103 protein-coding genes and 1 pseudogene (2 of these 104 only partly in view) are annotated in these 112,649 nt (G+C 67.5%); 50 read left to right on the forward strand and 54 right to left on the reverse strand.

Translation table 11 applies throughout. From position 1 onward, the window contains the following. Positions 1-357: the 3' end of a Gfo/Idh/MocA family protein gene (locus ABIC21_RS07320; protein ID WP_354349747.1), read on the forward strand. Its footprint begins 678 nt before the window's first position; 357 of the gene's 1,035 nt are visible here — the last part of the coding sequence; the start codon falls outside the window, past its left edge; the stop codon is at positions 355-357. Positions 358-479: 122 nt separating this feature from the next. Here the strand turns inward: ABIC21_RS07320 and iolB are convergent, their stop codons facing one another. The 3 genes from iolB to ABIC21_RS07335 all read right to left on the reverse strand — a co-directional run bounded on the left by iolB (position 480) and on the right by ABIC21_RS07335 (position 3,096). Then, on the reverse strand, positions 480-1,376 hold the full coding sequence (gene iolB, locus ABIC21_RS07325) for a 5-deoxy-glucuronate isomerase (protein WP_354349748.1): 897 nt from the start codon (positions 1,374-1,376) through the stop codon (positions 480-482). 65 nt (positions 1,377-1,441) lie between these two features. Next, complete coding sequence (locus ABIC21_RS07330; RefSeq protein ID WP_354349906.1) at positions 1,442-2,182, reverse strand: GntR family transcriptional regulator; 741 nt, start codon at positions 2,180-2,182, stop codon at positions 1,442-1,444. Between the two features lie 131 nt (positions 2,183-2,313). Beyond that, positions 2,314-3,096, reverse strand: a complete 783-nt coding sequence (locus tag ABIC21_RS07335) for a gamma-glutamyl-gamma-aminobutyrate hydrolase family protein (RefSeq protein ID WP_354349749.1) — start codon at positions 3,094-3,096, stop codon at positions 2,314-2,316. A gap of 53 nt (positions 3,097-3,149) precedes the next feature. Between ABIC21_RS07335 and ABIC21_RS07340 the strand changes: the two genes are divergently transcribed. Then, a complete protein-coding gene (locus ABIC21_RS07340; protein ID WP_354349750.1) occupies positions 3,150-3,650 on the forward strand; it encodes an SRPBCC family protein in 501 nt (166 codons plus the stop codon). A gap of 9 nt (positions 3,651-3,659) precedes the next feature. Then, on the forward strand, positions 3,660-4,793 hold the full coding sequence (locus tag ABIC21_RS07345) for an LOG family protein (RefSeq protein ID WP_354349751.1): 1,134 nt from the start codon (positions 3,660-3,662) through the stop codon (positions 4,791-4,793). A 4-nt stretch (positions 4,794-4,797) separates the two neighbouring features. On the opposite strand, the gene ABIC21_RS07350 is transcribed toward ABIC21_RS07345, so the two are convergent. Both ABIC21_RS07350 and ABIC21_RS07355 read right to left on the reverse strand, forming a co-directional pair. Then, entirely contained in the window at positions 4,798-5,715 is a 918-nt protein-coding gene (locus tag ABIC21_RS07350) for a matrixin family metalloprotease (protein WP_354349752.1), read from the reverse strand. Further along, a complete protein-coding gene (locus tag ABIC21_RS07355) occupies positions 5,715-6,896 on the reverse strand; it encodes a VIT1/CCC1 transporter family protein (protein WP_354349753.1) in 1,182 nt (393 codons plus the stop codon). The genes ABIC21_RS07350 and ABIC21_RS07355 overlap by 1 nt, the downstream gene beginning before the upstream one ends. 263 nt (positions 6,897-7,159) lie before the next feature. On the opposite strand from ABIC21_RS07355, the gene ABIC21_RS07360 reads away from it, so the two are divergent. Further along, complete coding sequence (locus ABIC21_RS07360) at positions 7,160-7,396, forward strand: hypothetical protein (RefSeq protein ID WP_354349754.1); 237 nt, start codon at positions 7,160-7,162, stop codon at positions 7,394-7,396. A gap of 146 nt (positions 7,397-7,542) precedes the next feature. Here ABIC21_RS07360 and ABIC21_RS07365 read toward each other — a convergent pair whose 3' ends face one another. After that, positions 7,543-9,066, reverse strand: coding sequence for a sodium:solute symporter family protein (locus tag ABIC21_RS07365; protein WP_354349755.1), 1,524 nt, complete (start codon positions 9,064-9,066; stop codon positions 7,543-7,545). A 310-nt stretch (positions 9,067-9,376) separates the two neighbouring features. Between ABIC21_RS07365 and ABIC21_RS07370 the strand changes: the two genes are divergently transcribed. Continuing rightward, the gene (locus ABIC21_RS07370) at positions 9,377-9,952 is read left to right on the forward strand and encodes a helix-turn-helix domain-containing protein (protein WP_307463683.1); all 576 of its coding nucleotides are present in this window, start codon (positions 9,377-9,379) and stop codon (positions 9,950-9,952) included. Between the two features lie 99 nt (positions 9,953-10,051). Here ABIC21_RS07370 and ABIC21_RS07375 read toward each other — a convergent pair. Continuing rightward, positions 10,052-10,156: pseudogene (locus ABIC21_RS07375) on the reverse strand (hypothetical protein); the annotation flags it as partial. On the opposite strand from ABIC21_RS07375, the gene ABIC21_RS07380 reads away from it, so the two are divergent. From ABIC21_RS07380 to ABIC21_RS07430, 11 genes are all read left to right on the forward strand, one after another. Further along, positions 10,130-10,351 carry a hypothetical protein gene (locus ABIC21_RS07380; protein WP_354349756.1) on the forward strand — a complete coding sequence of 74 codons (222 nt, stop codon included), beginning with the start codon at positions 10,130-10,132 and terminating at the stop codon, positions 10,349-10,351. The pseudogene ABIC21_RS07375 and the gene ABIC21_RS07380 overlap by 27 nt on opposite strands. A 792-nt stretch (positions 10,352-11,143) precedes the next feature. Further along, entirely contained in the window at positions 11,144-12,232 is a 1,089-nt protein-coding gene (speB, locus tag ABIC21_RS07385) for an agmatinase (RefSeq protein WP_354349757.1), read from the forward strand. Next, on the forward strand, positions 12,229-13,905 hold the full coding sequence (locus ABIC21_RS07390) for a thiamine pyrophosphate-binding protein (RefSeq protein WP_354349758.1): 1,677 nt from the start codon (positions 12,229-12,231) through the stop codon (positions 13,903-13,905). The genes speB and ABIC21_RS07390 overlap by 4 nt, the downstream gene beginning before the upstream one ends. 181 nt (positions 13,906-14,086) lie before the next feature. Further along, entirely contained in the window at positions 14,087-14,566 is a 480-nt protein-coding gene (locus ABIC21_RS07395; protein ID WP_354349759.1) for a MarR family winged helix-turn-helix transcriptional regulator, read from the forward strand. 10 nt (positions 14,567-14,576) lie between these two features. Continuing rightward, positions 14,577-16,280, forward strand: coding sequence for an MFS transporter (locus ABIC21_RS07400; RefSeq protein ID WP_354349760.1), 1,704 nt, complete (start codon positions 14,577-14,579; stop codon positions 16,278-16,280). Between the two features lie 190 nt (positions 16,281-16,470). Next, positions 16,471-18,204: an ABC transporter ATP-binding protein gene (locus ABIC21_RS07405; RefSeq protein ID WP_354349761.1), complete on the forward strand. Its 1,734-nt coding sequence runs from the start codon at positions 16,471-16,473 to the stop codon at positions 18,202-18,204. After that, positions 18,201-20,288, forward strand: a complete 2,088-nt coding sequence (locus ABIC21_RS07410; protein WP_502935965.1) for an ABC transporter ATP-binding protein — start codon at positions 18,201-18,203, stop codon at positions 20,286-20,288. The genes ABIC21_RS07405 and ABIC21_RS07410 overlap by 4 nt, the downstream gene beginning before the upstream one ends. Before the next feature lie 65 nt (positions 20,289-20,353). Next, on the forward strand, positions 20,354-20,791 hold the full coding sequence (locus ABIC21_RS07415; RefSeq protein WP_354349908.1) for an acyl-CoA thioesterase: 438 nt from the start codon (positions 20,354-20,356) through the stop codon (positions 20,789-20,791). 96 nt (positions 20,792-20,887) lie between these two features. Further along, a complete protein-coding gene (locus ABIC21_RS07420) occupies positions 20,888-21,166 on the forward strand; it encodes a hypothetical protein (RefSeq protein ID WP_502935966.1) in 279 nt (92 codons plus the stop codon). Between the two features lie 92 nt (positions 21,167-21,258). Next, positions 21,259-23,490 carry an McrB family protein gene (locus ABIC21_RS07425; protein WP_354349762.1) on the forward strand — a complete coding sequence of 744 codons (2,232 nt, stop codon included), beginning with the start codon at positions 21,259-21,261 and terminating at the stop codon, positions 23,488-23,490. Further along, on the forward strand, positions 23,477-24,748 hold the full coding sequence (locus ABIC21_RS07430; RefSeq protein WP_354349910.1) for a 5-methylcytosine restriction system specificity protein McrC: 1,272 nt from the start codon (positions 23,477-23,479) through the stop codon (positions 24,746-24,748). Before ABIC21_RS07425 ends, ABIC21_RS07430 begins: the two co-directional genes overlap by 14 nt. Positions 24,749-24,769: 21 nt before the next feature. On the opposite strand, the gene ABIC21_RS07435 is transcribed toward ABIC21_RS07430, so the two are convergent. The 3 genes from ABIC21_RS07435 to ABIC21_RS07445 all read right to left on the reverse strand — a co-directional run bounded on the left by ABIC21_RS07435 (position 24,770) and on the right by ABIC21_RS07445 (position 26,169). Further along, positions 24,770-25,072, reverse strand: coding sequence for a hypothetical protein (locus ABIC21_RS07435; protein WP_354349763.1), 303 nt, complete (start codon positions 25,070-25,072; stop codon positions 24,770-24,772). A 118-nt stretch (positions 25,073-25,190) separates the two neighbouring features. Continuing rightward, positions 25,191-25,661, reverse strand: coding sequence for a very short patch repair endonuclease (locus ABIC21_RS07440; RefSeq protein ID WP_354349764.1), 471 nt, complete (start codon positions 25,659-25,661; stop codon positions 25,191-25,193). 73 nt (positions 25,662-25,734) lie between these two features. Next, positions 25,735-26,169: a pyridoxamine 5'-phosphate oxidase family protein gene (locus tag ABIC21_RS07445; protein ID WP_354349765.1), complete on the reverse strand. Its 435-nt coding sequence runs from the start codon at positions 26,167-26,169 to the stop codon at positions 25,735-25,737. A gap of 221 nt (positions 26,170-26,390) precedes the next feature. Between ABIC21_RS07445 and ABIC21_RS07450 the strand changes: the two genes are divergently transcribed. Together ABIC21_RS07450 and ABIC21_RS07455 are read left to right on the forward strand one after the other, a co-directional pair. Next, positions 26,391-27,041, forward strand: coding sequence for a DUF6318 family protein (locus ABIC21_RS07450; RefSeq protein WP_354349766.1), 651 nt, complete (start codon positions 26,391-26,393; stop codon positions 27,039-27,041). Between the two features lie 134 nt (positions 27,042-27,175). Next, positions 27,176-27,985 carry a PKD domain-containing protein gene (locus tag ABIC21_RS07455; RefSeq protein WP_354349767.1) on the forward strand — a complete coding sequence of 270 codons (810 nt, stop codon included), beginning with the start codon at positions 27,176-27,178 and terminating at the stop codon, positions 27,983-27,985. Positions 27,986-28,033: 48 nt separating this feature from the next. Here ABIC21_RS07455 and ABIC21_RS07460 read toward each other — a convergent pair whose 3' ends face one another. Further along, entirely contained in the window at positions 28,034-29,371 is a 1,338-nt protein-coding gene (locus tag ABIC21_RS07460) for a GAF domain-containing protein (RefSeq protein WP_354349768.1), read from the reverse strand. 204 nt (positions 29,372-29,575) lie between these two features. On the opposite strand from ABIC21_RS07460, the gene ABIC21_RS07465 reads away from it, so the two are divergent. The 3 genes from ABIC21_RS07465 (at position 29,576) to ABIC21_RS07475 (ending at position 33,713) form a co-directional block, all read left to right on the forward strand. Beyond that, positions 29,576-31,366: an NAD(P)-binding domain-containing protein gene (locus ABIC21_RS07465; protein ID WP_354349769.1), complete on the forward strand. Its 1,791-nt coding sequence runs from the start codon at positions 29,576-29,578 to the stop codon at positions 31,364-31,366. A gap of 135 nt (positions 31,367-31,501) precedes the next feature. Then, the gene (locus ABIC21_RS07470; RefSeq protein WP_354349770.1) at positions 31,502-32,557 is read left to right on the forward strand and encodes a 2,3-butanediol dehydrogenase; all 1,056 of its coding nucleotides are present in this window, start codon (positions 31,502-31,504) and stop codon (positions 32,555-32,557) included. Between the two features lie 82 nt (positions 32,558-32,639). Further along, a complete protein-coding gene (locus tag ABIC21_RS07475; protein ID WP_354349771.1) occupies positions 32,640-33,713 on the forward strand; it encodes an alkene reductase in 1,074 nt (357 codons plus the stop codon). 234 nt (positions 33,714-33,947) lie between these two features. Here ABIC21_RS07475 and ABIC21_RS07480 read toward each other — a convergent pair whose 3' ends face one another. Beyond that, positions 33,948-37,568: a TM0106 family RecB-like putative nuclease gene (locus ABIC21_RS07480; protein WP_354349772.1), complete on the reverse strand. Its 3,621-nt coding sequence runs from the start codon at positions 37,566-37,568 to the stop codon at positions 33,948-33,950. Between the two features lie 230 nt (positions 37,569-37,798). On the opposite strand from ABIC21_RS07480, the gene ABIC21_RS07485 reads away from it, so the two are divergent. From ABIC21_RS07485 to ABIC21_RS07505, 5 genes are all read left to right on the forward strand, one after another. Continuing rightward, on the forward strand, positions 37,799-38,404 hold the full coding sequence (locus ABIC21_RS07485) for an SOUL family heme-binding protein (RefSeq protein ID WP_354349773.1): 606 nt from the start codon (positions 37,799-37,801) through the stop codon (positions 38,402-38,404). A 167-nt stretch (positions 38,405-38,571) separates the two neighbouring features. Beyond that, positions 38,572-40,980, forward strand: coding sequence for a Tex family protein (locus tag ABIC21_RS07490; protein ID WP_354349911.1), 2,409 nt, complete (start codon positions 38,572-38,574; stop codon positions 40,978-40,980). Between the two features lie 206 nt (positions 40,981-41,186). After that, on the forward strand, positions 41,187-42,581 hold the full coding sequence (locus tag ABIC21_RS07495) for an OFA family MFS transporter (protein WP_354349774.1): 1,395 nt from the start codon (positions 41,187-41,189) through the stop codon (positions 42,579-42,581). Between the two features lies 1 nt (position 42,582). Next, the gene (locus ABIC21_RS07500) at positions 42,583-42,711 is read left to right on the forward strand and encodes an MFS transporter small subunit (RefSeq protein WP_354349775.1); all 129 of its coding nucleotides are present in this window, start codon (positions 42,583-42,585) and stop codon (positions 42,709-42,711) included. Positions 42,712-42,811: 100 nt separating this feature from the next. Next, positions 42,812-44,572 carry a gamma-glutamyltransferase family protein gene (locus ABIC21_RS07505; protein ID WP_354349912.1) on the forward strand — a complete coding sequence of 587 codons (1,761 nt, stop codon included), beginning with the start codon at positions 42,812-42,814 and terminating at the stop codon, positions 44,570-44,572. 18 nt (positions 44,573-44,590) lie between these two features. On the opposite strand, the gene ABIC21_RS07510 is transcribed toward ABIC21_RS07505, so the two are convergent. The 6 genes from ABIC21_RS07510 to ABIC21_RS07535 form a co-directional block, all read right to left on the reverse strand. Continuing rightward, positions 44,591-45,613, reverse strand: coding sequence for an alpha/beta hydrolase (locus tag ABIC21_RS07510; RefSeq protein WP_354349776.1), 1,023 nt, complete (start codon positions 45,611-45,613; stop codon positions 44,591-44,593). 204 nt (positions 45,614-45,817) lie between these two features. Beyond that, positions 45,818-47,518, reverse strand: a complete 1,701-nt coding sequence (locus tag ABIC21_RS07515) for an HNH endonuclease signature motif containing protein (RefSeq protein ID WP_354349777.1) — start codon at positions 47,516-47,518, stop codon at positions 45,818-45,820. Positions 47,519-47,571: 53 nt separating this feature from the next. Beyond that, on the reverse strand, positions 47,572-48,504 hold the full coding sequence (locus tag ABIC21_RS07520) for a YqjF family protein (RefSeq protein ID WP_354349778.1): 933 nt from the start codon (positions 48,502-48,504) through the stop codon (positions 47,572-47,574). Further along, a complete protein-coding gene (locus ABIC21_RS07525; protein ID WP_354349779.1) occupies positions 48,504-48,911 on the reverse strand; it encodes a DUF1622 domain-containing protein in 408 nt (135 codons plus the stop codon). Before ABIC21_RS07525 ends, ABIC21_RS07520 begins: the two co-directional genes overlap by 1 nt. Before the next feature lie 43 nt (positions 48,912-48,954). Next, complete coding sequence (locus ABIC21_RS07530; RefSeq protein ID WP_354349780.1) at positions 48,955-49,848, reverse strand: SDR family oxidoreductase; 894 nt, start codon at positions 49,846-49,848, stop codon at positions 48,955-48,957. Positions 49,849-49,896: 48 nt separating this feature from the next. Further along, a complete protein-coding gene (locus ABIC21_RS07535) occupies positions 49,897-50,799 on the reverse strand; it encodes an MSMEG_6728 family protein (RefSeq protein ID WP_354349781.1) in 903 nt (300 codons plus the stop codon). A 216-nt stretch (positions 50,800-51,015) separates the two neighbouring features. Here ABIC21_RS07535 and ABIC21_RS07540 point away from each other — a divergent pair, with 216 nt between their 5' ends. Continuing rightward, positions 51,016-51,543 (forward strand): hypothetical protein, encoded by a 528-nt coding sequence (locus tag ABIC21_RS07540; protein WP_354349782.1) that lies wholly within the window; start codon positions 51,016-51,018, stop codon positions 51,541-51,543. A 146-nt stretch (positions 51,544-51,689) separates the two neighbouring features. Here ABIC21_RS07540 and ABIC21_RS07545 read toward each other — a convergent pair whose 3' ends face one another. Both ABIC21_RS07545 and ABIC21_RS07550 read right to left on the reverse strand, forming a co-directional pair. Next, entirely contained in the window at positions 51,690-52,367 is a 678-nt protein-coding gene (locus tag ABIC21_RS07545; protein WP_354349783.1) for a transglycosylase family protein, read from the reverse strand. Between the two features lie 263 nt (positions 52,368-52,630). Further along, positions 52,631-55,297 (reverse strand): excinuclease ABC subunit UvrA, encoded by a 2,667-nt coding sequence (locus ABIC21_RS07550; protein ID WP_354349784.1) that lies wholly within the window; start codon positions 55,295-55,297, stop codon positions 52,631-52,633. Positions 55,298-55,345: 48 nt separating this feature from the next. On the opposite strand from ABIC21_RS07550, the gene ABIC21_RS07555 reads away from it, so the two are divergent. Further along, positions 55,346-56,437, forward strand: a complete 1,092-nt coding sequence (locus ABIC21_RS07555; protein ID WP_354349785.1) for an adenosine deaminase — start codon at positions 55,346-55,348, stop codon at positions 56,435-56,437. Between the two features lie 83 nt (positions 56,438-56,520). Here ABIC21_RS07555 and ABIC21_RS07560 read toward each other — a convergent pair whose 3' ends face one another. Together ABIC21_RS07560 and ABIC21_RS07565 are read right to left on the reverse strand one after the other, a co-directional pair. After that, positions 56,521-56,907, reverse strand: coding sequence for a helix-turn-helix transcriptional regulator (locus ABIC21_RS07560; protein ID WP_354349786.1), 387 nt, complete (start codon positions 56,905-56,907; stop codon positions 56,521-56,523). Between the two features lie 9 nt (positions 56,908-56,916). Next, entirely contained in the window at positions 56,917-57,957 is a 1,041-nt protein-coding gene (locus tag ABIC21_RS07565; protein WP_354349787.1) for a TerC family protein, read from the reverse strand. 230 nt (positions 57,958-58,187) lie between these two features. Here ABIC21_RS07565 and ABIC21_RS07570 point away from each other — a divergent pair, with 230 nt between their 5' ends. Next, positions 58,188-59,921 (forward strand): SulP family inorganic anion transporter, encoded by a 1,734-nt coding sequence (locus ABIC21_RS07570; protein ID WP_354349788.1) that lies wholly within the window; start codon positions 58,188-58,190, stop codon positions 59,919-59,921. Positions 59,922-60,015: 94 nt separating this feature from the next. Here the strand turns inward: ABIC21_RS07570 and ABIC21_RS07575 are convergent, their stop codons facing one another. The 3 genes from ABIC21_RS07575 to ABIC21_RS07585 are packed head-to-tail and all read right to left on the reverse strand — an operon-like array spanning position 60,016 to position 62,773. Continuing rightward, a complete protein-coding gene (locus tag ABIC21_RS07575) occupies positions 60,016-60,450 on the reverse strand; it encodes a DUF2177 family protein (RefSeq protein WP_354349789.1) in 435 nt (144 codons plus the stop codon). Continuing rightward, positions 60,447-62,315, reverse strand: coding sequence for an AMP-dependent synthetase/ligase (locus tag ABIC21_RS07580; protein WP_354349790.1), 1,869 nt, complete (start codon positions 62,313-62,315; stop codon positions 60,447-60,449). Before ABIC21_RS07580 ends, ABIC21_RS07575 begins: the two co-directional genes overlap by 4 nt. After that, positions 62,312-62,773, reverse strand: coding sequence for a MarR family winged helix-turn-helix transcriptional regulator (locus ABIC21_RS07585; protein ID WP_354349791.1), 462 nt, complete (start codon positions 62,771-62,773; stop codon positions 62,312-62,314). The genes ABIC21_RS07580 and ABIC21_RS07585 overlap by 4 nt, the downstream gene beginning before the upstream one ends. Before the next feature lie 162 nt (positions 62,774-62,935). On the opposite strand from ABIC21_RS07585, the gene ABIC21_RS07590 reads away from it, so the two are divergent. The 3 genes from ABIC21_RS07590 to ABIC21_RS07600 all read left to right on the forward strand — a co-directional run bounded on the left by ABIC21_RS07590 (position 62,936) and on the right by ABIC21_RS07600 (position 66,009). Next, a complete protein-coding gene (locus ABIC21_RS07590; protein ID WP_354349792.1) occupies positions 62,936-63,802 on the forward strand; it encodes a DUF1295 domain-containing protein in 867 nt (288 codons plus the stop codon). A 243-nt stretch (positions 63,803-64,045) separates the two neighbouring features. Beyond that, on the forward strand, positions 64,046-64,969 hold the full coding sequence (locus tag ABIC21_RS07595; RefSeq protein ID WP_354349793.1) for a pullulanase X25 domain-containing protein: 924 nt from the start codon (positions 64,046-64,048) through the stop codon (positions 64,967-64,969). A 218-nt stretch (positions 64,970-65,187) separates the two neighbouring features. Continuing rightward, positions 65,188-66,009, forward strand: coding sequence for an alpha/beta fold hydrolase (locus ABIC21_RS07600; protein ID WP_354349794.1), 822 nt, complete (start codon positions 65,188-65,190; stop codon positions 66,007-66,009). Positions 66,010-66,243: 234 nt separating this feature from the next. Here ABIC21_RS07600 and ABIC21_RS07605 read toward each other — a convergent pair whose 3' ends face one another. Both ABIC21_RS07605 and ABIC21_RS07610 read right to left on the reverse strand, forming a co-directional pair. Next, positions 66,244-68,037 (reverse strand): glycoside hydrolase family 13 protein, encoded by a 1,794-nt coding sequence (locus ABIC21_RS07605; RefSeq protein ID WP_354349795.1) that lies wholly within the window; start codon positions 68,035-68,037, stop codon positions 66,244-66,246. Positions 68,038-68,174: 137 nt separating this feature from the next. After that, positions 68,175-69,449 carry a mechanosensitive ion channel family protein gene (locus tag ABIC21_RS07610; RefSeq protein ID WP_354349796.1) on the reverse strand — a complete coding sequence of 425 codons (1,275 nt, stop codon included), beginning with the start codon at positions 69,447-69,449 and terminating at the stop codon, positions 68,175-68,177. A gap of 189 nt (positions 69,450-69,638) precedes the next feature. Between ABIC21_RS07610 and ABIC21_RS07615 the strand changes: the two genes are divergently transcribed. From ABIC21_RS07615 to ABIC21_RS07625, 3 genes are all read left to right on the forward strand, one after another. Next, the gene (locus ABIC21_RS07615) at positions 69,639-70,361 is read left to right on the forward strand and encodes a hypothetical protein (RefSeq protein ID WP_354349797.1); all 723 of its coding nucleotides are present in this window, start codon (positions 69,639-69,641) and stop codon (positions 70,359-70,361) included. A gap of 1 nt (position 70,362) precedes the next feature. After that, on the forward strand, positions 70,363-71,169 hold the full coding sequence (locus ABIC21_RS07620) for a hypothetical protein (protein ID WP_354349798.1): 807 nt from the start codon (positions 70,363-70,365) through the stop codon (positions 71,167-71,169). 101 nt (positions 71,170-71,270) lie between these two features. Beyond that, positions 71,271-72,320 (forward strand): alpha/beta fold hydrolase, encoded by a 1,050-nt coding sequence (locus ABIC21_RS07625; RefSeq protein WP_354349799.1) that lies wholly within the window; start codon positions 71,271-71,273, stop codon positions 72,318-72,320. 9 nt (positions 72,321-72,329) lie between these two features. Here the strand turns inward: ABIC21_RS07625 and ABIC21_RS07630 are convergent, their stop codons facing one another. From ABIC21_RS07630 to ABIC21_RS07640, 3 genes are read right to left on the reverse strand one after another with little or no spacing between them, the layout of a single operon-like run. Then, positions 72,330-73,601: an ABC transporter permease gene (locus ABIC21_RS07630; protein ID WP_354349800.1), complete on the reverse strand. Its 1,272-nt coding sequence runs from the start codon at positions 73,599-73,601 to the stop codon at positions 72,330-72,332. 4 nt (positions 73,602-73,605) lie between these two features. Continuing rightward, positions 73,606-74,562, reverse strand: a complete 957-nt coding sequence (locus tag ABIC21_RS07635) for an ABC transporter ATP-binding protein (RefSeq protein WP_354349801.1) — start codon at positions 74,560-74,562, stop codon at positions 73,606-73,608. A 54-nt stretch (positions 74,563-74,616) separates the two neighbouring features. Beyond that, positions 74,617-74,880: a YegP family protein gene (locus ABIC21_RS07640; protein ID WP_354349802.1), complete on the reverse strand. Its 264-nt coding sequence runs from the start codon at positions 74,878-74,880 to the stop codon at positions 74,617-74,619. A 200-nt stretch (positions 74,881-75,080) separates the two neighbouring features. Here ABIC21_RS07640 and ABIC21_RS07645 point away from each other — a divergent pair, with 200 nt between their 5' ends. After that, on the forward strand, positions 75,081-75,386 hold the full coding sequence (locus ABIC21_RS07645) for an acylphosphatase (protein WP_354349803.1): 306 nt from the start codon (positions 75,081-75,083) through the stop codon (positions 75,384-75,386). Here the strand turns inward: ABIC21_RS07645 and ABIC21_RS07650 are convergent. Then, positions 75,361-77,130: a RecQ family ATP-dependent DNA helicase gene (locus tag ABIC21_RS07650; RefSeq protein ID WP_354349804.1), complete on the reverse strand. Its 1,770-nt coding sequence runs from the start codon at positions 77,128-77,130 to the stop codon at positions 75,361-75,363. The two genes, ABIC21_RS07645 and ABIC21_RS07650, sit on opposite strands and share 26 nt — an antisense overlap. Positions 77,131-77,319: 189 nt before the next feature. Here ABIC21_RS07650 and ABIC21_RS07655 point away from each other — a divergent pair, with 189 nt between their 5' ends. Both ABIC21_RS07655 and ABIC21_RS07660 read left to right on the forward strand, forming a co-directional pair. Then, positions 77,320-77,655: a cupin domain-containing protein gene (locus ABIC21_RS07655; protein WP_282383819.1), complete on the forward strand. Its 336-nt coding sequence runs from the start codon at positions 77,320-77,322 to the stop codon at positions 77,653-77,655. Between the two features lie 69 nt (positions 77,656-77,724). Then, complete coding sequence (locus ABIC21_RS07660; protein ID WP_354349805.1) at positions 77,725-79,083, forward strand: diacylglycerol/lipid kinase family protein; 1,359 nt, start codon at positions 77,725-77,727, stop codon at positions 79,081-79,083. A 10-nt stretch (positions 79,084-79,093) separates the two neighbouring features. On the opposite strand, the gene ABIC21_RS07665 is transcribed toward ABIC21_RS07660, so the two are convergent. After that, on the reverse strand, positions 79,094-80,632 hold the full coding sequence (locus ABIC21_RS07665; RefSeq protein ID WP_354349806.1) for a PucR family transcriptional regulator: 1,539 nt from the start codon (positions 80,630-80,632) through the stop codon (positions 79,094-79,096). 227 nt (positions 80,633-80,859) lie between these two features. On the opposite strand from ABIC21_RS07665, the gene ABIC21_RS07670 reads away from it, so the two are divergent. The 5 genes from ABIC21_RS07670 (at position 80,860) to ABIC21_RS07690 (ending at position 85,608) form a co-directional block, all read left to right on the forward strand. Continuing rightward, on the forward strand, positions 80,860-82,131 hold the full coding sequence (locus tag ABIC21_RS07670) for an alpha-hydroxy acid oxidase (protein WP_354349807.1): 1,272 nt from the start codon (positions 80,860-80,862) through the stop codon (positions 82,129-82,131). Between the two features lie 84 nt (positions 82,132-82,215). After that, positions 82,216-83,118, forward strand: coding sequence for an ABC transporter substrate-binding protein (locus ABIC21_RS07675; RefSeq protein WP_354349808.1), 903 nt, complete (start codon positions 82,216-82,218; stop codon positions 83,116-83,118). A gap of 6 nt (positions 83,119-83,124) precedes the next feature. Continuing rightward, the gene (locus ABIC21_RS07680; protein WP_354349809.1) at positions 83,125-84,162 is read left to right on the forward strand and encodes an amino acid ABC transporter permease; all 1,038 of its coding nucleotides are present in this window, start codon (positions 83,125-83,127) and stop codon (positions 84,160-84,162) included. Then, positions 84,159-84,926, forward strand: coding sequence for an amino acid ABC transporter ATP-binding protein (locus ABIC21_RS07685; protein ID WP_354349810.1), 768 nt, complete (start codon positions 84,159-84,161; stop codon positions 84,924-84,926). Before ABIC21_RS07680 ends, ABIC21_RS07685 begins: the two co-directional genes overlap by 4 nt. A gap of 79 nt (positions 84,927-85,005) precedes the next feature. After that, positions 85,006-85,608, forward strand: a complete 603-nt coding sequence (locus ABIC21_RS07690) for a class I SAM-dependent methyltransferase (RefSeq protein WP_354349811.1) — start codon at positions 85,006-85,008, stop codon at positions 85,606-85,608. A gap of 81 nt (positions 85,609-85,689) precedes the next feature. Here ABIC21_RS07690 and ABIC21_RS07695 read toward each other — a convergent pair whose 3' ends face one another. After that, positions 85,690-85,851 (reverse strand): hypothetical protein, encoded by a 162-nt coding sequence (locus ABIC21_RS07695; RefSeq protein ID WP_354349812.1) that lies wholly within the window; start codon positions 85,849-85,851, stop codon positions 85,690-85,692. Between the two features lie 512 nt (positions 85,852-86,363). Between ABIC21_RS07695 and ABIC21_RS07700 the strand changes: the two genes are divergently transcribed. Next, positions 86,364-87,725 carry an MFS transporter gene (locus tag ABIC21_RS07700; protein ID WP_354349813.1) on the forward strand — a complete coding sequence of 454 codons (1,362 nt, stop codon included), beginning with the start codon at positions 86,364-86,366 and terminating at the stop codon, positions 87,723-87,725. Here ABIC21_RS07700 and ABIC21_RS07705 read toward each other — a convergent pair. The 5 genes from ABIC21_RS07705 to ABIC21_RS07725 all read right to left on the reverse strand — a co-directional run bounded on the left by ABIC21_RS07705 (position 87,661) and on the right by ABIC21_RS07725 (position 92,978). Then, positions 87,661-88,407 (reverse strand): YoaK family protein, encoded by a 747-nt coding sequence (locus ABIC21_RS07705; RefSeq protein ID WP_354349814.1) that lies wholly within the window; start codon positions 88,405-88,407, stop codon positions 87,661-87,663. The genes ABIC21_RS07700 and ABIC21_RS07705 overlap by 65 nt on opposite strands. After that, the gene (locus ABIC21_RS07710; RefSeq protein WP_354349815.1) at positions 88,400-89,635 is read right to left on the reverse strand and encodes an amidase; all 1,236 of its coding nucleotides are present in this window, start codon (positions 89,633-89,635) and stop codon (positions 88,400-88,402) included. Before ABIC21_RS07710 ends, ABIC21_RS07705 begins: the two co-directional genes overlap by 8 nt. Then, positions 89,632-90,759, reverse strand: a complete 1,128-nt coding sequence (locus ABIC21_RS07715; RefSeq protein ID WP_502935967.1) for an acetamidase/formamidase family protein — start codon at positions 90,757-90,759, stop codon at positions 89,632-89,634. Before ABIC21_RS07715 ends, ABIC21_RS07710 begins: the two co-directional genes overlap by 4 nt. 66 nt (positions 90,760-90,825) lie before the next feature. Then, entirely contained in the window at positions 90,826-91,527 is a 702-nt protein-coding gene (locus tag ABIC21_RS07720; RefSeq protein ID WP_354349816.1) for a FadR/GntR family transcriptional regulator, read from the reverse strand. Positions 91,528-91,574: 47 nt separating this feature from the next. After that, on the reverse strand, positions 91,575-92,978 hold the full coding sequence (locus ABIC21_RS07725) for an MFS transporter (RefSeq protein ID WP_354349817.1): 1,404 nt from the start codon (positions 92,976-92,978) through the stop codon (positions 91,575-91,577). A gap of 422 nt (positions 92,979-93,400) precedes the next feature. Between ABIC21_RS07725 and ABIC21_RS07730 the strand changes: the two genes are divergently transcribed. Next, on the forward strand, positions 93,401-93,814 hold the full coding sequence (locus ABIC21_RS07730) for an ester cyclase (protein WP_354349818.1): 414 nt from the start codon (positions 93,401-93,403) through the stop codon (positions 93,812-93,814). Positions 93,815-93,987: 173 nt separating this feature from the next. Then, positions 93,988-94,368: a VOC family protein gene (locus ABIC21_RS07735; RefSeq protein ID WP_354349819.1), complete on the forward strand. Its 381-nt coding sequence runs from the start codon at positions 93,988-93,990 to the stop codon at positions 94,366-94,368. 114 nt (positions 94,369-94,482) lie between these two features. Here ABIC21_RS07735 and ABIC21_RS07740 read toward each other — a convergent pair whose 3' ends face one another. The 7 genes from ABIC21_RS07740 to ABIC21_RS07770 all read right to left on the reverse strand — a co-directional run bounded on the left by ABIC21_RS07740 (position 94,483) and on the right by ABIC21_RS07770 (position 101,591). Beyond that, positions 94,483-95,397, reverse strand: a complete 915-nt coding sequence (locus ABIC21_RS07740) for a sigma-70 family RNA polymerase sigma factor (RefSeq protein WP_354349820.1) — start codon at positions 95,395-95,397, stop codon at positions 94,483-94,485. A gap of 429 nt (positions 95,398-95,826) precedes the next feature. Then, on the reverse strand, positions 95,827-96,309 hold the full coding sequence (locus tag ABIC21_RS07745; RefSeq protein WP_354349821.1) for an SRPBCC family protein: 483 nt from the start codon (positions 96,307-96,309) through the stop codon (positions 95,827-95,829). Positions 96,310-96,382: 73 nt separating this feature from the next. Then, positions 96,383-97,534 (reverse strand): flavin-containing monooxygenase, encoded by a 1,152-nt coding sequence (locus tag ABIC21_RS07750; RefSeq protein WP_354349822.1) that lies wholly within the window; start codon positions 97,532-97,534, stop codon positions 96,383-96,385. A gap of 37 nt (positions 97,535-97,571) precedes the next feature. Further along, positions 97,572-97,880, reverse strand: a complete 309-nt coding sequence (locus ABIC21_RS07755) for a hypothetical protein (RefSeq protein ID WP_354349823.1) — start codon at positions 97,878-97,880, stop codon at positions 97,572-97,574. A 105-nt stretch (positions 97,881-97,985) separates the two neighbouring features. Next, the gene (locus ABIC21_RS07760; RefSeq protein WP_354349824.1) at positions 97,986-99,701 is read right to left on the reverse strand and encodes a helix-turn-helix transcriptional regulator; all 1,716 of its coding nucleotides are present in this window, start codon (positions 99,699-99,701) and stop codon (positions 97,986-97,988) included. 207 nt (positions 99,702-99,908) lie between these two features. After that, the gene (locus tag ABIC21_RS07765) at positions 99,909-100,658 is read right to left on the reverse strand and encodes an ArsR/SmtB family transcription factor (protein WP_354349825.1); all 750 of its coding nucleotides are present in this window, start codon (positions 100,656-100,658) and stop codon (positions 99,909-99,911) included. 33 nt (positions 100,659-100,691) lie between these two features. Then, positions 100,692-101,591 (reverse strand): potassium channel family protein, encoded by a 900-nt coding sequence (locus ABIC21_RS07770; protein WP_354349826.1) that lies wholly within the window; start codon positions 101,589-101,591, stop codon positions 100,692-100,694. 163 nt (positions 101,592-101,754) lie between these two features. Here ABIC21_RS07770 and ABIC21_RS07775 point away from each other — a divergent pair, with 163 nt between their 5' ends. From ABIC21_RS07775 to ABIC21_RS07785, 3 genes are all read left to right on the forward strand, one after another. Then, positions 101,755-102,234, forward strand: coding sequence for a DUF2975 domain-containing protein (locus tag ABIC21_RS07775; protein ID WP_354349827.1), 480 nt, complete (start codon positions 101,755-101,757; stop codon positions 102,232-102,234). Further along, a complete protein-coding gene (locus ABIC21_RS07780) occupies positions 102,234-102,440 on the forward strand; it encodes a helix-turn-helix domain-containing protein (protein ID WP_090955828.1) in 207 nt (68 codons plus the stop codon). Before ABIC21_RS07775 ends, ABIC21_RS07780 begins: the two co-directional genes overlap by 1 nt. Positions 102,441-102,565: 125 nt before the next feature. Continuing rightward, complete coding sequence (locus ABIC21_RS07785) at positions 102,566-102,829, forward strand: hypothetical protein (RefSeq protein WP_354349828.1); 264 nt, start codon at positions 102,566-102,568, stop codon at positions 102,827-102,829. Positions 102,830-102,858: 29 nt separating this feature from the next. Here ABIC21_RS07785 and ABIC21_RS07790 read toward each other — a convergent pair whose 3' ends face one another. Continuing rightward, positions 102,859-103,599, reverse strand: a complete 741-nt coding sequence (locus ABIC21_RS07790; RefSeq protein WP_354349829.1) for an alpha/beta fold hydrolase — start codon at positions 103,597-103,599, stop codon at positions 102,859-102,861. Positions 103,600-104,096: 497 nt separating this feature from the next. Between ABIC21_RS07790 and ABIC21_RS07795 the strand changes: the two genes are divergently transcribed. Then, positions 104,097-104,240 (forward strand): hypothetical protein, encoded by a 144-nt coding sequence (locus ABIC21_RS07795; protein WP_354349830.1) that lies wholly within the window; start codon positions 104,097-104,099, stop codon positions 104,238-104,240. Positions 104,241-104,396: 156 nt separating this feature from the next. Here the strand turns inward: ABIC21_RS07795 and ABIC21_RS07800 are convergent, their stop codons facing one another. From ABIC21_RS07800 to ABIC21_RS07835, 8 genes are all read right to left on the reverse strand, one after another. Beyond that, positions 104,397-106,034 (reverse strand): alpha-amylase family glycosyl hydrolase, encoded by a 1,638-nt coding sequence (locus ABIC21_RS07800; protein WP_354349831.1) that lies wholly within the window; start codon positions 106,032-106,034, stop codon positions 104,397-104,399. Then, the gene (locus tag ABIC21_RS07805; protein WP_354349832.1) at positions 106,031-106,951 is read right to left on the reverse strand and encodes a carbohydrate ABC transporter permease; all 921 of its coding nucleotides are present in this window, start codon (positions 106,949-106,951) and stop codon (positions 106,031-106,033) included. Before ABIC21_RS07805 ends, ABIC21_RS07800 begins: the two co-directional genes overlap by 4 nt. Next, positions 106,948-108,042, reverse strand: coding sequence for a carbohydrate ABC transporter permease (locus ABIC21_RS07810; RefSeq protein WP_354349833.1), 1,095 nt, complete (start codon positions 108,040-108,042; stop codon positions 106,948-106,950). The genes ABIC21_RS07805 and ABIC21_RS07810 overlap by 4 nt, the downstream gene beginning before the upstream one ends. Before the next feature lie 94 nt (positions 108,043-108,136). Then, on the reverse strand, positions 108,137-109,456 hold the full coding sequence (locus tag ABIC21_RS07815) for an ABC transporter substrate-binding protein (RefSeq protein WP_354349834.1): 1,320 nt from the start codon (positions 109,454-109,456) through the stop codon (positions 108,137-108,139). A 136-nt stretch (positions 109,457-109,592) separates the two neighbouring features. Further along, complete coding sequence (locus tag ABIC21_RS07820) at positions 109,593-110,615, reverse strand: substrate-binding domain-containing protein (RefSeq protein ID WP_354349835.1); 1,023 nt, start codon at positions 110,613-110,615, stop codon at positions 109,593-109,595. 160 nt (positions 110,616-110,775) lie between these two features. After that, positions 110,776-111,714, reverse strand: a complete 939-nt coding sequence (locus ABIC21_RS07825) for a lipid kinase (RefSeq protein WP_354349836.1) — start codon at positions 111,712-111,714, stop codon at positions 110,776-110,778. 118 nt (positions 111,715-111,832) lie between these two features. Beyond that, on the reverse strand, positions 111,833-112,633 hold the full coding sequence (locus tag ABIC21_RS07830) for a class I SAM-dependent methyltransferase (RefSeq protein ID WP_354349837.1): 801 nt from the start codon (positions 112,631-112,633) through the stop codon (positions 111,833-111,835). Between the two features lie 9 nt (positions 112,634-112,642). Beyond that, positions 112,643-112,649 carry the final stretch of a putative bifunctional diguanylate cyclase/phosphodiesterase gene (locus ABIC21_RS07835; RefSeq protein WP_354349838.1) on the reverse strand. It continues 1,532 nt past the right edge of the window, so the window shows 7 of its 1,539 coding nt (coding positions 1,533-1,539); the start codon falls outside the window, past its right edge — the gene reads right to left on this strand; the stop codon is at positions 112,643-112,645.

The following is a 112,649-nucleotide window of genomic DNA, read 5'->3' on the forward strand; positions in this document are numbered from 1 at the left end:
GACGGCACCGTGGGAACCGTCTCGGCCACGCGGTACAACGGGGCGGGCCATGATGTGCGGCTGGAAATCCAGGGCTCCCGGAGCTCGCTCATGGTGGGCCTGGACGACAAGACCGCCTTGGCCTCCGCCGAAGCCGGGGTCTCATTCCCGGCCGGGGAGCCGCACCGGACCTTCGCCGAGCGGTTCGACCAGGCCTACCGTTCCGAGATGGCTGCCTTCGTCGAGCTGATCCTGGGCCGCCGGGACAACCCCTGCACGCCGGAGGACGCCGTGGCCGCCTCCCGCGTGGCCGACGCGGCGCAGGAATCCCTCGCGACCGGCGTGCCGGTCCGCGTGGTCCAGACCGTGGCCCGCTGAAAAGACGCTCCACCCCGGTTCCGTCACCGGAGTGGAGCTGCACAAGAACCCCGGGGACCAGTTCAGAACTGGTCCCCGGGGTTCTTTTGTCTGGACTGCCGACTTCTGGCTGCGCCGTGCCGTCAGGCGCCGAAGGGCAGCCGCGGGTCGAGGTTCTGGCCTTCCCAGGTCTGGCGGATCCAGCCGTGGTGTGGGTCGTCGCTGATGAGCCAGTCGCGGACCGGGCCGGGGCCCGCCATCACGTTGAGGTAGTACATGTCGTAGCCCGGGGCCGCCATGGCAGGGCCGTGCCAGCCGTAGGGCACCAGGACGACGTCGCCGGTCCGCACCTCCGCGGACACATCAATGGGACGCTCGTCCGAGGCGTACACGCGCTGGTAGCCGATCGCGTCGTCCGCCCCCGGCCGGGCCGGAGCGCCGGGGGAGACCCGGGTCTCGAAGTAGTAGATCTCCTCGAGGTTGGTCTCGCCGTCCTTCTCCTCGTCGTGCTTGTGCGGGGGGTAGGAGGACCAGTTGCCGGCCGGGGTCAGGACCTCGCAGACGATGAAGCGGTCAGCCTCCAGCGCTGCGGGGGTCCCGAAATTGTGGACCTGGCGGGAGCAATTGCCGGCCCCGCGCAGTTCGACCGGGGTCTCCGCGGCCGTGATCAGGCGCGTCGGGTAGGAGGCCTTGGCCGGGGCGGTGGCCACGGCGACGCGTCCGCCGTCGGCCGAACTGATGGTCACGGCCTTCCCGGTCCCCGTGTAGAGGACGTCGCTGGGGCCGCTGAAGACACTCTCCCGGCCCGCCAGCCGGTACTCCTCGCCGTCGACGGACACCGTGAACGACCCGTTCAGCGGGACCACAATGCGTTCCTCGTCCGCGGCGGGAAGTTCGACGGCGGCCGCGGCGGCCAGGGTGGCGACCTTCAGCCCGGTGTGGGCCCAGCCGTCCACCGCCAGCGTGGAATCGGAGGTGCCCAGGGAGACGTCCCAAGTGCCTTGGGCGGCGGTGCCGAGCGGATAGACCCAGTTGGCCATGAGTTTCTGCCTTTTCGTTGTCGCGCCGGAAGACGGCGGGGGGTGCTGCTGGCGGGTAGGGGTGCCTAGCGTTGGACGAGCGTCATTTCGAAGCTGTAGGAATCCGCGCGGTAGACGTGGTGGCCGGTCTCCACCTGGCGCCCGGTGTCGTCGACGGCGGTGCGTTCCATGGTGACGAGGGCTGAGCCGGGAGTGGTTTCCAGCAGGGTGGCCTGGTAGTCGTTGGCGATCATGGCGCCGATCCGCTGTGAGGCGAGCCTGAAGTTCACGCCGCCGTTGCGGAGGATCGCGTAGAGGCCTTGTGAGCCCAGGAGCGCTTCGTCGATGGCGGTGATGTCATCGCGGACCCAGTTCTCCATCAGCGCCAGCGGCTTTCCGCCGACCTTCCGGAGCCGGGTGAAGTGATAGACCTTCGCGCCGGCGGGAATCTGGAGTGCTGCCCGGGTGGCGGCGTCGGCCTCATCGTGGGAGAAGCTCAGCACCTCCGTGGTGGGTTTGCTGCCGTTGTTGCTGAGGTCGTCGAAGAGGCTGGAGAGCTCGAGGGGGCGCCGGACCTGGCTGGAGACCACCTGGGTGCCGACGCCGCGCTTGCGCACCAGCAGGCCCGAGCGGACCAGTTCGTCCATGGCCTTGCGCATGGTGGGGCGGGAGAGGTTCAGCTGTGCGGCAAGGTCGATCTCGTTGTCGAGACGGCTGCCCGGCGGAAGGATCCCGCCGTGGATCGCGGCCTCGATACCCTGGACCACCTGGTGGTAGAGCGGTACGGGGGAGGACCGGTCGACGTTGAGATTAAGTTGGTTCGCCACTTTTTGAATAGCCACTGTTGAAGCGCTCCCTTGTGCCACGGACCCGGGCCCAGGTTGGGCCGCCGGTCACGTTCTTCCGCATATGTTCGCTTGATAGGACATACTGCCTAAGTTCATGATAGCAGGGCCGTTCAGGCGCGGAGAGATCTGCGACACACCTCAACAAAGGCGAGGAACGGGGCCAGCCGTTCCTCGGCCGGGAGTTCCAGGGCCTCCGGGTGCCACTGCACTGATGCGACCCAGCGCTCCGGGTCCTCCAGCGCCTCAACCGTCCCGTCCTCGGCCACGGCCGTCACCACGAGCCCTGCGGCGACCCGGGCCACGGACTGGTGGTGGCCGGAGGCGATCTTGACGGTGACGCCTGCGGCGCTCGTCCCGCGGCCCCCGTTCCCCAGGCCGCCGTACAGGCCGGCAACCTTGCTTCCGCCCTGCATCTCGACCTCATGCCAGGCCCACGGTCCGGCCCCGTGCACCGGTTCGGCTTCCCGGTGCGGCACCGTCCCCGGATCCATGTCCTGGATCAGCGTTCCGCCGTAGAGCACGTTGAGCAGCTGGTGCCCCCGGCAGATGCCCAGCACGGGCAGCCCGGCGTCGATCGACCGCCGCGCAACGGCCAGATCCAGCTCGTCCTGGCCGTGGCTGACGTCGTAGCAGGCGTCGCCGGGTTCCTCGCCGTAGAGCCGGGGGTCAAGGTCGCCGCCGCCCGGAAGAACGACGCCGTCGAGCGCCTCGAGCGTCTCTCCGGGTGCGGTGAGCAGCACCGGCTCGCCGCCGCCGTCGCGCACCAACTCCACGATGTAATCGAAGAGCGCATTGGCCTCCGCCACCCGCGGATCCGGGTCCGCGGAACTGCTGAGCCGGACGGGAATGCCGATGCGGGGCCGGCTGCTGCGGGGGAGGGGCGGAGTCTGCATGGTTTATTCTGCACCACAACTTCTGCATCACAACGCGGGACTAGGATTGCCGGATGACCAACAGATACCTTGTGTCCCGCAGCCGCTTCATCGCGGCCGCTCCGGAAGCCATCTTCGAGGTGCTCGCCACGCCGGCACTGCACAGCGTGATCGACGGCTCCGACACCGTCAAGGGTGCCCAGCCGCGCGGCCCCAAACGGCTGGCCCTTGGTGCGAGGTTCGGCATGGAAATGAATATGAAGATGGACTACAAGATTCTCAACACGGTCTGCGAGTTCGAGGAGGGCCGGCGGATCGCGTGGCGGCACTTCGGCGGCCACGTATGGCGCTACCTGCTGGAGCCCGCAGCCGACGCCGCCGGCAACCCGGGCACCCTCGTCACCGAACAGTGGGACGCCCGGGAAGTGCGCGCCAGGATCCTCCTGCGCCTGGCCGGCTACGTCCGCCGGCACCCGGCCAACATTGAGCAGACCCTCGCCAAGCTTGACGCCTACATGAGCTCCGAGGCCGCATCCGGCACCGGGTCCGGTGCCACCCCGGACCACCAGCGCTAGGCGCGCCGGATGAGCGCCGCCCGCAGCCTGCACCCCAGCCCGCGCACGCTGGAGGTCGAAAGCCTGGACAGCTTCGACCGGCTGGTCGCGGCCGGGGCCAGGACCATGCAGGGCTGGCACGCCCAGTCGCTGGACCTGCGCGGACGGACGGCACAGCTCGAGGGCATGAACGCCCAGGGCGGGATTTTCCTCGGTTGCACGTTCGACGACGGCGTGGAAGAGTCGCTGCGCAGCCGCGGCGCCCTCATCTTCCCCAAGCTCGAAGCCGTCCCGTTCAACCCGTACCGCGGGCGGCTCTATACCCCGCAGGAGCTCTACGAGGGTATCTCCGAGTCACGCTATGAGGACACCCCGGACGCCAAGGTGTACCAGTGGAGCATCCGGCCGGGACAGCGCCACCGCCTCGACGCGACCCTGGCCGCGGCCCTCCATGACCACTCGATCGGCGATGCCCTCGATGAGTTGACCCGCTCGGACCTCTGCGCCGGCCGGACCATGGTGGGCGTTATGGGCGGGCATGCTGCGAGCCGCGGCTCGGGTGTCTTCGAGGAAGCCGCGCTGCTGGGACGGCTGCTGGCCAGGGACGGCCGGGTAGTTGCCACCGGCGGTGGTCCCGGAACTATGGAGGCCGCCAACCTCGGCGCCTACCTGAGCGAGGCCCCCGAACGGGACTTCCGGAGCGCCCTGGACGACCTCGCCGCGGTCCCCGGGTTCCTGCCCTCCGTGTCGGCATGGGCGCGGTCGGCTGCCGCCGTCGTCGAACGCCATCCGGAGGGGACGCCGTCCCTGGGGGTCCCTACCTGGTTCTACGGGCATGAGCCGCCGAACTTCTTCTCCACCCACATCGCCAAGTACTTCGCCAACGCCATCCGCGAGGCCATCCTGCTGGAACTGTGCAACGGCGGCATTGTGTTCCTGCCCGGGTCCGGGGGCACCGTGCAGGAGATCTTCCAGGATGCGTGCGAGAACTACTACGGCACCCCGGAGACCATCATGCCCATGGTGCTGGTGGGGCAGGAGCACTGGCTGCGGCGCTACCCGGCGTGGCCCCTGCTGCAGAGCCTTGCCGCGGGGCGGCAAATGGAGGGCCGGATCTTCCTGGTGGACACCGTGCAGGAAGCGCTCGCCGTCCTGGACCGCTGAGCGCTCAGAGGTCCTTGCGGCACTGCGCCGAGCCCAGCTCGTACAGGCCGTTCAGGTCCCCGGCGGCCGGGCCGTCCGGGGCCCCGATCTCGGGGTACATCAGCTGCGTGGGGTCGTCCACATGCTCGAGACCCATGACATGGCCGAGCTCGTGAAGGACCACCGCGGTGGCGTACGCGGCCCCGTCCGTCCGGCTGAGATCCTCGGCGATCTGCGGCCCATCGAGTTCCAGGCTGCCGGTGACGAAACTCTTGGGCCCGTCGCCGAAGCTGAAGTGTGTGCTGCCGCCCGTGCCGATCACGGGTCCCATGAGCTGCGGGGCCTGCTCCGGGGTGGTCCACGCGATGAGCAGCGGCGCCCAGCGGTCCCCGTAGGCGTCCGGCTGGTAGGGCGCGCGGGACGGGGAAGGCACTTCGGTGCTCGGCCCGTCGTCGACGAACCTGATCCCGGTCGCGCGGGATATCGTACTGATCGCATCCTCGACCAGGCGCTCGGCGTTCTCCGGAGCGAGCGCGGCGTTCACCACGTAGTGCAGCGGCCGGCACGGCGAATAGCCTACCGGAGTGCCGTCGTCGTTCAGGGCCAGGAACCGGTAAGAGCTGCTGGCGGCCGCCGGCTTCTGCGGGCGCCCGAGCGGCTCGTCCTCCTCCTCGACGCCGGGCGGGGGAGTGTCCGTACGCTTGCCCGCGGCGGCTGCCGGCTGCCCGGGCTCGCCCGGCGGGCGTGCCGGAGCCTGGTCCGGCACGGTGCCGCGGGTGACGTCAAAGAGTCCGGCGAACCGCGGATCTCCGTAGACGAAGCCGGCCGCCACGAACCCGGCGCCGGCAATCAGGGTGGCAGCGGCGAGGCCCCGGGCGTACCGCCACGTGGTGCGGGAGCGGCGGTGCCGCGGTGTCTGGTCCCGGAACTCAGGACCGTCCACTAGGCAACCACGGCGCCGAAGGCCAGGCCCAGCAGGTACGTCACGCCCGCCGCGCCCATGCCGATGGCCAGCTGGCGGAGGCCGCGGGAGGCCGGGGAGGTACCGGAGAGGAGCCCGACGACGCCGCCGGTGAACAGGAGCGCCACGCCCACCAGGGCGGCTGACAGCACGAGCGCCGCGACGCCGGTCATGCCGAACACGAAGGGCAGGATCGGCACGATGGCGCCGGACGCGAAGAAGCAGAAGCTCGACGCCGCGGCGCTCCAGGCGGTCCCGACCGCAACATGTTCGTCACGGGCTTCCGGCAGATCCGGCTGCAGCGAGAGGCTGGGATCGCAGTCGCAGTCACGCAGGCCCATCCGCTCCGCGACGCGGTGCTCGGCAGCCTCCCGCGACATGCCGCGGGCCAGGTAGACCAGCAGGAGCTCGTTGTGTTCGATGTCCAGCGATGGCGCGGCTGCCAGGGTGATCTGGGTGGGGCGGGTCGCCGCCAGGAGTTCACGCTGGGAGCGCACGGAAATGAATTCGCCTGCTCCCATGGACAGCGCACCGGCCAGCAGCCCGGCTACACCGCTGAGCAGGACCACGGAACTGCCCACGCCGGAGGCGGCCATGCCCATGACCAGGGAAAGGTTGCTGACCAGCCCGTCGTTGGCGCCGAAGACCGCCGCGCGGAAGGTGCCCGCCAGCCGGTTGCGGCCCCGGGTGGCAAGTCCGCGAACAACTTCCTCGTGGATCTGCTCGTCGGCGACCATGGCCGGGGTCGCGGTGGGGTCGGCGGCGTACGGAGACCGGCTTTCGGCCCGCTGGGCGAGGGCCAGGACAAAGACCGAGCCGAAGTGGCGGGCCAGAAAGCCCAGGAATTGGCTGCGGATTGAGGCGGGGCGGGGGCGGCCGGCATGGTTGCCGAGCAGTTGCAGCCAGTGCGCCTCGTGGCGTCCTTCGGCTTCGGCCAGGGCGAGCAGGATCTGGCGCTCCTCGCCGCGCCGGTTCTGGGCCATATCGCGGTAGACGGCTGCTTCGGCCCGTTCGTCGGCGAGGTACTGCCGCCACCGCTTGATGTCCCCCGGGCTGGGTGCCGTGGCGGCCGCGTGGCCGGGTTCGGGCCGGTGGGGTTCGCGGGGTTCGCGGGGTTCGCGGGGTTCGCGGTTGAACGAGTCAGATGTGGCGTGCTGGGACACGGAAGCTCCTGGGCTTGAAAGGGCATGGTTCGGCCCCATTGCGTATCCAGCGTACCCCGTCTTTCCGCGGATTTTCGGCCGGTGATCCTCAGCCCGGTGTTTAGGCGAACCGTAAATTTCGCCGGCGTCCCGCGGCTGTCCGCAGCCGCCGCAGTCCCGATCGGTGGCGGCCCTTGACCGCCCGGGTCCGCGGTGTTCGAATGAAAGCCAGGGCGGGCTCTCCGGGGCCTTTGCCGCCACCGCAGTCACACGGAGGTTGCATCATGGACAACATCGGCTCACGTCCAATCCAGCCGGCCCGGGATTCCCTCGAGTCCGATCCCGCGTACGACTACGCCGACGACGCGCCCGTGAGTGCTGGCGCGGAGACCGAGGAAGAGGAGCTCCTCGAAGAGGCGGACCGGCTTGTTCCCCTGGACGAGGAGGACTTCCTGGGCGACGAGACGCCCGTGGTGCCCGTCGACGGAGAAGAATTCCTGGAGCCGGAGGAAAATGAATGATGCCCTTAGCTGCTTGAGTGTCCAGCGGACTAAGACTCAGCTACCTAAAAGTTCAGCAACATTAAAGTTCGACGGCGGCGCCCCCTTCCGAGGGAGCGCCGCCGTCGACCATTAACTCGCTGTCAGTACCCCACCGGGGCAGGACCCTAGTGGGTCAAGACGGGGACCTGTTCTTCCTCGGCGGCGCCGCCGGCGACCCGGCGGTGCCAGTTGGCCATGACCGCGGGATCGGTCGGCCTGGTCAGCAGTGACACCGCGATGTAGACCACCGCGGAGGCCAGCAGGCCGAAGTAGATCGGTTCATTGGCGTAAATGCCGTCCAGCGGGACCTCGGCGTTGATCTCCAGGATGATCATGGTGCCGAGGGTGATGACCGAGCCCACGGCCATCGAGGCGGCCGCGGCTGCACCGGTGCCGCGCTTCCAGACCAGCCCGCCGAGGATGGCGACGAGGAGCCCGCCGACGAGGATGTCGTAGGCGATGGTGAGTGCCGCGACGACGTCCTTGGTGATGATGGCGATAACGATCGCGACGATGCCGAGGCCCAGGACCCACATGCGGTTGGCCTTGACGTCGTGCTCCGGGTTGTCCGTGTCATCGGTGTTGATGTTCTTGCCGAACCAGCTGGCGACGAACGGCAGGACATCCGCGCGCGCCACGGTGGCGGCGGCGATCAGGGCGCCGGAGGCCGTGGACATCATGGCGGCTACGGCCGCGGCGAGCACCAGGCCGCCGATGCCGATCGGCAGCAGATTGGTGGCGACCTCGGCGTAGACCACGTCCTTGCCGAGGGCCTTGACGTCGATGTCCGGCAGGGCAACACGGGCGCCGAGGCCGATCAGGGCGCCCGCCGCACCGTAGAGGATGCAGTAGATGCCGGCCGTGGCGCCGCCCCAGCGGGCGACCGTGGGGGTCTTGGCGGTGAAAACGCGCTGCCAGATGTCCTGGCCGATCAGCAGGCCCAGGGTGTAGACGACGAAGTAGGTGATGATCGTCTGGATGCCGATGCCGTCGATCTGGAAGAAGCTGGCGTCGACGCGGGCGCGGATACCCTCAAAGCCGCCGGCGGCGTTGAGGGTGAACGGCAGCATCAGGAAGAAGATGCCGACCGTCTTGATGACGAACTGGACCTGGTCGGCCAGTGTGATGGACCACATGCCGCCGATGGTCGAGTAGACCAGGACGATCGCGCCGCCGATGGCGATGGCGAGGGCGCGGTCCCAGCCGAAGAGCACCACAAAGATGGTGGCGTAGGCGCCCGTGGACGTGGCGCAGAGCATAAGCGTGTAGGCGAGCATCACGATGCCCGAGGTCTGGGTGGCGTGGCTGCCGTACCGCAGGCTCAGCATCTGGGACACGGTGTAGATCTTGAGCTTCTGGATGGTGCTGGCAAAGAGCAGGCTGAGCAGCAGCACGCCGGCGCCGATCGCGACCACGAGCCACATGCCGGAGATGCCGAACTTGTAGCCGAGGCCCACGCCGCCTACGGTGGAGGCGCCACCGAGCACGACGGCGGCCATGGTTCCGGTGTATAGGAACGGGCCGAGGCGGCGGCCGGCGACCAGGAAGTCGCTGTTGTTCTTGGTGCGGGATTTACCCCACCACCCGAACGCCAGCATGGCGACCAAATACACCACCACGATGGCGATGTTGACGAAACTTGCGTCCATTGAGGGCTCCTCAGAGCTGTTCGGAGCAGGGCTGAACCGGCGGGGACTCCAGAGGGTGCCGCGGTCAGGTGCTTCATGACGGGTACGGTGACGGGTTGCCGGTGGGAGTACCGCTGGTTGGGTGACTCCACCGCATCCAAGTGGCGGTAATTGCCCAATAGGCAACACTTGTTGCCAAAGAGTATGTTGTGATCCGGGTAACAGTCAAGACGCATTACGCGGCGCGGGTGGATCCGGCGTCCGGGGGGTGCTGTCCCGCTAGTATTGCTCCAATGATGGGGCCGAGCGGCCGGCCGTGAAAGGTTCCTAAATGAAGGCTCTACCAGTTGAACCGAGCAACGTTCCCGTTGCCATCGGTTCGCGGATCCGCGCCGCCCGGCAGTCGCAGCGGCTCACCATCGAGCAGGTGGCCGACGCCACCGGGCTGACCAAGGGCTTCCTCAGCCGGGTCGAGCGGGACCTCACCTCACCCTCGGTCGCGTCCCTCGTGACGCTGTGCCAGGTGCTTTCCATCTCGATCGGCGACCTGTTCGCCGCCCCGGAAACGCATCTCACCAAGAAGAATGAAGGCCCGCGGATCTCGCTGGGCGGCGAAGGGATCGTGGAGCGGCTCCTCACCGCCCGCTCGGAGCGCCGTGTCCAGATCATCCAGGCCGTGATCGAGCCCCGCGGCCGCGGCGAATCGGAGCTGTATGCCGTGGACTGCGACGTGGACGTGCTGCACGTGGTCAAGGGCAGCATCCGGCTGATCCTCACGAATGAGGAATTCGAACTCCACACGGGGGACACCGTGACCTTCCCGGGCCGCGAGCCGCACACCTGGGTCAATCCGACGGATGAAGCCGTCGAGGTCCTCTGGGTGCTGGTCCCCGCCGCGAGCCGTTAGGTTTACGCGGGTCCAGCTTGCGGGCTGCGGATACGTGCCCAGCACCTCCCGGATTTCGGCCAGGACGCGCTCCGGTTCGAACCAGATGTGCTCGGGCGTGTACCGGAGCACGGCGAAGCCTCTCAGTGTCGAAGCGTTGTTCCGGCCCAGGTCCCGGCGCATGGCCTCGCGGCTGGCGTGGAACACGAAGCCGTCGACTTCCACGATCAGGAATCCTTCGATCAGGAAGTCGACCCGGCCGATCCCGGGCAGATAGACCTGAGCGTCGTAGCCAATCCCGTGAGCGCGGAACAAGTACTGGGCGTCGACCTCCACGATGGACTCGGCGCGCAGGTCCAGTTGCTGCAGCGCCTTGCGGACCAGGCCGGACCGGTCGGCCGTGAGCTGGGCCTTCAGTAATTCCAGCGGCACGCCATGCATGCGGATTGCCGAGGTTGCGATGGCTGTCGATGCCCGGGGAGCGAGGCACGCCATCGCGTGCAGCACCACGTCCTCGATCGCGGCCGCGGGCAACGTGGGGTGCCCGTCAAACCGTCCGGTCCGATGCCGAACGAAGCCCCCGCCGTGGCCGTGGTTGCACGCGAGATGTTGCTGGGCGGGTGGTTCCCGCAGCCAGAGTCCAAAGTGTCCGGCCGCGCTGGCGCAGGTGACCCGGGCGTTGTGCCGGACCGCGGCCTTGAACTCGGGATTGCACTCCGGAAGGACAAAGGCTCCGCGCCGGGGCTGGCGGGCAACGGCGGCCACCCGGGCAATCTCCGTCCGGGAATAGCCGGCGGCCAGCAGTTGCCCGGTCCGGGCGACACCGCCAAGTTGCGCGAGATATTCGAGGGGCTCCATCCAGCCAGTACACGGCCGCGACGAGCAGGGAGGTGCCCGCGAATTGGTCTATCTGGATAACTCCCGCCACCGGCTTCGTGGCGCAGGCCGCTGGCTGGACGCCCCGGCACCTAGGCCAGCGTGCGCTTCTGCCCAGTTACTCGCCGCGGCACCGGACCCGAGCGGTCGTGGAGCCCAGGGTTTCCGCGGTTTCCGGCGGGGCGCCGGCCGGTTGAGGGGGAAAGTAACTGGGCTGGAACGTCGAGGACCGCCCGCGCCGACGAGCTCTGGTAAACATTTGATGCACAAGAGGCAACTTCGAGTGTATGATGGCTGTCACACCCGTCGGTCAATCCTCGAAGGAGAGGCTTTCTTTTGGAAGAGCTGCGCATCGAGGCCAATGGCAACCTTGGCCCCATCGATTCATCCCGCATTCCGCGCTACGCGGGAGCCGCCACCTACGCGCGCCTGCCGCGGCTGGACCAGGTCGCCAAGGCAGACGTCACCCTAGTTGGCGTGCCCTTCGACTCGGGCGTCTCCTACCGCCCCGGAGCCCGCTTCGGGTCCAACCACATCCGCGAGGCCAGCCGCCTGCTGCGCCCCTACAACCCGGCCTGGGACGTCAGCCCCTTCGAGAACATCCAGGTGGCGGACGCCGGCGACATGGCGGTCAACCCCTTCAACATCAATGAAGCGATCGAGACCATCCAGCAGAACGCCCTGGACCTGACCGCCTCCGGCAGCAAGCTGGTCACCCTCGGCGGCGACCACACCATCGCGCTGCCGCTGCTGCGCGCCGCCGCGGAACGCGCCGGCCAGCCCGTCGCGATGCTGCACTTCGACGCGCACCTGGACACCTGGGACACCTACTTCGGCGCCGAATACACGCACGGCACCCCGTTCCGCCGTGCTGTCGAGGAAGGCATCCTGGACACCGAGGCGATCAGCCACATCGGCACCCGCGGCCCGCTCTACGGCAAGAAGGACCTCGACGACGACCACCGCTTTGGCTTCGGCATCGTCACCTCCGCGGACGTCTACTACCAGGGCGTCCTGGAAACCGTCGCCAAGGTCCGCGACCGGATCGGGAACCGTCCGCTCTACATCTCCGTGGACATCGACGTGCTGGATCCCGCCCACGCGCCCGGCACCGGAACCCCGGAAGCGGGCGGCATCACCAGCCGCGAGCTGCTGGAAATCATCCGCGGCTTCCGCGGCATGAACCTGGTCGGGGCCGACGTCGTCGAGGTCGCCCCCGCGTACGACCATGCAGACATCACCGGCGTTGCCGCCAGCCACGTGGCCTACGAACTGGTCACCCTGATGGCGGACCGTGCGGTGGAAGGGGACCGCTTCGGTGCGGCCAACGGCTACGCCGCCCAGGCCCTCGGCCAGGAATCCCGCCGCCCGGCCGGCTTCGCAACGCCGGCGTCCCAGCGCGCCGGGAGCGGGGTCTCGCTGTGACCGGCGTGCGCAACGGCGGCGACCTCGTCGTCGAAACGCTAGAGGCGCTCGGCGCCAAGACCGTCTTCGGCATCCCGGGCCAGCACGCCCTGGGCCTCTTCGACGCCATGGGCCGCGGCAACCTGCACTTCGTCTCCTCCCGGGTGGAGAACAACTCGGCCTTCGCCGCGGACGGCTACTCCCGGGCCACCGGCGAGGTCGGTGTCCTCTTCCTCTCCACCGGCCCGGGCGCGCTGACGTCCCTGGCCGGGCTGCAGGAGGCCTACGCCACCGGCGTCCCCATGGTGGTCATCGCAAGCCAGATCCCGCTCGAGGGACTCGGTGCCCGCCGCAAGGGCATGCTGCACCAGCTCGATGACCAGAAGGCCTCGGCCGCGAACGTCACTAAGAGCCAGCGGCTGATCCAGCACGCGTCCGGCATTCCCTCCGCCATCCAGGACGCGTGGACCGAGGCGATCTCCTCGCCGCAGGGCCCCGTGTGGCTGGAAATCCCGCAGAACGTGCTGCTGGATCCGATCATGGTGCCGCCGGTGGAGGACGCCCTCGCCGAAGCCGCCGACAATCCGCCCCGTGTCGAGCTGGTCCGCGAGGCTGTGAAGTGGCTCTCGACGGCGGAACGTCCCGCCATCATTGCCGGCGGCGGCACCCGCCGCGGCCGCGCCGAGAAATCGCTGCTCTCCATCGCGGAGAAGCTGCGGGCGCCCGTCATCTGCACGCCCGGCGGCAATGGCGCGTTCCCGTGGAACCACGAGCTCTCGCTGCAGGCCTGGATCGAGGACCAGCACATGACGGAGCTGCTCGAGGACGCCGACGTACTGATCGTGATCGGCTCGTCGCTGGGCGAGGTCACGTCCAACTACTTCACCTTTGAACCGCGCGGCAGGATCATCCAGATCGACGCCGAACCGCGCGTCCTCGAATCCAACCGCCCCGGCCTGGGCATCCGAGCCGACGCCGGGCAGGCGCTGGCCGCCCTCGACGCCGCCCTGACGGAACCGCACGGAGAGCGCGCGGACTGGCACGGCACCCCGCCGGAAGCCCTCGTCAAGGAAACCCTGGCGAAGGTCAAGGCCCGGCTGGAATCCCAGGATCTCGGCAAGGAACTGAAGTTCATGGCGGACATCCGCGAGGCTGTTCCCGCCAGCATGCAGACGTTCTGGGACATGACCATCTCCGCATACTGGGCCTGGAGCTGCTGGGACGCCCGCGAGGGCCAGTTCCACTCCGCCCAGGGCGCCGGCGGACTCGGCTTCGGCTTCCCCGCGGCGATCGGCGGCGCCGTTGGCCTCGAAACCACCGGCACGCCCGGCGGCCCATCTGCCGGACACGCCAGAGTGCTTGCCGTCTCCGGCGACGGCTCGGCGATGTACTCCATCTCCGAACTGGCGACGGCCAAGCAGCACAATGTTCCGGTCACCTGGCTGATTGTCGACGACGGCGGCTACGGCATCCTGCGCGAATACATGGTCGGTGCCTTCGGCAAGGCCACGGCCACGGAACTCGCCCGTCCTGACTTCGTCAAGCTGGCCGAGGCCTTCGGCGTGCCGGCCGTCCGCGTGGCCCCCGGGGATGTCGGGGACGCGCTCAAGGCCGGCTTTGCCGCCGACGGACCGAACGTCGTCGTGGTCGAAACCCTGCTCAAGATGTTTGCCCCCACCCACCTGGAGGCCTAGGCACCTGGAGGCCTGAGCACCACGCTCCACGCCCCTGCGAGGACAAGCAAGCGCGGACCGGCAGCACTGCTGCGGGTCCGTGCTTGGCGTTTAAGCAGGAAGCCCCGCCGGAAAGGTTTAGTTTCCCAAAGTAACTAAATCCTGATACATTGTTGCCTTAGGCAAGCAAAAAGGAGCAGTCATGGCAGTCGCGCCGGACACCGCAGCCAAACTCGTCCACCAAATCTTCGATCTGCAGCGCGCCGTTCGATGCGTCGCCGCGGTCAAGCTCCGCGGGGAGGACACCGGTGTCGCGCTCCAGGGTGTGCTGCGCTTCGTGGGGGAGGGGGAGTCCCGTGCCACCGCGCTCGCGGAACGGCTCGGAGTCAGCGCCCCCGTCCTCAGCCGGCACATCGCCGAACTGGAGGACCAGGGCTACGTGGTCCGCCGGCCCGACCCGCTGGACGGGAGAGCCCAGCTGATCGCACTCTCCCCGCCGGGGGTCGCGAAGCTCCGATCCATCGAGGACCAGCGCGCCGCCACCCTCCTTGGCTTCCTGCAGGACTGGAGCGAGCAGGACGTCGAAGAGACAACGAAGACCCTCCAGAAACTTGCTGAGTCCCTCAGGACCTCAGCCCGGGCAACGACGGCCGGATCCACCAATACGACCGAAATTGTTTGAGGAGCACCTCATGGCAGCAACCGCAGTCAAGCCCCCCGTCCCGCCGGCGGTGATGACCCACCGCCAGATCATGGAGGCCCTGACCGGCCTGCTGGCCGCATTCTTCACCGCCATCATCAGCAGCACGATCGTCGCGAACGCCCTGCCCACGATCATGTCCGAGCTCAACGGAACCCAGACCGACTTCGCCTGGGTGATCACCGCGGCCCTGCTGGCCAACGCCGCAACCACCCCCATCTGGGGCAAGCTCGCCGATCTCTTCAACAAAAAGATGCTGGTCCAGCTCAGCATTGTGATCTTCGTGGCAGGATCCGTCATGGCGGGCCTGTCCGAGACGATCCCGCTGCTGCTTACTGCCCGCGTCATCCAGGGTGTCGCCATGGGCGGGCTCACGGCTCTGGCCATGGCCATCATCGGCTCCATCATCCCGCCCCGCGACCGCGGCAAGTACTCCGGTTACATGGGCGCCGTGATGGCCGTGGGCACCGCCGGGGGACCGCTGCTCGGAGGGTTCATCGTGGACAGCCCGCTGGGCTGGCGCTGGACCTTCTTCGTCTGCGTCCCGCTCGCCATCGTTGCGCTCATCCTGCTGCAGATCACCCTGAAGCTGCCGCACGTCCGGCGCCCTGCCAAGATCGACTGGCTCGGCTCCATCCTGCTGACCTCCGGCGTGAGCCTGCTGCTGATCTGGGTGTCCTTCGCCGGGAACCCGGACTACTACGACTGGTGGTCCTGGCAGACCGTGGCCATGGTGGGCGGCGGTGTTGTCCTGCTGGCGCTCCTGGTGCTGGTCGAGTCCAAGGTGCCGCAGCCGATCATTCCGCTGAAGATCATCTCGCAGCGCACCACCGCCCTCGCCATCCTTGCCTCGATCGCCGTCGGCGTCGGCATGTTCGGTTCCTCCGCCTTCCTGGGACAGTATTTCCAGGTGGCCCGCGGCGCATCACCCACCGAAGCAGGGCTCCTGACCCTGCCGATGATCGCCGGTAACCTGATCGGTTCCGTCGTCTCCGGCCAGCTGATCAGCCGGACCGGAAAGTGGAAGCGGTATCTGGTTGCCGGCGCCGTCCTGTTGATTACCGGCCTCGGGCTGACCGGAACCATCGACCACACCACCGAACTCTGGCTGACCGGCCTTTACACCGCGGTCCTCGGCCTCGGCCTGGGCCTGCTGATGCAGAACCTCGTCCTTGCAGTGCAGAACACCGTGCGGGCCGGCGACATCGGAACCGCCAGCGCCTCGGTCGCGTTTTTCCGGTCGGTCGGCGGCGCCATCGGCGTCTCCGTGCTGGGAGCCATCATGGCCAACCGGGTCAAGGAACTCGCCACCGAGGGCCTTGCCGCCGCAGGGATTCCCGCCAGTGGCGGAGCCGGCACCAGCATGGACCTCAAGGACATGCCGGAGCCCGTCCGCGAGATCATGCGGGCCGCCTACGGTGACGCCACAGCGCAGATCTTCATGGTCTCCGCGATCGTCGGACTGGTGGCGCTTATTGCGATCCTCTTCATCAAGGAAGAGCCGCTGCGGCGTACCGTGGACATTGTCAGCCCCGCGGCCAGGCACGACGACGGCGGCCTGGGCGCCGGGTCCGGCACCGGTTCGGGCCCGGCCACCGCGGCCGGCTCCGTGGCCGGGAGCGGCATCGTCGACCTCGACCGGGAATTTGTCGAGGTGCTCAGCCAGCAGCGCGAAGGCCGTAACCAGCGCCACTGAGCGGGACGCGAAAAGTACGCCGTATGGATGATTTTCGGTGTCTGTTGTTCCGCGCGGGCCGGTGGTTTCGTAGAGTTGGAAGGCCATGGCTGTCGGCCCCCTCTGCTAGTAATGGGAGCATCCGGTTGATGTTCCCCGCCAGAATCTTCTCCAGCCTCATTTACTCGGTATTTCCTAAGGACTCGTGGGCATGCTTGTCACTCTCATACGGCGCTACTCGAAGCCGTATCTGCCATACATCTGGGCAGTCATCCTCTTCCAGCTCGCCTCCACCATCGCGGCGCTGTATCTTCCCAGCCTGAACGCCCAGATCATTGACGAGGGCGTCTCCCGCGGCGATACGGACTACATCTGGCGGACCGGCGGGGTGATGCTCGTGGTCGCCCTGATCCAGGTCGCCACCGCGATCGCCGGAGTCTACTTCGGGTCCAAGGCCGCCATGGCGTTCGGCCGCGACCTGCGCCGCGGGGTCTTCCGCAAGGTCACGAGTTTCTCCGCCAAGGACGTCAACGTCTTCGGCGCCCCCACCCTGATCACCCGCGGCACCAACGATGTCCAGCAGGTGCAGATGCTCATGTTGATGGGACTGAACTTCATGGTGGCCACCCCCATCATGTGCATCGGGGGCATCTTCATGGCCCTCCGCGAGGACCTCAACCTGTCCTGGCTGGTCTGGGTGTCCGTTCCGGTGCTCATCGTGGTGGTGGGCTACCTGGTGGTCCGCCTGATGCCGCTCTTCCGGTCGATGCAGAAGAAGATCGACCGGCTCAACGGCATCCTCCGCGAGCAGATCATCGGCATCCGCGTGGTCCGGGCTTTCGTCCGGGAACCCCACGAGGCCGAGCGCTTCGGTGCCGCGAACAAGGAGCTTACCGATGTTTCACTGAAGATCGGCGCCCTGTTTGTCCTCATGTTCCCGGCCATCGGCATGATCCTGCACATCTCCACCGCCGCCGTGCTGTGGTTCGGCGGCCAGCGGGTCGACGCGGGCGAAATGCAGGTCGGCGCCCTGACGGCCTTCCTGCAGTACCTGCTGCAGATCCTGATGGCGGTCATGATGGGTACCTTCATGGCCATGATGATTCCGCGGGCTTCGGTCTGCGCGGACCGGATCGGCGAGGTGCTCGACGTCGAACCCTCCATCCACGAGGCGCTCACCCCGGTGGCGCCGGCTGAGAAGGCCGGCCGCGTCGAGTTCCGGAACGTGTCCTTCGCCTACCCCGGCGCCGAAGCGCCGGTGCTCAGCGACATCAGCTTCACCGCCGAGCCCGGCCAGACCGTGGCGATCATCGGCTCCACCGGCGCAGGCAAGACCAGCCTGCTGGCCCTGCTGCCCCGCCTCTACGACGCCGCCTCGGGGGACGTAATGCTCGACGGCGTTCCCGTCACGCAGCTGGACCGCTCGGAGATCACGCAGCGCGTGGCCATGGTTCCGCAGCGGCCCTACCTGTTCTCGGGAACCATCGAGCACAACCTCCGCTTCGGCAAGCCGGAGGCCACCGACGAACAGCTCTGGGACGCGCTGACCGTGGCCCAGGCGGCGGACTTTGTGCGCGATAAGAAGAACGGGCTCGGCTCACGGATTGCCCAGGGCGGCACCAACGTCTCGGGCGGCCAGCGCCAGCGGCTCTGCATAGCCCGGGCCCTCGTCACCGAGCCCAAGGTGTTCCTCTTTGATGACTCCTTCTCCGCCCTCGACGTAGCCACGGACGCACGGCTCCGCCGCGCCCTCAAAGCGAAAACCGCCGACGCCACCGTGATCATCGTTGGGCAGCGCGTCTCCACCATCGCCGACGCCGACCAGATCCTGGTGCTCGACAACGGACGGATCGTGGACCGCGGCACGCACGAGGAACTGCTGCAGAGCTCCAGCACCTACCAGGAAATTGTCGAATCCCAGCTGACCGCGGAGGCCGTGGCATGAGCACCAACGAAAAGACCAAGCTTCCGCCCTCCGGCACGGAGCCATCTGCCACGGAACCATCTGCCACAGAGTCCGCCGCCGCCGAGCCGGACGACGATTTCTACGAGGAGGAATACACGCCCGGGGAAGCCGACGGCGGCATGTTCGGGGACCTGCCCGCGAAGAAGGCCCAGCACTTCTGGCCCTCCGCGAAGCGGCTGATGGGCCTGCTGAAGCCCGAACGGGCCGGCATCATCGCCGTGCTCGCGATGGTGACGGTCGCCGTCGTCCTCAACGTGGTGGCGCCCCGGATCCTCGGCCAGGCGATGGACGTGATCTTCAGCGGCGTCGTCGGCAAGCAGTTGCCGGCCGGCGGAACCAAGGAGGAGTTCGTCGAAGGCCTGCGCGCCCAGGGCCAGGACAACTTCGCGGACATGCTCTCCAAGATGGACGTCATCCCCGGCGCGGGCATCGATTTCCAGCAGCTCGCATTCCTGATCAGCGTGGTGCTGGTGATGTACTTCGTCGCCAACATCTTCCTCTGGCTGCAGGGCTACGTCCTGAACATCCTGGTCATGCGGGTGGTCCGCCAGCTGCGCGACGACACCGAGAAAAAGCTGAACCAGCTTCCGCTGAACTATTTCGACACGCGCCAGCGCGGCGACATCCTCTCCCGGGTCACAAACGATGTGGACAACATCCAGCAGGCGCTGCAGCAGGCATTCGCGCAGCTCTTGAACTCGGCGCTGACGGTGATCGGCATCGTCATCATGATGTTCATCGTGTCCTGGCAGCTGGCCCTCATAGCCCTCGTCGCGCTTCCGCTCTCGGCTGTGGCCGCGGGCATCATCGGATCGCGCAGCCAAAAGCTCTTCGCCGCGCAGTGGAAGAATACCGGCGAGCTCAACGGCCAGATCGAGGAATCCTTCTCCGGCCACGACCTCGTCCGGGTCTTCGGCCGCGACGCCGAGATGCTGGACCGCTTCGACGAACGGAACGAGGCCCTCTACAAGGCCAGCTTCGGTGCGCAGTTCGTGTCCGGCATGATCATGCCGGTCATGCAGTTCGTGTCCTACCTCAGCTACGTCGGAATCGCCGTCGTCGGCGGCCTCCGCGTCGCGTCCGGCGGGATGAGCCTGGGCGACGCCACCGCGTTCATCCAGTACTCACGCGAGTTCACCCAGCCGCTGGGCCAGATGGCGGGCATGGCGAACATGCTGCAGTCCGGCGTCGCCTCCGCGGAACGGGTCTTTGAATTCCTCGACGCCGACGAACAGGATGCCGAGACCGCCACGGAGCAGTTGCCGGCCAAGACCGACGGGCACGTCGAGTTCCGGGACGTCACCTTCAGCTACACCCCGGACAAGCCGCTGATCGAGGACCTGTCCTTCACCGCGGAGCCCGGGCACACCGTCGCGATCGTCGGCCCCACCGGTGCCGGCAAGACCACCCTGGTGAACCTCGTGATGCGCTTCTACGAGCTCCAGGGCGGCAGCATCACCCTGGATGGCGTCGACATCACCCACCTGAGCCGCGCCGAGCTGCGGGCCAAGGTGGGCATGGTGCTGCAGGACGCCTGGCTCTTCGGCGGGACCATCTACGAGAACATCCGCTACGGCAAGCTGGACGCCACCGAGGACCAGGTGATGGAGGCGGCCAAGGCCACCTTTGTGGACCGCTTCGTCCGTGCCCTCCCGGACGGCTACAACACCGTGATAGACGAGGAAGGCAACAACGTCAGCGCTGGCGAGAAGCAGCTGATCACCATCGCCCGGGCATTCGTGGCGAACCCCTCGCTGCTGATCCTGGACGAGGCCACCAGCTCGGTGGACACCCGCACGGAGGTGCTTGTACAGAAGGCGATGGCCGCCCTGCGCACCGACCGCACGAGCTTCGTGATTGCCCACCGCCTCTCCACCATCCGCGACGCCGACACGATCCTGGTGATGGAGGCCGGCCGGATCGTCGAGCAGGGCTCCCACGCCCGGCTGCTGGACCTCAAGGGGGCTTACTACCGCCTGTACATGTCCCAGTTCGCCGGGGAAGACGCGGAGACGGCCTTTTCGGAAAACACGGCCAACGATGCGACGGCGGTGCACAGTTGAACGCTGCCGGCCGGGCCGCGGAGTCCGCAGAGTCAGAATCTCGGCGCATCGAGGTGCAGATCCCGATGCGCTGGAGCGACATGGACGCCTACGGCCACATCAACAACGTCCAGGTCGTCCGGATCCTGGAGGAGGCCCGCATCGCGGCCTTTGGTCCGCCGCGCGGTCCCGGACTGCCCGGCGTCGAGCCGCCCGTGCCGCTCTTCAGCGAGGTCCCGGAGGGTACCCTGGCGCTGATCGTCGAACACAAGATCCGCTATGTCCGCACCCTCGAATACCGCAACGTCCCGGCCCTCGTGCAGCTGTGGATCGGCGCGGTCAAAGGCGCCAGCTTCGACATCCACTACCTTGTCCAGGATCCCGTCACCCGCGAGGACTGCGTCCGGGCCACCAGCCACCTGGCCTTCGTGGAGGAATCCACCGGGCGGGTGCTGCGGCTGACCCCGGAGCAGAAAGAGAAGCTCGCCCGGTTCGCGCCGGTTCACCCCGGTCCCACGGGCTGAGCCAACCCGGTCCCATTGCCTCTACCTCGGTCCACCCATCGTCCCTAGAATAAACAACCCGCGGGCACCCAGCCCCGAAGCCAAGGAGCACAGATCATGGTGAACAAACGAGCACAGATGATGGCGAAGAAGCGCAGGAGGAACGCGCGGAAAAAGACCTGGAAGGAACTCTCGCCGATGGCGAAGTTCGGCACCATCACCGCCGCCGTCGTCCAGCTCTCCCTGCTGATCGCCGCGCAGCGGGATATTTCACACCGGCCGGCGGATCAGATCCGGGGCAGCAAGACGATGTGGCGGCTGGCGACCCTGGTCAACTTCGTCGGCCCGGGCAGCTACTTCACTTTCGGCGTCAAGCGCGGCACGGCGGCCAAGTAGGGGCACGTCCGCCCCCGCACCGGGCTACCGGACAGTAACGTAGGGGCGCCCCCATGATGCGGGCGTCCAGCTTAAGCCTGTAAATTGAAGGCATGACCCCAGCCAAAAAGCCTGCCATGCACCGCGCCCTCGGCATCTCCAAGGAGATTGAGGACGCGGCGTGGTTTGTCCTGGGGCCCGGACTGCTGGGCAAGGCTTCAGCACTGGACGGCCGCACCAAAACGTGGTCGGTGCCGGCCGCCGCGGAGCTGCTCGGCCGGCTCGAACGCGGGGTGCCGGATCCCAAAGCGCCCATGATGACCAACCTGCGGCAGAACCTGGCGGATGCCTCCCGGGGCGCCAAGCAGCTGGCCGTCGAGCTGCTCTTCCTGCAGTCCCTGCCCTTGGCCCACGAGGTGAAGTCCCTCAAGGTCAAACGCGCGCGGGTGGCCGAAGCAGCCTCGTGGCTGGAGCCGCCGCTGGAACTCCCGGCGGAGCTGTTCGCCGGCATCACGGACCACGGTGTCATCCGGGACCGCACCGCGGAGTTCAACTGGACCATCTGGGACCACCTGAAATGGCTCTGCCGGCTCGTGAAGCACGTCGCCCAGCGGCCGGCCGGGGAAGTCGCGGCCGCCGTCAAGGATCCGCTGGCATTCCACCGGCTTGTTGCCGGCACGCCCGATGACCAGCCCGCCATTCGCCGCAGCATCGAATTCCTGGTCTGGCCCAGCTACTTCGAGCCCGTCGTGGCCGACGTCGAGCGCCAGGAGATCCGCGACGCCTTCGCCTCCCTCGTGGGCGGCGCGAAGGGCGACAGCGACGAGGAAATTTCCGCCGACATCCACCGCATCCGGCTGCACCTCGACGAACAGGCCGGCCAGCGGATCGACTGGTACTCCCGGCAGCTGGTCAGCCAGTGGCGCAAGGTGGGCGACCCCGGGCGGCGCGCCTGGCTGCTGCGCACCCACCACGACAACACCGAACTGCTGGGCACCTGGCAGTCCGAGGAGTCGGTAACGCTCGACGTCGAGCACCTCCGCCTGCTGGACCCGGGCGTCACCGCCGGGCTGGTCCAGCATGCCGTCGATGAGGACTACAAGCACCTCGGCTACGTGGAACGCGAGGACACCAAAACGGCCGTCTTCGCCTTCCTGACCGTGATGAAACCGGGCGACCTGGCCCTCTACCAGAACTCCGGCACCGTCCGCGTGGGCGTGGTCCTCGGTGAGCCGGAACACCGAGAGGACAACCGCCGGCTGCGCCGCAAGGTGCGCTGGTTCGACGAGACCCACAACATGACCGAGCTGCCGCGCCACGTGCAGCGGCAGCTGGCCACCTCCGGCATCGTCGTGGACGTCACCCGCGTCATCCAGGCCCTGGAAGCGCTGCTGCCCGCCGAAGCGGAAGCCCAGCCCGGCGACGGCACCGAGCCGGCCGCCGTCGTCGAACCTGCCTGTGAAGGCTTCCGCCCGTTGACGCCGGAGTTCGCCGCGTCGCTGCACATGGACCTGGAGCCGCTGCAGGAGATCGCCGAGCTGCTGGAGGAGAACCGCCAGCTGGTGCTGTACGGCCCGCCCGGCACCGGCAAGACTTATCTCGCCAAGCATCTGGCCGCCCAGCTCGCCGGCGACACCACCGACGAACGCGTCAAGCTGGTCCAGTTCCACCCCTCGTACGCCTATGAGGACTTCTTCGAGGGCTTCCGGCCGGACAAAACGGAGGAGGGCCAGGTGTCCTTCAAACTCGTGGCCGGGCCGCTGCGCCGGATCGCCGAGGAGGCCGCCAAGCCGGGCAACGAAAGCAAGCCGTACTTCCTGATCATCGATGAGATGAACCGGGCGAACCTGGCGAAGGTCTTCGGTGAGCTGTACTTCCTGCTCGAATACCGCGATGACCGGATCTACCTGCAGTACAGCCCCAACGAGCCGTTCACGCTGCCGGACAACCTGTACATCATCGGCACCATGAACACCGCGGACCGGTCCATCGCGATGATGGATGCCGCCATCCGCCGGCGCTTCTCCTTCATCGAGCTCCACCCCAAGACTGAACCTGTGCAGGGATCGCTGTTGCGGTTCCTGCAGGCCCGGGACCTGGACACGACGCCGGCCCTGCTGATGGACGCGCTCAACGATGCCATCGATGAGTGGGACCGGGACCTGATGATCGGCCCGTCCTACTTCATGAAGCCGTCCGCGCAGACGCCCAAGGGCCTGCGCCGGATCTGGAAATACGAGCTGATGCCGCTGCTGGAGGAGCACTACCACGGCCAGCTGAACCGGGCGCAGCTGGAGGAGCGGTTCGGACTGGACCAACTGCTTGACCGCCTTGCGCGCGTCTAGCCAGCCGACGCCGGCCGGCCCGCGCGGGGCGGCGGGGCCACAGCCGGTCCGCCGGATCGTCCTGGACGAGCTTTCCGACGGCGTTGTCGAGCGGCTCGACGCTGCCAGCGCGGCCTTCGTCAACGGCAGCGGCCTCGCCAACGCCTCGCCGATGGGCATGGGCCTGTACCGGATCGGGCCGGTGGGGAAGGTCGGCTCGGTGCGCACCCCGACGGTGCAGCTTGAGGTGCGGCCCAAGGAGCGGCTCGGCCTGGACCGGCTCCTGTTCCTGCTGGGCTACGCCGGGGACCAGGGCTTCCGCGGGGATTCCGTGGCCGCGGTCGAGGAAGCAGATTTGTGGGGCGCGCTGGCCGAGTCGCTGGCGCAGCTCGCGGACCGGGCGCTCAGCCGCGGTGTGCTGCAGGGCTACCTGACGGTCGACGAATCGCTGCGGACGGTCAAGGGCCGGATCCGTATCTCGGACCAGATCTCCCGGCGTCCCGGCATGCTGGTGCCGCTTGAGGTTTCCTACGACGAATTCACCGAAGACATTGCGGAGAACCGCGTCCTGCGGGCGGCGCTGGAACGGATGTCCCAGGTCCCGGGCGTGCGGCCGGAGGTCCTCAGCCGGCTCCGCCAGCTCAAGGGCAAGCTCGCGGCCGTGACCCGGCTGCAGTCGGGCGCGCCGCTGCCGGTGTGGCGGGCCAGCCGGATGAACACGCGGTACCAGGGCGCGCTGCGGCTCGCCGAGGTGATCCTGCGCCACGCCTCGGCCGAGGCCGGCGACGGCACGCAGCAGTCGGCGTCGTTTGTGGTGGACATGTCCGTGGTGTTCGAGGACTTCGTCGGGACGGCGCTCCGCGAGGCCATGGCGGCGTACCCGGGGGAGATGCGGCTGCGGTACAACGCCCTGCTCAATGAAGCCGTGCGCGACTCGGACCGGATCGTGGTGCAGCCCGGCGCCGTCCACCTGCTGGGCGGGCGGCCGGTGATGGTCTACGACGCCAAGTACCAGGCCGCGGCCGACGCCGGGGCGTCACTGTCGGGGGACCACTACCGGATGCTGGCGTACTGCACGTCGCTGCGGGTGCCGACGGCCTGGCTGGTGTATCCGGGCGCGGGCGAAATCAAACTGCGCCGGATCCTCAACACGGACATTGACGTGGTGGAGTTCCCGCTGGACCTGTCGAGGCCGCCCTCGGAAATCCTGGCTTCCGTGGCGGACCTCGCGCAGCAGTCGTGGGGCGAAGTGGTGCGTCAGGCGACCATCAGCCGCTGACGTGCCTCCGTGGGGTAACGGCTACCCGGCGGCCTGTTCCACGGACACGGACAGCAGGTGGCTCAAGAGAGCCTTTTCCGGCTGGCCCGGGTTGTTGGCGACGTGCCAGCGGAGCTTCTCCCGGACCTGTGCCTCTTCAGGCTTGGTGTCGGAGAGGATCGCATCAATGATCGAGGATACCTGCCGGCGCAGGGGGCCAAGCTCGGATTCGACCCCGTCGGCCTCGGGGGTCCGCCGGTACTCCGGCGGCCGGGAATCGGGGGACGACTTCGACGGCCGAGTTGTAGTCCTCAGCGGCGTGGTGGACCTCAGCATGTGTGGCATCTGGCGCTCTCCCGTGGAGTAAGAAGTACGAGTAAGTGCGGACCCGATAGAGTCCTTGTCCCCAGGTTTGGATATTACCCGAGACAGACCAGTCTGTCCCGGAGCGCTGAGATGTTTTTTACGGCGCTGAGGATCCGGGTGTCGGGACGCGTCCGCCCTGGGCGGTCTTCCCCTGCAGGAAGTCATCCAGCTGCTGCTCCAGCGCAGAAACATCCTTGAGTTGGCACTCCCAGACGGTCAGGACCTCCCAGCCCGAACGCTCCAGCTGACCTCGTTGTTCGGCGTCGCGGGTCCGTGTCCGGGTGCGCTTGGTTTCCCAGAACTCCGCGTTGGCCTTGGGCGCGTGCTGCCCCACCCGGCAGTCATGGAAATGCCAGAAGCAGCCGTTGACGAAGATGACTTTGTGGCGGCCGGCGAACACCAGGTCGGGGTTGCCCGGGAGCCGTCCCCCGCGGGCGGTGCCGTGCAGCCGGTAGCGGTAGCCCTTGGCGTGGAGCAGTTTTCGGACCAGCAGTTCAGGCTTGGTGTTCTTCCCGCGGATGCGGGACATGTTCCAGCTGCGCCGCTCGGGAGTCAGCTTGTCCGCCATGGATTAAGTCTAGGCGGCCGGTTGCCGCCGTCGAACGGCTGCTCAGGCGGCGGTCGCCGCCGTCGAACGGCTGCTAGATCTCGCGCTCCGGGTGCTCGCCGAACTGGAAATGGCGCCCGCTCACCCTGGTCGGCTCGATCTCGACATAGAAGTCTTTCAAGGTGGGCACCCAGGGCTTGAGCCCCAGAGCCTCCGCCGCTGCGATGTCGGCGGACTGGTCCAGGACCCGGGCCGTACCCCGCAGGACGATCGACCAGGCCTCGTCGGCGAGGATGCCGTCTGTTTCGAACAGCACTTTGGCGTTGATGGTCAGCTCAGCGAGTTTGTTGCCGGGGGCCGTTCGGAGGTAAAGCTTCCTGCCGCTCACGGCGTAGTTCACCGGGAAGATATCGGGTTCGCCCCCCACGATGACCACGAGCCTGCCGTGTTTGGTGCCCTCAATCAGCTTCCAGCTCTGATCGTCATCAAGAACGAGGATGGGGTTGTCGTCTGCGTGTTCGAACATCATGGGTTCATTGTTCTGGGCAGTGTAGAAAAACGCCAGAGGCTTAGGCGGGAAAGTCGGTGTGTGTCGGTCCGAGGCGGTGCACGGAGGATCGACGCCAGGCAACGGCGCGGAGCAAAAAGCAGCCCTGTGGATAACCACGGTGCCCAAAATGTGATGTCAGTTACCCTTAAGGCATTGTTTGGCTTCAGGCGTCTTGATTTCTATCGGGGGAGTATCTGACCATGACATCTCGCACTTCATTTTTCGACCGCCGCAGACGCATTTTCGCCGCAGCGGTTGCTCTAACCCTGTTGCCAGCCACAGCCTGCACCGGCGGGGGAACTACGCCCGGCGCGACGGCCGCACCTGAGTCCTCGAGCCCGACGGCGTCGCCGGCACCCACCCCCACCCCAACAGCCAGTTATAAACCGGCCGACGCCTCTGGCAGGGCCCAGAACGTTCCAATTCCGGTATTGCCGGAAGCTGCGAAGGCGGAGACGAAGGAAGGGTTGGAGGCGTTCGCGAGGTACTGGTTTCAATTGCTGAACTACGGCTATGAGACCGGCGACGCCGGTCCCCTTGAGGCAATAACCAGTTCAGGCTGTGATGCCTGCGAGCACGCCAAGAAAGTGTTGATGGGGTGGAATAGTGATGGGCGGTGGCTAGTCGGAGGAAAGGTCGAGACGCCGTCGGTTTCAACGACATTCAGGGTGGCGCCGGACGGCAACTATCAGGTGGCGATTCAGGTTTCCCAACAAGCCCTGTCCTACTACAACCCCGACGGTAGCCTCGATAGTACTGACGACAAACCAGAAGACACCGGCAACCTCATGCTCGCGGTCTTTAAGAACGGCTCCTGGTATGTAAGCAACATTCAGCCGATAGCAGGCTAGGAATGAAGAGGATTGCTCGCTTCTGCGTCGGATTCATTCTTCTTGCACTGGTTGCTGGGATTGTCCCGATCGCGTCCACAGCAGCCGAGGGAGGCACGGAGAAACCCGTCAAGGGGACCTGGGGTCCAGGAGCTGTGACCATCGGGGCATGGATAATGGATCCCGGCTCCGGCGACTTCCTCTGGGCTGAGCCCGGAACAGTTGTTACCGATCCCTACCAATACAAGTACGAACTGCAGTGCCACCTGGGCGGTGGCGACTTCGACACGGATTGCCTTGCCGTTCTCGTGGACTGCAAGAACGGCCCCGATGGCGAGGATGGTATTCCGGTCGTGTGGCTAAAGGCCCCGGCGGGCGTGCCGAATCCAACGTGGTCCTTCCATTCCGGGCCCACGTGTCTCTTCGATCCCAGACCTGAGGATTTGCTTCCCAGGATCGCCGCCATGATCCAAACGGAGTTCCAGCGGCTGCCGATCGCCGCAGGTTCCGTCACCGCACAGCCCAGTCCGCACACACTGCGGGGAGCCGAGACCAACTTCTTTGCTGAAGCCGTCGAGCAGCAATTCGACATCACTATCTTGGCCCAGGACGTGCACGTGGTCGCCAAACCCGTCCAGTACACCTGGACTTACGGCGACGGAACCTCGCTTGGGCCGCAGACGGCGGCCGGTGGACCGCTCCCGCAGGACCGCTGGGGCGAAAAGACCGCCACCAGCCACGTCTACACCCAGACCGGCGATTATTCGGTAGTGCTGACGACCCATTTCCAGGGCACGTACTCGGTCAATGGCGGGCCGCCGCTGCCCATCCCGGGGCAAGGGCAATTCAGTTCGCCGCCGCCGACCGTGAGTGTCTGGCGCTCCATCACCCGGAACTACGCTGACGACTGCCTCCGCAACCCGCAAGGCCAAGGGTGTCCCGGCGTCGTACCTCCTGCTCCCTAGAGTGGAGCCCCCACCCCGGCAGATGCAGGAACACCAGCGACACAGGACCTAAGCCCGCAGCTCCCGGTCGATCCGGTCCATCCGGGCACTGACCAGGCGGCCACGGGGATCCCGTGGCCCCAGCAGGGTGGCCGCCGCGGCTGCGGCCGCCGTGTCCGAGGAGCCCATGTCGCTGGTGCACCACTGCAGCATCAGCCCGGCGTCTCCGCTGGCCCGGACGGAGGCGCCGACGGCTTCATTGAGCTCGTCGCGCATGAACCCGACCGCGAGGTTGGTCGAACGGTTGAGGAATTTGGCCCGATACGCCCCAAATGCCTCGGCCACCCGGCCTTCCCGCAAATGGCCAGCCACCAGTGAGGCATCCGTAACCACCCTGACGGTCGACGAGAAGCGGTAGGGGTTAGCTTCCACGACATTGCCCAGGATGCTGCGTATCCGGTGCATCTCGGTCCGGATCGCCGCGGCCGTGCCGGCGTCACCGTGGATCTCGTAGGCAAGTTCGTCGGCGCTCCAGCCCTGGGTCCGCGAGGCCAGCAGGGCCAGGATCTCGGCACGGCGCAGTGTCAGCGGGCGGTGGGTGCCGCCGTCGAGCGCCGCAGACGGCGCGTCCCCCAGCAGCCGCAGCGTCAGCTGCGACCGGACCGCGGCCTCGGAGCGGCCCGCAGGAGCAGGCCCGGCAGAGTGTCCGGTCCCGGGGCCGGACGCAACAGGAGGGGTAGCGGATTTCAGCAGTTCCTCAGCCAGCCGCACGCCACAGCGCACCAGGCGCAGGCTGTCCGGCGTGACGGATTCGAACGGGCCGGACACGTCCAAGACGCCAATGACTTCCCCGGTGAGTGGGTCGCGGATCGGAGAGGCAGTGCAGGCCCAGTCGTGGTGCGTCCGCACCAGGTGCTCGGCCGAGAAGAGTTGTGCAGGGGCGCCCGTCACCAGGGCCTCGCTGATGGCGTTCGTGCCAACGCCCGATTCAGACCAGTCGGCCCCCTCCACGAACTCCAGGGAGTCCGCGAGTTTCAACGCCTGCTTGCTGCCAACGCGCCACAGAACTTCGCCCTCATGATCGGTCACGATCAACAGGTGGCGCCCGGTCGCAGTCTCGTCGGCGAGCAGCTGGGACAGTGCAGGCATCACGGCGGCCAGGCGGTGGCCGGCACTGAGCGAACGCGCCTCGGAAACTTCATGCCGGTGGACCGGACGGTGCTGGTCCGGATTGATGCCCAGCGCCAGGGACCGCTGCCAGGACTTGACGAGAGACGGCGACAAATGCGGGTTCGGAGTGCCGGAAACCGTGGCCTCGTGGGCCTTGCGAAGGGCACGCGCGTACTCCGCCGGCGCGGAAAACCTCAGGTCCGAGAGCTGCGCGATGGAGCGACTCCCATGCCGCATGCTCATTGTTCCAACTCGCCCTCGAATCGTCGCACCCGGCCAGCTGCCGCCCTCCTGACCGGCAGAGGCGCGGTCCAGGAGCTTGAGAGCTCTGTGTAACCCGATTGTAACCCCCGGCGAACTTTACTTGTGATGCGGGTCACTGCGTGGACTGAACGCCATGCAACGGGGACCGGCCCACAGTTAGCAACGGAAAGAGGAAACATGCCTGAGACTCCAAACGGCGTGGTCGGGGCGTGGCTGGCGCAGTTCGATGAGGCGCTGCGCAGCCACAACACTGACGGCGCGCTTGAACTTTTCGACGACGATTCGTACTGGCGCGATTTCGTCTCCTTCACCTGGAACCTCAAAACCCTGGAGGGTAAAGAGGACATCCGGCGGATGCTGGACGCGACCCTGGACGACGTGCAGCCCAGCAACTGGACCCTGGCCGAGGACGCCACCGGGGACGCGGCCAACGCCGAGGCGTGGGTGAACTTCGAGACCGCCCAGGCCCGGGGCTACGCCCACCTGCGGCTCCGGAACGGCAAATGCTGGACGCTGCTCACCACGATGCAGGAGCTCAAGGGCTTCGAGGAAAAGAAGGGCGCCAACCGGGAGAAAGGCGTCGCCCACGAGATCACCAAGGGCCGCAAGTCGTGGCTGGAGTTTAAGGAAGAGCAGGAAGCCCGGCTCGGCTACGAGGACCAGCCTTACACCGTCATCATCGGCGGCGGCCAGGGCGGGATCGGGCTGGGGGCACGGCTGCGCCGGCTCGGCGTGCCCACCATCATCATCGAGAAGAACGACCGCCCTGGCGACTCCTGGCGCAACCGCTACAAGTCCCTGCACCTCCACGACCCGGTCTGGTACGACCACCTGCCCTACATCAAGTTCCCTGACGACTGGCCGGTTTTCGCGGCCAAGGACAAGATCGGCGACTGGCTGGAAATCTACACCCGCATCATGGAACTGAACTACTGGTCCAAGACCGAATGCACCAACGCCCGCTTCGACGAAACCACGCAGGAGTGGGTGGTGGAGGTAGTGCGCGACGGCGACCCGGTCACCTTGCGCCCCAAACAGCTCGTCTTCGCCCTGGGCGTCTCGGGGTATCCCAGCGTTCCCGCGTTCGACGGCGCCGAATCCTTCCTGGGGGAGCAGTACCACTCGTCCAAGCACCCGGGCGGCGGAGACTGGACCGGGAAGAAGGCCGTTGTCATCGGCTCCAACAATTCTGCCCACGATATCTGCGCCGACCTCTGGGAACACGGCGCGGACGTCACCATGGTCCAGCGGTCCTCCACCCACATCGCCCGCAGCGAATCCCTCATGGACCTGGCCCTCGGCGGCCTCTACTCCGAGCAGGCGCTCGCCAACGGTGTCACCACGGAGAAGGCCGATCTGCTGTTCGCCTCGCTGCCGTACCGGATCCTGCCCGAAGCCCAGATCCCGGTCTATGCGGAGATGGCCGAGCGGGACGCCGAGTTCTACTCCCAGCTGGAGGCCGCGGGCTTTGACCTGGACTTCGGCGTTGACGGCTCCGGCCTGTTCCTGAAGTACCTGCGGCGCGGCTCCGGCTACTACATCGACGTCGGCGCCTCGCAGCTGATCATCGACGGCCGGGTCAAGCTCGCCAACGGCGAGGTCGGCAAGATCACCGGGAACGCCGTCGTCATGGCCAACGGTGCAGAGCTGGAGGCGGACGCCATCATCTACGCCACCGGCTACGGCTCCATGAACGGCTGGCTGGCCGATCTGGTCTCACCCGAGGTGGCCGACGCCGTCGGGAAGTGCTGGGGCTTTGGCTCCGACACTCCCAAGGATCCGGGGCCGTGGGAAGGCGAACTGCGCAATATGTGGAAACCCACCAACGTCGAGAACCTGTGGATCCACGGCGGCAACCTGCACCAAAGCCGCCACTACTCCAACTATCTGGCGCTGCAGCTCAAAGCCAGGATGGAAGGGCTACCGACGCCGGTCTTCGAGCGTCAGCCCACACACCACACGCGCTGACCCGGACGGGCCGTGACAATCACAGCCCCGGGAACCACACTGGGGTGACGGCCTCCTGCTGTGACAATCCAACGACATGCCGTGGATGCGCCTGACCGGGCGCATCCACGGCCCGTAATGCGAAGGAAAAACACCATGAAAGCAGCACGATTCCATGCCCGTGAGGTCCTCCGGATCGAAGACATTCCGGAGCCGGAGCTGCGCCCTGGAGCGGTGAAGATCGCCGTCGCCTGGTGCGGGATCTGCGGGACGGACCTCCACGAGTTCCTGGAAGGGCCCATCTTCACGCCGCCGCCCGGCCATCCCCATTCGCTTTCCCACGAGGCCGCCCCCGTCACCCTGGGGCACGAGTTCTCCGGCACCATCGAGGAACTGGGCGAGGGCGTGACCGGGCTCGCCGTCGGGGACAGCGTGGTGGTGGAACCATATATCGTCTGCAACGAATGCGGCCCGTGCCTCAGCGGCCACTACAACCTGTGCACCAAACTCGGCTTCATCGGCTTGGCGGGCGGCGGCGGGGGCCTGAGCGAGAAGATCGTCGTCGACACCCGGTGGGTCCACCCCGTCGGCGACATCCCGCTGGACGAAGCAGCCCTCATCGAACCCCTCGCGGTGGCCTATCACGCCGTCGGCAGGGGCGACGTCAAAGCCGGGGACGTCGCCGTCGTCGGCGGTGCGGGACCCATCGGCCTGCTGACCGCGGCGGTCCTCAAGGGCCTTGGCGTCACCACGATCGTCACCGAGCTGTCGGCGGCCCGGAAGGACAAAGCGGTGTCCTCGGGAGTCGCGGACCATGTCCTGGATCCGAGCTCCGATGACGTCAAAGCGCGGGTGCTGGAACTGACCGCGGGCGCGGGGGCAGATGCAGCGTTTGAATGTGCGGGCGTGAACGCCGTGCTGGACACCATGCTCGACGTCGTGAAACCGGCCGGCGTCGTGGTCAACGTTTCGATCTGGGGACGTCCGGCCACTGTGGATATGCAGAAGGTCGTCCTGAAGGAAATCGATCTCCGCGGCACCATCGCCTACTGCGGCGACCACGCGGCCGCGATCAAGCTCGTCCAGGAGGGGAAGGTGGACCTGAAGCCCTTCATCACGGGAAGAATCGCCCTGGACGATCTCGTGGACAAGGGCTTCGACACCCTGATCCACCACAACGACACAGCGGTCAAGATCATCGTCCACCCGTAGTGATCCGGGTCTCACCCGGAATAGTTGCAGACGCCGCGCAGTTGGAGCCAGTGAACCCAATCCCTGGTGAAAGGAACTGCGCATGCTGTTTTCCCCGATGACTCTCGGCGAGCTGGAACTGCCCAACCGACTTGTGATGGCGCCGCTGACCCGCGTCCGCTCCGGCCGGGAAGGCATTCCCGGCCCGCTGGTGGTCGAGCACTACCGGCAGCGGGCGTCCCTCGGCCTGATCATCAGTGAGGGCACGTACCCCAGCCACGCCGGCCAGGGGTTCCCCGGCCAGCCGGGCCTGGTCACCGAGGAACAGCTCAAGGGCTGGGCCGACGTCACCTCTGCCGTGCACGCCGAGGGCGGCCGCATCTTCGCTCAGGTGATGCACGCCGGACGCGTCACCCACGAGGACACGAACGGCGGTCACCAGGTGGTGGCGCCCAGCGCCATCGCGATCGACGGCGAGACCCGCACGTACGAGGGGAAGAAGCGCTTCCCCGTTCCGCACGCCCTGACCACCGAGGAACTGCCGGGCATCGTCCAGGAGTTCGTCACGGGGGCCCGCAACGCGATCGCTGCCGGGTTCGACGGCGTTGAGCTGCACTCCGCCAACGGTTACCTGCTGCACGAATTCCTGGCACCGTCAGCGAACCAGCGCGACGACGTCTACGGCGGCTCGCCTGCGAACCGGGCGCGCTTCGTCATTGAAGTGACCCGGGCCGTGGTGGACGCGGTTGGCGCCGACCGGGTCGGCATCCGTATCTCGCCCGAGCACAACGTCCAGGGCGCCACCGAACTGGACTCAGCGGATGTCAACGAGACCTACAAGGTGCTGGTGGATGCCCTGGCGCCCCTGAAGCTCGCCTACCTGAGCGTGCTGCACAAGGACCCGACCACCAGCGAGCTGGTGCAGGATCTGCGCACCCGTTTCGGCGGAACGTTCCTGCTGAACTCGGGCTTCGGCGTCATCACCACCCGCGAGGAAGCCAAGGCGCTGGTCGCTGACGGCCACGCTGACGCCGTCGTCGTCGGACGCCCGGCCATCGCCAACCCGGACCTGGTCCGCCGCTGGCGTGACGGACTTCCGACCAACGATGCGGATCCGGCCACGTTCTACACCCACGACGCCAAGGGATACACGGACTACCCGGCGTACCAGAACTAGCGCCGGCCGGCGGCAGTTCTCACTGGACATGTCCCGCCGGAGCCCCGGTCCCCGCTGGACATGTCCAGCCGCAGCCACGAACAGTGGGCAGAATGCCATTCTGCCCACTGTTCGTGTTTAAGAATGGGCATGTCCAGTGGTGGCGGGGTTTAAGAATGGGCATGTCCAGTGGTGGCGGGGTTTAAGAATGGGCATGTCCAGTGGCGGGAGCGCCAAAAATGGGCATGTCCCTTCTTAGCTGGCGGTGACCGACCTCTGGCACAGCCCGATGAAGCCGCCCAGCTGCTCCAGGCCTTCGGGATGCATGGGGAGGTAGTTGGTCAGCTCGGGCGAGCGGACCACGACGGCGCGCCACTGGCCGCGGGACACCGCCACATTGATCCGGTTGCGTGAGAGCAGGAATTCCATGCCTCGCGGAGCCTCGGCCACCGCTGAACATGCCAAGGACACGATCACGACGGCGGCCTCCTGGCCCTGGAACTTGTCCACGGTTCCGACCCGGACGCCGGCCAGGGAAGCTGCATCGAGCGCATCGCGGATCACGTTGACTTGGGCGTTGTAGGCAGCGACCACCAGGATGTCCGCGACGTCCAGCGGCCGGGTGCCCTGCTCCGAATGCCAGCTCAGCCCCAGATGCCGCCGCACCTGCCGGACGACCTCGGCGGCCTCCTCGGCGGACGACGTGACGTTGCCGCTGTGCTCCACCATGACGGTTTCGATCCCGGCGGGAACTCCTTCGAGCCGCCTGAGGTCCGCCGCCGGTGCTGAGCGCAGCCTGCCCTCATAGGAGAGCTCGGAGACGGCCCGGCACAGCTCGGATGTCATCCGCCACGAGTCGGCCAGGAAATAGCCCAGGTCCGGCGGCAGCGTGGCATGGCCGGCCGAGACCCAGCCCAGGGCAGATTCGTCCACAGGCTCGGGGTGCGCGCCTTGGCTGACCTGCGGCAACTGCTGCGGATCACCCAGCAGCAGCAAGCGGCTGCTGGCCTGCGCCACGGCCAGGGTGTTGGCCAGCGAGAACTGGCCGGCCTCGTCGATCACCAGCAGATCCAGCGACCCTGCCGGGACATTGGCGCCCGTCATGGTCCAGGCGGTCCCGCCGATGAGCGCCCCGCCCGGCGAGCCCAGCAGGCGCGCGACATCCTTCGCCGAACGCTGCTGCCAGGGGAGCGGCTCGGCATGTTTCACTTCCTTGGCCACGCGGTCCGGATCGACGCCGGCCTTGGTCACGGCGGTCTTCAGCAGGTTCTCCACGACCGCATGGGACTGGCCGACAACGCCGACTTTCCACCCCCGGTCCACCAGCCGGGCGATGACATGGGAACCCACATGGGTCTTGCCGGTTCCGGGCGCCCCCTGGACCGCCACGTAGGAGTGGTCCAGGGCGCCGACGGCCTCGGTGATCGCGTCGATGAACCGGTCCGGGCCGTCACCGGGCTGCGGCAGGGATGCTCCGGAAATCAGCCTCGGCGGCAGCCGCCGGACCAGGTCAAGCGCAGGATGGCGGGGGAGGGATCCAGACCCCAGGCCGGTGACCGCCGTGTCAGCGAGGGTTGCGAGGGCCTGCTCAAGGCTCTTGGTGGCCAGTGGCTGCTCCTCCGTCAGCGCTATGGGCAGGTCGTTGTGCGGCGGGATCTTCCGGTGCAGCCGATCCCGGATGATGACGGTGTCTTTGCCGTCCTCGTGTCCCAACTCCAGGATTTCCGTGCCGAACCATCCGTTCCGTCCGATCCCGTCCTTGCCGGTACCCTCCAGCCCGGCGGGCAGCGGAATCGCGTACATGCGGAACCACTTGCTGCCCTCGCGGAGATCTGACCCGGGACTCACGGTGCCGGTCAGCTTGACCCGCCGCTCCGGAAGCTTGGTGCCTGCCTGTTGCCAGTCGTCGAGGATCTCCGCGGATTCGACGAGGAAGACGTTCCGGTCCCGCTCGTGGGTGTCCGGACCGTATTCACACCGGTCGAAGTGAGCCCACCAGAACGCCTTGCGCTCCCGGCGGTGGTAGCTGACCGCCGCCGCCAGCATGGAAACCGCCTTCCGGTCATCCTCGGACAGCCCGACAGCGGCGTCCGCCAGCCCGGCCAGCGCCACTTCCAGCGGGTCCAGGTCAGCGGCGCCCGGGGCGTCATCCAGCGCGGTGTCCGTGACCCCGCCGACGGGCATGGACGTGGCGGTGGACCCGGCCCCGGCCCCGGCTGGCTTGATGCCGCGCTCCCGCGACAGCCCGAGGAGCCAGTTGCACAGCTCCAGTGTGGAGAGGCAGTCGTATTCGTTGTAGTCGGAGATCCCGGCGAGGATGCCGGCCGCTTCCTCAGCGCGGCCGTCGTCGCGCGCATCGCAGTAGTGGGCGTAGGCAACCACTGAGGCGCCGGCGTCTTTCACGTCCCCGGAGCGTAGGTTCGTCCCCATGTACAGCGGCTCGAGTTTTTTGATGCTGTAGGAATTTTCGGAGATGCGGATGCTGTTCCGGACTGTCTGGTAGAGGTCCACCAGGAGCCCCTCCCGCAGCCACTCGTCGACGACGTCTTCGCCGGCCACGTGCAGCACGGACAGTTTCCGGAGCGCCGTCTTCTCGTAGGCGGCGTAGTGGTAGACGTGCATGTCGGGGTAGTCCTGCCGGCGCTTCTGCACATACTCGAGGAAGTCGAGGAAGGCCTGCTTTTCCGCTTCCCGGCTGTGGGCCCAGAACGGGCGGAACACCCCGGGGGCGCCGGGCCCGGTCGGCGCCTCAATGACGCCGAACAGGTACTCCAGTCCCCAGACCCCGGTGGCGCTTTCCTGCCAGAGCGGGTCGCCCTCGAAGTCGAAGAAGATGTCGCCCGCGCTCGGCGGGGGCAGTTCGGCGAGAGTGTTTTCCGGAATCACGCCGAAGCGTATGGTGTGCTCTTCGCCGTCCTTGATGTACCGGACTTCCCCGTCGGCGGGTCCGATGCCAGTCTGCATCCGGGCCTGGGCCTGCAGGCGCAGCAGAGAGGAATTCGGGTTGACGAGGGCGGCTTCGGCCAGCGCGCGAACGGTGCGGATGCCGTCCTTGTGGAGTGCCTTGCGCTGTGCCGAGTTCATCCGTGCCACGAGCAGCAGATCGTCGGTGGCTGCGACCTGCTCCTGGCAGTAGTCGCAGCGGCCACAGGCGCTGAGCCCGGGCGCGCCCCACCGGACGGTGCCGGGCTGCGCCAGATGCGACGAGGTCAAGGCCAGGAAGCCGTCCCGCCGCTCCCGAAAGACCGGCAGGATTTCCGACAGTTTGTGGTGGCTGCGGACGTAGTCGAAGCCGCCGCCCGGGAGCGGGACCGTGGCTCCAAGGACCAGGGTCACGGCCGGGGCCGGCGTGATCCCGGCTTTGAGCAGCTGATCGCCGTAGGCGGCAAGCTGGAGCAGCGCGGTCACCTTCGCGTGGCGGGCCAGTTTGGTGTCGAACACGGCGTAGCTGCCGTCGGCCTGGCGGACCAGGAAATCGGAGCGACCATGGAACTGGCCGTCAAAGAACGCGGCCTGGAAGACGACATCGGCGCCGGAACGCAGGGCCTCAACGGATTCCCGGTGCTTGGCCAGCAGGGTGGCGCGGTCCATGGTCGGTGCCGGCACGACGTCGTACACGCCGCGGCCGGCCGCCGGATCCCAGTGGCCGAACTCCGCGACGAAATTGTCAAGGACCCTGTGCTCGTGGCGGTCACCCAGCACGGCCGCGTGCTGGAGCATCTCATCGTTGTCGAAGGCAGCCTTGGGGGAGCGGCCCAGCTTCTCGTCGAGCTTCCGCAGCAGCTGGTACTCACAGCTGGCCGCGATCACGAGGTCGCTCGCGGAGAAGACCAGGTCCTGCGCGGTACCTGGTACTTCCGGTTCAAGAAAAAACACTGTGCCCCCGATGTTGATGCGCTGTGCTGGTAGCGGTTCGCCGCGAAGACTAGCGGCCAACGCAGCCTGGCCGGCTGTTTTCAAACTATCAAAGGCCTCCGACAATCAGGCAGACCAGCGACCAGCGACCGGCGACCGGCGACCAGGCACCAGACACCAGCGACCAGGAACCAGGAAGGGGCAACGTACCGTTGTTTCCTGTCGCAGGATCGGCGTAGGGTCTGAGGACCATGACTGAACAGCAACCCTATGAGCTGGTCCGGCAATTCGCGCACTTCGAGTTGCGCCGCTATCCCGCGTACGTTGTGGCCGAAATACAGGTCAATTCCACGTTTGACCGGGCCGGGAATGCTGCCTTCCGGCACCTGTTCAACTACATCAGCGGCAACAACAACGCCCGTCAGAAGCTGGCAATGACGGCCCCGGTGATCCAGGAGCTGGGTCCTTCGCAGAAGCTGGCGATGACCGCCCCGGTGCTTCAGAGCGGTCCGCTGCCGGGAAGCGCAGGGACCGCTGATTTTGTGGTCGCCTTTGTGCTCCCCGAAGGGTTGACGGCGGAGACGGCCCCGGTCCCGGCGGACCCCCAGGTCAAGATCCGGACCATCCCCGGGTCCCTGGCGGCTGTTCTGCAGTTCTCCGGCAGTAGCTCGGAAGCTGCATTCGAACGGCGAAACAAGGGCCTCCAAGCGGCACTGGTGCTAGCCGGGCTAAAGCCCGTGGGGCCGCCCCGATTCGCCCGTTTTGATCCGCCGTTCAAACCGTGGTTCCTGCGCCGCAACGAGGTTGTCCAGGACGTCCAGGAGCCTGCTCCGCCCTCGGGTGCGAGCGGCCCCTGACCCGGGTAAGGCAAAATGGCAGGGTGACCCAAATCCCGCAGCGCCCCGCCAGTTTAGCCTCCGCACCGCCGCCCCGGACTCCGTCCGCCAAGTCCCAGGCCCCGCAGTCCCAGGCCCCGCAGGCCCAGACTCCGCAGGCCCAGACTCCCCACACGCAGGAGTCCGGCATCGCCGCCCAGATCGCCGCCGAGCTCGGCGTGCAGGCGTGGCAGGTGAAGGCGGCCGTGGACCTGCTCGACGCCGGCTCCACCGTGCCGTTCATTGCCCGCTACCGCAAGGAAGCCACCGGGACGCTCGACGACACCCAGCTCCGCGAACTGGACGAGCGGCTGCGTTACCTCCGCGAGCTGGAGGACCGCCGCCGGACCATTCTGGAGGCGATTGCCGCGCAAGGTGCCCTAACCCCGGAACTGCAGGCCGCCGTCGTCGGCGCCGATACGAAGTCGCGGCTGGAGGACATCTACCTGCCGTTCAAAACCAAACGGCGGACCAAGGCGCAGATCGCCCGCGAGGCCGGGCTGGAGCCGCTCGCCGACGCCCTGCTGAAGCGGCCGGAGCTCGATCCGGAACGCGAAGCCGCCCGGTACCTCAACGCCGAACATTCCATCGCCGATGCCGCGACGGCGCTCGCCGGCGCCCGCTCCATCCTGGTGGAGCGCGTCGCGCAGGACCCGGACCTCGCCGCCACGCTGCGGGAGCGGCTCTGGACGCAGGGCCGCATGGTGTCCCGCGTCAAGAAGGGCAAGGACGCCGAGGGACAGAAGTTCAAGGACTATTTCGAGTTCTCCCAGCAGCCGTCCGGGATGCCCTCGCACCGCGTCCTGGCACTGCTGCGCGGCGAGAAGGACGGGGTGCTGGAGCTTGACCTCGCCGAGGCTGAACCGAACGACGACGCCGCCCTCACCGCGGCCCGCGGCCGGTACGAAGCCGCCGTGGCCCGGTTCCTCGGGGTCGCCGACCGCGGCCGTCCCGCCGACGCGTGGCTGCTGCAGACCGCGCAGCTCGCCTGGCGTTCGCGGGTGCTGGCCCGCCTGACCGCGGACCTGCGGAGCCGGATGTTCGCCGCCGCCGAGGACGAGGCCGTCCGGGTCTTCGCCGCCAACCTCCGCGATGTGCTCCTCGCCGCGCCGGCCGGAAACCGCGCCACCCTGGGCCTGGACCCCGGACTGCGAACCGGCGTGAAAGTCGCGGTGGTGGACGGCACCGGCAAGGTGGTGGCGACGGACACGATCTACCCGCACGCCCCGGCCCGGAAATGGGACGAGGCACTGCGGACGCTCGTGACCCTGGCGCGGAAGCACCACGTCGAACTGGTGGCGATCGGCAACGGCACCGCATCGCGGGAAACGGACAAGCTCGCCGCGGAACTGCTCAAGCAGCTCACCGCGTCGGGCGCGGCCGCCGGCGCGTCGACGGACACCGCCAAGCCGCAGAAAATTGTGGTCTCCGAAGCGGGAGCCTCAGTGTATTCCGCGTCGGCGCTGGCCGCCGCGGAGCTGCCCGGCATGGATGTGTCCCTGCGGGGTGCCGTGTCCATCGCGCGGCGCTTGCAGGACCCGCTCGCGGAGCTCGTCAAGATCGAGCCGAAGTCGATCGGCGTCGGGCAGTACCAGCACGACGTCACGGCCGCGAAGCTGGACCGCAGCCTCGATGCCGTCGTCGAGGACTGCGTGAACGCGGTGGGCGTGGACGTCAACACGGCCTCCCCGGCGCTACTGAGCCGGGTGGCCGGCGTCGGGCCGCTGCTGAGCGAGAACATCGTGGCGTACCGGAACGAGCATGGCCCGTTCAGCAAACGCAGCGAGCTGAAGAAGGTGCCCCGGCTCGGCGCCAAGGCGTTCGAACAGTGCGCCGGATTCCTGCGGATCACCGGGGGAGCGGAGCCGCTGGACGCCTCCAGCGTGCACCCGGAGGCGTACCCGGTCGCGCGGAAGATCAAAGCCGCCGCGGGCGGGAAGGGGCCGGCTGCGGGAAGCTACGCCGCCCTGAATCCGCAGGACTTCGTCGACGGGTCCTTCGGCCTGCCCACGGTGCAGGACATCATCGCCGAACTCGAGAAGCCGGGCCGGGACCCGCGTCCGGCCTTCGCGGCCGCGACGTTCTCGGAGGGCATCGAGAAGATCTCGGACCTCCGGCCCGGGATGGTGCTGGAGGGGACCGTGACCAACGTGGCGGCGTTCGGCGCGTTTGTCGACGTCGGGGTGCACCAGGACGGCCTGGTGCACGTCTCCGCGCTGGCCAACCGGTTCGTCTCCGATCCGCGGGAAGTGGTCAAGTCCGGCCAGGTGGTGCGGGTCAAGGTGCTGGAAGCGGATCCGGAAAGGAAGCGCATCTCCCTGACGCTAAGGCTCGACGACGAACCGGCACCTTCGGGGGGACGTGCGGCCGGCGATCGTGCGGACTCCGGCGCGGCTGCCGCGCCGCCCGGTGGACAAAAGCCGGCGAAGCAGCCGTCCGGGAAGCCTGCGCCCGAGCGGCGGACTCCCGCCAGGCAGCCGCAGAAGTCGACGCCCGCACCCGCGCCGGCAAACACGGCAATGGCCGAGGCGCTCCGGAGGGCAGGGCTGGGAAAGTAGCTCAGGATAAGTAGGCCCCGGGTCGCGGGAAGCGGATTCTGGAAAGCAGCACGACCGTTCATCGCGGATTTCCTACCGCTCGCCGCAGAAGTAATACGTTTGCTGTCGATTTGCACCATGATTGCCGGAGGCAACGGCCCGCATTGGGGCCCTTCGCCTCTACGCCGCCGGGACACCGACGTCTTCGACAAGCAAGGGGAGCACTTATGGGCTGGCTGGACCGTGAACGAACGATTGCCCCACCCGGATTCAACCGGTGGCTGGTGCCGCCAGCGGCCCTCGCCGTGCACCTGTGCATCGGCCAGGCCTACGCGACGAGTGTCTACAAAACGGCGCTGGTGAAGCACTTCGGCGCCAGCCTGACCGAGATCGGTGTGATCTTCTCGATCGCGATCGTGATGCTGGGCCTCTCCGCCGCCATCATGGGCACCTGGGTGGATAAGAACGGCCCGCGCAAGGCGATGTTCACCTCGGCGATGTTCTGGGCCAGCGGCTTCCTGATCGGCTCGCTCGGCATCTTCAGCAGCCAGCTCTGGCTGGTCTATCTGGGCTACGGCTTCATCGGCGGCATCGGCCTGGGCATCGGCTACATCTCGCCGGTCTCCACCCTGATCAAATGGTTCCCCGACCGCCCGGGCCTCGCGACCGGCATGGCCATCATGGGCTTCGGCGGCGGCGCCCTGATCGCGAGCCCGGTCTCCACCGCGCTGCTGAAAATGTACGACCCCAACTCCGGCGCCAAGGGCTGGGTGGCCAGCGGCGACTCCGTCGGCAAGCTCTTCCTGACCCTCGCCGTCGTGTACCTCGCGTACATGCTGTTCGGCGCCTTCACCATCAAGGTCCCGGCCGAGGGCTGGAAGCCTGCCGGCTTCGACCCGGCCAAGGTCAAGGCCGCCACGCTCGTCACCACCGACAACGTCTCCGCGAAAAACGCCGTCAAAACCAGGCAGTTCTGGCTCGTCTGGATCGCCCTCTTCTGCAACGTCACCGCCGGCATCGGCATCCTGGAACAGGCCGCCCCGATGATCCAGGACTTCTTCCGCCAGTCCGACGGCGTGTCCCTGGTCAGCGCCGCCGTCGCCTCCGGCTTCGTGGGGCTGCTCTCGATCGGCAACATGTCCGGCCGCTTCGCCTGGTCCGCGACCTCGGACGTGACCGGCCGCAAGCGCATCTACATGATGTACCTCGGGGTCGGCGCCGTGCTCTACACGGTGCTGGCACTGGCCGGGTCCACCAGCACCTTCCTCTACGTGGCGCTCGCGTTCGTCATCATCTCCTTCTACGGCGGCGGCTTCGCGACCGTCCCGGCCTACCTGCGCGACCTCTTCGGCACGTTCCAGGTCGGAGCGATCCACGGCAGGCTCCTCACCGCGTGGTCCGCCGCCGGGATCGCCGGGCCACTCATCGTCAACGCGTTCCTGGACGCCCAGGGCAAGCCCGGCCAGCTGACCGCCGCGTCCTACCAGCCCGCTCTGCTGACCATGGTGGGGCTGCTGGTCGTCGGCTTCGCGGCCAATCTACTGGTCAAACCGGTCGATGCCCGGTTCCACGAACCACGCCCGGATCGCGTCCGGGCCGAAGAACCCGCCATGGAGGCCTGAAATGAGCACTGCACAGACATCGGTGAAACCGTCCACCGGGAAACTGGTCGTCGCCTGGGCGCTGGTTGGAGTGCCCCTGGGATTTGGCGTCTACGAAACCCTGACCCGAGTGGCGGCCCTGTTTGGCTGACACCGCTGAACGGATCACGGCCACCGCACGCACCGCTCCCACGGCGTTCACGCGCCCGGAGACGTTCACCACCCGGCCCACACTGCAGGGCACCTTCGGGATGAGCGCGTCCACGCACTGGCTGGCGACGGCGGCCGCCCAGGCCGTGCTCGAACGCGGCGGCAACGCGTTCGACGCCGCGACGGCGGGAGCGTTCGTGCTGCACGTCGTCGAGCCGCACCTGAACGGTCCCGGCGGGGACATGACCGGCGTCTTCGTCACCGCGGAGGCCCCGGGCACACCGGTCGTGCTCATGGGCCAGGGCCCCGCCCCGGCCGGCGCCACCGTGGAGCACTATCGCGCCGAGGGCCTGGAACTGGTGCCGGGTTCGGGGGCGCTGGCCGCCGCGGTGCCTGCCGCCGTCGACGCCTGGCTCCTGCTGCTGCGCGACCACGGGACCTGGGAGCTGGACGACGTCCTGGAATTCGCGATCGGCTATGCCCGCGACGGGCACCCGATGCTGGGCAGGGTCGGGACGACCATCGCGGCCGTGGCGGAGCTGTTCCAGACGCACTGGCCCACCTCGGCCGAGCTCTGGATGCCCGCCGGACGGATCCCGGCCGAGGGGGAGCTGGTCCGGAATCCGGCCTACGCCCGGACTCTGCAGCGGCTGGTCGACGCCGGGACGGCCGGTCCAATTGAGCAGTCCCGCGAGGGCAGGATCGACGCGGCCCGCCACGAATGGCGCGGGGGCTTCGTGGCCAAGGCCATGGTCGACTCCGTCCAGACCCCGCACCGGCACTCCTCCGGCACGGACCACCGGGGAGTCCTTACCCTGCAGGATCTCTCGGGGTTCGAAGCCGGGTACGAGCCGGCCGCCACCGTCGAATTTCGGGGGCACACGATCGCCAAAACGGGGCCGTGGGGGCAGGGCCCGGCACTGCTTCAGACCCTCGCCATTCTCGACGGGTTCGGCGACGAGTACCTTGATCCGTCGACCGAGCTCGGCGCGCACACCATCCTGGAAGCCCAGAAGCTGGCGCTCGCGGACCGGGAAGCGTACTACGGCGACACGGACGTGCCGCTGGAGTACCTCCTGTCCGACGAGTACTGCGCCGGCCGCCGGGCACTGATCGGCGAGCGTGCCTCGCACGAATTCCGGCCCGGTTCGGTGCCCGGGCGGGAGACGTACGTGCCGCCGCTCCGCGCCCACTACACGCCGCCGGCGCTCGGGGCGGAGGGTTCCGCCGGGCTCGGCGTGGGGGAGCCCACCGTGGCGCCGAGCGGGGAGACCCGCGGCGATACCTGCCATATCGACGTCGTCGACCGCTGGGGCAACATGGTCTCGGCCACACCGTCCGGCGGATGGCTGCAGTCATCCCCCGCCATCCCGGAGCTTGGGTTCTGCCTGGGCACCCGGCTGCAGATGACCTGGCTGGAACCGGGCACACCCTCCACCCTGACGCCGGGCAAACGGCCACGGACCACGCTGACACCGACCCTCGTGCTGCGGGACGGCAAGGCCGTGACCGCTCTCGGTTCGCCGGGCGGTGACCAGCAGGATCAGTGGCAATTGCCGTACCTGCTGCGCACGATTGTCGGCGGCTACTCACCGCAGCAGGCTGTCGACGCCCCCACCTTCCATACGACGTCGATGCCCGGGTCGTTCTGGCCGCGCACCTGGGAGCCCGGCGGCGCCGTCGTCGAGGACCGGCTGGGCGAGGACGTCATCGCTGGACTGGAACGCCGCGGACATGTCGTCACCCGCGCGGGCGGCTGGACGCTGGGACGGCTCTCGGCGGTGGTGCGGGATCCCTCGACCGGCGTCCTGCAGGCGGCCGCCAATCCCCGCGGCGCGCAGGGGTATGCCGCCGGGCGCTAGCTCTTTGAGCCAACTCTGTCAGCCGGTGTGCGCGAGCCGGTCCATGAAGCGGACGGACTCCGCGGCGATCTGCCGCTGCGCCTGTGCGCGGGTCACGCCCGGCTCGCCGTCCCCGGGTTGCTCGCCGTAGTCCCCGAAGAAGGCGTGCACGCCGCCCTCCACTGTTGCGAAGATGGAGGTCGGCGGAAGCAGGGGCTTCGATGCCGCGATCTTGTCCGGAGTGGTGAGGCCGTCGTTCGAACCGGAGATCGAGAGCACCGCTCCGCCGAAGTCCGCCATGCTGTCCGCGGGGTAGGAGGCAAACAACAAAAGCCCGGACACGCCAGGGTTCGACTTCGCGAAGGAGGACGCGCTCACCCCGCCCAGGGAATGCCCGCCCACGGCCCAGGAAGTGATCTCGGGATGCCGGTCCATCGCTCCCCGGGCCTGGCTGACGTCCAATAGGGGGATGCCCAGCGGTACTTTCAGGATGACGACCAGATAGCCCGCGTTCGCGACTGGGCGCAGAATGTCCTGATAGGCCCGCGCATCAACCCGTGCCCCTGGGTAAAAGACGAGGCCGGCGCTGGCCGTTCCTTCCGGTATGAGGGTGATGGTGGTGGCGTCCTCGGTGGTGGTCGGTGTTGTACTGGCCGCCCCGGTTGTCCCCAGCGCCAGGCCGGCAGTACTGCCCGGCTGGTAGGTAAACGGGTTGAGCCACGCCAATCCCGCGACCACGCCCAAGACAACAATCCGGCCCGCCAGGCCGCGGCACAGTTGCCAGCCTGGCACCCTGCGCTGGGGCTGTTGGAGTGTCGGCAGGTTCCGATGTCTGTTCACGCTCCAGCGCTCGAACAAATCCGAACGTCTGACCAGTCTGAACATCCAGAGGATGCCCAAGGTGGCGGCAACCGAGAGCAGGACGGGCAGCGCAGGGTGGCCGCCGAGGACGGCGCTGTTGCCAAGCAACATCCAGAGCGGGACGACGATCAGTGCACCGGCAGCGACGACGCCGCTCCAGTCCAGGGCTGCCGAGCTGAAGCGCGTTGATCGGCTGCCCACCGGGGCATTCTGTAGAGCGCTGTCAGCTGGGCTGCCGGAGTCCTTCGGCGTCGCGTCCTTCACGCTCCGATGTTATCTCCATGATCGAGATAACTGGATCCCTGAACGACCCCAACCGTCCCCAATGACACATCTGATCAAGGTCCACCATCCAACGCCCGGATAGTGCACCTCGGGCGTTAGCCGCTTCTTGTGCGGCCAGAGTCAGGCTGCGGTGCCGAGGTCTGCGGGGCGGAAGTAGTAGTTGCGTCTAGGTTTTTGGTGTGGGTCGATGTGGGGTGGCGGGATGAACCAGGGGATGCCGGTGCGTACCTGGATGGTCCAGTGTTCCTTGTGGATCACGTGGTGATGATGTGAACAGAGCAGCGTTCCGTTTTCGGTGCCGGTTGTTCCGCCGCGGGACCAGTAGCTGATGTGGTGCGCTTCGCACCAGGACGCGGGGATGGTGCAGCCGGGAAACGCGCAGCCCTGGTCGCGGGCGGTAAGGGCTTTGCGGAGGTGCGGCGGGAAGACCCGGGAGGCCCGGCCGATGTCCAGGATCCGGCCTTCGCCGCCGAGGAGCACCGGGATGATGTCCGCGTCGCAGGCGATCTTCCGGACCGTGGAGGCGGTGACGGGTCCGGTGAACAGCAGGTTTCCGGCGTGCTCCGCCGTGGCGCCGGGCCGGAACGGGCCGCCGGCGGTGCTCTGCAGGTCGGCGTCGCTGGTCCCGTTGGTGCGTCCGAGCCTGGTGAGGAGGTCGCGGTAGTCGATGGTGACCATAACCTGGGGGCGGAGTCCTCCGGCGGCAGGCAGGGTGCCGGCGGCGAGGGCGACTTTGGCGGCGCCGACGAGGCCGTCGAGGTGTTTCTGCGGGCGTGTGCGCAGGTCGAGCGGGACGTTCCCGCCGTCATTCCCTCCGTCCTTGCGGCCGTCATTTCCGGCGTCGGCCCAGGGGCTGGCGTCGGTGGCGGTTCCGGCTGCGTCACCGGCGGCCGCTGCTGCTGTCTCCGGGGCCGTGGTGCGGGGGTTGGTGGCGGTGTTCATGACGGTGAGGAGGTGTTCGAACTGTTCGGCGGTCGCGAAGATCTCCAGGTGCTGCAGTCCGTGGCGGGGTTTGCGGATGAACGCGCCCTGGAGCTGGCGCAGGAGTTCCTCGGAGGGCTCGGCCCCGTCCTGGTCCAGCGCGTCGGTCCAGCTCCGGGCCACCCGGGCCAGGAAATCCGGATCGTTCTCGACGGCGGTGCGGGTCAGGGCGTGCTCCATCCCGGCGGCCGCCTCGGCGTCGCAGACGTGCCGGACCCGGTCCAGCGCCAGGGTGATGATCGTCGCGGCCCGGGACGCGACCTCACCATAGGCGACGGCGGCCCCGAGTTCGCCGTGCGCGGGTGGCATTGGTTCGCCGGTGAATCCCCGGCGCGGAAGCAGACTCCCGGCGAGGGCGAGCCGGCGGCGGGCCTCGGCGGCGCTGATCCGCAACCGCGCCCGCAGGAACTCCGTGGTGTTCCGGTACCCGTCATCAACCGCTTCAACAACAGCAACCGCCGGGCCGTCAGCGGCGGCCGGAGCATCCACAGCGCCGGCACCTGTGGTTTCCCGCCAGCCGGTGGTCCACGAGGTGCCCGCCTTCGAAGCGGCGGCCGTGGCGTGCTGCCGGGTCCGGTCCACGGCCCCGGCCGCCACGAGCTGCAGATATTCCATGACCCGCGAGAGCTCCTCCACGGTGCCGGCGAAATCCGACGCGGCCTGGAACCCAAGCAGCGCCGCGTCCTCGACCGCCGTCAACCCCACCTCCCGGAGCGTGGCCAGGGCCTCATCCACACCGTCCAATCCGGACTGCCCGGCCCGGGTGGCACCGCGGCCGGTGCTGTGTTCAGCAACCCGGTCCGTGTCCTCGAAAGGAATGAAATCCCTGACGGTTTCCATGGAACAAAATTACCGCGGAGCTATGACATTCTTCGCGACTCGTTACCTTGGCCTCAGAATCCCGTCGTCAGCAGGATTCCTGAAGACTCAAGAGCGCCATCCAGGAACCGTGGCCGGCCAAACTGGGTGCGAACCCCGGGTGAGAAGAGCACCGATTCGGGCGGTCCCGCGACGCTGATGCCGGCCGCGGCAACCAGCTGATCGTCGCAACGGCTCAGTTGCGCCCGGTACAGCGGCCACGCGGTATGGGTGTTCGGCACATACAGGGTCCTGCCGCGGAAGCGGGTGTGCAGACCGAACCGGGCAGTGAGGTGGAGGGACAGCGGGTCGGTGGCTTCGACGTCGAACTCCGGGGTAACCGTAAAGTCGCTCCGGGCGCCCCCCCGGAACCGCCGCACCCAGTACCCTGCCCTGGGTCCCGCCGCGCCTGCCGGCCCGGCTGGCCCCGTCTGTCCAGTCGCTCCGGCAGACGCCCCCGACGCCCCAGCAGGCCCAGCCGAGTGGGCTGCCGCGTCCGCTGCCCCCGCACGCGCCGCCCCTGCCAGCCAGCCCGGACCGCCCCCGTCCAAAGAAGCCAAAGCATCCCAATCCCCAACCACACGGAAGCCCGCCCGCGACCACACGTAGGGAATCCCCGCCGCCCGCGCAGCCAGCACCACGGCCAGCCGCGTCGCATCCAGGCTGAGGAAAACCACACCCCGGGTCCCGTCGGGCTCCCGGGAGTAGAGGCGCACGTTGATCTCGTTGAAGCTACCGAAATAGGGGATCCCGGGCCCGCGGCCCAGGCCGGCGCCCTGCATGCGGAAACCGATCAGCCCCACCCAGGCGGATCCGTCGAAGTCGTCCGGCACCACACCCGGGGGCATGAACTGCGCCGCGACGGCATGAGGGATGCGCCAGTGCAGGAAGACCGCATCCGTCCACCGCTGGTCCATGATGATCGGAGCCGGAAGCTCAGGGGCACTCGGCCAGGGTTCAAGATCCATCAGGGGCTCCGCTGGCTCAGGGGCAGGGCTTTTTCGGAGGCGCCGCCGTCGGGATCCTTCTGCCAGGGCCAGCGGCCGGTGATTTCGAGCTCGAGGGAGAAGCTCAGGAACGTCCGGATCAGCACAATGATGGCGAGCACACCCACGCTTTCATAGGTGGGTGCGACTGCCACGGTCCGGATGATGTCGGCCGCCACGAGCAGTTCCAGCCCGAGCAGGATGGAACGGCCCAGGAGTTGCCGGTAGGAACGGTAGACCGAGAGCGGTTCGGAATCCGCAGCCTGTCTCCGCGGCCGGAATCCCCGGAGCGCCAACGGGATGGACACAACGGCGCCGATCACCATGACGGCGACGCCGGCCACGTCCATGTACCGGCCGGCGGCTTCGATGATTTCCGGAAGTTCCATAGTTCCCCTTAATGGACGCTGCGTCGTGGCTGGAGCGGCGGCCCTAGGGGTACCGTACGCCTACGCCGGCGAGAATGTCCCGGTAGCCCTCCCGGAAACTCGGGTAGGTGAATTCGAATCCGGTGCTCCGCAGCAGTGCGTTGCTGCAGCGTTTGTTGCCGCCGCGGGACGGCTCGCCGCCGGCCGACCCACCACCGGCTGTGCCGTCAGCGGTATCCGACGGCGGCTGGGGAAGTCCCAGCTCGGCGGCCAGGAAGCCCAGCACCTCGCCGAGCTCGGCGGGTTCGTTGTCCACGCCCAGGTACACCGGCGCCAGGAGAGCGTCCATGGTGCACAGGTGGACGATCGCGGCAGCGGCGTCGTCGCGGTGGATGCGGTTGGTAAAGCGCGGCTCGGCCGGGACGACCGCGGACCCGCCGCGCACCTGGTCAATGAGCCGGGTCCGGCCCGGACCGTAGATACCGCCGAGCCGCAGCACCACCGGAGTGATTCCGGTGCCGTTCAGACGGGTGGCGAGGAGATCCTCCGCCTCGCGGATGGTGCGGCCCGAGAACCCGCCGGGTGCCGGCGTCGTGGTTTCATCAATCCAGTCCCCGCCGGCGTCGCCGTAGACGGCAGTGGAGGAGACGAACAGCATGCGCCGGACCGGGGCACCGGATTCCAGCACCGCGTCCAGAACGTTCGACAGCCCGTCCACATACGCGGCACGGTAGGCGGCCTCGGTGGGGGAGTCCGCTGCAATCGCGACGACGACGGCGGTGGTGTCCGCCGGGACGGGCGGCAGTTTCCCGGCGCTCAGGTCCGCCGCGGCACCTTCGATGGCGGCCGGAAGTTTTTCCGGCGAACGCCGCCACCCGACCACCCGGTGGCCGGCCGCGGCGAACCGCAGACCGGCCTCGGTGCCCAGATCGCCGCAACCGGCCATTAGTACAGTCATGCTGGCCAGTCTGCCAGTAATTCGGCGTCGACGGCCGCCGAATCCGGACTAGCGGGCCGGGATCGGGAAGAAGACCCGCGGATCCTGCAGCAGCGCCGGGTAGTCAAAGTCCGAGCGGTTCAGGATCTCGTCGACCTTGAAGTTGCGCGCGAAGCGGCCCTCCACGGTGATGGGACGGCCCAGGACCTTGCCCACGGCGAAGGACGCGCCGCCGTCGAACGGGATGGCAACTGTCGAGTTGCCGGGAAGCGTGGTGAACGCTTCCTCCTGCTGCTGGCGCTTGCGGGTGGGCTTCTTGACGAGCTGCTTCGGCGGGAGCTTGCGCTGCTTCGCGGGCCGGCGGGCACCGGAGTCGGCGTACACGAAGTGGTATTCGTCGTCGCCCGCGGAGGCGGCCTTGGCCTTGCCGACGAGGGGCAGGCTGACGGTGTCCAGCTTTTCCGGCTCGGTGTCATCCAGGGGCAGGCGGAGGACCCACATGCGGTCGCCGGAAGGATCCTCCGGCACCAGCTCAAGCCTGGGCTCGGGCCAGACGTACTCCAGGTCAGGATCGGTATCCGGGAACAGCTCCGTATAGAACCGGGGGTCCTTGGCGATCAGCCGGGAGCGGTGGCTCAGGTGCAGTTCGGGGGCTCCGAGCCACGGCGGCATGGGGATCTTCTCGGCGTAGCCGGGGTGCGCGGCCTGCGGGGCGAATTCCATAATTTTCTCGCGGGTGGTGTCCTCGCCGCCGCGGGCCGTCCACTCGTCGACCATGGTCAGGCCGTAGAGGGTCAGTGCGGGAACGTACCCCATCCACATCCGGATGGCCGGGTGCGACTGCCAGCCGTACTCCGGAATCACCAGCGCACGCAGGGTCTGCAGCGCTTCAACGCGCTGCTTGCCGAGCCGTGCACGGTCCAAAACCGCGGCGCTCTGCTGGAAATCGGGGAACGGGAGAAAAGTCTGCATCTCTCCAGTTTGGGGCCAAGGAGCCAATGCGCCAATTGCGGGCGGCCGCGGGTGAGCGTGTTCACATTTTGGAATGGGACAGACAGCCCACATCGTGGGCGGGTAAACTAGCACAAACCAGCCCCGCCCCACGGAAGACACGCGCCCATGTCGACGAATCCAGTACTTGCACCTGCGGCGCCGCCTGCGCCTGTCTCACTGCCCAAATATGGACAATTGCTGAGTCCCGACGCGAACGGGGTCCTTGTCCTGGAGGAATTCACGATCGACCCGGCGGCTGCCCGCAAGGAGCAGAACGGTTTCCGCACAGCGCTGGCCTCCGTGGCGCTGACCATGCGGCGGCTGCTGGCGCTCCGGCTGTTCATTGCGTTCGTGGCGATCGGCAACCTTCCCCTGTTTCTGCTCTCCAGCGGCTGGGAGATCTACGTCGTCTCGCTGACCCTGGTGGTGGCGGTCCATGCTGCGGTGTCCTGGCTGAACCGCCACGAGCCCAAGATCCGCCAGCGTCGGATGCTGGAGCTGCACCTCAACCGCGAAAAAAGCGACAACTACCGTAAAGTCCGCGACGCCGTGAAGTACGTCATCGACGCCCCGGCCCGGATGAACGAGAACCTGTACCTCGAACTGCTCGCCGCCAAGCGCGTGGCGCTGCACCTCGCCATGGGCACCGTGGCACTGCTGGACACCAGCGACGACACGGCGTGGAAAGTGCGGATCGTCCGGGAGATCCCGCAGGCCGCCTAGGGCAGGCCGGGCCCGGACAGCAACAGCACCGCCAGAACTAAGAAAAGCAGACAGCACGACGCCGGAGGGTCCCCTTGAGGGAACGCTCCGGCGTCGTGGGTTTAATCGCCGCTGCCGGGGCCGGCCAGAGCCGGCCTCGGCCCAGATCAGGCGGGCAGCTGCAGCACCTGGCCCGGGAACACCACATTAGGGTCGCTGATGGTGGCCGCGTTGGCGTCGGCCAGCAGCTGCCAGCCGCCGGCGATGTTGAGCTTCTCGGCGACCTTGCTCAGGGTGTCGCCGCTCTGGATCGTGTAGCTTTCGCCGCTCAAGGGGACTTCCGCCACGTGGCGCGCTGCCGGGGCGGCTGCCTTGGGAGCCACGGCCTTCGGTGCCACGGCCTTCGGTGCCACGGCCTTGGCGGGCGCCTTGGCCGGGGCGGGAACGGAAGCGGGCGCCAGTGACGTGCTCTGCGGAGCCACCGCGCCGCCGGTCAGGCCCAGTTTCGCGGCGCAGGACGGCCACGCTCCCCAGCCCTGGCCGGCCTGCACCCGCTCGGCAACGGCGATCTGCTGCTCTCGGCTGGCGCTGGCCGCAGACCCGGTCCCGCCATAGGCCGCCCAGGTGCTGGGGCTGAACTGCAGCCCGCCCGCGTAGCCGTTGCCGCTGTTGATGCCCCAGTTGCCGCTACTTTCGCACTGGGCCAGGGAATCCCAGACGGAACTGGACGTGGCGCTGGGTACGGCCGCGTTGGCGGCCGAGGCGGACAGTGCGACGCCGGCGATCGAGACGGCCGCAAGAGTGGCGCCGCGGCGCGCAACAGTGCTGTAGGTGGATTTCTTCATGGGGGATGCTCCTGAGGGCCACCGGTGCTCGGTCCGTCCCCGGACGTTGTCGCACTACTGCCCGCCCCTGACAATAGAGGTCGTTGCGGTGTCTACCGGTCGGGCAGTATCTGGTGGTGGCAGCACCGGGCATTCATGCCCGGTCTTCGGGCATGACCACTAGGCTAAGTCAGGCTTCCGCCGTTATCAAGACGTTATTTTCCGCAATGTGGCCGGTAAAATGGGTCGGCAGTCTCCCGGCGTGCCTGCCCGTGAGTTAGCCGTCAGACGCCGAGCACCGCGGCCAAGTACGGCGCCGTCCGGCTCCTTTTGGACCGGGCGACGACGGCGGGCGTCCCTACCGCGATGATCTGGCCGCCGGCGTCGCCGCCAGCCGGGCCAAGGTCGATCACCCAGTCCGCTGCGGCCACCACGTCCATCTCGTGTTCCACCACGATCACGGTGTTGCCGGCGTCCACCAGCCGGTGCAGCTGCGCCATCAGAAGTTCGACGTCGGCCGGGTGCAGGCCGGTGGTGGGCTCGTCCAGTAGGTAGAGCGAGTGCCCGCGCTGGGCGCGCTGCAGTTCCGTGGCGAGCTTGATGCGCTGGGCTTCGCCGCCGGAAAGTTCGGTGGCGGGCTGGCCGAGCCGGAGGTAGCCCAGGCCCACCTCGCGGAGGGTCTGCAGGCTGCGGGCGGCGGCGGGGACCTCAGCCAGGAACTCCGCGGCGGCATTGACCGTCATGCCGAGGACCTCCGCCACGTTCTTCCCGCGGTAGGTGACCTCAAGGGTTTCCGGGTTGTAGCGCGAGCCGTGGCATTCCGGGCACGGGCCGTAGCTGCCGGGCAGGAACAGCAGTTCGACGGCGACGAAGCCCTCGCCCTGGCAGGTCTCGCAGCGGCCGCCCGCGACGTTGAAGGAGAAGCGGCCGGCACCGAAACCGCGGGCCCGGGCCTCGTCCGTGGCCGAGAACTCCTTGCGGACGGCGTCGAACAGTCCGGTGTACGTGGCGAGGTTGGAGCGCGGGGTGCGGCCGATCGGCTTCTGGTCCACCTTGACCAACCGGTCCAGCTGGTCCAGCCCGGAGACCGGGCCGACGCTGAGCGGCGCGGCGGACCCGGCGTCCTGGAACTCGCCGTCCTGGAACTCGCCGGCCACGGACTCCTCGGTGGCTTTCGCGGCGGCGTCCGCCTCCGGGTGCAGCCGGGCGCCGACGACCTCGGCGAGCACCTGGCTGACCAGGGTCGACTTGCCGGAGCCGGAGACTCCGGTGACCGCCGTCAGCACGCCGAGGGGGAAATCGGCGTCGAGGTCGCGCAGGTTGTGGCGGGTGATGTCGCGCAGCTCCAGCCAGCCGGCGGCTTCCCGGCGCTCGCGGGCCGCGCCGCGACCGTGAGCTCCGCCGCCGTCGTCGGCTGTCTGGGAGCCGGCCGCTTTCCCGTTGCCGGCCGATTTGCCCGACCCGCCCGCCGGACCTGACCCGTCCGGGAACAGGAACGGCCGCGTTACGGACTCGGCCACCTCCGCGAGTCCGGCGACCGGGCCGCTGTAGAGCACCTCGCCGCCGCCCTCGCCGGCGCGCGGACCTACGTCGACCAGCCAGTCGGCGCGGCGGACGATGTCCATGTTGTGCTCCACGACGAACACGGAGTTGCCGGAGGACTTGAGCTGGTCCAGGACCGCGAGGAGGGGCTCGGCATCGGCCGGGTGCAGGCCTGCCGAGGGCTCATCGAGCACGTAAATCACGCCGAACAGGCCGGAGCGCAGCTGGGTGGCGATGCGCAGCCGCTGCATTTCGCCGGGGGAGAGTGTCGGGGTGGAACGGCCCAGCGCGAGGTAGCCCAGGCCCAGGTCCAGCAGCACCGTGACGCGCTGCAGCAGGTCCCGGGTGATGGCGACCGCCACCTCGTTGGACTCGCCGGAGCTCTGCTTGCGCGAGGCGGTCCCGGCCTCCGTGAGCTCGGTGGTGGGGCGGATGATTCCGGCGAGTTCGCTCATGGGCACGGCGTTGAGCTCGGCGATGGTGCGGCCGGCGAACGTCACGGCCAGCGCCGCCGGGGTCAGGCCGCTGCCGCCGCAGACCGCGCAGGGGCCGGTTTCCATGAAGCGCAGCACGCGGTCGCGCATCGTGGTGCTCTTGGAATCAGCGAGGGTGTGCAGCACGTAGCTCCTGGCGCTCCAGAAGCGGCCCTTGTAGGGCTTCGCGACCCTGTCGCGCTGGGGCGTCACCTCCACCACGGGCTGTTCCTCGGTGAAGAGGATCCAGTCGCGGTCCTTCTTGGGCAGCTTCCGCCAGGGGGTGTCGACGTCGTAGCCCAGGTGGGTGAGGATGTCGCGCAGGTTCTTGCCCTGCCAGGCGCCGGGCCAGGCGGCGATCGCGCCGTCGCGGACGCTCAGCGAGGTGTCCGGGACCAGCGAGGATTCGGTGACCGTGTGCGCGATGCCGAGGCCATGGCACTCCGGGCACGCGCCGGCGGCAGTGTTGGGGGAGAAAGCGTCCGAGTCGAGCTGGCTGGCGCCGTCCGGGTAGCTGCCGGCGCGGGAGAAAAGCATCCGGAGCGAATTGGACAGCGTGGTGACCGTGCCGACGGTGGACCGCGAACTGGGCGTCCCGCGGCGCTGCTGGAGGGCGACGGCGGGCGGCAGCCCCGTGATCATTTCCACCTTAGGGTTGTGGCCCTGCTGGATCAGCCGGCGGGCGTACGGCGCCACGGACTCGAAGTAGCGGCGCTGGGCCTCGGCGTAGATGGTCCCGAACGCCAGTGAGGACTTGCCGGAACCGGAAACCCCGGTGAACGCGACGATCGCGTCGCGGGGCACGTCCACGTCCACGTTCCGCAGGTTGTTCTCGCGGGCACCGCGCACCCGGACAAAGCCGTCCGCGGGGCGGCCGGTGTCCGGCCCCGGAATGGCCGAACCGGAAAGATGGGAAGCCTGCTGATCACTGTGCATCCGATCGACTCTATCGGTGTCTGCTGCCCGCGGGCATATCCTTACCGAATGGAAACAAACGACGGCGTCGCTGCCACCGGGGACGCTGCACCGGACAGCCCAGTAACGGACACCCCCGAGATTCCCGACTTCGCCGAGGTTCCCGAGGAGGTCCACGGTCCGCTGCCCGTCGCTGAACTCCATCTGCACATCGAGGGGACCCTCGAGCCCGAGCTCATCTTCGCCCTGGCGGAACGCAACGGCATCCAGCTGCCGTACGCGGACCTGGACGAGCTGCGCTCCCGCTATGAGTTCACGGACCTGCAGTCGTTCCTGGACCTTTACTACGCCAACATGGCGGTGCTGCGGACCGAGCAGGACTTCGCGGACATGACCCGGGCGTACCTGTCCCGGGCGGCGCTCGCCGGCGTCCGGCATGCCGAGATCATGCTGGATCCGCAGGCGCACCTGTCCCGGGGCGTGGCGCTGGAGACCTGCGTGAACGGTGTGGCGTCCGTGCTGGCCGTGTCGGAGCAGGAGTTCGGGATCTCCACCCTGCTCATCGCTGCGTTCCTGCGCGACCTGTCCGAGGACGCCGCCCTGGAGGTGCTGGACCAGCTGCTCGCCATGGACGCACCGATCGCCGGCATCGGGCTCGACTCGGCCGAGGTGGGCAACCCGCCGGCCAAGTTCGAGCGGCTCTTCGCCCGGGCGAAGGGCGCCGGGCTGCACCGGATCGCGCACGCCGGCGAGGAGGGCCCGCCGTCGTACATCATCGATGCGCTGGACATCCTGGACGTCGAAAGGATCGACCACGGGATCCGCTGCATGGAGGATCCGGACCTGGTGGAGCGGCTGGTGCACGAGCTCATGCCGCTGACCGTGTGCCCGCTGTCCAACGTCCGGCTCCGCGCGGTGGACACCCTGAAGGAGCACCCGCTGCCGGCCATGCTCGCCGCGGGGCTGAATGTGAGCGTGAACTCGGATGACCCGGCGTATTTCGGCGGGTACGTGGATGACAACTTCGCGCAGCTGAAATCGGTGATTGGCCTCTCCGAGTTCGACTGCGTGCGGATGGCGGCCAACTCGATCCGCTCCTCCTTCGCGAGCGAGGAACGCAAGACGGAACTGCTGGCCGAACTGGCCGCCTCCGGCCACTAACGTCCACCCCCACTTGCCCTATCAGTTTTGGTTGCCAAAACCGGGGAAAGGGAACCATAACTGATAGGGCAACGCGGGGTTGTTTACGGGCTTTCCGCTCGCGGCACCGTTGCGGCTGGTGCGGGGCCGGAGAAGAGGCCGAGCAGTCCGTCGATTTCCCGGTTCGCCGTGGCGGGGTGACGGAAGTGCTGGTGGGGTTCGATGGCGTACCGGGTTCGCCGTCCGGCCCGAACGCGGTGAAGATATCCTCCGCCTTCGAGATCCTTGAGGATCTGGAGGGTTGAGCGCGGGGTGATGCCGACCCTCGCGGCGATGTCGGTAATGCGCGCTTGAGGGTCGGCGGCCACCGCAAGCAGCACGTGCCCGTGGTTCGTGAGAAAGGTCCATGTGGGACGTGTCGGCGCCGGAGGAACGGGCGGATCCGCGCCCTTTTCCGGATCCTTGTCCGGTCCCTGCGGGGAGGCTGTCATGGTTGTTCCTTACTGACGTTTCGACGACGACGCCTTCGTGTCGGGGCGTTTGCGCCACAGTGGGTCCAGATCGGCGATCTCCTCAGGTGAAGCGGTTCCGAACGGGGCGTGCGCCGGCGCCGGGGGAGCCTTGCGGCCTTGGCCCCGGGTGGCCCAGAGGCTTGCGCCGATAGACACCCCAAGGATGGTGGCGATGACGGCCAGGGACAGCGGGGTGGGGATGTAGTAGATATCGATTTTGAGGAGCATCTTGATGCCTACCCAGATCAGGACGAGCGCGAGTCCAATCTTGAGGTAGACGAAGCGGTGGATCATGTCAGCGAGCAGGAAGTACATGGCCCGCAGGCCCAGGATGGCAAAGGCGTTGGCGGTGAAGACCAGGAACACTTCGTCGGTGACGGCGAAGATCGCGGGGATGGAGTCCACGGCGAAGATGATGTCGGTGACCTCGACGAGGACCAGGACGGCGAGCAACGGGGTGGCCAGCAACACGCCATTCTTGCGGATCAGGAAACGCTGGCCGTGGAAGTCGTCCGTCATGGGCACGCGCCGGCGGAAGAGTCTCAGCGCCCGGGACTTTTCCGGGTCAAGCATGTCGTTGCGGTGGCGGATCATCCGGTAGCCGGTGAAGAGCAGGAACGCTGCGAAGATGTACAGCACCCACTCGGCCGAGGCAATGATGACAGCGCCCGCCGCGATGAACACGCCCCGGAAGATCAGGGCACCCACGACCCCGAAGAACAGCACCCGGTGCTGGTATTCGCGGGGTACTGCGAAGTACGTGAAGATGATCGCCCAGATGAACACGTTGTCCACCGCGAGGGATTTCTCGATCAGGTATCCGGCGAAGTATTGCTGGCCAAATTCGGCCCCGTAGATTTGCCAGACCAGGGCGCCGAAGCCCAGCCCGAAGGCGACCCATACGCCGGACCACAGCGCCGCTTCCCGGACACCGATGACGTGCGCCCTGCGGTGCGCGAACAGGTCCACGGCCAGCATCAGGACAATTGCGGCCAGAACGGCCAACCAGGCCCAGAAAGGAACATTCATTAGGGGACACCGCTTCCAGTTAGTTCAACCAACTGGAGGTCTTTCCCGGTCCCGGGGGACCTGTCCCGCCGGGCCGCTCAGGGTCGGCCGTACTGACGACGGGACATTCAGGGGATACTCCCCTCCGTGAAAATAGTGAAGCATACTTCACCTATCACGACAAGGGCGGCGGGGCAGGATCACCCCCGGCGGAGGATGCACCGGGGGCGGGTGCCCGGCAGAGTGCTGCTATGACGACGACCGGACGACGGCGGGGCGGCTGGCTGCGCCAGCTGATGCCAGGGCTCGACGTCGCCGCGACCTACCAGAAGAGCTGGTTCGGCAAGGACATCGTCGCCGGGATTGTCCTGGCGACGCTGCTGGTTCCCCAGGGCATGGCCTACGCGGAGCTGGCCGGGCTGCCCCCGATCACCGGGCTGTACACCACCGTCCTGTGCCTGCTCGCCTACGCGGTGTTCGGCCCGTCCCGCATCCTGGTGCTGGGGCCGGACTCCTCGCTGGGCCCGATGATCGCGGCGACGGTCTTGCCGCTCGTCGCGTCCGACGGCGACCCGCAGAAGGCGGTGGTCCTCGCGTCGATGCTCGCGCTGATGGTCGGCGTCATCATGGTCCTCGCGTCGGTCGCGAAGCTCGGCTTTATCGCGGACCTCATCTCCAAGCCCACGATGATCGGCTATATGAACGGCCTCGCGGTCACCATCCTGGTCGGCCAGCTCCCCAAGCTCTTCGGGTTCTCGGTGAGCGGCGAGGGCTTCATCGGGGACCTGATCGGCTTCATCCAGGGCGTGGCCGGGGGCGAGACGGTGGCCGCCGCGGCCGCCGTGGGGGTGTCCGGGATCGTGCTGATCCTGGCGCTGCAGCGGTGGCTGCCCAAGGTCCCGTCGGTGCTGGTCATGGTGGTGCTCGCGATCGGGGCGACGTCGCTTTTCGGCCTCGCCGACCGGGGCGTCTCACTGGTGGGGGAACTGCCGCAGGGCTTCCCGCCGTTCACGATTCCCACCCTGGATTTCTCGGACTTCGCCCTGATGTTCGCCGGTGCCCTGGGGATCGCCCTGGTGTCGCTGACGGACACGATCTCGACGGCGTCGTCGTTCGCCGCGCGCTCCGGTGAGGAGATCCGCGGCAACCAGGAAATGATCGGCATCGGTGCGGCGAACCTGGCGGCGGGCCTGTTCCAGGGTTTCCCGGTGAGCACCAGCGGCTCCCGGACAGCGGTGGCGGAACGTGCCAGCTCGAAGACCCAGCTCACCGGCGTGACGGGTGCCCTGCTGATCCTCCTGATGCTGGTGCTGCTGCCGGGGCTGTTCCGGAACCTGCCTCAGCCGGCGCTGGCGGCCATCGTGATCACCGCGTCAATCTCCCTCGCCGACGTCCCGGGCACCATCCGGCTCTGGCACCAGCGCAAAACCGAGTTCAATCTCTCGCTCGCGGCCTTCCTCGGGGTGACGCTGCTGGGGGTCCTGCCCGGCATCGGCATCGCCGTGGGGCTGTCCATCCTGAACATCTTCCGCCGCGCCTGGTGGCCCTACGAGACGGTGATCGGGCGGGTGCCGGGGGTCGAGGGGTTCCACGATGTGCATTTCCACCCGGACGCCCAGCACCTGCCCGGCCTCGTGATCTACCGCTTCGACGCGCCGCTGTTCTTCGCCAACGTCCGGCCTTTCCGCGAGAACATCCGGCGGCTGGCACGCACCGAGCCCAAACCGCGGTGGATCGTCATCGCGGCCGAACCCATCACCGACGTGGACACCACGGCCTCGGACGTGCTGCTCGAGCTGGACGTGGAGCTCAACGCACAAGGGACGTCCCTCGTGTTCGCGGAACTCAAGCACGGCGTCCGGGAGAAAATCGAACGGTACGAACTGACCAGCCAAATCAATCCGCTCCACTTCTACCGCACCGTCGACGCCGCCGTCGCCGCGTACATGGCCGAAACCGGCGCCGAATGGAGCACCGGGGACTAACCGCCACAGCAACGCGGGGATCCTTAGCGCCGCCCATCCCAAGGTCCGGGATAGGCCGTACATGACCCCGCGTTGCTCTTTGTTGCCGCGGGAGCTACTTTGCGGTGCCGGCCCGCGTGAACATGCGCCGCAGGAGGGTGGCGGTGAGCCATGTGACGGCGCTGCAGACCGCGACGCCCCAGGCGATGTCGGTCAGTGCCACGACGGCGGGGAAATCCTTGAGGACCGCGAGCGCGGTCAGGGCCCACGTGGCGTAGGTGAAGAAGCCGAACAGGGCGGCTCCCGTCACCCGCTGCCGCAGGGTGGCGTCCGGGTCGTTGGGCCGGATGCCGTAGTGCACGATCCCCACGACGTACATGAGGTAGAAGGCGACGGCGCCGGCGAGGTTCACGCTGGGCGCCAGCAGGTCGCCGATCTGGCTTTCGTACTGGCTGTTCGCCACGGTGCCGATCCAGACGACGTCGACGACGGCGAAGATCACGGCGGCGACCGCATAGGACAGCAGCCACCTCTTGACGTGGGTGCTCATGCCTGGCTCCTTGTATCCGCGTAGAGGTTGTCGACGATATGGCGGGCACGTTCGGTGAAGGCGCCGCGCTTGAGCTTCATGGTCGGGGTCACGATGCCGTTGGCCTCACTGAGATCGGCGAGCAGCAGCACAAACCGCCGCACCTGCTCGGACCGCGCGATCTTCGCGTTGGCGGCGCTGACCGCCTTGCCGATCGCGGTGAGGAGCCGCGCGTCGTCGATCTGGACGGCGCCGCCGTCGTCGGGGATCCGCAGGCCAGCCAGATCGGCGATGCCCTCGCGTTCCGCCCAGGCCGCGACGGACTCCGGATCCAGCAGCACGAGCCCGCCGAGGAAGGGTTTGCCCTCTCCGACCATGACGGCGTGCGCCACGAGGGGGTCGCCCTCGACGTAGCCTTCCCAGATGGCGGGGGAGATGGTCTTGCCGCCCGCGGTGACGATGACGTCCTTGATCCGGCCCTTGAGGGTGAGCCGTCCCTGCCCGTCGAGCTCGCCGAGGTCGCCGGTGCGGAAGAACCCGTCCACGAAGGCGTCCGCGTTGTCGGCCGGGCTGCGGTAGCCGGCGAACACGCCGACGCCGCGGGCGAGCACCTCGCCCTGGTCCGAGAGGCGCACGGTTGTTCCCGGCATCGGGACGCCCACCGACCCGGCCTTGATCGACCCGGGCATGTTCCCGGTCAGCGGGGCGGTCGTTTCGGTGAGGCCGTACCCCTCGATGACCGGCAGGCCCAGGCCGCGGAAGAAGAGGGACAGCTCGGCGTCGAGCGCGGCGGCACCGGACAGCAGGTAGTCGAGGCGTCCACCCATCAGCTTCCGGAGCCGGGCATAGAACAGGCGGTCGAAGAGGGCCCGCCTGACCCGGAGGCCCAGCCCGGCCCTGACGGCCGAATCGGCGTCGCGGGCCTCGGCGAACCGGCCCCAGGCCACCGCCGTTCGCTGCGCGGAGGCCCACACCGGTCCGAGGTGCTTCTTCGCCGCGGCCCCCGCGGCGGACGCCTGGATCTTCTGCAGCACGCGGGGTACCACCACGAGGAAGGTCGGCTTCAGGACACCGAGGGCGGGCACCACCTCCCGCGGGTCGGACAGGTGCGCAATCCGCATGCCGTTGGCCAGGCAGGTCAGCTGCAGCCCGCGGGCCAGCACGTGGGCCATCGGCAGGAAGATGATGGTGTTGCCGTCCTCGCGGACCACCCCGGTGTAGGCGGCGGCCACGTTCAGCACCTGTCCCACGAAGTTCCCGTGCGTGATGAGGGCGCCCTTGGGAGCGGCCGTGGTGCCGGAGGTGTAGACGATGGTCGCCACCGCGTCGAGATCTGCCAGCAGGCGCCGCTCCTCGACCGCACTGTCGGACACCCCGGCGCCACTGACCACCAGGTCGGTCAGGTCCGCTCCGGGGCGGGCGTCCATCGTCCAGACCCCCAGACCCGGCATTCCGGCCTGTTCGAACCCCTGCTCCAAGAGGAGGGCATGCTCAGCCGTGCCGCCGATCGCGAGGCGCACGCCGGCGTCGGCGAGGATCGCAGTCACCTGGGGAGCGGCCGACGTCTCGTAGATCGGGACGACGACGGCGCCGGCGAACCACGCAGCCATGTCCGCCACCGCCCACTCGTAGCGGGTGGGGGACATGATGGCGAGCGATTCGCCGGGCTGGAGGCCGGCCGCGATGAAACCCTTGGCCAGGGCGCGGACATCGTCAACGAACTGCCGGGTGGTCACCTGGCGCCAGGGATCCGTGACCGCCGCATTCGGCGCCCGCACTTCGAAGGCAACGTGTTCGGGGGAGGCCCGGAACCGCTGCATGAGCAGCTCGGTCGCGTTCCGGTGGCCCGAGGGCTCAACCAGCAGCGGGGTGGTGAACTCTCTCATTGGGCGTCCTTCTCCGAAAGTGTGTGCAAGTGGTCCCGCATCAGGTGCTGTGCGACGTCGAGGAAGTCCGCGACGACGGCCTGGTGGGCGGCGGGCAGGGCCTTGATGTGTTCGTTGGTGGCGGTCATGAGGGGCCGCATCAGGTTCATGATTCCCCGGTCGGCTGCCGGGGTGACGCTCACCTGGACCTGGCGCCTGTCCTCGGTTTTCCGGTGGCGTTCCACGTAGCCGCGGGCCTCCATCCGGCTCACGATCGCCGTCGTGGTGGCCGGGGTGGCTCCCAGGTCCTCGGCGAGCTTGCCTACCGTCACGGATCCCGACTGGGCGAGCGCCGACAGGGCGCGGTAATCGGTGAGGTTCAGCCCCATGACGCGAGCGATTTCCCGCTCGGTCTCGTTGGCGAGGGTGAACAGGCTCTGCAGGGCCAGCGTGGCCGGGTGTTGCTGCGCCGCAGTCATGTCCACTCCCTAACGTTCCGAACCCGCTATTAGCCAATCTTGTTCGATGATCTATTATTCAATCATATTTGATCATCTACTAGGATTGCCACAACTGCTGATGCCGGCGGTGCCTCTTGGGCCGTGCCAGCATCCGGCTCCGCATGTGAAAGGAACTTCCTGATGAAGGAATCAGACCGTAAGGCGCTCATCGCCCTCCCCGTGGTGGTGCTGCTCGGAGCGCTCGTCGCCGTGGCCGGCAGCCAGGGCGGGGCCGCCCTGGGCGGGATCCCCATCTTTGCGATGGCCGTCGGGGCCGCGTTCCTCATTCAGTGGCTGGCTTTCATCCCGTCCTTCGCGGCCCAGACCGAGAAGTTCTACGATCTGACCGGCACCCTGACCTACACCGTCATCACGCTGCTTCTCATTGTGCTCACCCCGGGAATCGACGCCCGGGCGCTGCTGCTGGCGGCCATGGTGCTTGCCTGGACACTTCGGCTGGGCACGTTCCTGTTCCGCCGCATCAGCAAGGCCGGCAAGGACGACCGCTTTGATGAGATCAAGCCCTCGTTCATCCGGTTCCTGAACGCGTGGACCATCCAGGGACTTTGGGTGGTCTTCACCGCGGCCGCGGCGTGGGTGGCGATTACTTCGGCCACCAGGGTGGCGCTGGACTGGTTCGCGCTGGCCGGCTTCGTGGTGTGGGCCGTCGGTTTCGGCATCGAGATCGTGGCCGACAACCAGAAAGGCCGCTTCAACGCCGACCCCGCCAACAAGGGCAAATTCATCTCCACCGGGCTGTGGTCCAAGTCCCGCCACCCGAACTACTTCGGCGAGATCCTGCTCTGGATCGGCGTCGCGATCATCGCCGTACCCGCGTTGCAGGGCTGGCAATGGGTGGCACTGATCTCCCCTGTGTTCGTCATCCTGCTGCTCACCAAGGTCAGCGGCGTGCCGCTTCTGGAGAAGAAGTCCGACAGCAAGTGGGGCGGCCAGGAGGATTATGAGAACTACAAGAAGAACACCCCGGTGCTGGTCCCCAAGCTCTAGCAGCAGCACGCCAGGTTCCAAGCAACGCGGGGTCACTCACGGCCCATCCCGGACCCCAGGATGGGCCGTGAGTGACCCCGCGTTGCTTTTGCTACCCGCGAGTATCCCTTCCTACGCCCCTCGCGCCCGCCGCCATGGGGTGTAATAGTGGGTCACGACACACAGAGTTAACCGATCCGACTCGCGGAAACTCGACGATCCTTGGCAAAATGCAAGTGGATCAATTGCTTCTAAAGGAGACCCATGGGCGCGAACACTGCCGAAAACACCACCCGTCGACTGAAGGCCGTACTGGACGTTCTGACTGAGGGGGTGTGGACTGGCGATCAGCTGAACGCCGGAGCGGTGCTGGGCGAGGCAATCGCACGCGTCCCGCTCAACGAGTTCGAGAGTGAATTGCTGAGCGGCGGCATTCCCCGAGGGCACAAGACCCTGACCACTGCCACCGCGAAGCTGGTCAAGGCCGGCTGGCTCGTCAAGGGCCGTGCGGGCTGGACCATCACCGAGGACGGCCAGCGCGCCACCGTCGCGTTCGCCGACCCGGACGTGTTCGCCGCAGCGCTCGACGCCGGAACTCCCGTTCCCGCCGACACCCCGCTGCCGTCGGCGCCCCCCGCCGGAACGCCGGCCCGGAAGGCTGCCGCTCCCAAGGCCGCTCCGAAGACTGCACCCAAGGCCGCCAAGGTGGCCGAAAAGGTCGCCGGCAAGGCCGCCAAGCTGGTGGAAGAGGCCGTAGCCCCGGTCGCCAAGGCGGTCCGCAAGCGCAAGGCAACCGACAAGCCCGCTGAGGCAACCGCCCCGGCCCCGGCTGCTGAGGCCGCCGCGTCTCCGGCCGCCGCGGCGCTCGCCACGAGCGTGGAAACCATCGAGCAGCCGGAAGCGGTCGCCGTTGCAGGCGACTTCAACATCCTGCTGGGCGCCCCCGCCAACTGGGCCCCGCAGTACGACGAATCCCAGATGGAACTGGATCTCGTCGACCAGCTCTGGAAGATCGCGGCGGATCTCCCGGCCGGCACGTACAGCTTCAAGATCGCGCTCAACCGCTCCTGGGACGAGAATTTCGGTGCCTTCGGAGCCTTCGACGGCGCCAACCACGAGGTGCACCACTCCGGCGGGCAGCTGGTCATTCACTACGACCACCGGACCCGCGACATCGTCCTGGCGTAGCCAGCGACCCGCATCCCCCTTGCCGACGCGCTAAAGACCCCTCGACGCCTGAATTCAAGCGTCGAGGGGTTTTTTGCGCAGCGCGGGCGGCTTCGCGCGTCGTGACCTTCGCTGCACCGTCGTCGGGCGCCCAGGTCCCGTGCCGTCGTCGAGCAGCCAGGTTCCGCGGCCGCGGCCAGACTCTGTCCGGCAACCGCCGACCGGCCTAGCATTGGATGATGGAAACCGTCGAGATCGATGGGCTGCGGATCGCGTACCAGCGGGTCGGGCGGGGGGCGGCGCTGGTCCTGTTCCACGGCGCCGGAAGTGACAGTCGGCTCTGGCGCCCCCAGCTGGAGGGTCTCTCGGACGAGTTTACGGTGTTCGCCTGGGACGCTCCCGGGTGCGGCCAGTCGGACGACCCCACCCAGGGCCTGTCCGCCGAGGAGTTCGGGGCCATCACTGCAGGCTTCCTGCGCGCCGCCGTCCCGGCGAAGCCACACCTTCTGGGGCTGTCGTGGGGTTCCATGGTGGCGCTGGAGGTGTACCGCGGGTATCCTTGGCTGCCCGCGTCCTTGGTGCTGACCTCCGCCTATGCCGGCTGGGCGGGATCGTTGCCGCCCGAGGAAGTGGAGCGGCGCTACGCCCAGGTGGAGGCCGAGATCGGACAGCCACCAGAGAAGTTCATCAACGAGTGGCTGCCGACACTGTTCACCCACAAGGCCGATCCCGCCGTGGTTGCCGAAGCCAGCAGGATCATGGCCGGCGTGCGCCCGGCCGGGCTGCGGATACTGCTCTCCGCCAGCGGCCGGGCAGACTACCGGCCCGTACTGCCCACCATCAGCATTCCCACGCTCCTGCTCTACGGCGCAGACGATCAGCGGTCCCCGCTTCACGTCGCCCGCGAGCTGAACCGCCAGATTCCGGGTTCAAAACTTGCGGTGATTCCAGACGTCGGGCATCTGGTTCAGATGGAAGCGCCCGACGCCTTCAACACCGAGGTGCGGACCTTCCTCCACGGCGTCGCGGTTTCAGCCAACACTCCGGATGGGCCTGCCTAGAACCGCGTCGGGTCCGGCCGTGGTGGCGGGACCGGGCCGGGGTCGGGAATCGGCAGCGGCCCTGGCACCGGGAACGGCCCGGGGGTCGGGGCGGGACCCGGCTCCGGAATCGGCGCGGGAGGTGGGACCGGGCCGGGATCCGGGGGAAACGGGTCCCCGGGCTGGGGCTCAGGCGTGGTCGGCCCGGGTTCCGGCGGAAACGGCTCAGGTTCGTGCGGCGGTGGAATGGTCACGTCAGGCTCCCTCACTCGTGGCGGATGATGCGCGAAAGACCTTCAGCTCCCACGGCCGGAGATGCAGCCGGGGCGCCGCGGCGTCGGCGGGGTAGTTGCCCAGGATCAGTTCCGCGCTGTCCCACACAAGGGGAACGTCGGCGTCGTCGAGCGCCACCTCCTGGTCCTGTCCGGAAAAGTTGCCCAGCACCAGCAGCTTGGTCTCCGGCAGCGACCGGACGAACGCGTAGACGTGCTCGTCCCGCGGCAGCAGCATGGTGAAGTCACCGTGCGACACCACGGGCTCACTGTGCCGCAGCGCGATCACCGCCCGATAGAAGCTGTACACAGAGTCCGGGTCGTCCACCTGCGCGGCGGCGTTGATGTGGTTCGCGTTCGGATTCACCGCAATCCATGGGGAGCCGGTGGTGAAGCCGGCGTGCCGCGAGGCGTCCCATTGGACCGGAGTGCGGGCGTTGTCGCGGTTCAGCGGCGCGAGCGCGGCGAGGACGTCGGCGTCGGTGTGGCCCAGGTGCGTGGTGGCCTCGCGGTGGTGGTTGAGGACCTCGATGTCCCGGTAATCGCTGATCGCCCCGAAGGTCATGTTGGTCATACCGAGTTCCTCGCCCTGGTAGACGTAGGGCGTGCCGCGGTGCAGGTGCAGGACACCGGCGAGCATCTTGGCGGAGAGCTCACGGTACTTGCCGTCGTCGCCGAATCGCGACACCGCCCGGGCCTGGTCGTGGTTGCCCCAGTAGAGGCTGTTCCAGCCGCGCTCTGCCAGGCCCGTCTGCCAGTGTCCCAGGGTCTTTTTGAGGTCCGTGAGTTTGAGTTTCTTGGGCCGCCACTTGTTGCCGTCCTCCTGGTCCAGGGCGACGTGCTCGAACTGGAACACCATGTCCACCTCGGCGCGCTCCGGGTCGGTGAACAGGATGGCCTCGTCCACGGTGACGCCGGGCATTTCGCCGACGGTGAGCAGCGGTCCGGGGCGCCCGGCGAAGACCTCCCGGTGCATCTCCTGCAGGAACTCATGGATCCGCGGCCCCCCGATGTAGAACGGGGTGCCGTCGCCGTAGAGCATCCCGGCGGCGATGGGCCCGTCCGGGAGGGCGGTGTTCTTGGAGATGAAATTGATGACGTCCATCCGGAAGCCGTCCACGCCCCGGTCCAGCCACCAGTTCATCATTTCGTAGACCGCCGCCCGGACCTGCGGGTTTTCCCAGTTCAGGTCGGGCTGCTTCCTGGAGAAGATGTGGAGGTAGAACTCTCCGGTGGTGTGGTCGAACTCCCAGGCCGGGCCGGAGAACGCCGAACCCCAGTTGTTCGGCGCTGTTTCCGGGCCGTCAGTGTGGCTGTCAGTGGAGCCGTCAGCGGACGCCTTGCGCGGCGGACGCCACCAGTACCAGTCCCGTTTGGGGTTGTCCTTCGAGGAACGCGACTCCACGAACCAGGGATGCTCGTCCGAGGTGTGGTTGACCACCAGGTCCATGACCAGCTTCATGCCCCGGGCGTGCAGCCCGTCCGTCAGCTCCCGCAGCTCCTCAAGCGTGCCGAAGATCGGGTCCACGTTGCGGTAGTCGCTGATGTCGTAGCCGTTGTCGTCCTGCGGGGACGTGTAGATCGGGGACAGCCAGACGACGTCGACGCCGAGCCGGTGCAGGTAGTCGATCTTGCTGATGATGCCGCGCAGGTCCCCGATGCCGTCCCCGTTCGAGTCCGCGAAACTCCGCGGATAGATCTGGTAGACGACGGCGCTCCGGAACCAATCGCGGGCAGGAACCTTCACGGATTCTTCAGTCGACTGTTCTACCGTCATGGGAACTCCTCAGCTGGTCCGGCGGCCAGCACCGGCGCTGGCTCACCAACGTCTGATTATTGAACAGTTCCCGCGGGCAGGGAAGACCCCGCCGGTGCTATGTGGACGGCGCAGTGAAGGGCACCCGGCCCGGCGCCTTAGTTCTGCGAGGCGATGCTCTTGTCCCGGTCCTCGAACACTTCCTCGCCGGGGCCGGTGAACGCCTTGGAGCGCTGGATCGCTTCGATGGATCCGGTGAACAGCTGCGAGTCGTGCGGATCGGCCGGGTGCCGGCCGGGATCGTCCGCGGCGGAAACCTTGCCGGGCTTTGCGGAGGCAGAGGTGCCGGACGAACCGGAGGTACCGGGTGTGACCGCCCCAAGTGAGGCGGCACCAAGCGATTCGAGCCGGACGTGGGGGAGCGCCGTCGGGTGCTCCTGCTGCAGGAACAGCACCAGCTCCTCGCGGATCAGGCAGCGCAGGTCAAAGAGCGTGGCGCTGTCCGCGGCGCTGACCAGGATGCGGACCCGGACGAAGCCTGCGGTGGCGTCGGTGATCTGGAGGATGCCCACGCGCTCGTCCCAGAGGTCGGTGCCGGCCAGGACCCGCTTGAGTTCGGCGCGCATGTCCTCGACAGGGGCGCGCCAGTCGAGGTCGAACTCGACGGTGCCCATGACCTCGGACTGCCGCCGGGTCCAGTTTTCGAACGGGGTGGTGGTGAAGTAGGTGGAGGGCAGGATCATCCGCCGGTCGTCCCAGATGTGGACCACCACGTAGGTCAGGGTGATCTCCTCGATCCGGCCCCATTCCTTCTGCACCACCACCACGTCGTCCACCCGGATCGCGTCCGTGAACGCGAGCTGGATGCCGGCGAAGACGTTGACCAGTGACGTCTGCGCGGCGAGGCCGGCGACGATCGAGATCACGCCGGCGGAGGCCAGCAGCCCGGCGCCGAGGGCCTGGATGGCGGGGAACGTCAGCATCGCGATGCCCAGCGCCACGATGACGATCAGCGCGACGCCGATCCGCCGGGCGAGGATCACCTGGGTGCGGAGCCGGCGGGCGCGGCGGTTGTCCGCCACGTCCACCCGGTAGCGGGTGAGCACCATGGTCTCGATGATGAGGAGGACGGCGATCGCCAGCCACGCGAGGGAACCAATCAGCGCGATCTGCAGCGCGTGGTCCAGGTTTCGGCGCCATTCGGCGTCCTCGGTGGTGAGCCCCAGGGCGATCCGGACGCCGATCAGGCAGAGCCCAAGCCGCAGCGGCAGTCGCGCCACCCGGGAGGTCTCGCGGAGGGCGGGCTGGTTCCGGTTGAGCCGGAGGACAACGCGGCGCACCAGCCAGGAGGCGAGGAGCCCGCTGGCGACGGCGAGGGCCACAGCGAGGATGGGGGCCAGGAAGGGCATGGCGGGATCGAGGACGTCTTGCATTACTTAAGCTCTAGCAAGCTTCCGCGGGCAATTGAAATCGGCAGCGTGTCAACGTGGGAAGCATCACGGCGGGCGCCGGGACGGACTTCCGGTGGAAAGTTAGGGCGCCAAGGGTCCTAAGGCCCTAGTTTCCTCGCGGAAAGACCCGAGAATAATCCAACCACTTTATTTTCCCAGGGGGAGGGTGCCATGCGCCGCGCCGCGTCGTTCGCCACAGCTATTTCCGCTTTCTGCGCAGCCGCCGTGCTGGCTGGGTGCGGGTCACCCGCAGCAGCCCCGGCCACCAGTTCCCCGCCAGCAACGACGGCCACGGCGACGGCCAGCGCAACGCCGGGCACCGCCACGTCACCCGCCGTCACGGTCCCGGCGGGCTGGAAGACGTTTACGACGTCGGACGGCTCGCTGGCGTTCGACTACCCGGAGTCGTGGACCATCAAGGACCCGGCCGGCCAGCCCGCCGAGGGCGGTGTCTTTGTGGAGCTCGTCAGTGACTACGGCAAGACCATGGCGACCCTGCGGACCAACATGGTCACGGGGGCCGAGTGCACCGAGAAGTTCCCCTTTATGATGTACGACGCCGAGCCGGTCCCGGCGCTGGCCCAGGACGGAGTGGCGCCGCGGTTCGTCTACGAGGGGCGTACCAATCCGGCGTCGAGTGATCCGTCGACGTCCCTGATGCTGGCCTACGGACTCACGTCCGCGCCGGAGCCCACCGGCGACACCGCCTGCCCGATTTTCCACTTCTTCACCTGGCCGCCCAGCGGCGCCATGTTCGGCGGCGTCTACGACCCGTTCGACACCACCCCGGGACGTCCGATGCACGTGGACACCCCCGAGGTGTACATGGACACCACCGAGTACAAGTACGTCAAGCAGGCGATCACCTCACTGCGGCCGGCCGGAAAGCAATGACGTGAGGAGGCCGGCGGTTTCATCCGGCACTGTCGCCCGCCTTTCCGGAACTGCAGCCGGCGCCACCGTGTGCACGTCGGTGGGACTGGTCCTCCTGCTGACATCCTGCGGCTTGTTTCCGGCCGAGCCCGGGGGTTCCGCCGTTTCGACGGGCCAGACCCAGGACAGCAGCCCGGCTCCGTCCATCCCGGCTCCCGGGCCCACGGCTCCCGGGCCCACGGCGTCGGAGGGGACGCCGTCGTCGGGCTGGAAGACTTTCACGACGACGGACGCGGGACTGTCGTTTGACTACCCCGCGGGATGGACGGTGAAGGACCCCGGCGGGGCGCTCGGCGGCGAATTCGTGGACGTGCTGAACGCCGCGGGGAAACCGATGGCGGGCCTGCGCACCAACATTGTCACCGGGGCGGAGTGCGTCGGCAGGACCCCGTACGAGGTTTACGATTCCGAGCCGATGGTCGCCCTCGCCGAGGGCGGAGGCGCCGACGGCGGTGTGCCCCGCTACGTGTTCGAGTCCCGGGGTGACGACACCGATCCGGTGGCCACCCGGTCCACGATCGCGGCCTACGGCATCACCATGGTCCCCGAAGAGTCCGGCGACATGGCGTGCCCGATGTTCCACCTCTTCCTGTGGCCACCGAGCGGCGCGTTCTTCGGCGGGACGTACAAGCCCGAGTACAACGAGACGCCCGGGGACCCCGCGCTGCCGTACCTGGAGAAGGCGAAGTTGTACGCGTCCACCCCGGAGTACCGAGACGTCCGGACGATGATCACGTCCCTGCGGCCGGCGGAATTGCCGGCGGGTTAGCCGCCGGGCCCCGGCCTGCCCCCGCGGCAGCACCCCCGGGGTTACGCTTGCCGTACCAGCCCGTTCGTCCTGGCACCGCTTCTGGCACTGAAAGGCCCGTCATGAGGATCAATCCTCGTCGCACGGACGCGTCCCAACCCAAGCGCGAGGCTTCCAAGGAGGCGGCTACCAAGGATGCCGATTCCGTTCCCGGCCGGCGCCGGCCGGGACGACGAAAAGGACTGCGCATCCTGGCCGTAGCGGTGCTGGCCGCCGTCGGGCTGGGCCTGGCGTCGACGGGCGCCAACCTGCTCCTTGAGCGGCAGGAACGGGCCAGCATCACCCCTTATGGCGAACGAGTGGAGATCGCCGGCGGGACGGTCAACGTGTATCGGAACGGCCAGCCCGGCCATCCGATCGTGCTCCTCAGCGGTCTCGGAACGGCCGCACCGGCGCTTGACTTCGCACCGCTGATCCGGGAGTTGGGCGACTTCAACATCATCGTCGTGGAGGGATTCGGTTACGGCTACAGCGACATGACCGCCGGGGAGCGGAGCAATAAGAACATCAGCACGGAAGTCCACGAAGTGCTGGGAAAGCTCAACATCACGCAGCCCTATACCCTGGCCGGGCACTCGATCGCCGGCTTCTACATGCTGGACTACGCCAACCGTTACCCTGCGGAAGTCGCGGCCGTGATCGGGATTGACGTCACCGTGCCGAAAGCCACGGGCGGGCCGGTGGAGGTGGATTCTGGAGGCTTCAACGTGTTGCGGCTGCTCGCCGTCACCGGGGTCGTCCGCGCCGCCCTCGCGGTGGCGCCCGGGCTCGCGGAACCGGACGGCGACGCCTACACGCCGGAGGAACGGGAACGCATGCGCCTGATGGCGAGCTGGAATTTTGGCAATCAGGCCGTGGCCGACGAGACGGCCCGGATCGGGAACAACGCCTCGGACCTGCGCGGAATCAGCTACCCCGATGCGTTGCCTGTGCTGGCTTTCGTCGTCGCCGACGGATCCCCGGATGCCGCCGGCAAGGCTGAGTCGTTGGAGAATCTCCTGAAGGACGTTCAGCGCCACGAAATTGTCCCGCTATCCGGAGGTCACTACCTGCATTGGACCCAGTCCAAGACGATGGCTGAGGAGATCAGGGCTTTCCTCGCCGCCCGGTAGCAGATCTCCTCAGCGGCCCGTCGTCGTCGGGGGCTTATCTGCTGGGTGCCGCGATCCCGCCCGCAGCGCGGTCCGGATGTTGACCTTCGAGGTGTACGAGATCGAGCCGTACTGGAAGAGCCGGACGGCGAGGCGGAGCATCACGGCCGCGCCGACGAAGAGGATCACGATCACAATTCCGGCTTCGAGCACGCTCAGGGAGCCGAAGCCATTGCGCAGCAGGGCGGTCACCGGGGCGGAGAACGGGAAGAAGGTGAAGATCTGCACAATCACGGAGTGCGGATCGGAGACCACCAGGGCCACGGCGTAGAACGGCACAAAGATCAGCGCCATCATCACGCCCATGAAGTTTCCGGCCTCCTTGGCGGTGGGCATCACGGCGCCGATGGCCACGAGGGTGGTGGTGAACAGGGCGAAACCGCCGACCAGGATCAGCAGGCCCACGGTCATCCGGACCGGATCGAGGATCAGCGGGGGCAGGTCCAGGGCCGCGAGGCTGAGCTCCTCGGGGAAGAACAGCCGGCCGATCACGACGGGGGAGAGAAACACGATCATCTGCACCAGGCCGATGGCGAAAAGTGCGATGACCTTGCCCGCGATGAGCGTGGTCGGTTTGAGCGTGGTCAGGATCATCTCGGTGACGCGGTTTTCCTTCTCCTCCAGCGTGGAGTTGAGCATCTGCCCGGCCAGAAGCACGATCAGCCCGTAGAAGATGACCAGGAAGACCAGCGGCGGGATCACCGCGCCCAGGCCGCCGGATACCTCGGTGCCGTCATACGTGAAGGTCTCGATCTGCACCTGTCCTGCCGCGAGGGCCGACAGTTGCGAGGAGCCGATCCGCTGTTCGACGGCGTGCGTCAGCATGGCCTGCGCGACGGCTGCGTACTTGCCGTTCTCGAAGAGGCCCTGGTCCGCGCCGTAGACACGCACGGCCGTCGACTCGGGGTGGGCCGGGTAGTCGAAGAACGCGTCCACGGTGCCGGACTGCACGGCGGTGATCCCGGCGTCGGGGGATTCCGCGGTGGTGGCCCCGAAGAGCGCGGCGTCCTCGGCGGTGATCAGTCCGGAGGCATCCGTGTAGGAGATGCTGAACTGGGCGCTTTTCTGCGCCGCGGCGGCGGTGTCCGTGCTCGTGTTGCTGAGGAAGATCAGCCCGAAGACCACGGCAAGGATGAGCGGGACGGACAGGGTGCCGATCCAGAACCGGCGTTTGGTCACGGTGCGGATGAACTCGAAGCTGAGGACGGTGCCGAGATTGTGCTGCCGATTGTGCTGCGCCACGGCACTACGCCCCGTCCCGGGCGGGGGCCGGTGCGGTGCCGGGGGTCGCTGCCGCCGCGGGCTGGTTCTGGTCGCCGTAGACCCGGATGAAGATGTCCTCGAGGGAGATTTTGGTGGTGGTGAAGCTCCGGACGGTCACGCCGGCGTCCACCAGGTCCTTGAGGATGGCGGCTTCGTCGGTGGCATCGGTGATGGAGAGCTCTGCGTAGTTCGTTTCCCGGAGCACCGCCTCGTAGTGCGGCGAGGGCGGGAGGGCGCCGCTGTGCCTGATCCGGATGATGCGCCCGCCATACTTGTTCTGCACCTCGTCGATGGTGCCGTAGGCCTCCGCGGTGCCGTCCTTGAGCAGGATGACCCGGTCGCAGAGCCGCTCCACCTCCTCCATCTGGTGGGTCACCATGACCACGGTGGCTCCACCCTGCTTCTGCTCGGCGATGATGTCCATGAGCAGGCGCCGGTTGACGGGGTCGAAGCCCTTCGTGGGTTCGTCCAGGATCAGCAGCTCCGGGTTGTTCATGATGGTGACACCGAGCTGGACCTTTTGCTGCTGCCCGCTGGAGAGCCTGTCCAGCACGGTGGAGGCCCGGTCCGCCAGCGCCACCCGGCCCAGGTACTCGAGCGACCATTGCCTGGCGGTGCGCCGGCCCATCCCTTTGAGCCGGCCGAAGTAGGTCATGATGTCGATGACCTTCTCCTTCTTGTAGAGCCCGCGCTCTTCGGGAAGGTAGCCCAGCCGGTCGCCGTGCTCGGGTTTGAAGTCCCGGCCGTTGATGTGGAGGATCCCGGCGGTGGGCTCGTAGATGCCGAGCAGCGCCCGGATGGTGGTGGTCTTGCCGGATCCGTTGCTGCCAAGGAAACCGAAGGTCTCACCGGCGTGCACGTCAAAGGACAGGTCGCGGACCACGGTGGTGTCGCCGAAGTCCATTCGGAAGCCGCTGATGTGGACCCGTGCCTCGTCCATTGCGGCTCCCGATAGTGCCGGGCTTACCGCCCGGGGGTGTTGCCGATGCGCCGCCTAGACGGCGGGGATATGCCGGTGCCGGCGGTGCGCCGGTTTCGGCAGGCCTGCCCTAGTCTTGCCGGTGCCGCCCCATGCGTTGGAACGGGCCTCTTTGATCAGCCCTGTGCCGGCGCATTCACGGACCGCCATGATGCCGTCCGCGGCGGACTGCTTGTCCTCAAAAGCCTTGGAAATTGCCAAAACCGTGCCGTCGGCGCCGAGGAGCCGGAACCGGACGTTGGCCTCAGCGTCCGTAAAGATCTCGAATTGTCCTGCCATCTTGTTTGTCCTTTCGGGCAATGCAGCACGGCGGGAGGGTAAGGCACTTCCATGTGCCAAGCCGTTTTCTCGACAAGTCCCCGCAGCGCACTTGACCATCCTTCCCGCCCGGGTCTGCGAAGGGTAAGGGGCGAAGGTCCCTATGTGGAAAAGTGCACGGTTGCTCTGGCGGCCACCGGGAGGGGCGTTAGATTGGGATCATGGCTGAGTTTCCGAGGGGTGATTCCGGCGAGTGGGTCCGGCTGACGGCGCGGGTCGACGGCGTGGTGCAGGCCGTTGGCTTCCGCTACTGGACCGTGCGCCAGGCCGATGAACTGGGGCTGACCGGCACAGTCAGGAACAACACCGACGGTTCGGTGGGCATCGTGGCGGAGGGCCCCCAGTCGGTGGTGCTGGAGTTCCGGCGCTGGCTGCGCTCACCGGAGGCGCCGGGGCAGGTGGAGAACGTGGACGAATCGATCTCCCGGGCCACGGGGGCGTTCAGTAATTTCCGGGTGGTGTACTGAGGGTGAGCAGGCCGTGGCCCAGGACGGCTTTGCGCGACACCGTTCTGTAACCCTCGCGGTCAAACAGCACGGTGAGGAGGTCGCCGTCGTGCCCCATCACCAGGCCCGGGCCCCAGAGGGCATGCTCCACGCGGCAGTTCAGCGGGAACGCCCCGGCGCCGACGGCGGCAGCACTGACGGCGGCGGCCCCGCCGCCGGCGCCGTCGCCAACACCGCCCGCGGCAGCCCCGCCGTCGTGCTCCCCGTCGTGCTCCTGCAGCGATGCCGAGCCGTCGGTGCAGGTGTCGCAGTTGCCGCAGGGTTCGGCCAGGTCCTCGCCGAAGTAGCCGAGCAGGAACTGACGGCGGCAGCGGTGCGTTTCGGCGTAGCTGCGGATCATGGCGATGCGCGACTTGTCCACGCGCTCGCGGGCGGCTGCGAGGTCGACGGCGCGTTCCACCACGAGGGCGGGATCCGCCGCGGGGTCGAGCGCCACTTCGAGACGGGCGCCGTCGTGGTGTGCCGTGACGGCGCCGGTCTCCTGCAGCTGGTTCAGTAGGCCGGTGATCCGCCGGGCCGGGAAGCCGGTCCCTTCGGCCAGCGCCGGCGGCGGGAGCGGCGACCCCGACCCGCGCAGCACGGTGAGGACCGCCAGCAGTGCGGCCTCGTCGGGGGTGTGGGTGGCGAAGTAGCGCCGCAGGCCCAGGTCCTCGGAGCGGTAATGCAGCACGGCGACGGCGGGCTGGCCGTCGCGTCCGGCCCGGCCGATCTGCTGGTAGTAGCTGTCCAGGGATTCGGGAATGTCCGCATGGAGGACGAAGCGGACGTCGGGCTTGTCGATGCCCATGCCGAAGGCGGTGGTGGCGACCACCACGTCGAGGCCGCCGTTGAGGAACTTCTGGTGGACGAGCTCCCGCTCGGTGGGCGTGCGGCCGGCGTGATAGGCCGTTGCGCGCAGGCCGTTCCGGGCCAGCCGTGCGGCGTACTTCTCGGTGTCCCTGCGCTTGGCGGCGTACACCAGCCCGGGCCCGTGCCCCGCGGTGACCAGCTCCGTGACTTGGCTGATGACCGCCCGGCGCTTCGCCTTGTCCTCATGGTGGCGGAGCACCTCCAGTCGGATGTTGGGCCGGTCGAAGCCGTGGACCAGGACCAGTGGATTGGCCATGCCGAGCCGGGCCAGGATCTCCTCGCGCACTGGGGGAGAGGCGGTGGCCGTCAGCGCGGCGGTGGTCGGGTTCCCCAGGCGCTCGCGGACCTCGCCCAGACGGAGGTAATCGGGCCGGAAATCGTGGCCCCAGGAGGAGACGCAGTGGGCCTCGTCCACCACGAACAGGGCGATGTTAAGCGCCGCGATCCGTTCCACCGTGCTGTTCTTGGCCAGCTGCTCCGGGGCGAGGAAGAGGAACGCCGCCCCGCCGCTTTCCACCGCCTGCCAGGCACGCTCCTGCTCCGCGGCGCTGTGCGATGAGTTGACTGCGACGGCGCCGCCCGGCCCCGCCGCTTCCCGGAGCCCGTCCAGCTGGTCCTCCTGCAGCGAGATGAGCGGGGACACGACGACGGCGGGCCGCTGCTGCCGGCGGTGCAGCAGGAGCGCGGGCACTTGGTAGATGGCCGACTTCCCGTAGCCGGTGGGCATCACGGCGAGGACGTCCCGGCCGGCGGCAAGGGCGCACATCCCGGTGAGCTGGCCGTCGCGGAGGTGCGCAAGGCCAAAGGTGACGTCCGCGAGCCGACGGAGGTCGCCGTCGTCGAGGGCCTGGGTCATGGGTGCGGCTCCGTTGCGGCGTTGCGACAATGCGGGGTGGGCGGGGCGGGCAGGTGCCGGCCGTTGGTTTCAGCGTAGGACTTCCCGGAAAAGTTACAAAAAGTCTTAGTGTCGCCGGAAACGAGGGTCCAGCCCTGACCGGGGCAAAGGTCCCTCGGCAGCGGGCCAGTTTCTGAGTAGGGTGGCCCCATGCAGAAGATATCGCTCGATGCCCTTGCCCGTCAGCAGCTGGCGGCTGCGGTGGCGGCACCCAGCGGGCGTGCTGCGGATACGGCGTTTGGCGGCCATGAAAAGACGCTCCGCCAGACGGTGATGGCGTTCCGGGCGGGGACGCAGTTGAGCGAGCACCAGAACCCCGGCGAGGCGACCGTGTTTGTGCTGCGCGGCTGCGTGCGGCTCCGCGCGGGCAATGAATCCTGGCAGGGCAAGACCGGGGACCTGCTGATCGTGCCGGACGGGCTGCACAGCCTGGAAGCGGAAGAGGACTCGGCGATCCTGATGACCGTCGCGAAAATCAAGACCTGACGGCTGGGCCGACGGCCGGGCCGCGGTCGAGGCGATCGGCCAGGGCCGGATTACCGCAAGGAGCTGGACATGACTGTCGTTCCGTTCGAAGAGGTTCCACAGACCCGGCGGTGGTGGGCGCGGGCCGCTTATCTCGCGGTCTTCTGCGCGGCGCTGGTCCCGCTGGTGGCCGCGGGGTTGGCGGGCACTGTTGCCCTGCTCGTGACCGCTGCCGGCGGCCTCGTGGTGATGGTGGCTGGGATCTACTGGTTCCTCATCAGCCGCGGTTTTCTGCGCTGGTGTGCTCTGGTGCTGGCGGTGCTGGCCCCGTTGGTGGTTCTCTTCCTCTTCATTCAGGCGGGCCTGCTGTTGGAGGTCATGATCACCGTGGGGCTGGTGTTTGTGGCGCTGGTCTGTGCCCGGGCTGCCCTCCGTGAGCCCCGGGCAGGGTCGAAGATGACCGAGTACCCTGCCCCCAAACCGAAGCACCCCTTCGTGGTGATGAATCCGCGCTCCGGCGGTGGCAAGGTGGTCAAGTTCGAGCTGCAGCGGAAGGCGGAGGAGCTCGGGGCCGAGGTGGCGCTGCTGGAGGGTCCGGGCAAGGTGGATGTCGCGGCCCTGGCCCGGGATGCCGTGGCCCGGGGAGCCGACCTGCTCGGCGTCGCCGGCGGAGACGGAACCCAGGCGCTGGTCGCCGGCATCGCGGCCGAGCACAACCTCCCGTTCCTGGTGATCAGCGCCGGCACCCGCAACCATTTCGCCCTGGATCTCGGCCTGGACCGGGAGGACCCCACGGGCTGCCTGGATGCCCTCCGTGACGGGGTGGAGCTGCACGTGGACCTGGGCAAGATCAACGGCCGCACCTTCGTCAACAATTCCTCCTTCGGGGTCTACGCCGAGGTAGTGCAGAGCCCGGAGTACCGCGATGACAAGGCCGGAACCGTGCTGCAAATGCTGCCGGACCTCATCAAGGGCGCCAAGGGCGCGCGGCTGCACGCCAAAATTGACGGCACCACCGTGGACGGGCCGCAGGCGGTGCTGGTGAGCAACGGCCCGTACGGCAGCCACGACCTCGCGGGCCTGGGCCGCCGCACGCGCCTCGACCGGGGCGTGCTCGGCGCGGTGGCGCTCTCCGCCTCGACCACCCGTGAGGCTGTCGGCCTGCTGCGGCGGGCGACGAAGCGCGGCCTGATCCAGCGCACCGCGGTGGAGGTGGTGGTCGACGCCGATGTGCCCGAGATCCCGGTCGGAGTGGACGGCGAGGCGCTGCTGATTCCCACCCCGGTGCGGTGCACCATCGAACCCGCCGCCCTGCGCGTCGTGGTCCCGCGGAAGCGTCCGGGCGTCCCGCCCGCCCAGCCGGCGCTGGACCTGGTCCGGCTCCGTGAGCTGGCGTGGGGGCACCGGGCTCTGTACGCCGCAGCCCAGGGGGCCGCAAGCGGCGGATAACGCGGGCGTCCTAGTTGCGCCTCGCCCACAGTTGCAGCCAGACGAGCAGGCGCGTCTCGGGATCGTCCAGGTCGATGCCGAAGAGCGGCTCCACGCGGGACAGGCGGTAGCGGACGGTGTTGACGTGCACGTCCAGGGATTTGGCGGCTTCCACGGCGTTGCCGCTGCAGCTCAGGTACGCGTAGATGGTTTCTTCGAACGACTTCTTCTGGTGTTCGTCATACTCGGCGATCCGGAGGGCGTGGGCGCCGGGCAGCTGGCCGGACGCCGACAACGACGTCACCATCTGGCGCAAATGCAGGCTGGAGCCGAGGGATTCGTCGTCGGCGACGATGTCATCGGAATCGGCCGCTATGCGTCCCTCAGCGACATTCCGCACCAGCTCGGACAGGACCAGTTCGGCGTTAACCCGGGACTCCTCGAGCCGGTCGATCGTCGCCACCACACCCAATGCGGCCAGGACCGGCCGGGAGAGCAGCCGCCGCGCATTCTGCACAATCTTCAGAAGCGTGCCGCGCTGGAACTGACGGGAGGATCCCGCGGTCTGTGGCAGGACGATGTAGACGACGTTGTCCGAGAACCCGCAGACGGCCGACGGCAGCCGGATGGCGCAGGCGGTCCGGATGGCATCAAAGAGCCGCAGGCGGGATTGCAGGGTTTCGGACGCCATCGCATTGGACGGCCAGATGCCCAGGGCCGCAACGCGGATCGAGGACGCCGAGATCCCGAGCCGGATGGCGGCGAGTTCGGCGCGCTGCGGCTCGAACAGCAACGGCTGGACCAGATCGATCTGGCGGGTCAGGTTCGAGACGTAGGTGGTGCGCTTGTGCAGGATGTGGAGTGCCGCAACATTGGCGGCGTCCCGGAGGATCCGGTTTGTGTCCTCGTTGTGGTGGTCCGCCCGTTCGAGGAGCCAGAGCGAGCCGAGCACGGCGTCGCCGGCCCGGATGGAAACGGCCGTGCGCCGGAGCAGCGGATCCGCCGTCGCCACCTGCAGCACGCCGGTGGCGGCATGGACGCGCCGGTAGTCCTTGTCGGTTTCAGCGGACGGCGGCACTTGCAGCCGCAGAATGGAGCTCCTGCGCGTTTCGTCGATGGGCTGGTCCGGGAGGGTCGAATACGCCAGAACCGTCTGATCGGGGGCGGCGATCGCAACGGCGCCGCCCGCCTGGGCGGCCACGGTGTTGGCGAGGTCGAACAGGTCACCCGGACGGATGTCCACCAGGGTGCGGCCCGATTGCCGGTGCGGGACGACGACGGCGTCCATGATCTCCGCGACCTGGTTCCACGGGACCGAGTCGGAGGCCCGGAAGAGGGCGATCCCGGCTTCCCGGGCGGCCGCCCGCAAGGCCTTGTCCGAGCTGCCGTTGGACTTGTAGACAATGGCCACGTACCCGGCATCGCTGAGCTCCCGGACCTTGGCGCTGAGACGCTTCCCGGTCAGGGACAAGCCGATGGCCAACGCAACGGCGCCGGGGAACCTGGCCGGCAGGGCCGTCGAATCGTAAAGCACTGAACCGGCGACGATCTGCTGGTCATCGGCCGGCATCTCGACCAGGCTGACAATTTCCGACCCTGCCGAGCGGGCGACGTCGGCCAGGGTCGGCAGCGGATGCCTCGCCGCCGAGGGAGCCGCCGTCGCCGATTCGCGAATTTTGGCTGTTTGGTAGTTGCTGCTAATGGCAAGCCCCCCAATTTGTTGCTATCTCCATAGGTGCGCGTCATTCCGGTTCCTACGCTGAACCATAACGCAGGACAGCGAGAGAAAGGCCCTACTTGAAAATCAGCGATGCCCGGCAGCTCATCCAGGTGAAGGCCCCCGTCCTCTCACGCCGACGCCGGGTCCTGGCCAACGCGTTCAACGTCGAGGAGTACCGGAAATCGGCACAGCGGGTCCTGCCGGCCGGGATCTTCGATTACCTCGACGGCGGCTCCGAGGACGAAGTGACGCTTCGGCGCAACCGCGCCGTCTTCGACTCCTGGGCGCTGATGCCCAGCTGGGGCCCGGTCTCCGGACCCGATACCAGCACGACCCTGCTCGGAAGAAGCAGCGCCCTGCCCCTGACCTTGACGCCCACCGGCGCAACCCGGCTGTTTCATCCCGAGGGCGAGCTGGCCGTCGCGGCCGCCGCCGACCGGGCACACATCCCCTACGGACTGGCCGGGCTAAGCACCGTGGCCATGGAAACCATTGCGGAGAACCACCCGGGACTCGACCGCTGGTTCAACTTCGGGCTCACCTCCGACGCCCAGGCCCTCAAGGACAAACTGGTGCGCTGCGAAGCCGCCGGATTCAACACCCTGATTGTCGGCGTCGACACGCGCGCACTGGGATCCAGGGAACGGGACCTGCACAACGGCTTTACTGCCCCGCCTGCACTGACGCTGTCAACCATCGCGGATATCGCCCGGCGCCCCGCCTGGTGGATCAACTTCCTCAAATCGGACGGCATCAGCTTTCCAAACCTGGATCCGCGCAGTCCCGCGGCCACGTCTGTGGTTACACCCTCCATGTGGCAGCACATCCTGGGCCATTCGGATGCCACCAGCGGATGGAAGGAACTGGAGGCCTTGCGGCAGGCCTGGCACGGCAAGATCGTGCTCAAAGGCTGCGTCAACCCGGCCGACGTCGCAAAGGCCGCCCGGATCGGCCTGGATGCCGTCCAGCTGAGCAACCACGGCGGCCGCCAACTCGACCACATGCTGAGTCCGATGGATGTGCTGCAGGAATCCCGGCAGCGGGTGGGCGACTCACTTGAGATCTATGTGGACTCGGGAATCCGCCGGGGCAGCGACGTCCTCAAGGCGCTGGCGCTGGGCGCTGATTCCTGCTCGATCGGCAGGGCCTACCTGTACGGATTGGTGGCGGCGGGCTCGCCCGGCGTCGGGCGCATCATTGAGATCTTCGCGGACGAGCTGCGGCGTACGATGACGTTAGTGGGCGTTTCCAGCATTTCGGAGTTGAAAGCTCGGGGCGGGGAAATTCTGCGGGACATCCGTCATTCCGGAGAAACCATTGAAACTACAGCGTCAGGCAACACGCACTAACGAGTTCTGAACTTGCAGGCACCCAGTGCCCTCCTCCCGCAGACTTGCGGGAACCACGGAACACTCTGAACAGCTAAGGAAACCATGCGCACCCGATACGTACTTCCCGTTCTCACCATAGCCACGGCACTCGCACTCTCCGGCTGCGTCGACAACAGCGCACCGGCCGCCACCGGCGCGGCCTCCGGAAGCGCCGATGCCATCGAGGTGAAAAAGAATGACTCCATCGCCGCGATGCTCCCGGAGAAGATGAAGACCGCGGGCGTGCTCAACGTCGGCATGGCCAACAACTACCCGCCCAACGAGTTCAAGGACGACAACGGTGCGCCGGCCGGCTGGGCCGTGGACCTCACCAACGCCCTGGGCCAGGTCATGGGCCTGAAGGTCAACTTCGACATCGGCACCTTCGACAACATCCTTCCGGCCGTGAAGGCAGGAAAGGACGACATCGGCGTCTCCTCCTTCACCGACACCCTGGAACGTGAACAGCAGGTCGATTTCGTCAACTACTACTCCGCCGGAATCCAGTGGGCCGCCCCGAAGGGCAAGACCGTGGACCCCGAGAACGCCTGTGGGCTCAAGGTTGCCGTCCAGGCCACCACCTACCAGGACACGCACGAGGTGCCGGCGAAGTCCAAGGCCTGCACCGACGCCGGCAAGCCCGCCATCACCATCTTCAAGTACGACGCCCAGGACCAGGCCACCAACGCCCTGGTGGTGGGACAGGTGGACGCGATGAGTGCCGATTCCCCGGTGACCCTATACGCGATCTCCAAGACCAAGGACAAGCTGGAGACCGCCGGCGATGCTTTTGAAGTGGCACCCTACGGGATGCCGGTAGCCAAGGGCAGCGAATTCACGCCCGTCCTGCAGAAGGCCCTCCAGACGCTGATCGACGACGGCACCTACAACAAGATCCTCTCCAAGTGGGGCGTGGAGGCCGGCGGCGTCAAGACGGCGGACCTCAACGTGGCAGCCAAAGGGTGATAGCAGATGAGCGAGCCGGAATCCGACCGGATGATTGAGGCGGAACCGGGCAAAACCGGGGCGTCCGGCAGGACGCCGCGGGCCGGACGCGGGCGGCACGATGACGACGCGCCGCCGGAAGCGATCGTCGCCATCCCGCTGCGCCACCCCTGGCGGAACGTGGTGGCGGTACTCCTCGTCCTCGGGCTGGCGGTCTTTGTGCTGGACGCCGCCCAGCGCGCGGACTATGGCTGGCCTGACGTGGGCAAGTACATTTTCGACCGCCGGATCAGCCAGGCTGCCTGGGTGACGTTGTGGCTGACCATCTACGCGATGATCGGCGCGATCGTGATCGGCCTGCTGCTGGCCATCATGCGGCTGTCGCCCAACCCGGTGCTGAAGAGCATTGCCTGGCTGTATATCTGGATCTTCCGGGGAACCCCGGTCTACGTGCAGCTGGTCTTCTGGGGCATCGTGTCCCTGATCTATCCGGTGTTCACGCTGGGCGTTCCGTTTATGGAGCCGTGGGTCACCGTCCCGAATGAGATCTTCACCAACCTCTTCATCACCGCCGTGATCGGGCTGGCCCTGAACGAAGCCGCGTACATGTCCGAAATCGTGCGCGCCGGGCTGTTGTCCGTGGACCAGGGCCAGGAGGAAGCATCGACGGCGCTGGCCATGTCCTGGGGCCAGACGATGCGGTACGTCGTGGTTCCGCAGGCGATGAAAATCATCATTCCGCCCACCGGCAACGAGGTGATCTCGATGCTCAAGACCACCTCCCTGGTCGCCGCGATCCCGTTGAGCATTGACCTGTACGGTGTGTCCCGCGGTATTTCCGCGGTGACGTTCACGCCGGTGCCGCTGCTGATTGTCGCGTCCCTCTGGTACCTGCTGTTCACCTCCATCCTGATGGTGGGACAGCACTTCATTGAGAAGCGGTTCTCCCGCGGAACCGGGCGGGTCAAGACGGGCAAGGAACCGGCGACGCCGGGACCGGCGCCGACGGCGGTTCCCGGCGAGCCCGCCCCGCCGATCGGCACAGATTTTGGAGGAAAAGGATGACGGACGCGCCGATGGTGCTTGCGGAGCGGGTCTCCAAGAATTTCGGCACCAACAAGGTGCTGCGCGGGATCAGTCTCGAGGTCGACCCCGGCGAGGTGCTCTGTATCGTGGGCCCTAGCGGGTCGGGCAAGTCGACCTTCCTGCGCTGCATCAACCACCTGGAACGGGTTGACGGCGGCCGGCTTTCGGTCGACGGACAGCTGGTTGGCTACCGCCAAAAGGGAGACAAGCTCTACGAGCTGAAGCTCAAGGAAGCAGCCTTCCAGCGTCAGGAAATCGGGATGGTGTTCCAGCGGTTCAACCTGTTTCCGCACCTGACCGCGGTGGAGAACATCATCCTGGCGCCCATGCGGGTGAAGGGTATTTCCAAGGCCAACGCCACCGCCCGGGCCATGGAACTGCTGGATCGTGTGGGCCTGGGCGACAAGGGGGACGCCTATCCGGCGCACCTGTCCGGCGGGCAGCAGCAACGGGTGGCCATCGCCCGCGCCCTGGCCATGGATCCCAAGCTGATGCTCTTTGACGAGCCGACCAGTGCCCTGGACCCCGAACTCGTGGGCGAGGTGCTCGACGTGATGAAGGAACTGGCCAAGAGCGGCATGACCATGATCGTGGTGACCCACGAGATGGGGTTCGCCCGCGAAGTGGCGGACACGCTCGTCTTTATGGACGAAGGCGTGGTGGTGGAGGCCGGACCACCGCGGGAGATCCTGGGCAATCCGCAGCACGACCGGACCAAGGCGTTCCTCTCCAAGGTTCTCTAAGGCAGGTGACCGCGCGGCGGCGGGCGTGGCCGGACCCGAACCTGTGGCTTCGCCGCCGCGCGAGTGGAAAAATGAAGTCGTGGAAAGCCTCGCGGACAGCAAAGTCTGGGCGGACTACAACGCGGCCCAGGCGGAGCGTCCCGTGCGCTCCCTCTGCCTGGACGCCATGGCGCTCGCCGGTCCGGGCAACGGCCGCCAGGCCATCGACCTCGGCTGCGGCGCCGGGAAGGAAACGCTGGCGATGCTGGCCGGCGGCTGGCGCGTGCACGCCGTCGACTCGCTGCCTGACACCCGGGACCGGCTCCTGGGAATCGCCCCGGCGGACGCGGACGGCCGGCTCAGCATCGAGATGCGGGCCTTCCAGGACCTCCGGGCACTTCCCCGGGCGGACCTCATCTTCGCCGGCTATTCGCTGCCGTTCATCCACCCGGACAAGTTCAGTGGGTTCTGGGCCGTGATGCTGGATGCGCTTCGGCCCAGGGGCGTCGTGGCCGTGAACCTGTTCGGCGACCGGGACTCCTGGGCGGACGTCCCGGAGTGGAACTTCCACACCGAAGCCGGGGCTCGGCAACTGTTCGACGGGCTGGAGATCCTGAAGTTCGAGGTCTACGACGACGACGGGCAGTCCTTCCGCGGTCCCAAGCACTGGCACATCTACGACGTCATCGCCCGGAAACCGTGACCCGCTGAATGGCTGTTTGCGCAGACATCGCTCCGACGCGGACTAACCTGGTCAGTCCCGCCCGCGTCGGAGTCCGGTGGACTACTTTGTCACGTGGACGACGACAGTCTTGTCAATCGACTGTTCTACGCCGGGATTGTCGATGCCAGTTACAGTCCAGTTTCTGAGCAAGAGAACGGTCTTTCCTGTGTCCGCGTTGTACACGACCTTCGTGAAGCCCAGAGCCGTCAACTCCTCGTCCAATGCTGCGGCGTTAGTCCCCGCTACGACTGCCGGAATGACAGCCGTCAGGGGCGCGGCCGGAGCAGCTGGCGCGGCAACCACAGGGGCCGCAGCCGCAACGGTTACCGGGGCAGCTGTAACGGTAACGGTAGCTGTCTGAGTCACGGTATGCGTGACCGTCGGAGCGGCCTGCGGCGTGCTTCCCCCTGCACAACCGGACAGTGCCAGACACAGGACGGCACCCAACGCCAACGCTTTCTTCATATCTCCCCATTCATTTTCTTTGCTTGATCAAATGATCTCGTCGCCGAGGCCGGATCCATCTTCCGGTGGCACCGGGCAAAGTCACCGATCGGACACCGTCCCGTTGGCTACAAGTCTGCAACGATGACGATCTGCTACCCGAAAAGTGTGGCCTCGGCAGCTGGCAGGGGCCGCTGACGTCCACGTGTTCCGTGCCGTAAGCCGGCCCGTCGCCGCGGGAATTTCCGTCCGGTTCGATTTTGGCGGGCACCGTGGGACAGACTGTTGCCGTGAGCAACTCTCCCCGGACGGGTCTCGCCGTCGCAGGACTCAGCCTGGGCACGGCCCTGAACCCGCTGAACTCCTCGATGATCGCCGTCGCCCTGGTGGTGCTGCGCGCGGACTTCGGGCTCGACGTCGCCACCGTCACCTGGGTGATCACCTCTTTCTACCTCACCTCGGCGGCCGGCCAGCCGCTGATGGGCCGGCTGGCGGACCGGTTCGGCCCGCGGCGGCTGTTCATGATCGGCATGGCACTGGTCGCGGTGACCTGCGCGCTGGCCCCGTTCGCGCCAAACTTTGCTGTGCTGTGCGTGGCCCGCGCCGTCATGGCCTTCGGCACGGCCGCGGCATACCCGAGCGCCGTTGTGATGGTCGGGGCGCTGGCCCGGCAGGCGAACGTGAAGTCCACCCGGCCGCTGGGCCGGATCCAGATGGCCAACACCTCCGCGGCCGCGGTCGGACCGGTGGTCGGTGGATTATTGGTGGGCTTCGTCGGCTGGGAAGCCCTGTTCCTTATCAACGTCCCGCTGGCGCTGGCAGCGATCATCCTGGTCCGCCGTTTCGCCCCGGCGGACGAGGACCGGGAAAGCGGCCGGGCCTCGGAGCTGCTGCGGGACTCGGACCTCCCCGGCATCCTCGCCTTCATCGGCTCCATGGTCCTGGTGATGATGGCGCTGCTCAACGTGCTGCCGGCCTACCGCTGGTGGCTGCTGGGCGCAGGCACGCTGCTGGCAGTTCTCTTCGTGTGGCGCGAGCTGCGCTTCGCCCCGCCGTTCCTGGACCTGCGGCTGCTGGGCAGGAACCGGCCGCTGCTGCTGGTTTATCTGGGCTTCGCCCTGTTCAGCGCTGTCTACTATTTCGCGTTCTTCGGCCTGCCGCAGCTCCTGCAGGAAGCCGGCGGCTACGAACCCGGGGTGGTGGGCCTGTTGATGCTGCCGCTGGCCGCAATGTCGGTGGTGGTGACGCCTCTAGCAGTCCGCGCTATCGACCGAATCGGGGTCAAGCGGGTGCTGGTCTCCGGCGTTGTTCTACTCATTGTGGCCTCTGGGACGATGTGGCTGCTGACCGCCTCGTTCGCCATTCCGTTGGTGCTGGCGCTGACCGCGTTCTTGGGCGTGCCGTATGGGGTGGCCAGCATCGCCTATAACCAGGGCATGTACCTCTCCACCCGGCCGGAGGAGCGCGGGGTGGCCGCCGGGATCTTCCAGACGTGCCGTTACCTCGGCGCGATCACGGCCACCGTGCTGATCGGCATCTTCTACGGCACAGGAGTGAACCAGGCCAACTGGGGGCTGATGGTTTTTGTCATGCTGGGACTCGGCGCGGTGGTGTTGGTGGTGTCGTTGATGTGGCGGGAGCGGCGGGGCTAGACGTCCGGCGCCGGGCGATGCCACCGGTGACCGCCACGCCCAGGCTCAGCAGCGCCGTCAGCAGGACACCCAGCCCGACATGGACCTGGAGGAGCGCCGCACCGGCCGCGGCGCCCACCAGGATCAGCACCACGGCGCCGAGCCGCCGGCCCCAGTGGGCGCCGGTTCCGCCGCCCAGCCGGGAATCTGCGGCCAGCCCGGTCAGTGTAGACGTCACCACCACCGTCGTGACGTCCTTGACGCTCAGATGCCGGGCTGTCGCGGCCTGGAGACCCATGGCCAGAGCGAGGGCCGCCGTGATGATCAGGGTAATCGGACTCCCGGCGTGCGGCGGGACGACGAACAAGACGGCGGCAACAGCGGCCATGACCAGTCCGACGGCCGTCAAGAGGGCGGTGGTGCGCCGGCTCCAGCCCGAGGCTTCGGGGCGCAGGATCCTGCCAGCGATAACGGCGCCGACCACAAAGCCCGCCAGGGCAATCGCCGGTCCCAGCACGGGCAGCTCATCCGCCCCCACGAAGGCCATCCCCAGGATCACGACGTTGCCGGTCATATTGCCGGTGAAAACACGGTCAAGGCCCAGGTAGCCGACGGCATCGATAACCCCGGTGGAAAACGTCAGCACCAGCATAAGGATCAAGTGGAGCCGGCCGGGACCGGAGGATTTCAGGCGGTTAAGCAAGGGAGGCCTTTCGTGGGGAGAGGAGCGACCCGCTGAGGCGGACCGCCAGGGCGAGGAGTTCGGCGTCGCGGCTGGCCGGGCCTATGACGCTCAGCCCGCAGGGGAGGCCGTCTTCGGTGGTCAGGGGCAGGTTCACGGCGGGCAGCCCGGCGATCCCGGCGATGCAGCTCAGCGTCATGGTGGCGCGGCGCACCCGCTCGATGACGTGCCCGCCCAGGGCGGCGTCGCTGAGCAGCGGCGCCACGGACGACGCCGAGGGGAGCACCAGCAGGCCGCCGCCCACCACGGCCCGGATGTGCTGCCGGGCGGCGCGGAGCACGTCCCGCGCGTCATCGGCCTGGCGCTGCTCAATCCGGGAAGCGGCCCGGAACCGGCCGGCCACGTCGGGGCCGAGGGAGTCCCAGTGCCGGATCACCCACGGGCCGTGCTGCTGCCAGGCCTCGTGTCCCTGGACGGTCTGGAAGGCTGTAAGCCATTCGGGGAGGTCCCCGGTCCGCAGGGATGGTGCGTCCAGGCGAGGCAGGCCCGGGGTTCCGGCCCAGTCGTTGAGGCATTCCTTCACGGCCCGGCCCACGTCAGGCTCCGCCAGGGCGAGCAGTTCCGGCACGAAGGCCGCGTCCGCCAGCGGCATTGCGGGCCGCTGCGGGAGCAGGACACTGCCGACGGCGGCAAGCGTCGCCGCATCCCGGGCCATCCAGCCGACCGTGTCTAAGGACGGGGCCAGGGGGAGCACCCCTGCGGTCGATACCGCGCCGTGGGTGGTGCGGATGCCGAAGAGTCCCTGGTAGGCGGACGGAACGCGGATGGACCCGCCGGTGTCCGTCCCCAGGCCAATGGTGGCCTGGCCCAGCGAGACCGCGCTCGCGGACCCTGACGAGGACCCGCCACTGATCCTGCCCGGCGCCTGGGGGTTGGGCGGCGTGCCGTAGTGCGAATTTGTGCCGGCCAGGCTGTAGGCGAACTCGTCCGTCCGGGCGATCCCGGCCACCACGGCGCCGGCCGCCAGCAACGCGACGGCCGCGGGCGCCGTCGTCGTTTCCGTTTCAGCCCCGGCGAGCCATTCCTCGTTGCCGGCCCCGATCCGAAAGCCTTCCAGCGCGAACAGGTCCTTGACCGCGACGGACATGCCGGTCAGCAGGCCGGCGCCGGTGGCCAGCAGCAAGGGGCTGCCCGTTTCGCGCCACACGGCCGGATCCGCCGGCGTTCGGGTCCCCGACCCTGCCGTCACGGGAGGAAGTCCTCAACCCGGATGCGGGCGTGGACCCCTTTGACGAGGTCAACCACCTGGGAGATATTGAAGTCCGTGGCGGCGCTGAGGTAGGCGTAGGCCAGGCTGGGGTCCATGCCGTAGCGGGCCTGGAGCAGCCCGACGGCGGCGCGGACGCAGTTCTGCACGGCGGTGTCGAGGTCCTCGTCCATTCCGGTGGGGACCAGGAACTCCGGGGTCTGCGCCATCGGGCCGCCGAGGACGCCGAAGTTGCGCACCGCCTCGTCCTGCGGGACGACGTCGAACCGCAGCTTCACCCGGAGCGAGGCTTCCATGGCGGTCAGCGAGACCTCCCCGTCGCCCTGGGCGAAGTGCGGATCGCCCACATAAGCCAGCGCATCGGGGACCTGGACCGGCAGGTAGAGCGAGCTGCCCGCGGTCAGGAGGTTGATGTCGATGTTGCCACCGTGGGTGCCCGGTGGGACCGAGTGCGGCCGCTGCGTGCCGTCCACAGCGACCCCCATGATGCCCAGGAAAGGTTTGAGCGGGAAATGCACGGAGGGCTCCGCCCCTGGACGCAGCGGCAACCAGCCGGAGGGGGTGCCGTCGTTGGCGTCGCGGACGGTGGCGAAGGCGCTGTATGTGTCCGGCCCGAGCGGGAACTCGCCGCTCAGGGAACCCCGGCCGTGGCGGCTGGAGATCACTCCATAGGGCACCCGGGGCGTTGTCTCCAGCACGGTGATCTTCAGCAGGTCCCCGGGCCGGGCGCCCTTGACGGCGATGGGGCCGGTCACCACGTGCGGACCCAGCCCGCCGGCCAGCCGCTGGATGCCCGAGGCTGCCAGCTCGACGGCGTCCCGCAGGACCATTCCGGCGTCGACCCCGTGGGATCCGAAGAACGCCCGGGGATCCCGGCCCTGGTCCTCAAGGATGCCTTCATGGCTGATGGTGTCGATGGTGACGTCGGTGCCGGCGTCGATGCTGAGGACGGGCCGGTCACCGGCACAGGGGAGGGACCCCCAGAGCACATTTTCCGTGGCGGAAGGCAGGTAACAGGTTCCGTCCTGGATGCCGTCCCAGGGCTGCAGCGCGCGGGCGGGGACGGACGGGATTGCGGGAGCGGACGGGATCAGGGCGGTGGTCACGGGTGTTCTCCGGTCGGGTGGGGAGCGGCAGGGTCAGGGTGGTGAGGGGCGGGGTGCAGGGTGGTGTCATTCGCAGCCCCGGATCAGGATTGCGACGTCGGCCAGGTGGTCGCGCATGGCGATGCCCGCGCCGGTGGCGTCCCGGGCTTCGATGGCGTCGAGAATGTGGCGGTGGCCCTCGATCGAGCTCCGACGGCCCTCGAGGGTGGAGTGGGAGCGGAGCCGGACATCGGTGGTCCATGAGCTGGTCAGCGTGAGGACGGTCGCCATCAGCTGGTTCCGGGCGGCCTGGGCCAGGATCGTGTGGAACTGGATGTCCAGCCGCAGGGCCTCCTCGGGGGAGAGGTGTTCGTTGGAGCTGTTGAGCACGTCCTGGAGCTGGATCAGGTCCGCCGCGCTGGAGCGCACCGCGGCGAGTTCGGCCACCAGGGGTTCCATCGATCCGCGCAGTTCGGCCACGTCCTGCTGTGCATGCCCGACGCCGGCGAGCCGGGCGTAGAGCTCGCTCACCGGCGCCGGTGGTGCGGCCACGAGTGTTCCGCGGCCCTGGGTGCGTTCCAGCAGGTGCTTGCTTTCGAGCTCCTGCAGGGCGGACCGCACCGTGGCCCGCGAGACAGACAATTGCGCCGCCAGCTCGCGCTCGGTGGGGAGTTTGTCCCCGGGGAGCAGGCCCCGGGATGCGATCTCCCGTTCGAGGTAGGCGGCCACTTCCGCGCTCCTCGGGGCGCTGCGCCGAAGGGTGGGGCGGGGGTCTGTACTCGGGGTCACGGTGCGGCCTTTCTGCGGGCTGTGCGGGGAGGGAACGGCGTCGGGGGCTACTTGGCGGACTGCAGGACAGGCCCGGCGGCCGGTTCCAGCCCGGCCACGGCCGCCGGCTTCGTGAAGCAGAACGCGACCGCGCCGATCAGGAGCAGCACTGCGGAGAGGTAGAAGCCGGCTTCGAGGGCGCCCGTCGCATCCGCGAGGGCGCCGGTGATGTACGGGGCAAAGATGGAGGAGAGCATACCGGCGAAGTTGAAGTAGCCGTAGGCCCGGGAGTACATGGACCGCGGGGTGTTTTCCGCCAGGAAGGCGATGAGGATGGGGTCCAGGGCAAGCTTTCCGACCAGGCCGTAGACCACGAGGCCGACGATCATGAGCGAGTATTCGCCGGTCATCGGAACCAGGATCTGGCACAGTCCGCCGAGGACGGCCAGGAGCACGATCAGCGGGCGGGTGTTGCGGAGGCGGCGGGCCAGCATGCTGAGCAGGATGGCACCCGGGATGGAGGCCCAGGGGACCAGCGAGGCGATGATGCCCGTCTGCGAGGGGGCAACGTCGCGGGCCTGCTGGAGGTAGGTGGGCAGCCAGGTCAGCATCGAGAAGAAACCGTAGAGGGAGCAGAATATCAGCACATAGGTCAGGAGGTGGTTGCGGGTGAAGAGCGCCTTGTTGGATTCCTTGACGGCCGGAGCCGCCCCGTTCAGTTCAGCCTCGGCGGTCTTGACGGCCTGGGCCTTGTGCTCGGCGTCGATCGGGGAAAGGTAGTAGTTGATCAGGAACGCGACGATCAGGGTGGCAGCGCCGAAGACGAGGAAAGTGACGTGCCATTCCAGGCCGAGCGTGAAAGTGAGGTAGCTCGAGCCGATGAAGCCGAGCGAGATGCCCACGGCCATGCCGCTGTTGATCAGTGCGGCGGAGACGCCGCGCCATTTGTCCGAGATGTAGCTGGAGGAGATGCCGTAGACGGGGCTGTAGAAGGTTCCTTCGCCAATCCCGGTGAAGGCGCGCATCAGCAGGAAGATCATGAAGCCGGGGGCGAAACCGCTGAGGATGGTGCCGATGCCGAAGACCACGTAGCCGGCCACCACCACCTTGACGCGGCCGATCCGGTCGGCGATGTAGCCGGTGGGGATCTGCATGAGCGCGTACGTCAGGAAGAAGACGGTGGACATTAGGCCGAGCTGGCCCCGATTCAGGCCCCACTGCTCCTGGATGACGCTCATGACCGGCGAGAGGATGTTGCGGTCCGCGTACATAAAGACCCAGCCCAGGGAGAACAGGACGGTGACAGCGACCGGTCCTGGCCGTTTTCCGCTGACCGGAAGGAGCCGACGGCGGGTGGTCCCGGTTGCGGCGGCGGCCGGGGTGGCGGCCGTGCCGGGCGGTGTGGTGCCTGGCTTTTCTGCGGTGGAAACGTTCAAGGGATGCTCCTGGAGGCTCTTGGCTGATTGGTTCATTGGTAGAACCAATTACCAAGCTAGGGGGCAAAATCCTTGATTTTCCGGGGGTTAGGAGCAATTTACGGCCGCGAAACGGGCTTTTACATCCCGTTTACATGGTCGTCTCTTGGCCGACGCATAGGACCATTCAGATGTCGTTTCTGTTGCGCGTGGCGTTGTCGGTGCGGCGCTCGACGGGGAGAGAGTCGCTGAGCGGCGGTGCCAGGAGCGCCAGTAGTCGAGGCATCTTGACACGCTTGGAACCCCGGAATACCTTCGGCCTTAACGGGGCGATTCGCCCGTTCCTCACTGCCTTCACAGATTCATCGGCGACCCGCGGGGCGTTGCCCGGCGGGGTCTGATGGGTCTGGGTCTGCGCGTCGGGCGGTGAAACGCGCCGGGGGGATCCAATTCGGTCTCTCGCCTGTAAGGAGTCGGAAATGGCTGAAGGAACTGGATTGATCAAGCGGTTCTACACCGAGGTGGTTGGGGACGGAAATCTCGCCCTGATCGACGAATTGGTGAGCGATGACTTTGTCGATCACGATCCCCTTCCGGGACAATCGCCCTCCAAGGACGGTGTCGGGTTCTTCGTCAACACGATGCGGGCGGCATTCCCGGATCTCAGGGCCACGACAAGCGAACCGGCGCTTGTGGACGGAAATCTGGAGGCGCTGTACGTGGTCCTGACCGGCACGCACCAGGGTGAACTGATGGGTGTCGAGCCCACCGGCCGGAGCGTCGAATTCAGCGGCATCGACATCATCCGCGTCGACGGCGGCAAGGTCGTCGAGCATTGGGGAGCCACGGACATGATGGCCCTCATGCAACAGATCGGCGCAGTGCCTACGTAGGGCGGCAGCCGTCGTTCGTCAGCGGTTCTGATCCCCTGTTTCCGCAGGCCCAAATCGGTCCATAATGACCACATAAGCTCCGGGGACCCTCGCGCCAATGATGGCCCGGGACCGAAGCCGGGGGGAGAGCATCGCCATTGCTGCGACACATCAACGCACAGAAGGAGATCATCATGCTGAAGGATTCAAACATCATGGCAGTCCTCCCCGCGAAGGACATCAACAGAGCGAAGGATTTCTACCGGGACAAGCTGGGAATCGAACCCTCCGAGTCCATGGAGGCCGACACCGTGATGTACCGCTGCGGCAACGGGACGAGCTTCCTTATTTACCAGACAGAGAATGCAGGGTCAGCCAAGAACACCCAGATGGGCTGGGAAACGGACAACCTCGACCGCGAGATGGAGGAACTGCGGGGCCGTGGCGTCGTCTTTGAAGACTACGATTTTCCCGGCCTGAAGACGGAGAACGGCGTTGCCACCGCTGACTGGGGCAAGTCCGCCTGGTTCCTGGACAGCGAGGGCAACATCCTCAACATCAACCAGCGCGCGTAGGCCCGGGTCTGGCGCCGATCAGCACCGCCAGGCACCGCCGCCGCCAGGCACGAACCCGACGCGAAACCGGCCCCCACCTTCAAGGCGGGAGCCGGTTTCAGCGTGGATCCAGCGTTAAGGACGCAGGTGATACGGCCGCAGGAGGTCGGACCGGGACGGGTGTTTGAGCTTCTTCAGGGCCGCGACCTCGATCTGGCGGACGCGGTCGCGGGTGATGCCGAACGCTGTCGCGACGGCGTCCAGGGTGTTTCCGGCACCACCCGTGATGCCGAAGCGCATCGAGATGATCCCGGCGTCCGGCTCCTCGAGCGTGCCGAGCGCGGCATGCACCTGGGCCTTCAGCTGTTGGTGGAAGACAATTTCGGCCGCTTCGTATGCGGAAGGATCCACCAGCTGTTCGGCCCGGGTTTCAGTTCCGCCCCGGCCGTCAGGCACCTCGGAGTCCAAAGAATAGACCGGCTTGTCCAGGGTCAGCAGATACTCAATCTTTGCGAGCGAATTGTCCGTCAACTCACCAAGTTCCTCGCTGCTGCAGACGGACCCTGTCATAGCGGCTCTCCATTGCACTGACCTCACGTTTTGCAGCTGCTCGACGACGTTTAGAGGCAGACGGATAAGGCGTCCCTGGTTAGCCAGCGCCAGGGTGATGCTTTGCCGGATGAACCACGTGGCGTAGGTGGAGAAACGGAAACCCCTGGTGAAGTCGTTCTTGCGGACGGCCTTGAGCAGTCCCAGGTTTCCTTCCTGGATCAGGTCCTCAAAGTCGAGGCCGCGGTGGGTATAGTGCTTGGCGATCGACACGACGAGCCGGAGGTTGGCGTGGAACAGGGCTTCGGCTGCACGCTTGCCCAAGAGCACGATGGTCTGAAGGTCCCTTGTGTCCTGACCGGTCCGTGATGTTCCGTCCGCCAGGAGGTGCTCCGCGAAAAGTCCGGCCTCGATCTCCCGCGCCAGCTCCACTTCCTGCTCGGCGGTGAGCAGGTCGTATTGGCGGAGGCGGTGGAGGTAGTCCGCAATCTTGTCAGCCATGTCATCCCCTGCCGGACGGTTCAAGCTCGTGAAGGCAGACTACGTGGCCGGTGTGACAATGTTCGGGGGCTTGGGCGGGGCCCGAAGAGGGCGTTAGAACCGGCATCTCGACAGTCCCGAAACCCCGGAATATCTTCTGCCTTAACGGGGCGGTTCGCCCGTTCCACACCAATTTTTCACAGTCTTGCTCGGCGCTCCGCGCGGCGCCCACTGCCCGGAATGGCAGCCTGGCGGCGTGGGGTCGTGCCGCATGCCCGAACAACGCGCTGGGGGCATCCAGTTCCGTCTCAGCAACGTGGGGTCACTTACAGCCCCACTGAGGGGAATTATGGGCGCTAAGTGACCCCGCGTTGTGTTTGTGGAGCTTCGGCGCATGCGCCTCGGCAATGACTGGGGAATTGGACCACGCGTGAACACTTCATCGCCGCATCACGTGCGACTGTTTAATACCGCCTGCAATTTCTCGAACGACTCGGTCCAGCCGCTGCGGTGCAGCTCGAGTCGTTCGTCCGTCAGGAACGGCCCCTGCGAGAGCACCAGGCGCGTGGCTTCGCCGGTACTCCCGAGTGAGAGGTCGACGACGGTCTCCCGGTCGTCTGGTGTCGGTTCCTCCCAGAGGAATGTGTACACCAGCCGCCAGGGAGGATCGATCTCCAGGAACTCGCCGGAGAGATGGAACGGTTCGCCGTCCGGCGGTGTCATGCGGAATCGGTAGTGGCCGCCTTCCGTGAGGCTCAGTTCGGCTGCAGGGATGGTGAAGTCCTGCGGACCCCACCACTTCACCAGTTCGGTCGATTCCGTCAGCATCCTGAAGACTTCTTCGGGGGGAGCATCGAGCGTGCATTCCAGGTTCAGGACCAGCCCGCCAGTTTCCTCATTCCCGGTTACCTCATTCCCGCTTACCTCATTCATTGTTCAACTCTGGCACCCTGCGGACGCGAACGGAAGCGGATCGGGCTGTCAGCCGGCTCTCTGACTTGCTGCGCTATGCCGCCAGCCCGCTCCGGACCTCCGCTGCGTGCACCGGAGCCCGGGTGGCGGCGAGCCGCTTCGCCAGGTATTTGGCGTCCCGTCCTACGCCGGGGAGGGTCTCCGATGCTTCTGCGAAGATGAGCTCTTTCCCCAGCAGGTACAGGCCGGGCAGGGCGTCCACGATTCCGCGGTGCTGCTGCTCGCGCCAGTCCGCGGGCAGCGCCGGAATGTCCAGCCATGGGTAGGCCTCGGTGAAGCCGGTGCACCAGATGACGTTTGCCACGGGAAGGCGCTGGCCGTCGTCGAGCATTACTTCGCCGTCCTGGACTCCGGTGACCCGCGGCACCAGGTGGACGCCGGCGGCGCCCAGGTCCGCGAGCTTGGTGCGGATCAGCGGCCTGGCCATGGCCGCAATCTTGGGCAGCGCCCTGCGCCCGACCGGCGTGCTGGTGGTCAGCACGTGCAGCCCGGCGAAACGGACCACCGGGAACACGAAGCGCGCCGCGGCCCGGCCGTGCCGGAAGGGGAGCTCGCCGCTCGCCTTGCCGGCCAGCCAGGTTTCGTGCGTGCGGCTGGTCTCCAGGGCGATCTCCGCCCCGGAGTTTCCCACCCCCACCACCAGCACGGGACCGGGTTGGAGCTGGGCCGGGTTCCTGTAGTCGCGGGAGTGGAGCTGCACGACGCCGGACGGCAGTTCCGCCGCGAAGCCCGGCGTCCTGGGCAGCTGGCAGGCGCCGGTGGCGAGGACGACGTTTGCCGCCGTCCAGCGCTGCGTCCCGGCCGTGACCTGGAACCGCTGCCCGTCGTGGCTCAGCCGGGTGACGGCCGTGTTGGGCCGGACCGGCAGGTGGAACCGGGAGGCGTAGTCCTCCAGATAGTCCGCCTGCTCGTCCCTGGTGGGGAAGGCGAGGGGGTCGCCCGGGAAGGGCAGGCCGGGCAGGCCGTTGTACTTGGCGGGGGTGAACAGGCGCAGCGAGTCCCAGCGGCTCCGCCACGCCTCGCCTACCCGCGTGCCGGCGTCGAGAATGACAAAGTCCCGGTGCTGCTGCGCCAGGTAGTAGCCCAATGCCAGGCCGGACTGTCCGCCGCCGATGATGACGGTGTCGACGGCGGCAGTGCCGCCTGTGCCAGTGCCGCCGGTGCCGGTTGCTGGGGTGGTGTTCATGGTGGTTCCTCCTTGGTGTTGCAGGTGCAATGGGTGGTCATGAACGCTGTGCCGGCTGTGGCTGCTGTGGAAACGGGGTGCCTGCGGTTCCGGTCCGTAAGCGCAGGTACCAGATGAGCAGCAGCGCGGAGGCGACGACGTAGAAGGAGTGCAGCAGCCAGATCGGCCCCGGCGGGAGGCTGAGGACGTACACGGAGTGCACTGCGTTGGCGACGTTGCTCAGCGCGAGGTAGCCCAGGCTGTAGGAGTCGAGGTCCCTCGTGTGGAGGGCCTTGAGCAGCATGGGCAGGTAGCTCACCGCGAAGAGGCCGGTGGACACCATTCCTGCGAGCACTGAAACGTTCATGCCATTAACGCTATTTAGCGTCGTGCGGCGGCGAATCGGGCGAATCACCCATTTCCGCTGTGGCGGGGAGGAACCGGGAATGGGTATTTCTATGCAGGAGGGAGGTCAGGCGAGTCCGTGCTGGTAGGCGTAGGCCGTCACCGCCGCCCGGGAGGTCAGGCCCAGCTTGGTGAAGATATTGCTCAGGTGCCGGGCCACCGTTTTCTCGCTGATGAACAGCTCGGCGGCGATGTTTCGGTTGCTCAGTCCGGCGGAGACGAGTCGTACCACTTCGGCTTCGCGGGCGGTGAGAGGCCCGGCGTCGGCGGCGTGACGGGCGTCGTTCCCGGTGGTTGGCGCCGGGGCTGTCCGGGCGTCCGCCGCTGCGGGCACCGATTGCCCCAGCTCCGATTGCCCCAGCTCCGATTGCCCCAGCTCCCATTGCTCCAGCTCCGCCAGCGCTGGCGCGGCGCCCAGCTCGGAAAAGACTGCCCGGGCCGCCTCACGCTCCAGTCGGGCGGATTCCGCATCGCCGACGGCGGCGCACAGCCTGGCCAGGAGGGCGCGGGAGCGGGCGGCTTCGAACGGTGCGTCGAGGCCGAGCCAGCGGGACCATGCGCGGCGGAGCGGGACTAGGGCAGCCTGGGGGTCGCCGTCGTGGAACAGAACAGCGGCCCGGGACTGCTCGGCGAGGGCGTGCAGCAGCGGCATGTCGATCGAGGCGCACAGCGAGTCCAGTTCCTCCGCGGCGGCCCGTGCCGCCGGTGCGTCGCCTGCCGCCAGGTCGATCTCCACCCGGGCGGCGAGCATCAGGCGCCGGTAGGCGGGGTCGAGGCCGTCCATGGCCTGCCGGAGCAGGGACTGGGCCTGGTCCGGCCTGCCCTGGGCCAGGCGCAGGAGCGCCAGCCCGGGCTGCGCCGGGAAACCGGTCTCCTGGGCGTGCAGGTAGCAGGCCTCGGCGGCGTCGAAGTCGCCCCGGAGCCGGTGGATTTCGCCCTGTTCGTAAAAGCCGCCGTAGGTGGCCATCCGGTCGCCGCGGACGGCGAGGTCCTGCGCCGCTTTCGCCGCCTCGACCGCGTCGGTCCAGGCGCCGTGCAGCCGGTACAGCTCGGCCCGGTGCATCTGGCACTGGCCGCTGAAGACCACCAGGTTCTGTTGCGCGTTGCACCACCGGTCCAGCGCCCGCGTCCACTCATGGGCGCGGTGCAGGTCGAAGGCCAGATGGCAGGTTTCGATCACGGCGCAGTAGATGATTCCGGCGGGGATGGGGGAGATTTCCCCGACGGTGACGGCGACCATGGCCTCGTCGAGCAGGGCCAGGCCGTCGTCGACCTCGCCCAGCATGATCTTTGCCTGCCCGAGGCCCAGCGTCCCGAGGGCAGCCGAGTCAGCGTCGCCACGTGCCCGCCCGAGGTCGGCGGCCCGGCTGAAGGCTTCCGCGGCGGTGGCCCCGTCGCCCTGGTAGAGGGCGCCCAGCCCGGCAGGCACGGACAGCAGTCCCTCGAACGGGCAGGGCTCGGGCAGGTCCTCGACGATCCGGTGGGCGCGGGCAAGCCAGCCGGCGCTGCGGGCCGGTTCGCCTAGCAGGATGAGGTTCATCCCGGTCCAGACGGCGCAGCGGGCGGCGGCGGCGTAGTCGCCGTCGGCGAGGTACTTCAGGTGCGCCCGGGCCAAGATGTCCACTCCCTCGGAGCCCCGGCCGGTGAGGATGACGGAGATGGCCAGCTGCTCCAGATCGCCGGCCGGAAGTTCCTCGTCGTGGTCGGCGGCGGTGTACTGCCCGACGGCGTCCGGCCAGCGCCGCGCGGCGAAGGCTTCCCGGCCGTGTGCGAGTGTCGACATCGCGCCTCCCCGTTCCCGGTGGCGGGTCTGAGCCTGTGGGCGCTGCCCGGCTCGGCCCTCCCGGAACCGGTGGTGGGCGGCGCGGCCCGTCATCTGCTTTTCAGGCTACTGCCGCCGGTTGTGGGGCGGCAAGATGCGGGCCGAAGCGCCAGCAGGCCCGGGCGTTTCAGCACGACGGCGGCGCCCGGGGTGCGCTCGCCGGCCGCCTCAGGTGTACATGAGGGAGCCGGGAGTGGTGAGGAGTTCGCCGGTTTCCAGCCAGGTCTTCAGTCCGGAGAGGATCATCGGCCAGCCGCCGTAGAGCTGGTCGTTGGCGCCTTCGCGGAGCTGGTCGTGGGTGACGGTCAGGCGGCAGGAATCGCCGACCGGCTCGATCTCCCAGGTGACCCGGGACGTGCCCTCAGCCTTGACGTCCTCGCCCCAGAGCGCACGCATGCTCTGAACGAGCCGGCGGGGCGGGTCCACCTCCAGGTTTTCGCCCTCGCCCAGGGGCTCTCCGCCCCTGGGTGCCATCTCGAACCGGGATCCCGGTGTCCAGTCCGAGGTGATAACGGAGCCGAACTGGTACTTGCTGCGGATCTCGCCGTCCGTGATGGCCTCCCAGAGCCGCTCCGGGGTGGTCTTGATGTAGATTTCGAAGATCTTTTCCATGGGACTTTCCAATCTGGTTTTGAGGTCGCTGAGGCCAGCGGCCCATGGTTCGGCATATTTGCTCACCCAGCGGTCGTGGACCAGCCGGATGGGCACCGGATTCAGGAAGTGGAGTTTCTCGCGCCCCCGACGGCGGGTCACCACCAGGCCGGCGTCCTCCAGAACCCTGAGGTGCTTCATCACGCCGTAGCGGGTCATCTCGAAGCGGGCCTCAAGGGCGTGGAGGGTCTGCCCGTCGTTCCGGAAGAGCTCATCCAGGAGATCGCGGCGGGTGGAGTCGGCCAGGGCCTTGAATACGGCGTCCACAGGTCCAGAATAGGTGACTGATTGGTCACACGTCTAGGGCTGGTCCGTATCCGGTTTGCCGCGCCGCAGGTGCCGGTGGTGCACTTCGTAATGGTCGAACACATCGGAGGACGTGGCTCCTGCATGGCCGAATTTGCCGCGAAGGACCTCCGCGAGGGCGTCCAGCGATGCGTGGAGCATCCGCCCGGCGAACTGGAGTTCACGGCTGTCGCTGCGCTGGGCCTGGGATGCCAGCTCCTGGGCGTAGGCCACCGTGGCCGGCAAGGAGCCGCGCTGCTCGATTTCACGGAAGTAGTAGGTTTCATGGAACGCCAGCAGGTCTATGCTCACCGACGCCACGTTTCCGGCCATTGACTCCAGCAGTCCGGCGGCATGCCCGGGATCCAGAGCCAACACACCCGCAGGACCTGCAGCCTCCCTGAACAGGCTCAGCTGGTGGGCAAGGGTCCGGCGCCGGTTCAGGGCCGGGTATGTCTGCAGGATCCAGGTGACCGTAGCCGTCAGCAACCCGAAACCGGTGACGGCCTGGAGGGCCACAACCAGCCGGAGCAGCGGATCCGCCGGCACGATGTCGCCGAACCCCACGGTGGAAAGAGTGACCAGGGAGATGTAGAGCGCTTCGCCGAAGTCGCCCCGCTGCGGGATACCGGCTCCGTGAACAAAACCGGCCGGCAGGTGGGGCAGATAGAGCAGGGCCCAGCCGATGGCAGCCAGGCTTGCCCAGGCGCCAATGACAGCGGCCATGGCCAGAGGTGCAGCGATGAAGGACCCCCGGCCCCGCAGTTTTGTGGACACCAACCAGAATCCGCGCATGATCGCCCGGCCTAAAGGGCCGGAACCATGCGGGTACAGGAGCGTGCGAAAGACATCAACGAGCATCAGCAGGACCAACCCGGCCCCCAAAACCGTCCAGAGCGTGCCTTCGAAGTCCATGCCTCATCTTATGGGCGGCACTGCCTTGAAACCGCGAGGCACATCACGGGCACCAGCGAGATGCCGACGTCGGGGAACTGGCGGACGGCGGCACATGGTTTCGGCGGGAGTCGCCCTATTCGTATCGATTGACTTTCGATAGTTAAAGGCCGAAACTCGATACATGCACTTTACTCGTTTGGCAGTCATCGCCCTTCGCATCGTCCTTGTGGTGGCGTTCCTCTTGCTGGTTCTGTTCCAGGTCATGTCCATCCCCGGGCAGTTTGCTCACATGGCGCAGGAGAATCCGGACCGTGCGTCCCTGCAGTGGCCGCTCATCATTTTCTTCATCCTGGAGGTCGCATGCGTCCAGGTCGTGATCGTGAGCACCTGGAAGTTGCTCACCATGGTCAAGCGCGACAGCATCTTCAGCAACGACGCTCTGCGCTGGGTGGACGCGATCGTCTGGGCCATTGCCGCCGGGTGGACCATGCTGGCGGTGCTGTCCGCGTCCGTGGTCCTCAACGCGGATGATCCCGGCCTGCCGCTCCTGCTGCTCCTCGTGTTGGTGGCCGGCGCCGCCCTGGGCCTTGTGGTGGTGGTGCTGCGCGCGCTGCTCCGGCAGGCCGCGGACCTGCGCGCTGACATGGAAGCGGTGATCTGATGCCCATCGTGGTGCGCATCGACGTCGAGCTGGCCAAACAGAAAATGAGCGTGGGGGAGTTCGCCGAACGCGTGGGTCTCACCCCGGCCAACGTGGCGGTGCTGAAAAACGGCCGGGCCAAGGCTGTCCGCTTCAGCACCCTGGAAGCAATGTGCCGGGTCCTCAAGTGCCAGCCGGGTGACCTGCTGGAGTTTGTCGAGGAATGATCGGAGTCTGGTCGCGTCGCATGGATCATCGGTTCCCGCGTGCCGTTACTCGCTTCCGGGCACTTTCCTGAACTGTCCTCGCGTGCTTACACTCATCTCTTGCCCGAATCGAGATGAGGACCACCATGGCCGCCGCAGACTACTTCGTCCACCGCCACCACGACACCGAAATCCCCGAGGACCACCTCGACATCTGGCGTCCGATTCCGACCGGTGGTTTTGACGATCAGCCGAGCATCCAGATCAATCAGGCCGACGGCGTGACGGCCTCGGTCAGCTACCGGACGGATGATGCCCGGGCTCTGGCCCGCGCCATCCTGGACGCGGCAGGAGTCGATCCACGGGAAGCCTTCACCGGGGACCTGCCTGAACTGTACGCCGGCTGCTAACGTCGTCGACCGCCGGTCGGTCCTCCTCATTACTCCTGAGAGAGCCAAGCCGAGACCGTGGCGTTGAACCACTCCGGGCGTTGAAGGGGGATTCCGTGGCCACACCCATCCACAATCTCCAAGTCGCTTCCAGGCAGGGCGGCATGGATCGCAGCGGCAGAGTCACGCATCAGCCTCCGTTCACGCTGACCCACCATCACGAGGGCGTGCCCCGGGAAGCGGGACCAATTCTCAGGCAATGCGAAGCGCAGGTTCTCCCCGACGGCGGCCGTCAAGTTCGCCTTCGTTATGCCTGCACTGGTGTCGATGTACTGCTCCATCAGCTCCGGGGGTATGAACAGCTGCCGGGCCTGTAGGCGGGCAAACCATCTCCTCCGTGCAAGTGGCGCGCTCAAACCGAGAATTCCCAGGGTGAGGCCACCGTACGCCATCGGCTTCGCCTGGGCACTGACGACCATAACTCGGCTCACCAGGGGCGCATGTTGAGCCGCCAGACCGATGGCTAGCTGGGCCCCGAGCGAGAAGCCGATCACTGCCACCGGCGAACCAACCCGCTGCGACACCAGGTCGGCCAGGGCAGTTACGGTCGCGGAATGCGAGATGTACTCCTCGCTGGAGCTCTCTCCGTGCCCGGGGAGGTCGGGGACGATCACACGGTGCCGGGATTCCAGGCTACGGCGCAGGGATTGCCACATCCAACCGGCGACGCCACCACCGTGCAGGAGCAAGACAGGAGGTGCGCTCTCTGGTCCGTACTGGTTCGTGTGCACCGGCTTATGCTTTCACGTTCCCAGCGCGTGTTACGCGCTCCGGTGCCCGGCCCAGCACAGCGACGGTGACCTCAGGACTCGCCGCCGCCTCATCCCGGTGCCTCGCGTTCTTCGACGTGCGGTGGCAAGTACCTGGTGGGCACTCTTGTGGCCAGTGTTACCCGTGTGGTTATACTCATGCTTGGGGGCGCCTTAGACGGTGTATGTCGGAAGCGTTCAGCAGCCAAAACTTATCTGCCAACCACCGACAGGAGGTGCGGGGAACCGTGCCAGCATTGAAACGATCGATCTTCCGTAAAGCGGCGGCCGCTACCGCCCTTTCCGTTGCCCTGGGAGCAGGAGCGCTCATGACGGCGGCGCCGGCAAGCGCCGCGCTCTGCCCGCCAGGTCAGTCCTGCACGGTCGGAAAGTCAACTGTGTACGTATCGGGTGGAACCGTCCTGCGCGCAAACAAGTATGGCTGGCCCAAGGGCAGTAACCTCAGGTACCGCTGGTACATGAACGGCCACTACGTCGCCGGCGGCTGGGACGCCACCCACGAAGCATGGGGTCCCAAAGGGACAAAGTGGGTCGTCCGCGTCCATAACACCAAGGATGACCCAACGATCTTCAAGGTCAGCAGGACGTACGTCGTCCGCTAACCGAATTGAGCGAACAACCCCCGCCAATCATCACGATTGGCGGGGGTTCTTTGTGTCAACGAAAAGGTGAGACATCGCAGCGCCGCGGACAACTACAAGTGATGGTCTCGCGGGTGCTCCCCACGGGCACGTGGACGGTCCCGAAGCGGACTGGGCTCAGTCGCGCAGCACCCAGACGGCGTTGCTCGGTTGCAGCCAGCCGTCCTCCACCAGCGGTGCAGCGCTGAGCAGCACCGTTCCGGTCGGCAGCCGCACCGGCTTGGTTCCCATCGCGACGGCGACGAACAAGTCGGTGCTGCGTTCGCAGATCAGCAGGTTGCCGGCTTCGACTCGCCAAGTGCCGCCGTCGTTCGGGCCGAATACCTCGTTCTTCCACAGCAGCCGACGCAGCTCCAGAGCCTTGGTCACCAGCGCCAGCGAGGACTCCGGGTCCTGCTGCTGAAGTTCGATCGCGTGTGTGCCCCAGTGCGCGGGCTGTGGGAGCCAGGGCTCGGCGGCGCGTTCAGTCAGCGAAAAGCCGTGACTCAGCCCCGCGTCCGTGGTCCAGGGCAGCGGGACGCGGGCGCCGTCGCGGCAGACGCCGCCGCGGGCCCACATCGGATCCACGCGGGCCTTGAGCGGGACGTCGACCTCGGGCAGGCCGAGTTCCTGGCCTTGGTACAGGTACGCCGGACCGGGCAGCCCCAGCAGAGCCACCAGCGCGGCCCGGCCCCGCAGGGCGCCGATTTCGCCGCCGCCGAAGCGGGTGACGGAACGGACGATGTCGTGGTTCTCCAGCGCCCACGTCGGTGTGGCGCCGTGCATCTGGCGGGCGGTTTCGAGCTCGTTCCCGGCGGCGGCCCACGCCGCCGGATCCCAGCCGAGTTTCACAAACGCGAACGCAAAGGCCTGCTGCATTTCATCGGCGCGGGTGTAGCGGGCGGCGCGGGCCGGTTCAAGGTTGACCTCGCCCACCAGCAGCCGGTGTGGCTCGTACTTCTCCGCCAGGGTGCGCCATCGGCGGTAGACCTCGTGGACTTCCTCCTGGTCCGAGACCTGCGGGTTGGACCGCAGCCCGTCCACCACCCCGCCGGCGGAGGGCGAGTCCGGCAGGCCGTCGGCCTTGAACAGGGCATGCGCGACGTCGATCCGGAGGCCGTCCACGCCCTTGTCGAACCAGAAGCGCAGCACGCCGTCGAAGTAATCGCCGACGGCGGGATTGCGCCAGTTCCAGTCCGGCTGCTCGGGGGAGAAGAGGTGCAGGTACCAGTCGCGGTCTGTTTCGGAGTCCGGGCTGGCGCGGCTCCACGCCCGGCCGCCGAAGACGCTCTGCCAGTTGTTCGGCGGGACGTCGGCGTCGGGCATGTCCACCGGACCGGCAACAAAGTGGAACATGTCCCGCTCCGGCGAGCCCGGGCCCGCCGCCAAAGCAGCCTGGAACAGCGGGTGCTCCGAGGAGCAGTGGTTGGGGACGACGTCGAGCAGCACCCGCAGGCCCAACGAGTGGGCGAGCTCCAGCAGAGTATCGAACTGCTCCATGGTCCCGAACAGCGGGTCCACGCCGCAGTAGTCGGACACGTCATAGCCCTGGTCCACCTGCGGGGATGGCTGGAACGGGGTCATCCAGATGCCGTCGACGCCGAGCGAGGCGATGTACGGCAGCCGGGCGATGAGCCCGGCGAGGTCGCCCACGCCGTCGCCGTCGCCGTCGGCGAAGGAGCGCGGATAGACCTGGTAGATGACGGCGGACTGCCACCAGTTCACGTCGGGCGTGAAACTGGTTTCCTCGACGGTACTGGATTCGAGAGGGCTCATTTGCTGGCGCCCGCGGTGAGACCCTCGACGATCCGGCGCTGGAAGATCAGCACCATGATCACCAGCGGGACGGTGACGATCACGCCGGCGGCCATCTGCTCGCCGAAGGGGGCCTGGAATTCGGTGGCGCCGGTGAACTTGGAGATCGCGACCGTGGCGGTCTGGATCTTCGGGTCGTTGATCATCGACAGCGCGATGATGAACTCGTTCCAGCTGTGGATGAACGTCAGGATCGCGGTGGTGAAGACGCCCGGAGCGGCGAGCGGCAGCAGCACGCGGCGGAACGCCTGCCACTTGGTGCAGCCGTCGATCATGGCGGCCTCCTCGAGGTCGAACGGCAGGGCCTTCATGAACGTGGTGAGGTTCCAGACCGCCAGCGGGATCGCGAAGGACAGGTTCGGCACGATCATCGCCTGGTAGGTGTTGATCCAGCCGATGTCCGTGAAGAGCCGCAGCAGCGGGACGACGACGGAGATGCCGGGGAACATCGACGTCGCAATGATGACGCCGAGGATCAGCGACTTGAAGCGGAAGTTCAGCCGCGAGATCGCGTACGCGGCAAACACGCCCAGGACCAGCGCGAACGTGGTGGTGGTGCCGGCGACGATCAGGGAGTTCAGCAGCGCCTGGCCGAACATCGTGGAGCCGTCGAACACCTTGGCGTAGTTCTCCAGCGAGAACGGCGCCGGCAGCAGGGTGTTGTCGAAGATGTCCGCGGTGCGGCGGAGGCTGGAGACCAGCATCCAGTAGAACGGCGCCAGGCAGTAGGCGAAGATCAGGGCCAGGCCGGCGTAGACGCTGTAGGAGCGCCAGGTGCGCTTGGCTTTGGGCCGGTTCGACGGCGACGGCGTGCTGCCGCCGTCGGGAGCGGCGGCGCCGGAGTCGGCGGCGGCGTTGCGGAGGTCGGAGATGGTCATCGGGTGGCCTCGGTCTTCTTCTGTTCTGCGGTCGCCTGGTCGGAGTTCGACTGGTCAGCGTCCGCCGTCGCGTGGTTTGCCGCGAAGCGGTTCTTCCGGGCGGTCTTCTTCGACATCAGCTTCAGTTCCTTCGCGCCGGTGACGTCGGCGCCGAGCACCTTCACGAACACGATCGCGACGACGGCGACGTACAGGAAGAGCATGACGGCGAACGCGGAGGCGGAGCCGTAGCGGAGCTGGTTGGATTCGTCCCAGGCCAACATGGAGAGGGTTTCCACGGATTCCTTGCCGGGGCCGATCAGCACGAAGGGCAGGTCGAACATGCGCAGGGCGTCGAGCATGCGGAACAGCACGGCGACCAGCAGGGTGGGCTTGACCAGCGGGAGGGTGATGGAGCCGAGCTGGCGCCACCAGCCGGCGCCGTCGATCCGGGCGGCTTCGTAGACCTCGCCGGGGATGACCTGCATGCCGGCGAGGACGAGGAGGCCGATGAACGGGGCGGTCTTCCAGACTTCGGCGATGATGACGGCGACCTTGGAGGCGCTGCCTTCGGCGGTCCAGAGGATTTCGGAGCCGAGGAGGTTGTTGGCGATGCCGTCGGACTGGAAGATCCAGCGCCACAGCAGGCCGGAGACGGCGGTGGGGACGGCCCACGGGACCAGGATGCTGGCGCGCAGGAAGGACCGGCCGCGGAAGGCGCGGTTCATGGCGAGGGCCAGGCAGAGGCCCAGGACGGTCTCGAGGAACACCGTGGTGACGGTGAAGAAGGTGGTGTTGGCGAAGGCGTTCAGGAAGCGCCGGCCGGATTCGCCGACGAACAGGTCGGCGTAGTTGGCCAGGCCCACGAAGGATTCGACGTCGGAGACGAAGCCGTCCGCGTCCAGGCCGGATTCGGCGCGGAACAGGGACTGGTGCACCGCGGAGAGCAGCGGGTACACAATCACCAAAGCCAGCACCAGGATGGTGGGGGAGAGCAGCATCGCGGCCATCCGGCCTTCACCGGGGGAGCGGTTGCCGCGTTTACGCGGGCTGCCTGGTTGGGGCGTGCCGGTCTGCGCGCCGGCGGGCGGGGCGGTCGTCGTCGTCGTCATGCGGGGTACCTAACTGGAGTTGCAGCGTGCCTGGCCGGCCGGGGTGGACCGGCCGGCCAGGCGTGTGGTCTGAACTGCGGGGGCTACTGCTGGATTACTTGGTCAGCTCGGTGAGCTTGGCCTGCATGTCGTTCAGGGCCGTGTCCGTGTCCTTGGCGCCGGTGATGGCCGCGTAGGCCTCTTCCTGGATCGCCTTGGTGGTGGCGCCGTACTGGACCACCTTGGGACGCGGCTGGGCGTTGTTCAGCGAGGTCAGCAGCGTGGGGAAGAACGGGCGCTTGGCGACGACGGCGGGATCGGCGAACAGGGAGGCGTAGACCGGTGCGCGGGAGGACAGCGCGAGGCGCTTCTGGGCCTGCTCCTCGCTGGTGAAGAACTTGACGAACTCCAGGGCCGTGGCCTTGTTCGGGGTGAACGGGGAGATGGCGAGGCTGCGGCCGCCGAGGGTGGAGACGCCGGGGCCGTCGGTGCCGGGGATGGAGGTGATGTCGAACTTGCCGGCCACCTGGCTGGAGCCGTCGGTGGCGCTCAGCGAGGCGTGCAGGAAGGGCCAGTTGCGCATAAAGACGAGCTTGCCCTCCTGGAACGCGCGGCGGCCCTGCTCCTCGAGGTAGGTGATGGCGTCGGACGGGAACATTCCGTCCTTGAAGCCGTTCACCAGCAGGTTCAGGCCTTCCTTGGCTTCGGGGGTGTTGACGGTGGGCTTGCCGTCGGCGTCGACGACCGTGCCGCCGGCGGAGGCGACGGCCTCGGAGAAGTTGACCGTGAGGGCCTCGTTCTTGTCGAACTGGCCGGTGTAGCAGGACATGCCGGCGGCTTCGGGGAGCGCAAGGATCGCCTTGCAGGCCGTCTTCATCTCGTCCCAGGTCTTGGGCGGGGCGGCGATGCCGGCGGCCTGGAGCAGGTCGGAGCGGAAGTAGAACAGGGCGCCGTCGGTGTAGTACGGGGCGCCGACCAGGGAGTCCCGGTACGTCGCGGCGTTGACGGTGGCGGGGATCATCTTGTCGGTGGGGACGGCGTCCGCGGGCAGCGGCAGGATCCACTTGTTGGCGGCGAACTCGGAGGTCCAGACGACGTCGAGGTTCAGCACGCTGAAGGTGTCGGACTTGATCTGCGCGTTCTGGATGAGCTGCTGGCGCTGCTGGTCCGCGGAGTCGGGCAGTTCGATGAACGTGACCTTCTCCTCCGGGTGGGCGGCGTTCCATTCCTCGATGCTCTTGTTCGCGGCCCCGGAGGCGTCGCGGTTGGAGACGTAGTTGATGGGGCCCTTGCCCTCGAAGGACGCGGCGGCGGCCTTCGGGGTGCTCTTCGCTTCCGTGGCGGTCCCGCCGCAGCCGGTGAGGGCGACGGCGGCGACGGTCAGGGATGCGGTGGTGGCGAGAAGAGTCTGCCAGGTGCGGCGGCGCTGCCTCATGTGTTGCTCCTTGTTCATTGGGGTTGTGCGAGGTGGGTGGTGCGGGTGGTTTGGTGCATGCGGAACTGCGGCGGCTGGCCGGTTTGTGGCACGGGGGAGTGCCGACTGCCGCCGTTTGGTGGGTGGTCTGGTGGGGCTAGCTGGTGGGTTCCTGGGGGCACCGCGGAGCTGGACTGGGCGGTGTTGGGTTGGGCGGGGCGGTGGAGCCGCGCTCGATCAGCCGGTGCGGCATGATCTTCGGCCCCAGATCGCGGGAGCGGAGCAGTTTCTTCACGGCCATCCGCCCCATTTCCTCGAGCGGCTGCGCCATGGTGCTCAGCGGCGGGTTCACGTGCAGGGAGGTGGAGGTGCCATCGAAGCCCAGGACGGAGACGTCCTCCGGTACCCGGAGGCCGCGGCGCTGCAGTTCATTGACGACGGCGGCTCCCATCTCGTCGCTCATCGCGAAGATGGCTGTGAGGCCGGGTTCCTGCTGGAGCAGCACGTCGACGCCGGGGGCGCCGCTTTCGTAGAAGAAGCTGCCGGTCGCGGTGACAGGGGTGCAGCCGGCTTCGGTCATGGCGCGGAGGTAGCCGCGTTTCCGGGGCTGGGCGACGTAGACCGACGCCGGGTCGCCGGTCAGCAGGCCGATGCGCCGGTGGCCGAGCCGCAGCAGGTGACGCGTCGCGTCGTAGGCTGCCTGCTCGTCGTCGATGGCCACGCTGGGCGAACCCGACTTGTCGCTGATGGCGACGGAGATGATGGGGACGTTGGGCCCCAGCAGATGCCTGGTCTCCGGCGTGATCACCGCGGAGATGAGGATGACGCCGGCGGCCCGGTAGGTGCGCAGCGTCCGGAGGTAGCCGGCGATGTAGGCGGACTTGGCGCCGGTACGGCCGAGCATCACGGCGTAGCCGCGTTCCTGCGCTTCCTCCTCCACACCCTGCATGACCTGGGAGGCCAGGGCGTCTGAGACCATCGGGGCGAGGAGCCCGATCACGGAGGTTTGCCGGGTCTTGAGGCCCCGGGCGAGGTAGTCCGTTTCGTAGCTGAGGCTCTTGACCGCGGTTTCGACGCGTTCCCGGGTCTCGTCGGAGTAGCCCACCAGCCCGTTGACAACCCGGGAGACGGTGGCCGGGGAGACGCCGGCGTGCTTGGCGACATCGCGGATGGTGACCACTGTTCCTCCTCCCCGAGGTGACTGCGGGTGTTCTGTGAACGGCTCGCGCTGAAGTTACGCAAACGGTTTACGTAAACGGTTTCGTTAGGTGCAGGATCAACAGTAAGGGGAGACGTGCCGAAGGCGTGACTGTTTAGGAAACAACGCCCTCAGGAGGGGCCTAGGCGCCTGGTCCGTCGAACAATGCGCTGGTGCTGCTCTGGGGCACCACCACGTGGACGGCGTTGCGCTGGATGGTGAAGTCGGTGGGCGTGGCGGTGGCGATCTCGCCGTCGAGGTTCACCGGCAGCGGCTGGTCGGTGACCAGCCGGACACTTCTGGTGGTCAGGTGGTACACCCGGTCGTGTTTGATGAAGCTTCCGTCCTTGAGCAGCCGTGCGATGCTCACGTGCTCCCGGAGCGGCCCGGCCAGGATGGCGTAGATGTCAAGGGTGTGGTCGTCGATCCCTGCGGTGGGGGAGACCGTGTTGCCGCCGCCGTAGTGCCGGCCGTTGCCGACCGCGACCTGGAGCAGGTCCTCGAGCTCCAGCGGCTCGTGGTCACCGTCCGGGAACTCGAGGCGGGCCCGGAATGGCTTGTGCCGGGCATAAGCCCGAAGCGTGGCGATGCTGTAGGCCAATGGCCCGATGTACCGCTTCAGGCGGGGGCTGAGCGCATCGGTAACCGCCACCGAGAGGCCCACGGATGCGACGTTGAGGAACGGCTCGCCGTTGGCCCGGCCGAGGTCGATGTCCACCACCTTGCCTTCGGCGACGGTGGCGCACGCCTCGGCAAGATTGTTCGGTATCTCCAGCGTGCGGGCGAAGTCGTTGGCGGTGCCCAGTGGAAGAACGCCGAGCATAACGTTGGTGCCGGCAACCCGGCCGGCGGCGCAGGAGACAGTCCCGTCGCCGCCGCCGACAACCATTAGGTCGTGCCCGTCCGCCAGCGCCCGGTCGAGCGTCCCGGCCAGGTCTGCACCCGACCGCACGCGGTGCACGGCGGAGATTGGCACGCCGGCCTTACGCATCGTGTCCACGACCAGTTCGTATGCTGCCCCGCGGCGTGATCCGGTATTGATCACCACGGCGGCAGAGCGTGCGTCCCGGGCAGCGTTCATTTGGCCATGGTATGCGGTGGACCTGTGAGTTCTCCTAGATGTATTAGCCACGGACGTTGGTGACCGTCGGCCTGCCCGGCGGCGCCGGTCGTCATTGCTGGCGAATTCCGTCCTGCTGTTATGGCGTACTGCATTCACCGGCCAAGAGGGCGAAGTAGCCTGGTACCCGTTGCGGGTGGCCGGCGGGGTTCATGGGGACGACGTCGATGTTGACCGGTCCGTCCGCGATGACGCGCCAGTCCGTTTCGGGAAAGACGTTGCGTCGTTCCCGGGCGCCGAAACGCCCCGGGCGGGGTAGATTTTCCAGGGCCCGTTGCAGCTGGCTGGGCACATGGTCACTTGTGGCGCCAAGTCCCGCCAGATAGTCGAGGCTGTTTCCGGGGAAATTGGTTTCTGCTAGAAACACGCGCCCGGTGCTTCCGGCTACTGTTTTGAGGTTTGCCGCCATCGCAGCCTGTTTGCCTGGTTTCAGGACGTGGAACACTCCGCGGACGAAGACGTTCGCGGGTCCCGTCCGCTCCAAGAGGAGGTCCCCGGCGTCCGCTTGTGTGGCGTCCAGGACTGTGAAGGAGCAATTTTGGGTGTCCCTGGTTTCTCGGGTGGCCCTCGCGACGGCGCCCGCGGAAACGTCGATGCCGAGAACCGTCGGAAACAGGGTGGCAAGCCACCGGGTGTAGGTGCCGTTGCCGCAGCCGATGTCAATGACGGGAAGGGACGGATCGAAGTGCGCGAGAACCTTTTCTGTGTACTGTTTACGCTCGGCCGGGGAGTCGGAGTCCCAGAGCACGTCTCCGTCATGACCGGTGGTTTGGATGCCGGTCCAGTATCTTTCCCAGGCGGCATGCGGGTTTCTTGGCGCGTGGGAGGCAAGGCGCACAACTGTTGGGACGAGCAGCATCCGGTCCCAGAGTTTAGACATAAACACACCTTACCTT

This window comes from Pseudarthrobacter sp. PvP090 (assembly GCF_040547365.1).
Classification (GTDB): Bacteria; Actinomycetota; Actinomycetes; order Actinomycetales; family Micrococcaceae; genus Arthrobacter.

What these genes read in the sequence shown, in the direction of transcription:
- ABIC21_RS07345 (WP_354349751.1), top strand. Translation starts at nt 3,660, where the DNA reads ATGAGCGCCGCCCGCAGCCTGCACCCCAGCCCGCGCACGCTGGAGGTC.
- ABIC21_RS07405 (WP_354349761.1), top strand. Translation starts at nt 16,471, where the DNA reads ATGCTTGTCACTCTCATACGGCGCTACTCGAAGCCGTATCTGCCATAC.
- ABIC21_RS07505 (WP_354349912.1), top strand. Translation starts at nt 42,812, where the DNA reads ATGAGCGCGTCCACGCACTGGCTGGCGACGGCGGCCGCCCAGGCCGTG.
- ABIC21_RS07590 (WP_354349792.1), top strand. Translation starts at nt 62,936, where the DNA reads ATGAAGGAATCAGACCGTAAGGCGCTCATCGCCCTCCCCGTGGTGGTG.
- ABIC21_RS07750 (WP_354349822.1), bottom strand. Translation starts at nt 97,534, where the DNA reads ATGAACACCACCCCAGCAACCGGCACCGGCGGCACTGGCACAGGCGGC.
- ABIC21_RS07830 (WP_354349837.1), bottom strand. Translation starts at nt 112,633, where the DNA reads ATGTCTAAACTCTGGGACCGGATGCTGCTCGTCCCAACAGTTGTGCGC.
- ABIC21_RS07575 (WP_354349789.1), bottom strand. Translation starts at nt 60,450, where the DNA reads ATGAGCACCCACGTCAAGAGGTGGCTGCTGTCCTATGCGGTCGCCGCC.
- iolB (WP_354349748.1), bottom strand. Translation starts at nt 1,376, where the DNA reads ATGGCCAACTGGGTCTATCCGCTCGGCACCGCCGCCCAAGGCACTTGG.
- ABIC21_RS07360 (WP_354349754.1), top strand. Translation starts at nt 7,160, where the DNA reads ATGGACAACATCGGCTCACGTCCAATCCAGCCGGCCCGGGATTCCCTC.
- ABIC21_RS07520 (WP_354349778.1), bottom strand. Translation starts at nt 48,504, where the DNA reads ATGGATCTTGAACCCTGGCCGAGTGCCCCTGAGCTTCCGGCTCCGATC.
- ABIC21_RS07645 (WP_354349803.1), top strand. Translation starts at nt 75,081, where the DNA reads ATGGCTGAGTTTCCGAGGGGTGATTCCGGCGAGTGGGTCCGGCTGACG.
- ABIC21_RS07445 (WP_354349765.1), bottom strand. Translation starts at nt 26,169, where the DNA reads ATGATGTTCGAACACGCAGACGACAACCCCATCCTCGTTCTTGATGAC.
- ABIC21_RS07340 (WP_354349750.1), top strand. Translation starts at nt 3,150, where the DNA reads ATGACCAACAGATACCTTGTGTCCCGCAGCCGCTTCATCGCGGCCGCT.
- ABIC21_RS07440 (WP_354349764.1), bottom strand. Translation starts at nt 25,661, where the DNA reads ATGGCGGACAAGCTGACTCCCGAGCGGCGCAGCTGGAACATGTCCCGC.
- ABIC21_RS07370 (WP_307463683.1), top strand. Translation starts at nt 9,377, where the DNA reads ATGAAGGCTCTACCAGTTGAACCGAGCAACGTTCCCGTTGCCATCGGT.
- ABIC21_RS07615 (WP_354349797.1), top strand. Translation starts at nt 69,639, where the DNA reads ATGCGCCGCGCCGCGTCGTTCGCCACAGCTATTTCCGCTTTCTGCGCA.
- ABIC21_RS07495 (WP_354349774.1), top strand. Translation starts at nt 41,187, where the DNA reads ATGGGCTGGCTGGACCGTGAACGAACGATTGCCCCACCCGGATTCAAC.
- ABIC21_RS07805 (WP_354349832.1), bottom strand. Translation starts at nt 106,951, where the DNA reads ATGACCATCTCCGACCTCCGCAACGCCGCCGCCGACTCCGGCGCCGCC.
- ABIC21_RS07595 (WP_354349793.1), top strand. Translation starts at nt 64,046, where the DNA reads ATGGGCGCGAACACTGCCGAAAACACCACCCGTCGACTGAAGGCCGTA.
- ABIC21_RS07335 (WP_354349749.1), bottom strand. Translation starts at nt 3,096, where the DNA reads ATGCAGACTCCGCCCCTCCCCCGCAGCAGCCGGCCCCGCATCGGCATT.
- ABIC21_RS07450 (WP_354349766.1), top strand. Translation starts at nt 26,391, where the DNA reads ATGACATCTCGCACTTCATTTTTCGACCGCCGCAGACGCATTTTCGCC.
- ABIC21_RS07660 (WP_354349805.1), top strand. Translation starts at nt 77,725, where the DNA reads ATGACTGTCGTTCCGTTCGAAGAGGTTCCACAGACCCGGCGGTGGTGG.
- ABIC21_RS07745 (WP_354349821.1), bottom strand. Translation starts at nt 96,309, where the DNA reads ATGAATGAGGTAAGCGGGAATGAGGTAACCGGGAATGAGGAAACTGGC.
- ABIC21_RS07530 (WP_354349780.1), bottom strand. Translation starts at nt 49,848, where the DNA reads ATGACTGTACTAATGGCCGGTTGCGGCGATCTGGGCACCGAGGCCGGT.
- ABIC21_RS07485 (WP_354349773.1), top strand. Translation starts at nt 37,799, where the DNA reads ATGACTGAACAGCAACCCTATGAGCTGGTCCGGCAATTCGCGCACTTC.
- ABIC21_RS07640 (WP_354349802.1), bottom strand. Translation starts at nt 74,880, where the DNA reads ATGGCAGGACAATTCGAGATCTTTACGGACGCTGAGGCCAACGTCCGG.
- ABIC21_RS07680 (WP_354349809.1), top strand. Translation starts at nt 83,125, where the DNA reads ATGAGCGAGCCGGAATCCGACCGGATGATTGAGGCGGAACCGGGCAAA.
- ABIC21_RS07415 (WP_354349908.1), top strand. Translation starts at nt 20,354, where the DNA reads ATGCGCTGGAGCGACATGGACGCCTACGGCCACATCAACAACGTCCAG.
- ABIC21_RS07400 (WP_354349760.1), top strand. Translation starts at nt 14,577, where the DNA reads ATGGCAGCAACCGCAGTCAAGCCCCCCGTCCCGCCGGCGGTGATGACC.
- ABIC21_RS07740 (WP_354349820.1), bottom strand. Translation starts at nt 95,397, where the DNA reads ATGGCTGACAAGATTGCGGACTACCTCCACCGCCTCCGCCAATACGAC.
- ABIC21_RS07475 (WP_354349771.1), top strand. Translation starts at nt 32,640, where the DNA reads ATGCTGTTTTCCCCGATGACTCTCGGCGAGCTGGAACTGCCCAACCGA.
- ABIC21_RS07465 (WP_354349769.1), top strand. Translation starts at nt 29,576, where the DNA reads ATGCCTGAGACTCCAAACGGCGTGGTCGGGGCGTGGCTGGCGCAGTTC.
- ABIC21_RS07580 (WP_354349790.1), bottom strand. Translation starts at nt 62,315, where the DNA reads ATGAGAGAGTTCACCACCCCGCTGCTGGTTGAGCCCTCGGGCCACCGG.
- ABIC21_RS07410 (WP_502935965.1), top strand. Translation starts at nt 18,201, where the DNA reads ATGAGCACCAACGAAAAGACCAAGCTTCCGCCCTCCGGCACGGAGCCA.
- ABIC21_RS07770 (WP_354349826.1), bottom strand. Translation starts at nt 101,591, where the DNA reads ATGGACTTCGAAGGCACGCTCTGGACGGTTTTGGGGGCCGGGTTGGTC.
- ABIC21_RS07515 (WP_354349777.1), bottom strand. Translation starts at nt 47,518, where the DNA reads ATGGAAACCGTCAGGGATTTCATTCCTTTCGAGGACACGGACCGGGTT.
- ABIC21_RS07435 (WP_354349763.1), bottom strand. Translation starts at nt 25,072, where the DNA reads ATGCCACACATGCTGAGGTCCACCACGCCGCTGAGGACTACAACTCGG.
- ABIC21_RS07760 (WP_354349824.1), bottom strand. Translation starts at nt 99,701, where the DNA reads ATGTCGACACTCGCACACGGCCGGGAAGCCTTCGCCGCGCGGCGCTGG.
- ABIC21_RS07555 (WP_354349785.1), top strand. Translation starts at nt 55,346, where the DNA reads ATGGAAACAAACGACGGCGTCGCTGCCACCGGGGACGCTGCACCGGAC.
- ABIC21_RS07685 (WP_354349810.1), top strand. Translation starts at nt 84,159, where the DNA reads ATGACGGACGCGCCGATGGTGCTTGCGGAGCGGGTCTCCAAGAATTTC.
- ABIC21_RS07585 (WP_354349791.1), bottom strand. Translation starts at nt 62,773, where the DNA reads ATGACTGCGGCGCAGCAACACCCGGCCACGCTGGCCCTGCAGAGCCTG.
- ABIC21_RS07725 (WP_354349817.1), bottom strand. Translation starts at nt 92,978, where the DNA reads ATGAACCAATCAGCCAAGAGCCTCCAGGAGCATCCCTTGAACGTTTCC.
- ABIC21_RS07785 (WP_354349828.1), top strand. Translation starts at nt 102,566, where the DNA reads ATGGCCGCCGCAGACTACTTCGTCCACCGCCACCACGACACCGAAATC.
- ABIC21_RS07550 (WP_354349784.1), bottom strand. Translation starts at nt 55,297, where the DNA reads ATGCACAGTGATCAGCAGGCTTCCCATCTTTCCGGTTCGGCCATTCCG.
- ABIC21_RS07545 (WP_354349783.1), bottom strand. Translation starts at nt 52,367, where the DNA reads ATGAAGAAATCCACCTACAGCACTGTTGCGCGCCGCGGCGCCACTCTT.
- ABIC21_RS07730 (WP_354349818.1), top strand. Translation starts at nt 93,401, where the DNA reads ATGGCTGAAGGAACTGGATTGATCAAGCGGTTCTACACCGAGGTGGTT.
- ABIC21_RS07815 (WP_354349834.1), bottom strand. Translation starts at nt 109,456, where the DNA reads ATGAGGCAGCGCCGCCGCACCTGGCAGACTCTTCTCGCCACCACCGCA.
- ABIC21_RS07565 (WP_354349787.1), bottom strand. Translation starts at nt 57,957, where the DNA reads ATGAATGTTCCTTTCTGGGCCTGGTTGGCCGTTCTGGCCGCAATTGTC.
- ABIC21_RS07800 (WP_354349831.1), bottom strand. Translation starts at nt 106,034, where the DNA reads ATGAGCCCTCTCGAATCCAGTACCGTCGAGGAAACCAGTTTCACGCCC.
- ABIC21_RS07600 (WP_354349794.1), top strand. Translation starts at nt 65,188, where the DNA reads ATGGAAACCGTCGAGATCGATGGGCTGCGGATCGCGTACCAGCGGGTC.
- ABIC21_RS07605 (WP_354349795.1), bottom strand. Translation starts at nt 68,037, where the DNA reads ATGACGGTAGAACAGTCGACTGAAGAATCCGTGAAGGTTCCTGCCCGC.
- ABIC21_RS07365 (WP_354349755.1), bottom strand. Translation starts at nt 9,066, where the DNA reads ATGGACGCAAGTTTCGTCAACATCGCCATCGTGGTGGTGTATTTGGTC.
- ABIC21_RS07650 (WP_354349804.1), bottom strand. Translation starts at nt 77,130, where the DNA reads ATGACCCAGGCCCTCGACGACGGCGACCTCCGTCGGCTCGCGGACGTC.
- ABIC21_RS07460 (WP_354349768.1), bottom strand. Translation starts at nt 29,371, where the DNA reads ATGCGGCATGGGAGTCGCTCCATCGCGCAGCTCTCGGACCTGAGGTTT.
- ABIC21_RS07535 (WP_354349781.1), bottom strand. Translation starts at nt 50,799, where the DNA reads ATGCAGACTTTTCTCCCGTTCCCCGATTTCCAGCAGAGCGCCGCGGTT.
- ABIC21_RS07675 (WP_354349808.1), top strand. Translation starts at nt 82,216, where the DNA reads ATGCGCACCCGATACGTACTTCCCGTTCTCACCATAGCCACGGCACTC.
- ABIC21_RS07735 (WP_354349819.1), top strand. Translation starts at nt 93,988, where the DNA reads ATGCTGAAGGATTCAAACATCATGGCAGTCCTCCCCGCGAAGGACATC.
- ABIC21_RS07755 (WP_354349823.1), bottom strand. Translation starts at nt 97,880, where the DNA reads ATGAACGTTTCAGTGCTCGCAGGAATGGTGTCCACCGGCCTCTTCGCG.
- ABIC21_RS07810 (WP_354349833.1), bottom strand. Translation starts at nt 108,042, where the DNA reads ATGACGACGACGACGACCGCCCCGCCCGCCGGCGCGCAGACCGGCACG.
- ABIC21_RS07655 (WP_282383819.1), top strand. Translation starts at nt 77,320, where the DNA reads ATGCAGAAGATATCGCTCGATGCCCTTGCCCGTCAGCAGCTGGCGGCT.
- ABIC21_RS07525 (WP_354349779.1), bottom strand. Translation starts at nt 48,911, where the DNA reads ATGGAACTTCCGGAAATCATCGAAGCCGCCGGCCGGTACATGGACGTG.
- ABIC21_RS07665 (WP_354349806.1), bottom strand. Translation starts at nt 80,632, where the DNA reads ATGCCGGCCGATGACCAGCAGATCGTCGCCGGTTCAGTGCTTTACGAT.
- ABIC21_RS07825 (WP_354349836.1), bottom strand. Translation starts at nt 111,714, where the DNA reads ATGAACGCTGCCCGGGACGCACGCTCTGCCGCCGTGGTGATCAATACC.
- ABIC21_RS07425 (WP_354349762.1), top strand. Translation starts at nt 21,259, where the DNA reads ATGACCCCAGCCAAAAAGCCTGCCATGCACCGCGCCCTCGGCATCTCC.
- ABIC21_RS07775 (WP_354349827.1), top strand. Translation starts at nt 101,755, where the DNA reads ATGCACTTTACTCGTTTGGCAGTCATCGCCCTTCGCATCGTCCTTGTG.
- ABIC21_RS07570 (WP_354349788.1), top strand. Translation starts at nt 58,188, where the DNA reads ATGACGACGACCGGACGACGGCGGGGCGGCTGGCTGCGCCAGCTGATG.
- ABIC21_RS07500 (WP_354349775.1), top strand. Translation starts at nt 42,583, where the DNA reads ATGAGCACTGCACAGACATCGGTGAAACCGTCCACCGGGAAACTGGTC.
- ABIC21_RS07470 (WP_354349770.1), top strand. Translation starts at nt 31,502, where the DNA reads ATGAAAGCAGCACGATTCCATGCCCGTGAGGTCCTCCGGATCGAAGAC.
- ABIC21_RS07610 (WP_354349796.1), bottom strand. Translation starts at nt 69,449, where the DNA reads ATGCAAGACGTCCTCGATCCCGCCATGCCCTTCCTGGCCCCCATCCTC.
- ABIC21_RS07635 (WP_354349801.1), bottom strand. Translation starts at nt 74,562, where the DNA reads ATGGACGAGGCACGGGTCCACATCAGCGGCTTCCGAATGGACTTCGGC.
- ABIC21_RS07795 (WP_354349830.1), top strand. Translation starts at nt 104,097, where the DNA reads ATGAACGGCCACTACGTCGCCGGCGGCTGGGACGCCACCCACGAAGCA.
- ABIC21_RS07625 (WP_354349799.1), top strand. Translation starts at nt 71,271, where the DNA reads ATGAGGATCAATCCTCGTCGCACGGACGCGTCCCAACCCAAGCGCGAG.
- ABIC21_RS07420 (WP_502935966.1), top strand. Translation starts at nt 20,888, where the DNA reads ATGGTGAACAAACGAGCACAGATGATGGCGAAGAAGCGCAGGAGGAAC.
- ABIC21_RS07560 (WP_354349786.1), bottom strand. Translation starts at nt 56,907, where the DNA reads ATGACAGCCTCCCCGCAGGGACCGGACAAGGATCCGGAAAAGGGCGCG.
- ABIC21_RS07780 (WP_090955828.1), top strand. Translation starts at nt 102,234, where the DNA reads ATGCCCATCGTGGTGCGCATCGACGTCGAGCTGGCCAAACAGAAAATG.
- ABIC21_RS07395 (WP_354349759.1), top strand. Translation starts at nt 14,087, where the DNA reads ATGGCAGTCGCGCCGGACACCGCAGCCAAACTCGTCCACCAAATCTTC.